Annotated in this window: 90 protein-coding genes and 1 other RNA gene (2 of these 91 cut by a window edge); 58 read left to right on the forward strand and 33 right to left on the reverse strand. The window is 45.5% G+C overall.

Annotation, left to right across the window (positions count from 1 at the left end; all coding sequences use genetic code 11):
- The 5 genes from rnc to acpS form a co-directional block, all read left to right on the forward strand.
- Positions 1-252: the final stretch of a ribonuclease III gene (gene rnc / locus AB4405_RS00305; RefSeq protein WP_102468268.1), read on the forward strand. It extends 426 nt beyond the left edge of the window; the window shows 252 of its 678 coding nt (coding positions 427-678); its start codon lies beyond the left edge, outside the window; its stop codon occupies positions 250-252.
- Entirely contained in the window at positions 245-1,219 is a 975-nt protein-coding gene (gene era / locus AB4405_RS00310; protein ID WP_102468269.1) for a GTPase Era, read from the forward strand. The genes rnc and era overlap by 8 nt, the downstream gene beginning before the upstream one ends.
- 38 nt (positions 1,220-1,257) lie before the next feature.
- Positions 1,258-1,962 carry a DNA repair protein RecO gene (gene recO / locus AB4405_RS00315; protein ID WP_372059173.1) on the forward strand — a complete coding sequence of 235 codons (705 nt, stop codon included), beginning with the start codon at positions 1,258-1,260 and terminating at the stop codon, positions 1,960-1,962.
- 17 nt (positions 1,963-1,979) lie between these two features.
- Entirely contained in the window at positions 1,980-2,714 is a 735-nt protein-coding gene (pdxJ, locus tag AB4405_RS00320; RefSeq protein WP_102468271.1) for a pyridoxine 5'-phosphate synthase, read from the forward strand.
- Positions 2,715-2,915: 201 nt separating this feature from the next.
- On the forward strand, positions 2,916-3,296 hold the full coding sequence (gene acpS / locus AB4405_RS00325) for a holo-ACP synthase (RefSeq protein ID WP_102468272.1): 381 nt from the start codon (positions 2,916-2,918) through the stop codon (positions 3,294-3,296).
- Positions 3,297-3,496: 200 nt separating this feature from the next.
- On the opposite strand, the gene barA is transcribed toward acpS, so the two are convergent.
- The gene (barA, locus tag AB4405_RS00330) at positions 3,497-6,313 is read right to left on the reverse strand and encodes a two-component sensor histidine kinase BarA (RefSeq protein WP_372059174.1); all 2,817 of its coding nucleotides are present in this window, start codon (positions 6,311-6,313) and stop codon (positions 3,497-3,499) included.
- A 203-nt stretch (positions 6,314-6,516) separates the two neighbouring features.
- On the opposite strand from barA, the gene rlmD reads away from it, so the two are divergent.
- The 6 genes from rlmD to AB4405_RS00360 all read left to right on the forward strand — a co-directional run bounded on the left by rlmD (position 6,517) and on the right by AB4405_RS00360 (position 15,656).
- Entirely contained in the window at positions 6,517-7,842 is a 1,326-nt protein-coding gene (gene rlmD, locus AB4405_RS00335; protein WP_372059175.1) for a 23S rRNA (uracil(1939)-C(5))-methyltransferase RlmD, read from the forward strand.
- A 74-nt stretch (positions 7,843-7,916) separates the two neighbouring features.
- Positions 7,917-10,139 carry a GTP diphosphokinase gene (relA, locus tag AB4405_RS00340; protein WP_372059176.1) on the forward strand — a complete coding sequence of 741 codons (2,223 nt, stop codon included), beginning with the start codon at positions 7,917-7,919 and terminating at the stop codon, positions 10,137-10,139.
- A gap of 147 nt (positions 10,140-10,286) precedes the next feature.
- On the forward strand, positions 10,287-11,093 hold the full coding sequence (gene mazG / locus AB4405_RS00345; RefSeq protein WP_372059177.1) for a nucleoside triphosphate pyrophosphohydrolase: 807 nt from the start codon (positions 10,287-10,289) through the stop codon (positions 11,091-11,093).
- A gap of 161 nt (positions 11,094-11,254) precedes the next feature.
- Positions 11,255-12,895: a CTP synthase gene (locus AB4405_RS00350; RefSeq protein ID WP_102468277.1), complete on the forward strand. Its 1,641-nt coding sequence runs from the start codon at positions 11,255-11,257 to the stop codon at positions 12,893-12,895.
- Positions 12,896-12,978: 83 nt separating this feature from the next.
- A complete protein-coding gene (eno, locus tag AB4405_RS00355; protein ID WP_102468278.1) occupies positions 12,979-14,280 on the forward strand; it encodes a phosphopyruvate hydratase in 1,302 nt (433 codons plus the stop codon).
- A gap of 200 nt (positions 14,281-14,480) precedes the next feature.
- The gene (locus AB4405_RS00360) at positions 14,481-15,656 is read left to right on the forward strand and encodes an Ldh family oxidoreductase (RefSeq protein WP_372059178.1); all 1,176 of its coding nucleotides are present in this window, start codon (positions 14,481-14,483) and stop codon (positions 15,654-15,656) included.
- Positions 15,657-15,829: 173 nt separating this feature from the next.
- Here the strand turns inward: AB4405_RS00360 and AB4405_RS00365 are convergent, their stop codons facing one another.
- On the reverse strand, positions 15,830-16,858 hold the full coding sequence (locus tag AB4405_RS00365) for an AraC family transcriptional regulator (protein ID WP_102468280.1): 1,029 nt from the start codon (positions 16,856-16,858) through the stop codon (positions 15,830-15,832).
- A gap of 127 nt (positions 16,859-16,985) precedes the next feature.
- On the opposite strand from AB4405_RS00365, the gene AB4405_RS00370 reads away from it, so the two are divergent.
- Complete coding sequence (locus AB4405_RS00370) at positions 16,986-18,125, forward strand: arginase family protein (RefSeq protein ID WP_372059179.1); 1,140 nt, start codon at positions 16,986-16,988, stop codon at positions 18,123-18,125.
- 496 nt (positions 18,126-18,621) lie between these two features.
- Here the strand turns inward: AB4405_RS00370 and AB4405_RS00375 are convergent, their stop codons facing one another.
- The 3 genes from AB4405_RS00375 to AB4405_RS00385 form a co-directional block, all read right to left on the reverse strand.
- Positions 18,622-19,305: a GntR family transcriptional regulator gene (locus tag AB4405_RS00375; RefSeq protein ID WP_372059181.1), complete on the reverse strand. Its 684-nt coding sequence runs from the start codon at positions 19,303-19,305 to the stop codon at positions 18,622-18,624.
- Positions 19,306-19,460: 155 nt separating this feature from the next.
- On the reverse strand, positions 19,461-20,873 hold the full coding sequence (gene pykF / locus AB4405_RS00380) for a pyruvate kinase PykF (RefSeq protein WP_102468283.1): 1,413 nt from the start codon (positions 20,871-20,873) through the stop codon (positions 19,461-19,463).
- A gap of 465 nt (positions 20,874-21,338) precedes the next feature.
- Positions 21,339-22,115, reverse strand: coding sequence for a metalloregulator ArsR/SmtB family transcription factor (locus AB4405_RS00385; protein ID WP_372059183.1), 777 nt, complete (start codon positions 22,113-22,115; stop codon positions 21,339-21,341).
- Positions 22,116-22,273: 158 nt separating this feature from the next.
- Here AB4405_RS00385 and AB4405_RS00390 point away from each other — a divergent pair, with 158 nt between their 5' ends.
- Genes AB4405_RS00390 through arsJ form a run of 4 tightly spaced genes read left to right on the forward strand, consistent with a single transcriptional unit; the run spans position 22,274 to position 25,413 of the window.
- The gene (locus AB4405_RS00390) at positions 22,274-22,621 is read left to right on the forward strand and encodes a metalloregulator ArsR/SmtB family transcription factor (RefSeq protein ID WP_372059184.1); all 348 of its coding nucleotides are present in this window, start codon (positions 22,274-22,276) and stop codon (positions 22,619-22,621) included.
- An 11-nt stretch (positions 22,622-22,632) separates the two neighbouring features.
- A complete protein-coding gene (locus tag AB4405_RS00395) occupies positions 22,633-23,637 on the forward strand; it encodes an ArsJ-associated glyceraldehyde-3-phosphate dehydrogenase (RefSeq protein ID WP_102468286.1) in 1,005 nt (334 codons plus the stop codon).
- Positions 23,637-24,134 (forward strand): phosphatase, encoded by a 498-nt coding sequence (locus AB4405_RS00400; RefSeq protein WP_372059185.1) that lies wholly within the window; start codon positions 23,637-23,639, stop codon positions 24,132-24,134. Before AB4405_RS00395 ends, AB4405_RS00400 begins: the two co-directional genes overlap by 1 nt.
- A 52-nt stretch (positions 24,135-24,186) precedes the next feature.
- Positions 24,187-25,413, forward strand: a complete 1,227-nt coding sequence (gene arsJ / locus AB4405_RS00405) for an organoarsenical effux MFS transporter ArsJ (RefSeq protein WP_372059186.1) — start codon at positions 24,187-24,189, stop codon at positions 25,411-25,413.
- Positions 25,414-25,507: 94 nt separating this feature from the next.
- Here the strand turns inward: arsJ and AB4405_RS00410 are convergent, their stop codons facing one another.
- The 3 genes from AB4405_RS00410 to AB4405_RS00420 all read right to left on the reverse strand — a co-directional run bounded on the left by AB4405_RS00410 (position 25,508) and on the right by AB4405_RS00420 (position 30,742).
- Entirely contained in the window at positions 25,508-26,353 is an 846-nt protein-coding gene (locus AB4405_RS00410) for a GGDEF domain-containing protein (RefSeq protein WP_372059187.1), read from the reverse strand.
- A gap of 255 nt (positions 26,354-26,608) precedes the next feature.
- Complete coding sequence (locus AB4405_RS00415; protein ID WP_372059188.1) at positions 26,609-28,381, reverse strand: lysophospholipid acyltransferase family protein; 1,773 nt, start codon at positions 28,379-28,381, stop codon at positions 26,609-26,611.
- A gap of 231 nt (positions 28,382-28,612) precedes the next feature.
- Positions 28,613-30,742 (reverse strand): TonB-dependent siderophore receptor, encoded by a 2,130-nt coding sequence (locus AB4405_RS00420; RefSeq protein WP_372059189.1) that lies wholly within the window; start codon positions 30,740-30,742, stop codon positions 28,613-28,615.
- A 229-nt stretch (positions 30,743-30,971) separates the two neighbouring features.
- Here AB4405_RS00420 and AB4405_RS00425 point away from each other — a divergent pair, with 229 nt between their 5' ends.
- From AB4405_RS00425 to rpoS, 9 genes are all read left to right on the forward strand, one after another.
- Positions 30,972-31,622 carry a PilZ domain-containing protein gene (locus tag AB4405_RS00425; protein ID WP_372059190.1) on the forward strand — a complete coding sequence of 217 codons (651 nt, stop codon included), beginning with the start codon at positions 30,972-30,974 and terminating at the stop codon, positions 31,620-31,622.
- Positions 31,623-31,740: 118 nt separating this feature from the next.
- Positions 31,741-32,022 carry a cell division protein FtsB gene (ftsB, locus tag AB4405_RS00430; protein WP_102468292.1) on the forward strand — a complete coding sequence of 94 codons (282 nt, stop codon included), beginning with the start codon at positions 31,741-31,743 and terminating at the stop codon, positions 32,020-32,022.
- The gene (gene ispD / locus AB4405_RS00435) at positions 32,019-32,729 is read left to right on the forward strand and encodes a 2-C-methyl-D-erythritol 4-phosphate cytidylyltransferase (protein WP_372059191.1); all 711 of its coding nucleotides are present in this window, start codon (positions 32,019-32,021) and stop codon (positions 32,727-32,729) included. Before ftsB ends, ispD begins: the two co-directional genes overlap by 4 nt.
- Positions 32,726-33,205 carry a 2-C-methyl-D-erythritol 2,4-cyclodiphosphate synthase gene (gene ispF / locus AB4405_RS00440; RefSeq protein ID WP_372059192.1) on the forward strand — a complete coding sequence of 160 codons (480 nt, stop codon included), beginning with the start codon at positions 32,726-32,728 and terminating at the stop codon, positions 33,203-33,205. The genes ispD and ispF overlap by 4 nt, the downstream gene beginning before the upstream one ends.
- A gap of 12 nt (positions 33,206-33,217) precedes the next feature.
- A complete protein-coding gene (gene truD / locus AB4405_RS00445) occupies positions 33,218-34,249 on the forward strand; it encodes a tRNA pseudouridine(13) synthase TruD (RefSeq protein ID WP_372059193.1) in 1,032 nt (343 codons plus the stop codon).
- A 5-nt stretch (positions 34,250-34,254) separates the two neighbouring features.
- Positions 34,255-35,025 carry a 5'/3'-nucleotidase SurE gene (gene surE, locus AB4405_RS00450; protein WP_372059194.1) on the forward strand — a complete coding sequence of 257 codons (771 nt, stop codon included), beginning with the start codon at positions 34,255-34,257 and terminating at the stop codon, positions 35,023-35,025.
- Positions 35,026-35,028: 3 nt separating this feature from the next.
- A complete protein-coding gene (locus tag AB4405_RS00455) occupies positions 35,029-35,652 on the forward strand; it encodes a protein-L-isoaspartate(D-aspartate) O-methyltransferase (RefSeq protein ID WP_102468297.1) in 624 nt (207 codons plus the stop codon).
- Entirely contained in the window at positions 35,653-36,591 is a 939-nt protein-coding gene (locus tag AB4405_RS00460) for a peptidoglycan DD-metalloendopeptidase family protein (RefSeq protein WP_372059195.1), read from the forward strand.
- A 177-nt stretch (positions 36,592-36,768) separates the two neighbouring features.
- Positions 36,769-37,746, forward strand: coding sequence for an RNA polymerase sigma factor RpoS (gene rpoS, locus AB4405_RS00465; protein ID WP_102468299.1), 978 nt, complete (start codon positions 36,769-36,771; stop codon positions 37,744-37,746).
- 82 nt (positions 37,747-37,828) lie between these two features.
- On the opposite strand, the gene AB4405_RS00470 is transcribed toward rpoS, so the two are convergent.
- The 3 genes from AB4405_RS00470 to AB4405_RS00480 all read right to left on the reverse strand — a co-directional run bounded on the left by AB4405_RS00470 (position 37,829) and on the right by AB4405_RS00480 (position 40,722).
- A complete protein-coding gene (locus tag AB4405_RS00470; protein WP_102468300.1) occupies positions 37,829-38,440 on the reverse strand; it encodes a TIGR04211 family SH3 domain-containing protein in 612 nt (203 codons plus the stop codon).
- Between the two features lie 219 nt (positions 38,441-38,659).
- Positions 38,660-39,922, reverse strand: coding sequence for an inorganic phosphate transporter (locus AB4405_RS00475; RefSeq protein ID WP_102468301.1), 1,263 nt, complete (start codon positions 39,920-39,922; stop codon positions 38,660-38,662).
- A 119-nt stretch (positions 39,923-40,041) separates the two neighbouring features.
- Entirely contained in the window at positions 40,042-40,722 is a 681-nt protein-coding gene (locus AB4405_RS00480; RefSeq protein WP_102468302.1) for a TIGR00153 family protein, read from the reverse strand.
- 205 nt (positions 40,723-40,927) lie between these two features.
- Between AB4405_RS00480 and AB4405_RS00485 the strand changes: the two genes are divergently transcribed.
- Positions 40,928-42,445 carry a CYTH domain-containing protein gene (locus AB4405_RS00485; protein WP_372059196.1) on the forward strand — a complete coding sequence of 506 codons (1,518 nt, stop codon included), beginning with the start codon at positions 40,928-40,930 and terminating at the stop codon, positions 42,443-42,445.
- 31 nt (positions 42,446-42,476) lie between these two features.
- On the opposite strand, the gene AB4405_RS00490 is transcribed toward AB4405_RS00485, so the two are convergent.
- Complete coding sequence (locus AB4405_RS00490; RefSeq protein WP_372059197.1) at positions 42,477-43,238, reverse strand: potassium channel family protein; 762 nt, start codon at positions 43,236-43,238, stop codon at positions 42,477-42,479.
- Between the two features lie 133 nt (positions 43,239-43,371).
- Here AB4405_RS00490 and AB4405_RS00495 point away from each other — a divergent pair, with 133 nt between their 5' ends.
- A complete protein-coding gene (locus tag AB4405_RS00495; protein WP_372059198.1) occupies positions 43,372-44,628 on the forward strand; it encodes a methyl-accepting chemotaxis protein in 1,257 nt (418 codons plus the stop codon).
- Positions 44,629-44,739: 111 nt separating this feature from the next.
- On the opposite strand, the gene panC is transcribed toward AB4405_RS00495, so the two are convergent.
- From panC to sfsA, 7 genes are all read right to left on the reverse strand, one after another.
- Positions 44,740-45,627 (reverse strand): pantoate--beta-alanine ligase, encoded by an 888-nt coding sequence (panC, locus tag AB4405_RS00500; RefSeq protein WP_372059199.1) that lies wholly within the window; start codon positions 45,625-45,627, stop codon positions 44,740-44,742.
- Positions 45,628-45,635: 8 nt separating this feature from the next.
- On the reverse strand, positions 45,636-46,430 hold the full coding sequence (gene panB / locus AB4405_RS00505) for a 3-methyl-2-oxobutanoate hydroxymethyltransferase (protein ID WP_372059200.1): 795 nt from the start codon (positions 46,428-46,430) through the stop codon (positions 45,636-45,638).
- A 24-nt stretch (positions 46,431-46,454) separates the two neighbouring features.
- On the reverse strand, positions 46,455-46,940 hold the full coding sequence (folK, locus tag AB4405_RS00510) for a 2-amino-4-hydroxy-6-hydroxymethyldihydropteridine diphosphokinase (RefSeq protein WP_372059201.1): 486 nt from the start codon (positions 46,938-46,940) through the stop codon (positions 46,455-46,457).
- The gene (gene pcnB / locus AB4405_RS00515; protein WP_102468309.1) at positions 46,937-48,295 is read right to left on the reverse strand and encodes a polynucleotide adenylyltransferase PcnB; all 1,359 of its coding nucleotides are present in this window, start codon (positions 48,293-48,295) and stop codon (positions 46,937-46,939) included. The genes folK and pcnB overlap by 4 nt, the downstream gene beginning before the upstream one ends.
- Before the next feature lie 87 nt (positions 48,296-48,382).
- Positions 48,383-49,270 carry a tRNA glutamyl-Q(34) synthetase GluQRS gene (gene gluQRS, locus AB4405_RS00520; RefSeq protein WP_372059202.1) on the reverse strand — a complete coding sequence of 296 codons (888 nt, stop codon included), beginning with the start codon at positions 49,268-49,270 and terminating at the stop codon, positions 48,383-48,385.
- Between the two features lie 188 nt (positions 49,271-49,458).
- Complete coding sequence (gene dksA, locus AB4405_RS00525) at positions 49,459-49,905, reverse strand: RNA polymerase-binding protein DksA (RefSeq protein ID WP_102468311.1); 447 nt, start codon at positions 49,903-49,905, stop codon at positions 49,459-49,461.
- A 132-nt stretch (positions 49,906-50,037) separates the two neighbouring features.
- Positions 50,038-50,748: a DNA/RNA nuclease SfsA gene (gene sfsA / locus AB4405_RS00530; RefSeq protein ID WP_372059204.1), complete on the reverse strand. Its 711-nt coding sequence runs from the start codon at positions 50,746-50,748 to the stop codon at positions 50,038-50,040.
- A gap of 56 nt (positions 50,749-50,804) precedes the next feature.
- Here sfsA and hrpB point away from each other — a divergent pair, with 56 nt between their 5' ends.
- From hrpB to acnB, 4 genes are all read left to right on the forward strand, one after another.
- A complete protein-coding gene (hrpB, locus tag AB4405_RS00535; RefSeq protein ID WP_372059205.1) occupies positions 50,805-53,270 on the forward strand; it encodes an ATP-dependent helicase HrpB in 2,466 nt (821 codons plus the stop codon).
- On the forward strand, positions 53,267-55,654 hold the full coding sequence (gene mrcB / locus AB4405_RS00540) for a penicillin-binding protein 1B (RefSeq protein ID WP_372059206.1): 2,388 nt from the start codon (positions 53,267-53,269) through the stop codon (positions 55,652-55,654). The genes hrpB and mrcB overlap by 4 nt, the downstream gene beginning before the upstream one ends.
- A 171-nt stretch (positions 55,655-55,825) precedes the next feature.
- Positions 55,826-58,222, forward strand: a complete 2,397-nt coding sequence (locus AB4405_RS00545; protein ID WP_372059207.1) for a patatin-like phospholipase family protein — start codon at positions 55,826-55,828, stop codon at positions 58,220-58,222.
- A 304-nt stretch (positions 58,223-58,526) separates the two neighbouring features.
- On the forward strand, positions 58,527-61,124 hold the full coding sequence (gene acnB / locus AB4405_RS00550) for a bifunctional aconitate hydratase 2/2-methylisocitrate dehydratase (RefSeq protein ID WP_372059208.1): 2,598 nt from the start codon (positions 58,527-58,529) through the stop codon (positions 61,122-61,124).
- Positions 61,125-61,379: 255 nt separating this feature from the next.
- Here acnB and AB4405_RS00555 read toward each other — a convergent pair whose 3' ends face one another.
- The 4 genes from AB4405_RS00555 to hemL form a co-directional block, all read right to left on the reverse strand.
- Positions 61,380-64,766 carry a response regulator gene (locus AB4405_RS00555; protein ID WP_372059209.1) on the reverse strand — a complete coding sequence of 1,129 codons (3,387 nt, stop codon included), beginning with the start codon at positions 64,764-64,766 and terminating at the stop codon, positions 61,380-61,382.
- Positions 64,767-65,075: 309 nt separating this feature from the next.
- Positions 65,076-66,098 carry a 16S rRNA (guanine(1207)-N(2))-methyltransferase RsmC gene (rsmC, locus tag AB4405_RS00560; RefSeq protein ID WP_372059210.1) on the reverse strand — a complete coding sequence of 341 codons (1,023 nt, stop codon included), beginning with the start codon at positions 66,096-66,098 and terminating at the stop codon, positions 65,076-65,078.
- A 70-nt stretch (positions 66,099-66,168) separates the two neighbouring features.
- The gene (locus AB4405_RS00565) at positions 66,169-67,242 is read right to left on the reverse strand and encodes an AI-2E family transporter (protein WP_372059348.1); all 1,074 of its coding nucleotides are present in this window, start codon (positions 67,240-67,242) and stop codon (positions 66,169-66,171) included.
- A 429-nt stretch (positions 67,243-67,671) separates the two neighbouring features.
- A complete protein-coding gene (gene hemL, locus AB4405_RS00570) occupies positions 67,672-68,964 on the reverse strand; it encodes a glutamate-1-semialdehyde 2,1-aminomutase (protein WP_372059211.1) in 1,293 nt (430 codons plus the stop codon).
- A 298-nt stretch (positions 68,965-69,262) separates the two neighbouring features.
- On the opposite strand from hemL, the gene erpA reads away from it, so the two are divergent.
- The 5 genes from erpA to ilvN all read left to right on the forward strand — a co-directional run bounded on the left by erpA (position 69,263) and on the right by ilvN (position 76,818).
- Positions 69,263-69,604 (forward strand): iron-sulfur cluster insertion protein ErpA, encoded by a 342-nt coding sequence (gene erpA, locus AB4405_RS00575; protein ID WP_102468319.1) that lies wholly within the window; start codon positions 69,263-69,265, stop codon positions 69,602-69,604.
- Positions 69,605-69,851: 247 nt separating this feature from the next.
- Complete coding sequence (locus AB4405_RS00580; protein WP_372059212.1) at positions 69,852-70,964, forward strand: efflux RND transporter periplasmic adaptor subunit; 1,113 nt, start codon at positions 69,852-69,854, stop codon at positions 70,962-70,964.
- An 11-nt stretch (positions 70,965-70,975) separates the two neighbouring features.
- Positions 70,976-74,158 (forward strand): efflux RND transporter permease subunit, encoded by a 3,183-nt coding sequence (locus tag AB4405_RS00585; RefSeq protein ID WP_372059213.1) that lies wholly within the window; start codon positions 70,976-70,978, stop codon positions 74,156-74,158.
- Positions 74,159-74,585: 427 nt separating this feature from the next.
- Complete coding sequence (locus AB4405_RS00590; RefSeq protein WP_102468322.1) at positions 74,586-76,322, forward strand: acetolactate synthase 3 large subunit; 1,737 nt, start codon at positions 74,586-74,588, stop codon at positions 76,320-76,322.
- Position 76,323: 1 nt separating this feature from the next.
- A complete protein-coding gene (gene ilvN, locus AB4405_RS00595) occupies positions 76,324-76,818 on the forward strand; it encodes an acetolactate synthase small subunit (RefSeq protein WP_102468323.1) in 495 nt (164 codons plus the stop codon).
- A gap of 152 nt (positions 76,819-76,970) precedes the next feature.
- Here ilvN and AB4405_RS00600 read toward each other — a convergent pair whose 3' ends face one another.
- Genes AB4405_RS00600 through AB4405_RS00615 form a run of 4 tightly spaced genes read right to left on the reverse strand, consistent with a single transcriptional unit; the run spans position 76,971 to position 80,538 of the window.
- Positions 76,971-77,675 carry a BON domain-containing protein gene (locus AB4405_RS00600; RefSeq protein WP_372059214.1) on the reverse strand — a complete coding sequence of 235 codons (705 nt, stop codon included), beginning with the start codon at positions 77,673-77,675 and terminating at the stop codon, positions 76,971-76,973.
- Positions 77,665-78,255 carry a phosphoheptose isomerase gene (locus tag AB4405_RS00605; protein ID WP_102468326.1) on the reverse strand — a complete coding sequence of 197 codons (591 nt, stop codon included), beginning with the start codon at positions 78,253-78,255 and terminating at the stop codon, positions 77,665-77,667. Before AB4405_RS00605 ends, AB4405_RS00600 begins: the two co-directional genes overlap by 11 nt.
- Before the next feature lie 2 nt (positions 78,256-78,257).
- A complete protein-coding gene (locus tag AB4405_RS00610) occupies positions 78,258-78,668 on the reverse strand; it encodes a YraN family protein (RefSeq protein ID WP_372059215.1) in 411 nt (136 codons plus the stop codon).
- Positions 78,634-80,538 (reverse strand): penicillin-binding protein activator, encoded by a 1,905-nt coding sequence (locus tag AB4405_RS00615; RefSeq protein ID WP_372059217.1) that lies wholly within the window; start codon positions 80,536-80,538, stop codon positions 78,634-78,636. The genes AB4405_RS00610 and AB4405_RS00615 overlap by 35 nt, the downstream gene beginning before the upstream one ends.
- A gap of 62 nt (positions 80,539-80,600) precedes the next feature.
- On the opposite strand from AB4405_RS00615, the gene rsmI reads away from it, so the two are divergent.
- The 22 genes from rsmI to AB4405_RS00725 all read left to right on the forward strand — a co-directional run bounded on the left by rsmI (position 80,601) and on the right by AB4405_RS00725 (position 109,511).
- Positions 80,601-81,464, forward strand: a complete 864-nt coding sequence (gene rsmI / locus AB4405_RS00620; protein WP_102468328.1) for a 16S rRNA (cytidine(1402)-2'-O)-methyltransferase — start codon at positions 80,601-80,603, stop codon at positions 81,462-81,464.
- A 30-nt stretch (positions 81,465-81,494) separates the two neighbouring features.
- Positions 81,495-81,901, forward strand: an RNA gene (gene rnpB / locus AB4405_RS00625) — RNase P RNA component class A.
- 152 nt (positions 81,902-82,053) lie between these two features.
- Complete coding sequence (gene rsmH / locus AB4405_RS00630) at positions 82,054-83,004, forward strand: 16S rRNA (cytosine(1402)-N(4))-methyltransferase RsmH (RefSeq protein WP_102468329.1); 951 nt, start codon at positions 82,054-82,056, stop codon at positions 83,002-83,004.
- Between the two features lie 12 nt (positions 83,005-83,016).
- Positions 83,017-83,337, forward strand: a complete 321-nt coding sequence (ftsL, locus tag AB4405_RS00635) for a cell division protein FtsL (RefSeq protein WP_102468330.1) — start codon at positions 83,017-83,019, stop codon at positions 83,335-83,337.
- Positions 83,334-85,067 (forward strand): penicillin-binding transpeptidase domain-containing protein, encoded by a 1,734-nt coding sequence (locus AB4405_RS00640; RefSeq protein WP_372059218.1) that lies wholly within the window; start codon positions 83,334-83,336, stop codon positions 85,065-85,067. Before ftsL ends, AB4405_RS00640 begins: the two co-directional genes overlap by 4 nt.
- 13 nt (positions 85,068-85,080) lie before the next feature.
- The gene (gene murE, locus AB4405_RS00645) at positions 85,081-86,580 is read left to right on the forward strand and encodes a UDP-N-acetylmuramoyl-L-alanyl-D-glutamate--2,6-diaminopimelate ligase (RefSeq protein ID WP_372059219.1); all 1,500 of its coding nucleotides are present in this window, start codon (positions 85,081-85,083) and stop codon (positions 86,578-86,580) included.
- 12 nt (positions 86,581-86,592) lie between these two features.
- Positions 86,593-88,002: a UDP-N-acetylmuramoyl-tripeptide--D-alanyl-D-alanine ligase gene (gene murF, locus AB4405_RS00650; RefSeq protein WP_372059220.1), complete on the forward strand. Its 1,410-nt coding sequence runs from the start codon at positions 86,593-86,595 to the stop codon at positions 88,000-88,002.
- Complete coding sequence (gene mraY, locus AB4405_RS00655; RefSeq protein WP_102468334.1) at positions 87,999-89,081, forward strand: phospho-N-acetylmuramoyl-pentapeptide-transferase; 1,083 nt, start codon at positions 87,999-88,001, stop codon at positions 89,079-89,081. Before murF ends, mraY begins: the two co-directional genes overlap by 4 nt.
- Positions 89,082-89,102: 21 nt before the next feature.
- Positions 89,103-90,437 carry a UDP-N-acetylmuramoyl-L-alanine--D-glutamate ligase gene (gene murD / locus AB4405_RS00660; protein WP_372059221.1) on the forward strand — a complete coding sequence of 445 codons (1,335 nt, stop codon included), beginning with the start codon at positions 89,103-89,105 and terminating at the stop codon, positions 90,435-90,437.
- Between the two features lie 15 nt (positions 90,438-90,452).
- A complete protein-coding gene (gene ftsW, locus AB4405_RS00665) occupies positions 90,453-91,673 on the forward strand; it encodes a cell division protein FtsW (RefSeq protein ID WP_102468336.1) in 1,221 nt (406 codons plus the stop codon).
- The gene (gene murG, locus AB4405_RS00670) at positions 91,660-92,727 is read left to right on the forward strand and encodes an undecaprenyldiphospho-muramoylpentapeptide beta-N-acetylglucosaminyltransferase (RefSeq protein ID WP_372059222.1); all 1,068 of its coding nucleotides are present in this window, start codon (positions 91,660-91,662) and stop codon (positions 92,725-92,727) included. The genes ftsW and murG overlap by 14 nt, the downstream gene beginning before the upstream one ends.
- 13 nt (positions 92,728-92,740) lie before the next feature.
- Positions 92,741-94,207 (forward strand): UDP-N-acetylmuramate--L-alanine ligase, encoded by a 1,467-nt coding sequence (gene murC / locus AB4405_RS00675; protein ID WP_372059223.1) that lies wholly within the window; start codon positions 92,741-92,743, stop codon positions 94,205-94,207.
- A gap of 228 nt (positions 94,208-94,435) precedes the next feature.
- A complete protein-coding gene (locus AB4405_RS00680; RefSeq protein WP_372059224.1) occupies positions 94,436-95,239 on the forward strand; it encodes a cell division protein FtsQ/DivIB in 804 nt (267 codons plus the stop codon).
- Positions 95,240-95,375: 136 nt separating this feature from the next.
- Positions 95,376-96,638 (forward strand): cell division protein FtsA, encoded by a 1,263-nt coding sequence (ftsA, locus tag AB4405_RS00685; protein ID WP_372059225.1) that lies wholly within the window; start codon positions 95,376-95,378, stop codon positions 96,636-96,638.
- Between the two features lie 29 nt (positions 96,639-96,667).
- A complete protein-coding gene (gene ftsZ / locus AB4405_RS00690; protein ID WP_372059226.1) occupies positions 96,668-97,894 on the forward strand; it encodes a cell division protein FtsZ in 1,227 nt (408 codons plus the stop codon).
- Between the two features lie 99 nt (positions 97,895-97,993).
- Positions 97,994-98,911 (forward strand): UDP-3-O-acyl-N-acetylglucosamine deacetylase, encoded by a 918-nt coding sequence (gene lpxC / locus AB4405_RS00695; RefSeq protein ID WP_102468341.1) that lies wholly within the window; start codon positions 97,994-97,996, stop codon positions 98,909-98,911.
- A gap of 551 nt (positions 98,912-99,462) precedes the next feature.
- A complete protein-coding gene (secA, locus tag AB4405_RS00700; protein ID WP_372059227.1) occupies positions 99,463-102,195 on the forward strand; it encodes a preprotein translocase subunit SecA in 2,733 nt (910 codons plus the stop codon).
- A 55-nt stretch (positions 102,196-102,250) separates the two neighbouring features.
- Positions 102,251-102,649 (forward strand): 8-oxo-dGTP diphosphatase MutT, encoded by a 399-nt coding sequence (gene mutT, locus AB4405_RS00705; protein WP_102468343.1) that lies wholly within the window; start codon positions 102,251-102,253, stop codon positions 102,647-102,649.
- 73 nt (positions 102,650-102,722) lie between these two features.
- Entirely contained in the window at positions 102,723-103,532 is an 810-nt protein-coding gene (gene dapB / locus AB4405_RS00710) for a 4-hydroxy-tetrahydrodipicolinate reductase (RefSeq protein ID WP_372059228.1), read from the forward strand.
- A 546-nt stretch (positions 103,533-104,078) separates the two neighbouring features.
- On the forward strand, positions 104,079-105,218 hold the full coding sequence (gene carA, locus AB4405_RS00715; protein ID WP_372059229.1) for a glutamine-hydrolyzing carbamoyl-phosphate synthase small subunit: 1,140 nt from the start codon (positions 104,079-104,081) through the stop codon (positions 105,216-105,218).
- 16 nt (positions 105,219-105,234) lie between these two features.
- On the forward strand, positions 105,235-108,465 hold the full coding sequence (gene carB / locus AB4405_RS00720; protein ID WP_102468346.1) for a carbamoyl-phosphate synthase large subunit: 3,231 nt from the start codon (positions 105,235-105,237) through the stop codon (positions 108,463-108,465).
- 266 nt (positions 108,466-108,731) lie between these two features.
- Complete coding sequence (locus AB4405_RS00725) at positions 108,732-109,511, forward strand: TSUP family transporter (RefSeq protein WP_102468347.1); 780 nt, start codon at positions 108,732-108,734, stop codon at positions 109,509-109,511.
- Here the strand turns inward: AB4405_RS00725 and AB4405_RS00730 are convergent.
- From AB4405_RS00730 to mtnN, 6 genes are all read right to left on the reverse strand, one after another.
- On the reverse strand, positions 109,441-110,307 hold the full coding sequence (locus tag AB4405_RS00730) for a LysR family transcriptional regulator (RefSeq protein ID WP_372059230.1): 867 nt from the start codon (positions 110,305-110,307) through the stop codon (positions 109,441-109,443). The two genes, AB4405_RS00725 and AB4405_RS00730, sit on opposite strands and share 71 nt — an antisense overlap.
- 221 nt (positions 110,308-110,528) lie before the next feature.
- Positions 110,529-111,998 (reverse strand): ATP-binding cassette domain-containing protein, encoded by a 1,470-nt coding sequence (locus AB4405_RS00735; RefSeq protein ID WP_372059231.1) that lies wholly within the window; start codon positions 111,996-111,998, stop codon positions 110,529-110,531.
- Between the two features lie 145 nt (positions 111,999-112,143).
- Positions 112,144-112,761 carry a TRIC cation channel family protein gene (locus tag AB4405_RS00740; protein ID WP_102468350.1) on the reverse strand — a complete coding sequence of 206 codons (618 nt, stop codon included), beginning with the start codon at positions 112,759-112,761 and terminating at the stop codon, positions 112,144-112,146.
- Between the two features lie 145 nt (positions 112,762-112,906).
- The gene (btuF, locus tag AB4405_RS00745; RefSeq protein ID WP_372059232.1) at positions 112,907-113,731 is read right to left on the reverse strand and encodes a vitamin B12 ABC transporter substrate-binding protein BtuF; all 825 of its coding nucleotides are present in this window, start codon (positions 113,729-113,731) and stop codon (positions 112,907-112,909) included.
- Positions 113,732-113,734: 3 nt separating this feature from the next.
- Positions 113,735-114,688, reverse strand: a complete 954-nt coding sequence (locus tag AB4405_RS00750; protein WP_372059233.1) for a cobalamin biosynthesis family protein — start codon at positions 114,686-114,688, stop codon at positions 113,735-113,737.
- A gap of 164 nt (positions 114,689-114,852) precedes the next feature.
- A protein-coding gene (mtnN, locus tag AB4405_RS00755) for a 5'-methylthioadenosine/S-adenosylhomocysteine nucleosidase (protein ID WP_372059234.1) crosses the window boundary here: on the reverse strand, positions 114,853-115,343 show its 3' portion. Its footprint extends 205 nt past the window's final position; 491 of the gene's 696 nt are visible here — the last part of the coding sequence; the start codon falls outside the window, past its right edge — the gene reads right to left on this strand; it ends in the stop codon at positions 114,853-114,855.

The following is a 115,343-nucleotide window of genomic DNA, read 5'->3' on the forward strand; positions in this document are numbered from 1 at the left end:
CTTGATGCTATCGAGCCCGGTATTTCTCAGAAAGACCCAAAAACGCGTCTACAAGAGTTTTTGCAAGGGCGCAGAAAACCTCTGCCCGTCTATACTGTGACTAATATTAAAGGTGAAGCCCATAACCAAGAGTTTACGGTTTCATGTGAAGTGATGGGCTTGGATAAGCCTGTTGTTGGTCTGGGCACTAGCCGCCGCAAGGCAGAACAAGCGGCTGCCGAGATGGCATTAGAGAAAGTGACCAATGTCTGATAAAGAATTTGATATCGATGCGTACTTCTCCTCTCCAGCAGAAGAAGCGACGACACCCGAGAACCAACATTGTGGATTTATTGCCATTGTTGGCCGACCAAACGTAGGTAAATCAACATTACTGAACCATATTCTGGGTCAGAAAATTTCGATTACCTCTCGTAAGCCTCAGACCACTCGTCACCGCATTATGGGTGTAGAGACGGAAGGGGATTACCAAGCTATCTACGTTGATACTCCAGGGCTTCATATTGAAGAGAAGCGTGCAATTAACCGCTTGATGAACCGCGCGGCGAACAGTTCTCTGAGTGATGTGAACCTAGTTTTGTTCTTGGTTGACGGTACGCAGTGGACTGCTGACGATGAAATGGTACTGAATAAGCTGAAGAAGTCAGACTTCCCAGTTGTGCTATGCATCAATAAGGTCGACAACGTTAAAGATCGCAATGATGTGATGATGCACATGCAAGCCCTGTCTGAAAAGATGGAGTTTGTTGATGTAGTGCCTATTTCGGCCAAGCAAGGTAAGAACACCGATGTGATTCGTAAACACGTTCGCGCTTACCTACCTAAAGCGGTGCACCACTTCCCTGAAGAGTATGTAACCGATCGCTCTCAGCGCTTTATGGCGTCTGAAATCGTACGTGAAAAGTTAATGCGTTTCACTGGTGAAGAGCTTCCATACTCTGTGACCGTTGAAGTAGAACGATTTGACTACAACCCAGAAACGGATGGTTTCCATATCAATGCTTTGATTCTTGTTGAGCGTACTGGTCAGAAGAAAATGGTGATTGGTAAGGGTGGCGATAAGATCAAAACGATCGGTCGTGAAGCTCGCCTTGATATGGAAGAGTTGTTTGGCCGTAAAGTGTACTTAGAAACTTGGGTCAAAGTGAAGTCCGGTTGGGCTGATGATGAGCGTGCATTGCGTTCACTCGGTTACATCGACGATTTAGAAAATAAATAAACGCGCCACTTTCGGCCGCTTTGACAAGATGTGATGGTATGGAAGGGTTACAACGCTGTTTCGTTTTACATCGCAGACCATACAGTGAATCAAGTCTGATTCTTGATGTCTTCAGTGAAGAATATGGTCGCGTGTCATTGCTGTCGAAAGGTGCTCGTAGCAAGCGCTCCAATCTCAAAGGAGCGCTTCAGCCATTTACCCCACTACTGCTTAAATGGTCTGGCTCAGGATCACTTAAAACCCTACGACAAGCTGAACCAATCAGCTTAGGCCTGCCGCTGACGGGAATTAGCCTCTACTCTGCGATGTACGTTAACGAGTTAATTGCTCGAGTGCTGGCCAATGAAATCCCTATTCCTGCTTTATTTCATGATTATCTTCAAGCTTTAACAGAGCTGGCTCAATATGAAAACCCAGAGCCTGCATTGCGACGTTTTGAGCTCGCATTGTTATCAGCAATGGGCTACGGTGTTGATTTTTTACACTGCGCAGGAACCGGCGAAGCTATTGATCCAACAATGACTTACCGTTACCGAGAGCAAAAAGGATTCATCGCAAGTGTCCGCAGAGATAATCTAACATTTATGGGCGAAGAGTTGATTGCGATAAGCGAACGACGTTTTGGGAATAAATCCCAATTACAAGCGGCAAAACGCTTTACACGTATAGCACTAAAGCCGTATCTTGGCTCAAAACCATTAAAAAGCAGAGAGTTGTTTCGTATTAAGGTGAAACACTCCTGAGCATGGAGTATTAACACATGAGTTCTATCCTTCTAGGCATCAACATCGATCACATCGCGACCCTTCGCAATGCCCGTGGCACCAAATATCCAGACCCAGTACACGCCGCTGAAATTGCCGAACGTGCCGGCGCCGATGGTATTACTGTTCATTTGCGAGAAGACCGTCGTCACATACTTGACCGTGATGTCCGTATTCTTAGTGAGACCTTGCAAACACGCATGAATCTTGAAATGGCCGTCACCGATGAAATGGTAGATATTGCCCTAAAAACCAAACCTGAGTTTGTTTGTCTTGTCCCTGAAAAGCGTGAAGAGCTAACAACAGAAGGCGGCTTGGATGTAAAAGGTCAGTTGGATAAAATTAAAGCAGCAACGGAAAAACTCACCGCAGCTGGCATTAAAGTCTCGCTGTTCATTGATGCCGATCGTGAACAAATTGATGCTTCAAAAGCCGCTGGTGCGCCGTTTATTGAACTTCATACCGGTCATTATGCCGATGCAGAAACCGAAGAAGATCAATTAGATGAGTTAAAGAAAATAGCGGCGGGTGCGAGTTATGCGGCTGACTTAGGTATTACCGTCAACGCTGGACATGGCTTGACGTACCACAATGTCGCCCCTATTGCGGCCCTGCCTGAGATCTACGAGCTGAACATTGGACACTCAATCATTGGTCGTGCTGTTTTTGACGGTCTTCATAAAGCGGTCGCTGATATGAAAGCCATCATGGAAGCGGCTCGCCGCGGATAAGCGTCACTATGAATAAGGCCGTGTCGCTAACGGTATGTCAGTGTCATGGCCGTTTAGTATTTAGCTGTATAGTGTCTACAGCCGTATAGTGTCTACATCTGTATAGTATCTACATCTGTATAGTATCTAGCGGTTTAGTATGACTGCGGTTAGCGGATACAACCGTGACTGGGAATAGCACGAAAAGGGTCGAGATTAATCATGGCAATTTTGGGTCTTGGGACAGATATCGCAGAGATTGAACGAATAGAAAAAGCGCTCAATCGCTCAGGTGATGCCTTTGCAAAACGCATTCTGACGACAAGTGAATGGGAGACTTTTCATTCGCTTAAACAGAAGGGACGCTTTCTTGCCAAACGTTTTGCGGCCAAAGAAGCCGCATCAAAAGCACTTGGAACTGGTATTGCCCATGGCGTCAGCTTTCAAGATTTTACGATCGCCAATGATGAACACGGTAAACCGACGCTGACCTTGACAAAAAAGGCGGCAGAGATTGCGGCATCGTTAGGGGCCACTTCGGTTCACCTTACTATTTCAGATGAACGGCACTATGCCGTAGCCACTGTGATTATTGAGCGCTAACCCTTTAGGTTGTTATGAAGCTTTATCGACTGTAGTGGACCTTGCAATATTGCTTATAGAATGACAAAACGATAGCGAGCAAGGCACAACGATATCGCGAGAACAAGACCGAGGTGTATTGAATATACACCTCGGTCTTTTTTATTTTTGCCTTCTTCAACAAGAAAGGCAGCGATCACCTTTGTTCAGCAACATTGCGATTAAGTGCGATTAAGATACAACTCAGAGGCCTTAATGACTTTTTCCGTCTCATCTTGTAATTCAAACAGCTCAGGCTCAACCGACGCTAAGCTCTCGCCAGACCGCAACGCTTTTTCAATTGTCGCACAGATAGATTTCAGTCTAGGGACACCGCTATAAGAACAACTGCCATGCAGTTTATGGATTAAATGAATGGTTTCTTCTCTGTCTGAGAATCCTTCATCAAGAATGTTTTCAGCGAGGACTTGGACTTCAGGGATGAAATCAATCAACATCTGAAGCATATCAACGGCTAAGTCTTCTTTGTTAGCGGCTTGCTTTAGCGCCTCTGGCCAATCGATAACCGCTTTGGAGGATAAGGCTGCTTGCATTGAAGGCGAGCGTTTTGCGGAGAGATCAGCCAAAGAATTATCGGTTGGTTCTGGGCTGACAAAGTCGAGAGTGGCGTCATGCTCTATCGTATGGGGAGGAATCCATTTATTGAGTATTTGCTGTAGCGCCATCTCGTCTATCGGTTTAGTGAGATAATCATCCATACCTTCAGATATGAGCCTATCTCGTTCTCCTGACATGGCATGAGCAGTGACAGCAACGACCGGAGTGCCACTGTTTAGACTGGTCTCTTTTATCAGCTTACACGCTGTTACCCCATCCATATGAGGCATTTGTATATCCATTAAGACGATATCAAAGTGTTGAGATTGAGCTTTCTCTACCGATAGCTGACCGTTAGAACAGGCGACGACGGTCTCTACGCGCTCAGACAATAAGGCGGTGATCAGCTTTAAGTTGGCAGGGTTGTCATCGACAGCCATGACATTAAGTGCCCGTTTTTCTGTTGATTCGTAAGGGGCCATTAATACCTGATTGGCGGGTTGCTTATCGACGAGCGCTTGCATCAGACGTTTACGGGCAAGTGGCTTAGTTAAACATTGAACCTCATGGGTTTGCATCAGATAGTCAGAGAGCGCAAGCTGCGTGCTCGCAGTACCGATGATGATGTTAGATGTCGAGGTTTGACAATGTGAAATCCAGCTTTCAATCGTCGTCAGCGGGATCTCTTCATTGGTCGGTAAACATAAAATAATGTAGTCAAAGGCTTCCAAACGCTCAGGTAATGTAGAGCGGTAGGTGACCATCACGCCATGGTTAGTTAAGGTTTGTTGCAATACTGACGCGGCTTGCATATTGGGTTCCACCAACAACAGTTGTTTATTGTGGAGGACCATTGGATCGACCGGGTCGAGCATTGGTATTTCAGTGGAATGCAATCGGATCGTAAACCAGAACGTTGAACCTTGATGGAGGCGGCTGGTAAGGCTGATCTCGCCCCCCATTTGACCCACAAGCTTCTGGGTAATGACGAGCCCTAATCCCGTACCGCCATAGCGTCTAGAGATGCTCGCATCTGCCTGACTAAAGGCTTGGAACAATTGGGCTTGTTGTCTTTCTGAGATGCCGATACCGGTATCCCTAACCATGAATTGCAATTCAACACGGTCTTCTTTTTGAGATTTTAGCTCGACGCTGATGTCGATATTTCCGCGCTCCGTGAACTTAATTGAGTTACCAACTAAGTTCGTGAGGATTTGCTGGATGCGCATCGGGTCACCCACGAGGCCATTGGGCACTTTAGCATCGACTTTAAGCGTCAGCTCTAAGCCTTTCTCGTGTGCGCTGGTGGCTTGGAGTGCGACGACTTCTTCTAAGCTATCTTGGAATTCAAACGGAATGTTTTCTAGGGCTAACTTACCCGCTTCAAGTTTAGAGAAATCCAGTATGTCGTTAATGATGTTTAATAGGTTATTAGCCGATTTCTCAATGGTTTGTAGGTAATCCGTCTGGCTGTTTGATAATTGAGTTTTGAGCATTTGCCTAGTGAAACCGATGACGCCATTGAGTGGAGTTCTTAACTCATGGGACATATTGGCTAGGAACTCAGACTTCACTCGTGCCGCTTCTTGGGCGCGTTTTTTCGCGATGTCGAGTTCAACGTTTTGAATTTCCAATTGCTCTAACGTTTCACGTAAATCAGAGGTGGCTTGGTCAATGCTGTGTTGCATTTCTACATGGTATTCCGATAACGAAACCGCCATCGCATTGATACCATTTTTTAGTGAGTCGAGTTCGCCATGCATCTTGCCTTCAATCCGGACATCGAGGTGTCCACGGCGAATACGGTCGACCATGTTCTTCATGTGTGAGATGGGTCGAGTGACGTCGTGCATCAATCGATAAGCAAAAATCCCCGATAATACGAGCCCAAGCAGCAAGACTAAGATGGCAGAAAATACCTCTTGATATTGCTGCAGTCGTAGCGAAGACAGATCGAGTTCTATGGCGATATAACCCAAGGTCTGACTGGTTGATGTCAGTTCTCTAGAATCTGAGAGTAACTGGCTTTCCGAGAGAATCGGCGCGCGTAAAATGAGTGTATTCTCATGAAATTCAGAGGAGCTTAAATAGGGGATTGGCTTGTCTTTGGGGAACATCAATGAATTAAAATTAGGGTGAAAGTTGGATGTCACAAACAGTTCGTGCTTCGCATCAAAGACGGCAATACTGCGCACAAATTTAGAGTTTTTCCTATGGGCATAACTGATGAGTCGACGAACAGACTCTCGGTTTTGCCCGATAACACCCTGTTCACTGGCAATGGCTAAAGGCTCAATAATACTCGCCCCAGCATTGAGTACTTGAGACTCAAGATCGTGGTAGCGGTTATATGAGAAAAAAGCACTCAAAAGCAGCCCAATAATGAGCGTTGGTGCTAGGGTTAGCGTAATAACGCGAGCGCGAAGGCCGTATCTTGTCATTTTAATTCGAAGTCATAATTTGCCGGGAGTGATTACATCTACTGAGTGGATATGGGACAATAGCCAGTAATGCATCCCTTAGGATGTCGTAAGCTTAATCAAAGCGGCGCTGTTCGACAATCATTCAACCTAAGAATAGTGAAACTCTAACAATTTTTTGTAGTGCAGGGCATTTCTGCACGGGTAAACACTGGAAAATAGCCATGGCACGTATTTTTAAACCGACAAAGCAAACCTCCTTCTCGAAAAAGCACCAAGAAATGGTGGTTGCACGTTTAGATCATCATGGCGCAGGTATCGCTTACCAAAATAAGAAACCTGTATTTATCGATGGGGCGCTTCCTGATGAAACGGTTTTGGTTCAATTGACTGAAACCAAAAGTAAGTTCTCGAAAGCAAAGCTGATTAAAGTTATCACGCCAAGTGAGAAGCGTATTGAGCCATTGTGTCGCCACTATCATGATTGTGGTGGGTGCTCTCAGCAGCACCTTGAGCTGGCTGAACAGCGCCATCACAAAGAGCAAGCGCTGTCGCAACTGATGTCTAAATTGGCAGGCCAACAAGTATCATTGTCCGATTCGCTTGTTGGTGCGGGGGTGGATTATCGTCGACGAGCACGCTTAAGCCTTTATGTCGATAAGGCAACGCGCAAACTGCAAATGGGTTTTCGTCGTAAACAAAGTAAGTTGCTGGTGGATATTGAAAACTGCCCCGTGCTGGACGATAAGCTCAATGCACTGCTTCCTGAATTTAGACAGCTGTTAACAACATTTCAGCACCCACATACACTTGGCCATCTCGAGTTAGTGAAGGCAGATAACACGGCGGTTGTAGTCTTACGACACATGAAACCGTTAGCTGAGCAAGACCAAAGTCGCTTGGTCACGTTAGCGCAAGAACATGCGTTAACCTTGTATCTGATGCCAGAAAGTGGGGTGTTGCAGCATATTTGTGGCGATGTGGCTCAGTATTGTGAAACAGGGGTAACCTTGCCGTTTTTGCCGGTGCACTTTATTCAAGTGAACCAAGAAGTGAATGCCAAAATGGTGCATCAAGCTTTGGACTGGTTAGCGCCTAGCGCACACGAGCGTGTGTTGGACTTATTTTGTGGTCTTGGCAACTTTACACTGCCATTGGCCCAAAAAGCGAAGCATGTGGTTGGGGTCGAAGGTATCCAAGATATGGTGGATTGGGCAACCAATAACGCGCAATTAAATGCCTTAAATAACGTCGATTTTTATCAAGCGAATCTAGAAGAAAGTCTTTCTGGCACAGAATGGGCGGCTCAAAAATTCGACGCGATTTTATTAGACCCAGCACGAGCTGGGGCGGCTGGCGTGATAGATCAAGTTTCTGAACTTGGAGCGACGCGAGTTCTTTATGTTTCTTGCAATCCTGCTACCCTTGCCAGAGATAGTCAGAGCCTTATTGCACAAGGTTATACGCTGACCAAGCTTGGTATGATGGACATGTTTCCACAAACCAGCCATTTAGAGTCAATGGCGTTGTTTGAGAAAGAACAAAGATAGAATGCTCTCTTAACAGAGATCATGGGCTAACCGGGATAGGTTAGTGGATTAATAATACTAGGAAGAACAAAGTAATGGTTGCGGTAAGAAGCGCGCATTTGAACCCTGATGAACAGTTTACGTTAGACAGTTGGATTGCTTCATTGAAGCAAGACAAGCGTGTCTCCACGCGACTGAAAGAGGTTTATACCCAGTGCGAAACACTCGTAGAGGGCAATGAACAAGGGTCCTTGTTGTTGTGGCGTGGTAGAGAGATGATTGAAATTCTCATTACTCTCTCTATGGATAAAGCCACACTCGTTACAGCTTTGCTGTACCCAATAGTCTCCAATAACCTATTTGATCGAGAGCTGCTAGAAGAAACCTACGGTAAAGAAATCATTAAAATGATTGATGGCGTAGAGGAAATGGCGGCGATTGGTCAATTAAATGTCACGTTGGAAGGATCTGAGGCATCCGGGCAGGTAGATAACGTCCGGCGAATGCTGTTAGCGATGGTCGATGATTTTCGATGTGTTGTGATCAAGCTCGCTGAGCGGATCTGTAACCTGCGTGAAGTTAAAGATGAGTCTGATGAGATCAGGATCGCTGCCGCAAAAGAGTGTGCCAATATATACGCGCCCTTGGCTAACCGACTCGGTATCGGTCAGCTTAAATGGGAGATCGAAGATTATGCGTTTCGATATCAGCACTCCGTTACTTATAAAAAAATTGCCAAACAACTCGCAGAACGTCGCATTGTTCGTGAGCAATACATCAAAGACTTTGTCGATGACTTAACCGATGAGATGCAGCGTTCTCAGATACGTGCAGAGGTGAGTGGTCGACCGAAGCACATCTACAGCATTTGGCGGAAAATGCAAAAGAAGAGCTTGGACTTTGATGAGCTTTTTGATGTACGGGCCGTTCGAATTATCGCAGAACGTCTGCAAGATTGTTATGCGGCACTTGGTGTGGTTCACACCAAGTACAAGCACCTTCCTAGTGAGTTTGATGACTACGTTGCCAATCCTAAGCCTAACGGTTACCAGTCCATCCATACCGTTGTACTTGGGCCCGAAGGCAAAACCATTGAGATTCAGATTCGAACCAAGGAGATGCACGAGGATTCCGAGCTAGGCGTTGCGGCACACTGGAAATACAAAGAAGGCAGCACAACGGCTCGAAGTGGGTACGATGAAAAAATCACCTGGCTGCGTAAGCTTCTTGACTGGCAGGAAGAGATGTCAGATTCAGGGGAAATGCTTGACGAGGTTCGAAGCCAAGTCTTTGATGATCGTGTTTATGCGTTTACCCCACGTGGTGATGTGGTTGATTTACCAATGGGCGCGACACCACTTGATTTTGCTTATCATATTCACTCGATGGTTGGGCATAGGTGTATCGGCGCGAAAGTCGCAGGCAGAATCGTGCCGTTTACCCATAAGTTGTCAATGGGTGATCAGGTTGAAATCATTACACAGAAAGAACCGAATCCGTCACGAGATTGGCTCAATCCATCACTCGGTTTTGTGCACTCAGGTCGCGCGCGCGCCAAGATTAATGCTTGGTTCCGCAAAGAGAGTCGCGAGAAAAACCTAGAGGCGGGTCGCGATATCTTAGAAGTCGAACTGGCGAAAGTGGGGGCAACATTAAAAGACGCAGAACAGTACGCATTGCGACGTTTTAATGTCAACACGCCTGATGAGCTTTATGCGGGCGTAGGCAGTGGTGATTTGCGGATTAATCAGGTGATTAATCATATTAATGCCCAGGTTAATAAGCCCACCGCTGAAGAAGAAGACCAGAAAGCGCTCGCCAAGCTGAAAGAATCAGAGAACAAAGCCAACCAGCAGAGTCGTCCTCATAAGGATGCAGTGGTGGTGGAGGGGGTTGATAACCTTATGACGCATTTGGCTCGATGCTGCCAACCTATACCGGGTGACATCATCAAAGGCTATATTACGCAAGGCCGAGGCATCTCAGTACATCGAGGCGATTGTGAACAACTCGGAGAACTGCGTCATCACGCACCGGAACGTATTATTGATACCGTTTGGGGCAGTGGATTCGTAGGGTCATACATTGTGACGATCCGTGTTGAAGCACTAGAGCGCAGTGGGTTACTAAAAGATGTGTCGACACTGCTAACCAATGAGAAAGTAAAAGTGATCAGTATGAAAAGTCGTAATGATTACAAGCTTCAACTGAGTATCATGGATTTTGACCTTGAGCTGAACAATATTGAAATACTCTCTCGTGTCACCATGCGAATTGAACAAATCAAAGACGTCATGAAAGTGAAGCGCTTAGGGTAGTGTGGATAAAAGCCAACAAGCTCAATACCATACTGCTGGCCTTGCTACGATAATTTCTGAAGGGTTGGGGTTCCAACCCTTTTTTTTAAGCTTAACATTGAGTAAGCATTGAACGATTTACACCACGCACTGTTTAGGAGTCGAAAAGTGACACAACCAATTGATCAACTACTGGCTATCATGGCTTTGCTTCGTGACGATGAAAAAGGTTGTCCGTGGGATAAAAAACAGACGTTTGAAACTATCGTACCCCATACGATCGAAGAAACCTTTGAGGTTGTCGATGCGATTCACAATCAAGATTGGTCGAATCTTAAAGAAGAATTGGGTGATTTACTTTTTCAGGTAATCTTTTACAGCCAGATGGCGAAAGAGCAAAATTTGTTCGATTTCAATGAGGTGGTTGAGGGATTGAATGAGAAGCTGACTCGTCGCCACCCACACGTATTTAGTGACGTCGAATTTGCTGATGAAGCGGCTATTAATGCCAATTGGGACGCGGAAAAACAGAAGGAAAAAGCAGAAGTAGGCAAAATTGAGCAAAGTATTCTAGACTCAATACCACAGTCACTTCCTGCCCTATCTAAAGCGAATAAAATACAGAAAAAAGTGGCGAAATACGGCTTTGATTGGGGAGCGCTTGCGCCAGTCGTTGATAAGGTGCAAGAAGAAATTGAAGAAGTGGTTCATGAGGCTATCCAACTTGAGGTAGACAAAGACAAGCTTGAGGAAGAAGTCGGTGATTTATTGTTTTCGGTCGTCAATCTTTCTCGACATCTCAAGTCAGACCCCGAGGTGGCACTAAGAAAAGCGAATAATAAATTTACAAGACGTTTTAAAGGGGTTGAAAGCCGGGTTTCTGAGCATGGTAAATTGCTTACAGACTATACGCTGCAAGAGCTTGATAACTTTTGGAATGATGTAAAAAAACAAGAAAAAAACGCCGAACTGTGAAGGCTTTCTCATTCGAGTAAGTTTCTACAATTGATTTGAAGCAAAAAATAAAAATTTTGAATGTGATAAGTTTCACGTTGTGGCGATAAAGGGCTTCTGGTATATTTTCATCCCGTCCAGAAGTAATCCATTTCCCTCATTCAACCAATTTCAGGTTAAACATGACGACAAATTACATTTTTGTTACTGGCGGGGTTGTATCCTCTCTCGGTAAAGGTATTGCAGCAGCATCTCTTGCGGCTATTTTAGAAGCTCGTGGTCTTAAAGTGACCATGATGAAGCTTGACCCTTACATCAATGTTGATCCAGGGACAATGAGCCCTACTCAGCATGGCGAAGTGTTTGTCACGGAAGATGGCGCTGAAACAGACCTTGACCTTGGTCACTATGAGCGTTTTATTCGCACCAAAATGACCAAGCGTAACAACTTTACAGCAGGTCGTGTTTACTCTGATGTTCTTGCTAAAGAGCGTCGTGGTGATTACCTTGGAGCAACGATTCAGGTTATTCCGCATATCACTAACGCGATCAAAGACCGTGTAATTGCTGGTTCTGAAGGCCATGAAATAGCCTTGGTTGAAGTAGGCGGCACCGTTGGTGATATCGAATCTTTGCCATTTATGGAAGCGATTCGTCAGTTAGCGGCAGAAGTTGGTCGTGAGCGTGCGATGTTCATGCACCTGACCTTGGTACCGTACCTTGCCGCAGCCGGTGAAGTTAAGACTAAGCCAACTCAACACTCGGTGAAAGAGCTGCTGTCTATCGGTATTCAACCTGATATCCTTGTTTGTCGTAGCGATCGTATGATCCCTGCAAACGAGCGTAAAAAGATTGCTCTATTCTGTAACGTGCCAGAAAAGGCCGTTATCTCAATGAAAGATGTGGATTCGATTTACAAGATTCCACAGCTCATCAAGGCTCAGGGCCTAGATGATTTAGTTTGTGCTCGTTTTGGTATTGAAGCACCAGAAGCGAACCTGACTGAATGGGAACAGGTTATCTACGAAGAAGCTAACCCAACGGCAGAAGTCGTGATTGGTATGGTTGGTAAGTACATTGAATTACCAGACGCTTATAAATCAGTGAACGAGGCATTAAAACATGCCGGCCTGAAAAATCGTCTGAGCGTTAAAATTAAGTACGTTGATTCTCAAGATGTCGAGTCAAAAGGCGAAGAAGTCTTGGCTGGCCTTGATGCCATTCTCGTACCTGGTGGCTTCGGCGATCGTGGTGTGGAAGGCAAGATTCGTGCAGCACAATTTGCACGTGAGAACAAAGTACCATACTTGGGTATCTGTTTGGGTATGCAAGTCGCACTGATTGAATACGCGCGTAATGTCGCGGGTATGGAAGGTGCACATTCAACAGAATTTAACAAAGATACACAGTATCCTGTGGTAGGTTTAATCACGGAATGGGTCGATGGCGAAGGTAAAGTTGAAGAACGTACTGAAACCTCTGACCTAGGCGGCACGATGCGTCTTGGTTCTCAGCTTTGTCACCTTGCTAAAGGAACGAAAGCGTATGAACTGTATGGTAATGAGAAAATCCATGAGCGTCATCGTCACCGTTATGAAGTGAACAACACACTTCGTCCACAGATTGAAAAAGCGGGACTTAAAGTCTCTGGTCTGTCAGCAGACAAGAAACTGGTTGAAGTGATTGAGAACCCAGCTCACCCATGGTTTGTAGCTGCGCAGTTCCACCCAGAATTCACATCAACACCACGCGATGGTCATCCACTGTTTAGCGGCTTTGTAAAAGCTGCAGGTGAGTACCAACGCGGAACGGAAGACAAATAGTAAAAGGATACGGGCGGCTGCGAAGGTTATGCGGCTGCCTTTAATTTGATAGTAAAATTTTTATTTATTGAGAGGAAACATCAATGTCTAAGATCGTTAAAGTTCTAGCTCGTGAAATCATCGACTCACGTGGTAACCCAACTGTAGAAGCTGAAGTTCACCTAGAAGGCGGTTTCGTTGGTATGGCAGCAGCTCCGTCTGGTGCTTCTACTGGTTCTCGCGAAGCTCTTGAGCTACGTGACGGTGACAAATCACGTTTCCTAGGTAAAGGTGTTCTTAAAGCAATTGCAGCTGTTAACGGCCCAATCGCTGAAGCACTAGTTGGCCAAGATGCAAAAGCACAAGCTGACGTTGACCAAGTAATGATCGACCTAGATGGTACTGAAAACAAATCTAAGTTCGGTGCTAACGCTATCCTTGCAGTATCTCTAGCAAACGCTAAAGCTGCAGCAGCTGCTAAAGGCATGCCTTTGTTCGAGCACATCGCTGAGCTAAACGGTACTGCTGGTCAGTTCTCTATGCCTCTACCAATGATGAACATCATCAACGGTGGCGAGCACGCTGATAACAACGTTGATATCCAAGAGTTCATGATCCAACCTGTTGGCGCAAAAACTCTTAAAGAAGCACTACGTATCGGTGCTGAAGTATTCCACAACCTAGCTAAAGTACTTAAAGCTAAAGGCCTAAGCACTGCAGTTGGTGATGAAGGTGGTTTCGCTCCTAACCTTGAGTCTAACGCTGCTGCTCTAGCTGCTATCCAAGAAGCTGTTGAAGCTGCTGGTTACGTACTAGGTAAAGACGTTACTCTTGCTATGGACTGTGCGGCTTCTGAGTTCTTCGACAAAGAAACTGGCAAGTACAACATGAAAGGCGAAGGCAAAATCTTCACTTCTGAAGAGTTTAACTTCTACCTACAAGACCTTGCTAACCAATACCCAATCGTATCTATCGAAGACGGTCTTGACGAATCAGATTGGGCTGGTTTCAAGCACCAAACTGAACTTCTAGGTGACAAGCTTCAACTAGTTGGTGACGATCTATTCGTTACAAACACTAAGATTCTAGCTCGTGGTATCGAAGAAGGCATCACTAACTCTATCCTAATCAAGTTCAACCAAATCGGTTCACTTACAGAGACTCTAGCTGCAATCAAGATGGCTAAAGACGCTGGCTTCACAGCAGTTATCTCTCACCGTTCTGGCGAAACTGAAGATGCAACTATCGCTGATCTAGCGGTAGGTACAGCTGCAGGTCAAATCAAAACTGGTTCTATGAGCCGTTCTGACCGTGTTGCTAAGTACAACCAACTTCTTCGCATCGAAGAAGCTCTAGGTGAGCGTGCACCTTTCAACGGTCTAAAAGAAGTTAAAGGTCAAGCTTAATTGTTTGATTGCTAACAAGCTTTAATAGAGCCGCTCCTTTAGGGAGCGGCTTTTTTTTGTCTATAATTTATCTATAAGGTGATTTAAACGGGTAACAATACGAGTAACAGCATCCAGTATGTTACTTCTTAGGGACGAAAAATCCGCTAAAGTAGCGGCAGTCTTAATAGAACATATCCCTACTGATAGAGGACTTTACCATGGCTAATGTACCAAGCCCGACTACCACTTTTGACAACGAGTACTTCTCGTTCATCGTTTCTGAATCATGGAAACATATTGGTTCAACTCAGGAGCACGCTGATATTCTGGCGCACAACCTGCTTGTTGGTGGCCTACAAGGTAAGCTGCACCAAGGTCTCGGTGTTATTGAAGCGGTAACCATTCCATATGAAGCGGGTATTTTAGATCCGTCAACAACGCCAGTTATCGAGTCTGAAGGCGATACGTGGGCGGTTTATGATGGTAAGAAGTCCTCTGGTCACTATGCGTGTACACTAATGGCACAAACCGCTATTGAGAAAGCACGTAAGCACGGTATCTCTATTGTATTTGGTTACGACCACTGTGACGGCGGCAACTTCTCAAACTACACACAGATGGCAATGAAAGAAGGCATGTTCGCTATGTCTTCAAACAACTCTGTTCCTCTAAACGCGCCGTTTGGTGGTATGGATCCAACCATGTCTTGCCCTCCGTTCGATGCGGCTTGTGTCGGTGGTGATGAGCTGCCTCTAGTGACGTCTATCATGATCGGTGAAGGTTACGACTCTCACATCTGTGATGCTATCGTCAACGACCGTGACCTGCACGTTGCAGCGCTTGTTGACCAAGATACAGGTGAACTGACTGCTGATGCTCGTAAATGGGGCTCTCTAATTGAAGGTTACGGCCGTGTTGCTGACTGTAAAGCACCTTGGACGTTCCTAACGCCTCGTCTTTACTCTATCAATATCTGGAACGAAGTCATGACCGCGATCATCAACCCGAAAGGCACGATCGCACCTGAGCTTCCTGCAATCCCAAGTGATTTCTTCACAATGGAAAATGCACCGTGTCCAGTAGGCGGTTCTTACATCCTAGTGATTGACCCAAGCCACTTTGGTCCTATCGAAGAAGTGAAGCGTAAGAGTGATGCGTTTGTGAAAGCACAAAAAGCAAACCGCCCACGTAAAGGCTTCAACGAAGTTTACATCCCAGATGAGTGGGGTCTAAAAGCAATGGCTGAGTCTACTGATACTCACCAAGTTATGGATTCACACTGGGTTGGTTTTAAGTCATTCCTAGAGCGTTCAGGTACAGATATTGCGACATTGAACGCGAAATGGGCAGAAAAAGTTGGCGCTGAACGCGCGGCTGAAACTATCCGTAATTAATTGTATTTGGTTCGCTACTGTCACTAATTGAAAATCATACGCACGTGATTTTAACCCAGTCCTCGGACTGGGTTTTTTTATGCCTGCTCCAATTAAATACTACTTAACGTAAAGCTAATACTATTTAACCCAAAGCTGATACTTATCTCCTAACACTAAACTTAAACCGTACGCTAGCGAGGCGACTCAATACGGTATTGATGCGGACTTACACCGTAATAACGTTGAAATGCTCTAAAGAAGGGGGGGGCAGAATGATAGCTGAGGAGGTCGGCAATCTCAGTGGTATTCAAACGAGTATTGAGCAGATAGTCTCTTGCAACCTGCATTCGAGTGTCGAGAACGAGGTGCTTATAAGTCGTGCCTTCTTCTAGAAGTTTGCGTCTGAGCGTTCGGCTGGTGGTGTTCATTTCGCTCGCCATGGATTCCATCGTAGGTAAGCCATACTTCAACTGAGTCAGTAACTTAACCCTAATCTGGTAGCTAATAGGGTGTACAGTTGAGTCATCAATGAGGGTTTGGCTTTGTAGCGTTGCGACGTGTGCAATTAACGCCGGATTCATCGAAATGGCCGAGCTTATCCACTCGACGGGAAAACGAAGCTGGTTTTTTGGTGCATTAAAATTCAGATTGTCAGTGAAAATGTTGCGGTATAACGATGCGTAATGAGGGGCGGGGTAGGCAAAATCAACCTGGATGTGTTTACGATTAAAGTCTTGTTCTAAAAAACGCTCGATGCCGAGGTAGTAATGGCAGATCGCGTCTTCAATCGTGTAATGCTGAGTGGATTTTCCATAAGAGCGGTCCTCAGCCGTTATGTAGGCGTACTCGCTGTCATAGCCAATATGTATGTCGACATAGTCTTTTGTAATATAAGAGAATTGTAAACCTGTATCGAGTAGCTGCTTCAGGTTTTGACAGCTGACCATCGCATAGCCCCATGCCCCCATATCTTGCAGTTTCAAACGCTTTGCAATACGCAACCCCAAGCCATCAATGTGCAGCTGGTCTACCGTGAGTGCCATTAGCGTATGAATCTGGGTAGCCTGTATGGTTTGATATTGTCCTTGTGTAATGCGAATAATCCCCGCCTTACGTAAAAAACCAGCAAGGTCAACCGGCGCTGCCGATTCCTGACGGACAATGCTCTCCCAGTAACCCAAGATCGCGTTAAAGAAATGCTGTTGATTTAATGAGGTCATGCGACTTGTCCGAAAATGTAAGCTTCATGTCCTGAAGTGTAATAAGCATTTATGAGAGTAGCAATTATAATTTTCGCATAGCTTGAGGTGAGGTTATTCACCTAATTAATCAATAGAGGGCTCGTCCATGTTTAAGCCGAAACGTGTAGAAATTTCTCAAGAAAACCTAGACCTTTACAAAGATATCTATTGGAATAAATCTGACGCTGATTTTTACATCAACGATGATATTGCTCCTATGCAGCAGCGCATGGCCGCGCAGGGTGTTGAGGCGTTCAGCTTGCTCGGTAAAGAGCACGTCGGTGCGTTTGGTGCTCCGTATGTGAACAACTTCGAAAATGCAGACATAGTGATGTACGGCTTAACAATGGATAAGTGCTCACCGAATGCTGGTGGTCATAAATTTGGTCCAGGTGCGATTCGTGATGCGTCTAAAACGGGCATGGGTCTTATCCACCAAGATGGCACAATGCCGTTTGAACTGTGTAATATCATCGATCACGGTAACTGGGATGGCTTAGGTCATTTTAATCTTGATGAAGAGATGCGTAGTGCGCAAAAAGTGGTTGATGACATGGTGATTAACCATGGCTGTACGCCATTTTTCTTCGGTGGTGATCATACGGTTGCTTACCCTGGTCCTGCCGCACTAGCAAAAGTTCATGGTCCAATCTCGCTTCTTCATATCGATGGTCACTTTGACCTGTTGACTCGTGCGGATTTTGATTATGAATCGTATTCAGGCAACTGGTATTGCCGTTTAGCGTCTGAAGGTGCTATTGATCCACAAACAAGCGTCAGCATGGGAATGCGTGGCCGCTGGTGTGCTTCCCAACAAGGTAAAGCAAAAGCGATCGGTGGTAACTTCTTCTTAGCGGATGAGATTTATGACCTAGGCATTGATTATATTGTTGAGCAAATCTTAGAAAAACAAGGTGATGGTCGTCCAGTCTACCTAACGTTCGATTTAGATGGTCTTGATCTTCTTGATCACAGTGCAAACTCAAGCCCTGATCCATTTGGTGTGTCAGCGCGCATGTACTACGATATCTTCCGTAAGTTACGAGCTACAAAGCGTATTAACCTTGTCGGTGCTGATATCGCTGAATTTGCGCCCCAGAAAAACAGTGATGAAAAAGATGCATTGTTGACGGCTGCATTTGGTTGGGAAATGTTAGTTTGGCTTGCCGAATGTCGTTATATTCGTGAAGGTAAGAAAAATCCAACAGAGTGGCCGATGAACTTTGGCCGTAATATCGAGTTTTAATCACGGCGCTATATGGGCGAGCCCCTATTAAAATGTGTCAGTGATGAATAGGTAAGCCAGTTGCATTTGCGACTGGCTTTCTTGTATCTGAGAATCAGTAAACAAACGAGAACTATAAACGACACCATTTATTTTAATGGTGGAAAATTCGTGCTACTGCATTAGACTTTAGTCTAATGCAGGTTAAAACTTGACCTGTAACAGAATGTAAGTAAACTATCGTTTCTTTGAGATTTGTCACACTTTAAAATTTGTAGTTGCCCGCTGATATTGATAGGAAGTTAATCGTTTCACAAGGATTTTTTTAGATTAATCATATGTTTGGGCTCGGAGATAGAATATGAGTACCCACTTTCTTGTTAGGTTAACGATAGGCACGCTGGTGATCCTAGGAATTCAACTCAGCGCATTATACTTTTTGCCTATGGTTTTACTGCTAAATACGCACCATAAAGAATTCTTTGGGTGGTAAAAAATCGGGGCGAGCCCCGATTTTTTATGCCATCTCTATGGCATCAACTTGAGGCTCTATCTCTTTAATCATCGCGGTGATGAAGTCGGATAATTGAAGCTTTGCGGCGTCTAGGTCTTTGTCGAGTGTCAGCTTCATTATTTTTTCATGCTCATCCAATCGAAAAGTTTCATCAAACCCTCTCGGTGAATAGTTTAAGGATATTTGACGATATCGTTTTATCTGACGAATTATATCGTGTAAAAATTCCTGCATATTTTTTGAAAAACAACCACTAAACAGTGCAAGATAAAAGGCTTCTTGGCGTGCCTCCCATTCTTGCCAATCAAAGCTTTCTGCTTGAAATTTAAAGCGAGACAGCTTGTGAAACTCGGTGAGAATACTGAGTTCCCAATTCTCACTCCCTTCCTTAATCGACTTTTCCAGTAACACTGAGGCGACAACATTTAGGCTTTCGTGTAGGTCATAAAGTTCAGCCTTGGAGATAGGGGCAACCCAACAGCCTTTTTGAGGTTCTAACTTAACGTATTTAATCCACGAAAGTTGTATTAATGCTTCTCTGATAGGAGACGCACCGACGTTATATTTTTGTTTGAGTTCTGATACCACCAACTTTTGGTTTGGCTTCAATTCTCCCGAGAGAATATCCTGACAAATGTCTTTTGCGACTTTGTCCGTCAACGTTGGGCTCGACACAACACACCTCATTACCTAGTGAATGACTCGTTTAAAACAATAGGCGGTATGCCATATTGTAAATTGGCATGGATAGTACAGTGAGTTGAAATGTTGGGCAAGAAAAATTATAAAAAAAAGAGGGCCTAGGCCCTCTTTTTATAGATGTTGCTTATGTAACGTCGTAATTATAGTACGTGTACAGAAGCTGTGTTAGTCGTGCCTGAAGCAACAAGTGCACCAGAAACCATAACAACGATGTCGCCTTTCTTACCAAAACCAGAGTTTAGAGCGTACTCTTTACCGTTTTTGTAGAATGCGTCAGTGCTATCAATTGAATCAACAAGAACAGGACGAACGCCTTTTGTTAATACAAGTTGAGCCGCTGTTTTTGGATTAGTAGTAAGTGCTACGATGCTTGCTGTAGGAAAATACTTACGTACAGAACGTGCAGATTTACCGCCGTCTGTTGCAACGATGATCAGTGGAGCAGCCAGTTTCTCAGCTGTGTCTACTGCACCTTTACATACTGCTTCAGTGATACGTAGGCGTGGGCTATCTAGACGAGAACCTAGTTCTGCTTTCAGTGCACCGTCAGTACGGTTAGCGATTTGAGCCATGATAGTCACAGCTTCAACTGGGTATTTACCCTTCGCAGTTTCACCAGAAAGCATAACTGCATCTGTACCATCCATGATTGCATTCGCAACGTCACCCGCTTCTGCGCGAGTTGGACGTGGGTTTTGAATCATAGAATCAAGCATTTGAGTTGCAGTGATAACAACTTTACGTGCACGGTTACATTTCTCGATCATCATTTTCTGAGCGAAGATTACTTCTTCAGCTGGGATTTCAACACCTAGATCGCCACGAGCAACCATGATGCCGTCAGAAGCTTCAAGAATTGCATCGAAGTTATCAACACCTTCTTGGTTCTCAATTTTTGAGATGATGTGGATGTTTTCGCCGCCGTTTGCGTTTAGCAATTCACGGATTTCTTTTACGTCTTCTTCTTTACGGATGAAAGAAGCAGCAACGAAATCAACGCCTTGCTCACAACCAAATTTAAGGTCAGCTTTGTCTTTTTCAGACAGTGCAGGTAGCTTCACAGAAACGCCAGGAAGGTTAACACCTTTGTTTTCGCCTAGTGCGCCGTTGTTTAGTACTTTACATTTTACTTCAGTCTCAGAAGTAGAAATAACTTCCATTTCGATAAGACCGTCATCAACTAGGATAGTGTTACCTGCAGTTAGGTCTTTAGCAAAACCAAGGTAAGTCACTGCAACGATGTCTTTATTACCAACAACTGCAGCATCAGTAGTGAAAGTGAATTCTTGACCAGCGACTAGATCAACGTCATTGCCGCCTTCTAGTTTGATAGTACGGATTTCAGGACCCTTAGTATCAAGCAAGATAGCAAGTTGCTTGCCTACGTTCGCCATCACTTCACGGAAGTTAACGATACGCGCTGAGTGCTCTTCAAAGTTACCGTGAGAGAAGTTTAAACGCATTACGTTCATACCAGCGTTCACTAGTTCAGTCAGTTTCTCTACAGACTCAGTTTTAGGGCCAATCGTACATACGATTTTGGTCTTTTTCATGGAAGATACTCTCCGGTAAGTAATATTTACAATTTCAAAGTTAGTGTAGTCCATCAAGAAGGCTAGCGATGCCCACAATAATTCACGTGAGCTATCAAATATTTATCCAGCTTTTCGTCTTCTTGATGTGAAAGCCTTTCAATACATTTAGTCATTTTATGACCAGTTGAGGCGCTTTCTAGCCTGGAATTCTGTGATGCAAACCACTATATCATGGTGATATTGCACAAAAATAAACAATTATTTCGTAATTTATTTTCTTTTCGGGGCGGATTCTACCACCTAATTGATCAAAATTCACGATACATAACTTGTTTTAGAGCAAGGTTTCGACGCTTAATATTTAATTTTTAGATCAAAATAAATAAATTGGATGAATCTTCAATATCTTGTAACTTTTTTTCAGAATTAATTGTTGGGTTACAACATTCTTCTTTTGGCTAGTGGAAACGAAATGGCTAAAATTTAACCGTTTGTCACTCTAGGTTTTGTGTGTTCATGGCGATGCGGTCTAGTTGTGACTCGGTTCAGTAACTGATTGGCTGCGATCAATTGAGGCGCCATGCTGGAGACTGAGGCGTTAAAAATCGCGATAGCCCAATCTGGAAGTGAGGGTGAAATGGAATAGAACGCCCATTGACCTTTACGTCTGTCAACGACAAGGCCACATTGCCTAAGAACGGCGAGAGCCCTGGATATTTTTGGTTGCGATTCTTGCAATGCTTCACATATCTCACCCACGCTCAACTCTACTTCCGTAAATATCATTAATGCAATCATGAGTCGTGTTTGATCGGATAAACACTTATGCAATACGAGCGGATTAAAGTCGTGACCCATTGTCTCGCGATGAACCAAGACAAACCATTCAATCCTTTGTTGCAGGTCTACTAAAGATGCCCCAAACAATGGCTCTTGGTATGAAGTTGGCGTTGGTAAGTCCCAAAAAATGCTTTCATTGGTATTTGGAAAAATGCCGCACTCGGCGTGAGCGGAAGAACAGAGTGTAATGACGTAATCAAAGCGTTGGCCGTTGAATTCGGTCATTGACTTTGAATGCAGCGTCCCTGTTTGATAACCAGCTTTCTCGAGTGTTTCAAGTGTTCGGTTGTCCACTGCGTTTGGGTGACTGCCCGCGCTGAACGCTTGATAGTACTCGGAATAGCTTTGATTAACGATAGCTTCTGCTAACTGTGACCGTGCTGAATTTCCACGGCAAACAAATAGGATGGTTTTCTTCATATTATCCTCAGCGTAAGAGGCTAGAGTCGGTAAGACAGTCGGTGATTGGCATAACAATGCGGGCATATTATGAAAGTTTTATTAATGGATGAAAAGATCCTTGACTATTTTAATATGAAAATTAATATATACGCATATCCATATATAAGTGATTAGGTATGCTTCCACATGAATTCTTTAAGTTAATGTCTGATGAAACTCGGATCCGCACCTTGTTATGGATCTCTGCCAAAGGTGAGGTGTGCGTCAATGACTTAGTGGAGGTTTTACAAGAGAGCCAACCGAAGGTGTCGAGACACTTGGCCATGCTGCGGCAGGTCGGTGTTGTGACGGACTGCCGTGTCGGGCAGCGCGTTTTCTACCGATTGTCGAGCGGGCTTCCTAGTTGGTTATACAAAACAATTCAAGGGCTGGAGCAGTCAAACTGTCTGCAAAGTGCTTATCAACTAAACTTTAATGAAGTGGTGTTATCTTCGGGTAACGAGTCAAACTTCACATTGAAATAAGAGAACACTCTATGGCTATCAAAGTAGGTATTAATGGTTTTGGTCGAATTGGTCGCTTAGCACTGCGTGCGGCGTTTGATTGGCAAGAACTTGAGTTTGTAAAAATTAATGACGTGGCAGGCGATGCGAAAACACTCGGTCACCTTTTAGAGTTTGATTCTATTCAAGGGCGCTGGCACCACGAAGTTAACGTCGAAGGCTCGACGCTTATTATTGATGGACAGCACGTTGCGACAACACAAGAGCGTGACATTAATGCGGTAGATTGGTCTGACTGTGATGTTGTCATTGAAGCGACGGGCGTGCATCGTAAAACCTCGTTCTTGAATCAATACCTAGAGCAAGGCGTTAAGCGAGTGGTGGTTTCGGCACCAGTCAAAGAAGATGGTGTGGCAAATATCGTGGTTGGTGTTAATGATCATATTTTTGATCCTGCATTACACCGTATTGTGACGGCAGCATCGTGCACCACAAACTGCATTGCGCCCGTCGTTAAAGTTATTCACGAGAAGTTAGGTATCGAACAATCGGCCTTTACTACCATTCATGACCTGACTAATACCCAAACCATTTTGGATGCGCCACACAAAGACCTTCGTCGAGCGCGAGCATGTGGTATGAGTTTGATTCCAACGACGACAGGCAGTGCCACTGCTATTGTTGAAATTTTCCCTGAGCTAAAAGATAAGATTAATGGACATGCCGTTCGAGTGCCATTGGCTAACGCCTCACTGACGGACATTATCTTTGATGTGAAACGAGATACAACCGCTGAAGAAGTCAACGCTTTGCTTAAAGAAGCATCGGAAGGTGAATTGAAAGGTATTCTTGGCTTTGAAGAGCGTCCTCTTGTGTCAATTGACTACAAGGGTGATCAACGTTCAACCATCGTTGATGCACTGTCAACGATGGTTGTAGGCACTCGTATGGTTAAGATTTACGCATGGTATGACAATGAAATGGGCTATGCCACGCGCACGGCTGAATTGGCACGTACAGTTGGTCTAGCGGGGTAATGATAATGCATCCAACATGGGAACTTAACGTAGATAACGCGGCATTGGTATTGATGCCGTGTCCTGGCACAAAAGAAGCCTCGTTAGAAGAGTCGTTAGCACAACTAAAAGAGCAAGGCGTTACTATCATTGTAACGGCTTTAGATAATGAAGAAATGGCGGAGAAAGGTGTATCGGAGCTTGGCAAACAAGCACGTGCGCTTGGTATGAAGTGGTTTCAAACGCCGATTGAAGATGACCGAGCACCTGGCATTGAGTTTACGGCTCAGTGGAATGCTATTTTGCCTGAGCTTCGTCAAGCAATAGAAGCGGGAGAGAACATTGCGATGCATTGCATGGGCGGATCGGGTCGTACCGGTCTTCTTGCTGCAAATTTATTGCTCGATCTTGATTGGGATTTAGAAACCATTCGTCGTGAAGTACAAGCATTGCGACCGGGGGCATTTACTAAGCCTATCCAAATTGAATACGTCGAGCAGCTCGCTGCGAAGTTCTAGTAGATAAAGAGGCACTCATCGAGTGCCTCAACTTTTTGAGTGAACAGAAAATATGCTGTCTAACCTAAGTAAAAGTGTACGCCAATACATGCTGGTGACGTTCAATTATTGGAACTTTACTATTACAGATGGTGCACTTCGCATGCTGGTTGTGTTGTATTTCCACGATTTGGGTTACAGCGCGCTTGCCATCGCATCATTGTTTCTTTTTTATGAGTTCTTCGGTGTGGTGACGAATCTTGTTGGTGGCTGGCTCGGGGCGAGGCTCGGGCTTAACCGAACCATGAACATTGGCTTAGGGATGCAGATTGTTGCTTTGGTTATGCTCGCCGTGCCAAGTGCGTGGCTGACGATACCATGGGTGATGGCCGCCCAAGCCATGTCTGGTATCGCGAAGGATCTCAATAAAATGAGTGCCAAAAGCGCGATTAAAACCTTAGTGCCAGATGAGCAACAAGGGGCATTGTATAAATGGGTAGCGATATTAACCGGATCTAAAAATGCGCTAAAAGGAGCAGGATTTTTTATTGGTGGTGTTCTGCTTTCATTATTGGGCTTCCAGTACGCGGTGTTGGCGATGGCAGCGGTGCTGACGCTGGTATTTATTGGCAGTGTCCTGAGTCTAGAAGGCGATATGGGGAAAGCGAAATCGAAGCCTAAGTTCAAGCAGATGTTTTCTAAATCCGAAAGTATTAATATTCTTTCTGCCGCTCGAATGTTCTTGTTTGGTGCGCGCGATGTTTGGTTTGTTGTTGCCTTACCTATCTATCTAGGGTCTGTATTTGGTTGGAACCATAGTTGGGTGGGGGGCTTTCTTGCGCTTTGGGTCATTGCTTACGGCTTTGTACAAGGCATCGCACCTAAAATTACTGGTAAGGCTCAAGGTGAAGTACCGGACGGAGCGGCGGCGTTTTGGTGGGCGATGGTATTAGCTGGGGTTACTGGCGTCGTGGCTTTAGGCGTGCAGATGGCATGGCATCCACAGCTTGTCATTGTTGTAGGATTATTGATTTTTGGTGCGGTGTTTGCTGTTAATTCATCCTTACACAGTTATTTGATTGTTAGCTATGCCAAGGGAGACGGTGTCTCTATGGACGTAGGCTTCTACTACATGGCCAATGCCATGGGCAGATTGATTGGCACGATTCTGTCGGGGTGGATTTATCAAGTGGCTGGCTTAGCCGCGTGTTTGTGGGTCTCGTTTGCTTTTTTAGTCATCACGACCGTTATCTCGATTCGGTTACCTAGCGTTAAAAAACCGGTGCAGAGCGAATACTAATCCACCGATTCATTAGGCACTTTTTTACTCGATGCGTATCAGTCGGTGGAAGGTGCTTGCCTGTTCTCTTGTCATATGTCGTCAAACTCAACAATCACAATGCTAGGTTTCGTTTTGCTTTGCGTTTGCGTTTGTTCTGATACATGTTCCTATCAGCCTGTTTGAGTGTTGTGCGTAGGTTTTGGTGATAAGCTGAAATTCCCACACTATAGGACAGGGTCTTGTATTGGCTAAATCGCTGGCTAAACAACAACTCAAGTTTGGACAGCGAACACTGTAATTGTGCAGTGTCAGTTGAGCTTGTGAGGATAATAAATTCGTCCCCGCCATAACGTACAATCGTGTCGGATTTATCAAAGACCCGGCGTAAGCTGCGGGCAAATTTTGAGAGAACTCGGTCGCCTTCACTGTGTCCCATTTCATCATTTACTTGCTTGAAATTATCTAGGTCAACGGCAATGCACAAGCCTTCTTGCCATTGAATTGAGCTTAAATAAGCAAGGTTATGCAGCCTAGTCAATGGATCAGTGTAGGCTTGTTTTTCGAAAAATTTAGCCTCTTGATGCAATTCGGTCACATCAAAACTCGTGGTGTAAATATACAGCTCTTGATCAATGATGATTTTGAATTTGAGTACGTTGTAATAGAACGTACAGCTTGGCGTTTGGAATTGAATGATTTTGGCGGTACATTCGCCATGCTCAAGAAATGCTAAGCTGGCATCGTGACATTGCTGAAGCATTTGTGCGACATTCTCAGGGACCTGCAGTGACAATTCATAAGCATCCATCCCTAATGGGTTAATCGCCGAATATTGGCTTAGCCAGTCGGTAAATGTGTCGTTGAGATAAATATATTTATGGTCAGCGTCGCGTATAGAAAGAAAGCCTGGGAAGTGTTGGAACAGCCCGTAAGCTTGATGGTACGTTAATTCTGTCACAGCAAATATCCCACTCAGATAAACCGAATTTTCTTATTATTGAAAAACGGGTTGGTATTGTTATCGTTTTGTAGGCGTTTCTAACATGACGGATTGATAAGAACTGTGATGCCTATCGTTTAAACTTGTACGACTTGATGAGAATACACGTAATCTCACCTTTGAGACATGCTATACACTAAATGTAAGTATGGTTTTGAATAGTGTATAGCATTGTTTTTAAAGAAATCTTGTTTTTGTTGTTACTGGCGAGGCCTAGCGAGCTTTGTTAGTGACGGCATGCATGGTTAGGTAGTGTTGTGCTTTATCTTTACCCATATAGCGAGCGAGAGATTTATCTGGCACAGCTCTTAGGTCAACCACGATGAGTCCATCCAACGCATTATTGAAATCAGGGTCGATATTAAAGCTCACCAGTTTTCCATTGAGGGCTAAGTACTGCTTGAGTAGAACCGGCACCCCTTTCCCGTTATCGAGTTTTGATATGACTCGTGATAATAGCTGCACGTCAGCTAACGCGCTGAGGAGTTGGGTGTTCCAATGAGAGTGACTCGTGTGCGTAGGTGGGTTGGAGGCCGTCACAAAACTTGCCCCAATTTCATCATAGTGGTGCATCGTCATGGTCTCAGCCAACAGCTGGCGAGCGCTATCGCTGTAGTCGTTGCTAATACTCACTGGGCCAAATAGGTGTGTGTAACTTGGATTACGATAGACGAATTCTGAAATGCCCTTCCACAGTAGCAACAATGCACTCATGCTTTTTTGATACTCTTGTGAGATAACCGAACGTCCCATTTCAATCGCATTTCCCATTGTTGCTAAAAACGGTTTGTCGTATTGAAATAGTGTTCGAGAATATAGGCTTGAAATATCTGACTGAGCAAGGAGTTGATCGACCATTCCTAAACGGTAAGCTCCCACTAGCTTCTTGCTCTCACGATCCCAAACAAAAAGGTGGTGATAACTCTTGTCAAAATGGTCAATGTCGAGTGACATGCCGGTGCCTTCCCCTACTTGTCTAAAGTTTATCTCCCTGACTCGACCTATCTCGTGTAGAAGGGAGGGGATATGCTCAGCGGTAGTGCAGAATACGTCAAATTCACCACTTGATAGTAGGTGATGTTCTGCGGGAAGTTGCTCGATGTCGCTCAGTAAATCCTTAAGATCCAATGCGGGCGCTATCGGTACCTCAATGCTTGGGTTCAGTGCGGTCGGTGGCTTATTGACATGTTCACGGCCAAGTAAGTAGGTATTGAGGCGCAGGTAATTGACCAGCTGACGGCTCTTGAGGTTTTTTACTTCTTTGTATTTAATGGTGTCGCCAATCGCAATGTTAATGGGTTTGTTTTTTTTATTAAGCAGTTCTCGACCAAGCATCACCGTGCGTAACATGGGGTGCACTTTGCCCGCAAAGTAAAAGTGTTTGGAATTGAGTCCACCAATATGGATAGGGACGGCTGTGGCTTTGTTCTTTTTTATTAAAGTGCTGACGGAGCGGCTCCACTCTTTGTCTTCAAGGCGCAGGTTTTTTCTATCAACAAGCTGGGATACTTCGCCAGCAGGGAAGACCAACAAGATGCCGCATTGCTCCAAATGTTGGCTAGCTTGCCTTAAGGCTCGGGTGTTGGATTGATGAGCGCTGTCGCCGTCAAAGACATCGACGCCAATAAACAATGACGCTAATTCGGGCACCAGTTTTAAAAATTCATTGGCGAGGATTTTAACGTCTTTACGGACGCTTAATAATAACTCCGCCAAAATTACGCCCTCTACACAGCCAAGAGGATGGTTTGCGACGATCACGGTTGCTCCAGTTTTCGGAATCATAGCGCTATGCCCAGTGACAATGTTGTACTCAATCCCGAGTGTTTCCAAAGCGTAACGTAAAAAACATTCGGTACTGCAATTTACAGGTCGTTGTGCATAAAGCTGATCCAAGACTGAAAGTCCAGTTGCCCATTCAGCAACATTTTCTGCAATTCCGAACGGTGTTTTTCGCGGCAGGCGAAAAGGGCTGGTGGTGTTCATAGCAACCTCTGAGTCAATTCCATTTAGATGTCTTTGAAAGGTTATGATGCTGATGTGTCAAACTGGCGTAGGAACGATGGAGGATGGGTGACGTATTGATGTCAGAAGAGTGACAGTGGAGATGGATGGGTACACATTTGCTTGGAATGAAGGTTGTCAGCGTGCGTTATTTTGGAATGAAAAAAATAAGAAAGAGTGCAGATGCACTCTTTCTTTAACTAGGGTGTAGAATTAAAACGTTGCGTTTACTGATAGTTTAAAGCGACGTTCATCACCGTAATGGACATCGTTAATTACGCCAGTTGAAGAGTACTCACCACCGCCGCCAGTGCCGGCAATGTATTCTTTGTCGAATAGATTCTCAATGTTAAATCGGAAGTCCCATACCACGTAATCACTCTTAATCTTGTGGGATGCACCGGCATCGAAACGTGCATAACCGTCTAGTTTTAACGTATTCGCATTATCAGCCCAGCGCTCTCCTTGGTAGAACAAGCCAAGGTTTAATGCTGTTGCCTCTGTCATCGCGTAGCGAGTCCATGCGGAACCACTCCATTCAGGTACGTTTGCAGGACGCTTATCTTGATACTGGTCGTGCTTATCAAAATTCGCGTCTAAATACATACCGGATGCCATGACGAACCATTTATCTGAGATTTGACCTTGCGCGCCCGCTTCAGCACCTTGGTGATGTTGAATACCGTTTTGTGTCGTGATGCCATTCTCTGTGATACTGATGTTTTTTTTCTCAATATCAAAAACAGCACCCGTTAGCAGTAAGCGATTATCCATCAACTCCCATTTAGTCCCTAGTTCATATTGACGACTGTTTTCAGGTGTTCGTTCGGTAATTGAGTTATCGTCATTGACGACATTTGAGACGGGATTAAAGCTCTCAGAATAGTTAGCATAGATACTACCATTGTAGCTAGGGTGGAAGATTAGCCCAGCTTTTGGTGAAAATGACTGGCTATCATTTGCCCCGCTCACTGTTGCGCCCGATGGGTTTTGACCATCCGCATAATACCAGTCATATCGACCACCGATGAGTGCTTGCCATTGGTCGTTAAGCGTAATTAAATCTTGGGCATAAATACCGTAGAAATTATTTTTGCTCTCATACGTTGAGGTGGCATTATTGTAATCTAGCCCAGGGTTGTCCGGATTTTCTCCTGGCTGAACGATAATACTACTGCCTCTTACGCGTTGCTGTGAATAATCGTAGAACTGACCGTTAGTGCCGAGTAAGAGCTTGTGATCGACGCTCAGAGCGGTAAAGTTACCATGTAAATCAGCGTGGAATGCTTGGGTCTTCCAGTTATCGTAGCGATCAAATGGGCTCATGGTATAGCTTCCATCTGACAGGGTGTCGTCACTCGGGTTGGGTATTGAATCGTAGCGGTGACGTTTCATATCTTGAGCGTTGTAGCTTAGTTTGGCTTCCCACTGACTACTTAAATAAAGCGTTAGGTCTACACCATAGTTTTCAACATCATTATTGATGAATGACCAGTGCGCGTCACGAATCGTGTCTTTATCACCAATCCTGTTGCCGTTAAGATCAAGCCAAGAGCCTGAATCGATAGGTGCGTTATCCTGAGTCTTCTCGTAATTTAATGACAATAAGCCCCAGTCGGACAAATCAGCCTCTATAATGCCGTAACCAAGAAAGCGATCACGTTCACGGTTGTCACCGGTGGCATATTTTCTACTTTCCACACTATCTTGCTTTACTAGAACCGTACGGCCACGCAGTGTGCCGGACTCATTGAGCTTGCCAGATGCGTCGATATGGTAGCGAGTACTACCTAGGTCATCGAAATCAGCGCCAACATTCACTCGTGGCGTGGCGGTTGGCTTTTTGGACACCATATTAACCATGCCACCTGGCGCTGAGTTTCCGTACAAAAGACTGGATGGCCCTTTGATTATTTCGATGCGGTCAAGCGTTTCAATGGGGAGCATATAATGGGTAAATAAAGAATGACCGTTTCTCATATAGCCGTTCGTGGATGACAGCTCAAACCCCCTTATTGAAAAGGTTTCTCTATTCCATTTTTTTGATCCAGCCGTCACACTTGCGTCGTTTTGAAGCGCTTCACCTAAGGTGGTTGCAAGTTGTTCGTCTAGGACAATTTCAGGGATGACACTGACCGATTGAGGAGTCTCTAACATCGTGGTATCTGTTCGCATCGCGCCTGTCGAACTGTCTACCTTATAGTCATCAAAACTCTGAGCATGGACGACCATAGTTTCATCTGTATTTGACTCTGATGATGGTAATTCTTCTGATGCATAAAGAGGGGAGGTGCTGAGTGCGAGTACCACTGCACTACAAAGCGTAGTTGGAGCAAATTTCATTTTAGGCTTTCCTTGCTTACTATAAGCTAAAGCAAATTTTTATTGTTAGTTATGGATGGTGATATGCCATTTATTTAACTGGCGGGATGAATACTAATGATATTTATTATCATTTTCAATCATTAATTTTTACATTCCTTTATATTTGTTGCTTGTGAGCTAAGTGATTGCAAATACTAACTAACTACGATGTAATTCCCCGATTGCTTTTGTCAATGGAGGACAGTCAATGGGGCAGGTTATAACGACATCTCAAGATTACTACCGATACCTGAAGACAGGGATGAAACTGAGCTTGTCCATTGATGGTTGTAGCGAGGTTAAAGGATTATCCGTCGCCTTGATCGGATACAAAATCGACCAGTTTTTAGTCGTTGATATGTTAGGTGTTGACGACGAGCTAATTGAAAGCCTACATGGACAAGCACTTGTGGTAAGAGGGTTAACCGACAGTAGCTATGGTCATGTTATTGCTTTTAAATGCAAGTGGTTGGCGCTATCGGAGGTGCTTTGTAAGCAGTTGTACCTATCGATACCAGATAAAATCATTGCCAAGCCAATTAGAGAGCACTCTCGTTACAAGTTAGAACTTGTATGCAATGTCTCCTTTGGCAAATCGAGTATTGATGGAGCGATCGTTGACTTTTCTGTTTCGGGGTGCGGTGTGTATACCGAACAACCCCATGATTACTGTAAGGGCTTAAAGGTGAAAATTGAGTCCGAGCTAAATCGCTTTTTACCCAGCACAATTATGTTTGAAGTCGTGAGCGTAAAGAAACACGCGCGGGGTTCGTTGATTGGTATTCAGTTTGATCAACAGGTATTGATGTCGAATGCGCTGAAGAATGCGCTGGCTGAAATGTCACTACAAGCGACCTAGTTGTGTCAGTATTTGCTCTTTTTAGCCGTGAGGTGAACACAAGCTTCGTCTTCGCTTATTTCAAAGTGTAAACTGTGGTATATAAAGGGTTAATTTTTTCGGTGGAATGTTCCAGTTTATGCGTATCTTTACTCTCGTATTACTCGTAGCTTTTTCATGGCTGCAATTTACATTGTGGTTTGGAAAAAATGGGGTTGTTGATTTCAACCAAGTTGAGAGTGATATAAAGGTTCAGCAACAAGTGAACAGTAATTTGCAAGTTCGCAATGATGAGATGTTTGCTGAAATAGACGATCTTCGTCAGGGACTTGATGCTATCGAAGAGCGAGCAAGACATGAACTGGGATTGATTCAAGATGGTGAAACCTTCTATCGAATCATAGGTGAGGAAAACCAGTGAGCGAAACGTATCCCCCAATCGTCGCTATTGTCCCTGCTGCCGGTGTCGGTAGTCGGATGTTAGCGGACAAGCCCAAGCAATACCTGCCAATATTTGGAAAAACAATTTTAGAACACACCATTACTAAACTATTGGCGCACCCTAGCATTAATAAGGTGGTTGTCGCGCTTGGTGAACATGACCCGTATTACCCTGAGCTTGAGATAGCGAGTCACCCTTTAGTTATCCGTGTTTCGGGTGGCAAAGAAAGAGCTGACTCAGTACTGTCTGCGGTGAATTACACAAGAAAACAAACGCCGAATGCTTGGTGCTTAGTCCATGATGCCGCCAGACCTTGCGTCTCCTTAGATGATATTACTAAACTTATCGAACAGGTGATGCCAGACACCGTCGGCGGCATTCTAGCATCACCGGTTAAAGATACGATGAAAAGAGCCAGTAACAATAACTGCATCGACCACACCGTCGATCGCTCTGGATTATGGCATGCACTCACTCCTCAGCTGTTTGAGGTGAATCGCCTACATGCCGCGCTGACCGATGGTCTAGTAAGTGGTGCGACGCTAACCGACGAGGCGTCGGCTATTGAACGCCTAGGACAATCACCAGTACTGGTAGAAGGGCGCGGTGATAACATCAAGGTAACGCACCCGGAAGACTTGGCGCTGGCAGAGTTTTACTTATTGAAAGAGGAACAACACAAATGAGAATTGGTCACGGCTTTGACGTACATAAATTTGGTGGTGATGGACCGATTATCATTGGTGGTGTTTCTGTCCCTTATGAGCAAGGATTGCTGGCGCATTCTGATGGTGACGTTGCCCTGCATGCGCTTTGCGATGCATTATTAGGAGCTATTGCTGCCGGTGATATCGGCCGTCACTTTCCTGACACGGATGATGAGTGGAAAGGGGCAGATAGTCGTGCATTGTTGCGCGATGTGTACGCAAAAGTTCGTGCAAAGGGCTATGAATTGGTCAACGCAGACGTAACCATTATGGCCCAAGCACCCAAAATGGCACCGCACATCGAACAGATGTGTCAAGTGATTGCAGAAGACCTTGATACCGATATTGAGAACGTAAACGTCAAAGCAACCACCACGGAACGACTAGGCTTTACAGGACGTAAAGAAGGCATTGCCACAGAAGCTGTGGTTCTAATCACTAAAACCTTGTCCTAATAGGCACCAGTAATGACAATAAATATAGACGGTTTGGCGTTTCAACACGGTAAACCAACCAGCGATGCGAAATTCAAAGCTTGCAACGAAGATTTTGTAGTGAAAGAAGTGCTGGGCTACGCGCTTGCCGGAGAAGGCGAGCACTTAATGCTACGTATTCGAAAAAATGGTGAAAATACCAGTTTTGTTGCCAACGAGCTGGCTCGGGTGTGTGGCGTTAAATCGAAGGATATCGGTTGGGCGGGCCTTAAGGATCGCCACGCAGTGACGGAGCAATGGCTGAGCATTCACCTGCCGAAGAAAAACGTGCCGGACTTTACTGAGTTTCTGTCTACTTATCCAAGTATTGAAATTGTCGATACAACTTGGCATAACAAAAAACTGCGCCCTGGCGATCTTGCAGGCAATGACTTTGAAATTAGATTGACCGATGTTTCTGATATAGAAGCCGCGCAAGCCAGAGTTGCGGCGATTATTAATAATGGTGTGCCTAACTATTTTGGCCCGCAGCGCTTTGGACATGAGGGTAATAATGTGGCGGAAGCTCGACGCTGGGGTCGAGAAAACGTACGTACCCGCAACCAAAGCAAACGAAGCATGTATTTGTCTGCTGCTCGCTCTTGGATTTTTAACCATATCGTGTCTGACCGCATTGAACAGCAGTGCTATGATCAAGTGTTGGTTGGCGATGTCGTGAGGGTTGATGGACAACCCCTGTTGGTGACTGAAGTTAACCACGATGATGCCATTGTGATGCGCTCAGCTATTACGGCGGCATTGGCAGGTGATAATGCTCTTCCTACGCAAGGTGATGCGTTGGCATTAGAGCAGCATCATCTCGATAATGAAGCCGATTTGATGTTGCTCATTCGTGGCAATAGGATGCGACATGACCGCCGTAACATCACCTTGATGCCTGAACATTTAAAAATGGACGTAGAAGAAAACGCACTGCGACTGAGTTTCTTCTTAGATTCGGGCAGTTTTGCGACCTCAATCTTACGAGAAATTGCAGTACTAGAAGAAGTAGAAAGACAATTCTAATTAATATGACGAAGACAATAGTAACCAAACCCAAAATACTGATAAGCAATGATGATGGTGTCCATGCTGAAGGCATTCGCACGCTCGCCCGCGTCTTGCAAGACATGGCTGATATTGTCATTGTTGCGCCAGACCGAAATCGCTCTGGTGCATCGAATTCGTTGACCTTGGAGCAACCGTTGCGGGTGAACGAGATAGAGCCTAATGTTTTTTCGGTACAAGGGACACCTACCGATTGTGTTCACTTTGCGCTTAATGAGCTAATGCGTGATGAGATGCCGGATCTTGTACTATCAGGGATCAATCATGGTGCCAACCTTGGTGATGATGTGCTGTATTCGGGTACAGTTGCAGCCGCGATGGAAGGGCACTTTCTTGGTGTTCAGGCGATAGCTTTCAGCTTGGTTGGGCGTAATAACTTTGAGGCTGCCGCTTTAATCGCTAAGCAGTTTGTAGAGCGTCATTTCAACCAGGCCGTTCCGACCAATCGATTATTGAACATTAACATCCCAGATCGCGAGTTGGCTGAACTTGTCGATATCCGAGTGACTCGCCTTGGGGCTCGGCATCATGCTGAAAACATGATTAAGCAAAAGGATCCAAGAGGGCATGATATATATTGGCTTGGACCTCCGGGTAAAGAGCAAGATGCCGGCGATGGCACAGACTTTCATGCTGTAGAACATGGCGCGATATCCGTGACGCCTTTACAGGTTGATCTGACTGCCCACGAAGCCTTGGGTGCAATGAAAAAGTGGATAGTAGGGAGACATTAATCAATGAATCCGCAAGCAGCGAGATTAGTTGAATTCTTAAAGGGACATGGTATTTGTGACGAGAACGTGCTGCTGGCTATTCTTCAGATACCAAGAGAGCAATTTGTTTCCCAAGCAATGATTCATCAAGCGTACGACAATAATGCACTGCCCATTGGTAGCGGACAAACCATTTCTCAGCCTTATATTGTGGCTAAGATGACCGAATTACTGAACCTAACACGAGCAACAAAAGTGCTAGAGATTGGTACGGGCTCGGGCTATCAAACGGCGGTCTTAGCGCAGCTGGTGGAGCACGTGTGTTCGGTTGAGAGAATTAAAGCGTTGCAATGGGAAGCCAAGAGACGACTCAAGCGACTCGATATTTATAACGTATCAACTAAACATGGTGATGGATGGCAAGGGTGGCAAGCCAAGGGCCCGTTTGACGCCATTATTGTGACTGCAGCGGCGGCGTCAGTCCCAGATGCACTCCTTTTACAGCTTACCGAAGGGGGACGACTCGTGATCCCAGTCGGAGAGAATGAACAACAGTTATTAAAAATTACCCGTAAAGGTGATAGTTTTATAACAGAAGTAGTTGAATTAGTAAGGTTTGTTCCTTTGATTGCAGGTGAACTCGCGTAAATGCAAAGTGTTTTGAGACGAGGTATTTGGATTTTATCCTTATCTGGTGTGCTAATTGGGTGCACCGGACACTCGCGTGCACCTGTCTCAGATCTGGGAGGAAAGTACGAAAGTGTCTCTAGAGGGAGTTATAGAGGCAGTTTTTACGAGGTGCAAAAAGGCGACACGCTATATTTCATTTCTTACGTCACCAACAAGGATGTTAAGGAATTGATTCGATTAAATAACTTAAAATCTCCCTATACGATTCACCCTGGTGACCGCCTCAATTTATGGCGCAGTGTATACGCACCACCGTCTTACGCCGGTTCAGGTTCTGGCGAGGCCGCTGCTGCAACAACAGTAGCGGCAGCGTCTGCATCCCCTAAGCCTGAGCCTGCGAAAGCAACAACGAAAAAGCCTGCGAGTTCAACGAATAACAGCGCGCAAAAAACCACCAACAAGAAGGTTGAACAATCTAAGCCAAAAGAGTATGGTGAATCTAAAGGTAAACAAAATGTTAATAACACAAAACCCAATACGGCAAAACAAACCACGGTAGCGAGTAAACCTAAAAAACCGCCAGCGGCTAAAGTATCAAGCTGGGTTTGGCCAACCAAGGGTCGAGTGATAAAGAACTTCTCTGTAGGGGACCAAGGAAATAAAGGTATCGACATTGCGGGTCAAAGAGGACAAGCAATTGTTGCCACTGCAGGAGGAACCGTCGTGTATTCGGGCAACGCACTTAGAGGATACGGTAATCTTGTTATCGTCAAACATAATGACAGTTACCTCAGTGCTTATGCTCATAACGATCGGTTATTGGTATCGGAAGGACAAAGTGTTAAGTCTGGGCAAAAGATCGCTACCATGGGTAGCTCAGGTTCTAACAGTGTAAGGCTGCATTTTGAAATTCGTTATCAAGGTAAATCCGTGAATCCAAAGCGCTATTTACCTTAGCGGTAGAGTAATGGTTTTGGGAGCATGGCTTTTGAAGTCAAAGTTTTTAGGAAAAAGTGTTTTCGTACAACGTTATTCTCGTACAAAAAGCTATTTGCACATTAATTGATTTGATCAGGATAGGTTAGCGACATAGTTGAGTAGTCATGTTTTGCTAGCTCGCCAGGGGGAGGCACTATGGGAATCAGCAATGCAGTAACTAAAAATGAAAAATTCAACACTGAGAATGAAATGGCAGTGGTTGGAAATACACGGACTAAAAAAACGAAAGTTGAAAAGGAAGATAAAGAACAATTTGACGCCTCTTCCAAAAGTCTCGATGCAACACAGTTGTATTTAGGCGAGATTGGCTTCTCTCCACTCCTAACCGCAGAAGAAGAAGTGCTCTACGCACGACGCGCACTCAAAGGTGACGAGGCAGCACGTAAACGTATGATTGAGAGTAACCTTCGATTGGTGGTTAAAATTTCTCGTCGTTACAGTAATCGTGGCTTGGCACTACTTGACCTTATTGAAGAAGGTAACCTTGGCTTAATTCGAGCGGTTGAAAAGTTTGATCCTGAGCGCGGATTTAGATTCTCAACCTATGCCACATGGTGGATTCGTCAAACGATTGAACGTGCCTTGATGAATCAAACTCGCACCATTCGTTTACCTATCCATGTCGTCAAAGAACTGAACATTTACTTGCGTACTGCTCGAGAGTTGTCTCAAAAGCTCGATCATGAGCCTACCGCTGAAGAGATCGCTCATCAGTTAGATAAGCCCGTCAGTGACGTATCCAAGATGCTGCGCCTTAATGAACGCATTAGTTCCGTTGATACACCAATTGGTGGCGATGGTGAAAAAGCGTTACTGGATATTATCCCTGACTCAATGCACTCTGATCCTGAGTTTTCGACTCAAGACGACGATATAAAAGCGTCTTTGATTCACTGGCTTGATGAACTAAACCCTAAACAAAAAGAAGTACTGGCAAGACGTTTTGGGCTGCTTGGCTATGAGCCATCGACCTTAGAAGAAGTGGGAAGAGAGATCAGTCTTACTCGAGAACGTGTTCGTCAAATTCAGGTAGAAGGGCTACGTCGATTGAGAGACATCTTAATCAAGCAAGGTCTTAACATGGAATCATTGTTTAATTTTAACGATGACTAGTCCTTTGACTAGAGAAAATTAGGTCAGCTCATTGAGCTGAAATAAAAAAACCGCCGTAAGGCGGTTTTTTTAATTGAAGAGGTTACTTCCAGCCATTAGGGCTTTTACGACGACGTGGCATAATATGTGGAAGGATTAAGCCTAGTAGCAGACCAATACCTGCAACGCCACCACCATACATAAAGTATTTAAGCAGCAGGTCTTCTTTTTGTGTGTCTAGCTTTGCTCTCAATTCACGAATCTCAGTTTGAGAAACATTCAGCTGATTACTGATATCTGAGTGGTTTTGCTCAAGCTCGGCAATTTGTGTGTTTCTAGCAGCAAGTGAGCTTGCTAGCCCTTCTTGCTCGCTATCGGCTGTTTCACGAGCACTGGCGAGTTGGCTTTTAACCTGAGCGAGCTCTTTCTCAAGACGCGGTAGGCGTACCGCCATGCTTTCTTGATTGGTGACAAACTTCGTTTCTACCCAGCCTTTGCGGCCACGTGCATCTAGGACTTGAGAAAAGCCGGAAGCACGGTTGGTCGACAACAGTTGAACCTTGTCACCTGCGTTGATACTGCCCACGATACGATATTCATTACTCGGTCCTGAGTGAATATAAGTAAATAATTTGTCGGCAATATAACGTTCTTGAGCCAAAGCGGCTGGTACTACAAACATTGATACTAAGATCATGCAGATCAGTTTTTTCACGATAAGTCCCTTAAGTCTTTCAATGGGGATTAATGATAGTGTGCGACGACTATAGTCTTACGCTGACACACTCAAATTGTAAACTTTTAAGAATGGGCAAATAGTATGAATTTTCTGTACATGGTGCAACTAAGAAGGGAGGCTAAGCCTCCCTTTATTTGCATTTGAGTCAATTATGACGTGAGGTTCACATCTCCCTGACTTAATGATTTACAAGGCTTAGCCTGCAAATGACGCTTGGATACCGTAGAAGAATACAACAGCTAGTAATGCACCCGCTGGAAGTGTCACAATCCACGATGCCACGATGTTACGGACAACACCAAGGTTAAGTGCGCCGATACCACGTGCGAAACCTACCCCTAATACCGCACCAACAAGCGTTTGCGTGGTTGAGATAGGTAGACCTGTACCAGAAGCTAATACAACAGTACATGCCGTTGCAAGCTGTGCTGCGAAGCCTCGGCTTGGTGTCAGCTCGGTAATACCGGTACCAACGGTAGCCATAACCTTGTGACCCATCGTCGCAAGACCAACAACAATACCGAACCCGCCTAGAGGAAGAATCCACCATGCGATAGTGCTTTTCGTTGTGATTTCACCCATGTGCTCAACAGTGGAAACGACCGCTGAAAGAGGACCAATAGCGTTAGCAACATCATTAGAGCCGTGAGCAAATGCCATCGCACATGCTGTGATTACCATTAACACACTGAAGATGCCTTCAACACCACTGAAACCGTGGTCTTCTTCGCGCCCAGCGAATTTACGTTGAATGTAAAGATAACCAGAGACCATGACTAATGCTGAGACGGCTGCCGCCCAAAACCATGCTTCACCATTTGAAAGGTGCAAGCCAACGTGCTTAAGACCCTTCTTAATCGTAACGAGCGCGATAACCATCGTCGTAATGAACATGTACACAGGAACAAAACGTTTGGCATTGAATAATGGCTTTTCAGTATCGAATATCAGTCGCTGTGCACTGACGAAGATGACATAGGCAAAGAAACCCGAGATGACGGGGGTCACCACCCAGCTGCCTACAATACCTTTTACTGATGCCCAATCTACGGCTTCTGTTCCTACAGAGACACAAGCAAAACCAATGATGGCACCAATAATGGAGTGCGTAGTGGATACCGGCCAACCCATGTATGACGCTAGCAATAGCCACGTACCAGCAGCAAGAAGTGCTGACATCATACCGTAAACCAGAACATCAGGTTGGTGGGCAAAAAGTGATGTGTCGATAACCCCTTTACGGATCGTATCGGTTACTTCACCGCCAGCGAGATACGCACCGGCAAATTCGAAGATCATCGCAATGATGATAGCTTGCTTAACTGTTAAAGCTTTAGAGCCAACAGAAGTACCCATTGCATTGGCAACATCATTTGCACCAATACCGATAGCCATTAGGAAACCGAATAATGCCGCAACAATAATTAGGATAGTGCCGTGGTTCGCAAGAATATCCATTGTAATACCTAGTTTTGTTTCATAACAAGCGGAGCAGTTTTAAGGCACGCGCAATACTTAAGCATTGCATTTAGCGCCTAATATCAATTTAGCTCTTTGTTACTTAGTTAACGTATGATTTAAGATCGAGAAAGCATAAGTTCAAGACGAGCACCTACGCGCTGAGCTTGATCTGCAATGCCACCGATCCATTCAAGAATCTTATAAAGGAACATGATATCAATTGGGTTGTTCTCATGTTCAATCGCCATCAGTTGCTGACGAAGCTGAATCTGCATCGCATCAGTATCATCTTCAATGATATCGAGTTGATGAATCATTTCGGCTACAAGCGTCACTTCACGGCCTTTAAAGCCTGTTTCAAGCAGTTCGTCGAGCTCAGTAATTACTTTTTGAGCTTGATTGGCGGCATCGAGACAGCGTTTTACATAAGCAATAAAGTTGTCTTGCATTGGTGTTGGGATGACAAGTTGTCGACCGTAAACACGACCTGCAATGTCTTTAGAAAGGTTCGCGAGTTTGTCTTGCTGTGTAAGCAGTTCTAGCATATCGCTACGATCTACTGGCAAAAACAATCCGCGAGGAAGCTTTAAGCGAATCTCACGCTTCAATACGTCCGCTTCCTTCTCTAGATGAGAAATCTGCGCACGGATCTCGGCTGCTTTCTCCCAATCGCCTTGAAAACTAGTCTCAAAGAAATTGACAAGATGTGAGCAACACTCTGTTACGCACACAACGTGGCGCTGCAAAGGTTTAATAGGGGACTTTGCAAATAACCCCATAATTGTATTCACTGGCATGGTTGTTTAACCTAAAAAATATAACCTGAAATAAACATACACCATATCATGGTGAAATGTTGAGCGATGGCTATAAAGGCGCGCATGGTAACCCATTAAAACTCTGATTTAAACTGTTTTAGATCATGATTTCGGTGATATTTGTCACTTGCCGATTTTGGGAATTGACCATATCCTGTTGAGAGTGTCCTCTAAAGGTATAACTATGGAAACCGAGATAGAACTGAAGTTTTTTGTTTCTCCTGATTTTTCAGAAACTTTGCGAAATAAAATCTCAGAAACAAAAGTACTTCAGCACAGTTGTCGCGAGTTAGGAAACATTTACTTCGACACGCCTGATAACTGGTTGCGCCAACATGATATCGGCTTACGAATTCGCCGTTTTGATGATGTCTTTGTACAGACTGTGAAAACGGCAGGTCGAGTGGTCGCGGGGCTGCATCAACGTCCAGAATTTAATGCGGAGCACACCTCAAACCAACCAGAACTCACATTGCACCCTCTTGATATCTACCCGCAAGGTAAGAGTGTCGATATGCTGCAATCTGAGCTCACTGCCATTTTCTCTACGGACTTTACTCGTGAGCAATGGCTTATTGGTATGCCAGATGGCAGTCAGGTTGAGGTGGCGTTTGATCAAGGCTCGGTGTCTTCTGGCGAACATAGTTATCCTATTTGCGAGGTTGAGCTAGAGTTGAAATCGGGTCAAACCGATGCATTGTTCACGTTAGCGCGCGAATTTTGCAAGTCGGGTGGCATTCGACTTGGAAACCTAAGTAAAGCCGCGCGTGGTTACCGCTTAGCGCAAGGCTATGAGGGCGATGCCGTTAAGCCATTGGCCCTTGTGGATACCGTAGAGTCTGATAGCGTTGAAAGTTGCTTTATTAACTCATTAGAGCACGCTCTAGAGCATTGGCATTATCACGAGCAAATCTATACCGAGCAGGAGTCGATAGAGGCCCTGCATGAAATCAGCCACTCGATTAGTTTTATTCGCCAGATTCTAACGGTTTATGGCGGTATCGTTCCGCGTCGAGCAAGTGCTATTGTCCGTCAAGAGCTGAAATGGCTTGAAGAAGAACTGACATGGTTAAAACATCATGAACATCTAGAAGATTTGCTTGACGATAAAGGTCATGTGCTTAGAAAGCTCGATGCACGTAAGTTCTTGGTCTCTGAGCTGAAAGCACAGCAGCAAGAACTACCTGACAGAGAAGAAATCTTAACACTCATCCACTCTGCTCGTTATGCTGGACTCTTGCTTGATTTAAGCCGCTGGATTCTGTCGCGTGGTTGGCAGCCATTTTTGGATGACAAAGCACGAAATAAAATGCAACAACCGATTAAGGAATTTGCCACTAATCAGCTGTCACGAACTTGGGCTGAGCTAATAGAGGCATTCCCTGTTGAAAAAGTGCTGACGCGTCAAGATTACCTTGAACAACAATATCGCTTAATGAGAAATCTGTATTCAGGTCTTGGGTTTGCCATTTTGTTTGATGTAGAAGAGCGAAATAGCTTCAGGCTACCTTGGGCTGATTTGCTGCAAGGGATAGATGATTTGCTGATGCTCGAGTTGCTAGAGAGTCAAATAGAAAGACTCGAAGGTGACGAGAAAGAACAGCTTAAACGCTGGCTTAGGCGTCAAGAAAGTTCAATCTTGCATGCCATGGAGCAAACAAGGCAAATTAGTATGGAAGTAGAACCGTACTGGCAGTCATAATGATTTGAAAAGAGAGGCTTAAGCCTCTCTTTTACTTTGAATGCTTATCTAAATCTTCTTCAATTTTTGCAATTCGATGTAGTATTAACTCTTGCTGGTTCAATAGTTTTTGCAGCTGTATTTCGGCATGTTTAGAGCGACGTTCGTCTAAGGAGCTTGGAGACGATAGCAAAGACGTGATGAGACCGGAAGTCATACCAAACAACCCCACGCCACAAATAATAATGCCCGCAGCGAGAACCTTGCCTAATGCAGTCACAGGATAGTGATCACCATACCCCACAGTTGATACCGTTACGAACGCCCACCAAACAGCATCGCCGATATGATTAATGTTGGCGTGTGGATCAGAGCTTTCGGCCCAGAGCATCAGTGTCGCCCCTGCGCTGATGAGGAGTGTCAGGATTAATAAAATGGAGACTAAAGTCGTTTCATGTCGGTTGCGCGCTAATTGCTTAAGTATCGTCTCACCTGAACGAATCACCAAGATCACTCTAAATATATGAAATACCCGCGCAAACCGAAGTGGTTCAATCAGTGGAATACTGGCAATAAAGTCGATCCAATGCGTTTTCATAAACTGCACTCGATCTGTGGAGCGGATCAGATCTACGCTAAGTTGCAGCATAAACAAACTACAGATTATAAAGTCTAGGCCGATAAGGATAGAGCGAGTAGCTGAGCTGATGGGGGCAAAAAGCAAGAGTGATATCACAATTAACGCCATGAATGATAAAAAAAGTGATAATAGACTCAATGGCTTAGTTTCAGTTTTGTTATCATTTGCTTTCATACGAGGCTCGAATTAAATAGTCTTATCTCTTGTGCTTCGTTCCAGATGAAAGCAAAACATAAGATTAAGTTAAGTTGGCGGTAATGCTTAGAGGTAACCCTCTAACTATATAATAAATAATGGAGAACGGATAATGACAACACTGGCATTTAAGCCTTGGGAACGACTCATCACCGATGTTCGACTTGTTCCGAAGATGTTGATGTTAATGATCTTTAGCACAATACTTTTGGTCGGAAAACAGCTTTGGGATGCGAGTACTTTTTATGACTCTCTTCTTGCCGCAACCCAAAATGCCAACGTTGCTCAGCAGCATTACGAAGCTTATCTCGTTCAAGTGGTATGGCAAACCGCTATTATGATTGTTTTGTTTGTCGCGATTCTTCTGTTTGCTGCGAAAACGATGCTGAAACAAACGAGTTATCTTAATCAAGCTATCAAGTGTATGGCGGATAAAGATCTTACCGTTCCTATCGTGATGGATTGTAAGGATGAATACGGTGATGTTGCTCGTGAACTGGAACGCACTCGCGTCCAGCTTCAAGATGTCATCAAAACGCAAGTAACGACCTCTCAGGAGCTGTCATCACTAACGGAAGTCATGACGTTGAGCATGTCGGAAACAAAAGAGTCATCACAAGAAGAGTTTCAAGAAATTGATCAGCTTGCGACGGCGATGAGTGAGATGACTTCAACCGTGCAGACGGTTGCGGATCATGCGCAAAATGCCTCTCAGTTAACCGAGCAAGCATCGGGTCAAGCGGAAACCGGTCAGCGATTTGTGCAAGGCACCGTGACAAAGATGAGTGAGCTGTCACAGGATATCTCAGCGTCTGCCGCTGCTGTGAATCAAGTAGAAGAGCGTGTCGAGTCCATAGGCAGTGTGGTTGGTACTATCCAAGGCATTTCAGAGCAAACTAACCTTCTTGCGCTTAACGCAGCTATAGAGGCTGCACGAGCAGGTGAGGCAGGGCGAGGGTTTGCTGTGGTTGCTGATGAAGTCCGTAACCTTGCACAACGTACTCAACAAGCAACCGTTGAGATACAAGAGATGATTTCTCACCTCCAATCGAGCGCAAACTCAGCGGTTGAATTGATGGAAAAAAGTGTTGTAGAGGCCGCCGATGGCGTTGAGCTTGTGACCAATGCGGGCAGCGAGTTGGATGGTATTGTCAGCCAAGTGAATCAAATTAACGACATGAACTTTCAAATTGCAACGGCTGCAGGACAACAAAGCAGCGTAGCCGAAGAGATGAACCAGAATCTAACCAATGTCAGAGAGTTGGTTGAAGCCTCTGTCGTGGTGGTTACTGAGCTCTTAGAAACGTCAGAAATGATGGAAAGTAATGCATCAGAACTGGATTCGAAAATTAGATTGTTCAAGGTATAAACGTTGCACCATTGCTAAAAAGTAAGTACTTAGCTTTTACTTTGTCTGGTGCTTATAAACTAAAAAAACGCTCACAGTGGTGAGCGTTTTTTTATAGGCATGAGCGACAACTTAAGACGCGGGTTGTGTTTCAGCTTCTTGAGATGGCAATGCGAGGTCTAGAACGTGATTATCAATCAAGCGTGCTTGACCTAGGTAAGCTGACATCAAAATGACCGCTTGAGTTGATTCTTCATTAATGGCCTGTAAGGTCACTGCGTCGCGAATAAACAATTCATCAGGTTGAAGATCGGCGGCACGCAATTGGTCGTTAGCATCCTCAATGATAGAGGCGTAATCATGCCTTCCACCACGTATAACACTGCTTATCCAGCGCATCGTCTTCGCTAACACAGGGGCGCGCTGACGTTCATCCATCGTCAAATAGCCGTTACGAGAACTCATGGCTAATCCATCCAGTTCACGAACCGTTGGGACGCCAATAATCTCGATGTCCATCGCTAGATCGCTCACCATCTGACGAATCAGAGCCAATTGCTGATAATCTTTTTCACCGAAGCATGCAACGTTGGGCTGAACGATGTTAAACAACTTAGCGACGATCGTTGATACACCGCGGAAGTGACCCGGACGAGATGCGCCTTCCAACATGCTTGAAATACCCGGTACATCCACGAAGGTTTGCTTATCTAAACCTTGTGGGTACATGATTTCTGGTGTTGGCGTAAAGACTAAATCAACCCCTTCAGCGGTCAATTTACTCAAATCATCCTCAAGGGTTCGAGGATAATTATTGAGATCATCGGCACGCTCAAACTGCATAGGATTAACGAAAATACTGGCTACCACGATATCGGCGTGTTCACGAGCCTTACGGACGAGAGTCAGATGACCTTCATGAAGGTTCCCCATCGTTGGAACAAACGCAATACGGCGCTGTTCACGTTTAAATAGATGGATTTGTTCTCTTAACTCTGCGATATCAGCAAAAGTCTGCATGATTCCCCCTAGGCAATCGTATGAGCTTCATCAGGGAAAGCGCCGCTTTCCACATCAGCAATGTACTTAGCAACAGCTTGGCGAATATCACCGGTTTCCGCTAAGAAGTCTTTAGAGAACTTAGGCATATAATTCGCGGAAATACCGAACATATCGTGCATCACTAGAATTTGACCATCGGTACTATTACCTGCACCGATACCTATAACTGGCACTTCTAAGGCTTCAGTAATGCGTGCCGCAAGAGCCTTGGGGACACATTCCAATAAAACAATTTGTGCGCCGGCGTCTTGGAGTGCTATTGCGTCGCGCACCATTTGGTCCGCTTTTTGAGTGTCACGGCCCTGGACTTTATAACCACCAAAGATATTCACACTCTGAGGTGTCAGGCCTAGATGCGCACAAACCGGAACGGCACGCTCGGTGAGGGTGCGGACGGTGTCAACTAACCAATCGCCCCCTTCAAGCTTAACCATGTTAGCGCCAGCGCGCATAAGGTGGGCTGCATTTTCACACGCCTGTTCTGGTGTGGCATAACTCATGAAAGGCATATCAGCCATCAATAGACTGTTTGGGCTGCCAGCACGAACACTGCGAGTGTGGTAAGCGATGTCTTCAACGGTGACTGGTAATGTGTCGGTTTGGCCTTGAAGCACCATTCCTAAAGAGTCGCCAACCAATAAGACCGGCATATTTTGGCTTTCTAATAATCCAGAAAAACTGGCATCGTACGCTGTCGATGAAGCAAATTTACGACCTTCTTGTTTCCACTTAATCAGGTCATTAATGGTGATTTTTTTCATTTTTTATCCTTATTTGGGCGTTGACTATTGTTGCCAAACGCTCAGCCCATTACGGTCTACTATGGTGAGTAACCTTGCGAGCTCAGTCCCATCAGGGAGTTGTAAATTAGGTTCGATTTCTGCGAGCGGATAGAGAACAAATTCTCTTTCTTTCATTCCGTAATGCGGGACGATTAAACGCTCGGAATCAATAACCTCATTGCCATAAAGAAGCAGATCAAGGTCAAGCGTTCTTGGCCCCCATCGTTCATCTTTACGGACACGCCCTTGCTCTAACTCTATGCGTTGGGTGCAATCAAGTAGTTCAAGAGGCGTTAATTGGGTGTGTATTTTTGCCACCGCATTAATGTAATCCGGTTGATTGGCAGGCCCCATAGGGGTGCTACTATAAAGTGACGAGCAGCTGATCAATTGACTGTTAGGAAGCGCTTTAAGCGCTTCGATAGCATCATTGGCTTGCGTGACCGGATCGGACAGGTTACTGCCGATCGCAATATAACAAGTGATCATTGACTGCTCGAGCTCTTTTTATTTTTTGGTGTACGGCGACGGCGGTTGCCAGACTTCGCTGACGAGCCACCAAGATCATTCACCATGGCTTGACGCATGTTGCGTCCAGCTGATTGGAAAGTCTGCCACCATTTGGCTAACTCGGCGACTTCACCGCCCTCGATTTCGCCACGCATTTCTAAAAAGTCATAACCGGCACGGAACTTATTAAGCTCAGTTAAACGGTAAGCCCGCTTGCCAGTGCGACGAGGTAGACGAAGCTGCAGTTGCCATATCTCTCGGACCGTAGCGGTATGACGCCTTGGAATGGCGGTGGCTTTTACTTGTTCGTCGAGGATGATGTTGCTGGCTTCCATGACGGCATCATAATCGGAAAGATTTTGATTCGCCATAAGCTGAACAGCGTGCTCCATCATTGGGTACCAAAGCATGGCGGCAAACATGAAGGCTGGGTTTACTCGTTTACCTTCTTCGATGCGTTGATCGGTTGCATCTAATACTAGGTCGAGCATCTGTTCAGTTTTTGAGCCGTAGTCTTCAGTTAAATGTGGTGCAATGATCGGAAACAGTTGTTGGAATAGATTGTATTCTCGCATCAAGTGATACGTTTCCAGTCCGCAACCGGCTTGCAGCAGTTTGAGTGATTCTTCATACAATCTGGCTGAAGGAATATCTCTTAGCAGCGGGGCAAGATCTTCGATTGGCGCAGCGGTGTCTTCTTCAATGTCAAAGTCGAGTTTAGCGGCAAAGCGTGCAGCGCGTAACATGCGAACGGGATCTTCACGGTAGCGGACTTCTGGCTCACCAATAAGACGAATGAGTCGGTCTTCTAGGTCTTCTATGCCACCAGCGTAATCGTGAATTGAGTAATCGCCGATGTTGTAATACATCGCATTGATAGAAAAGTCGCGACGCTCTGCATCTTCATCAACGCTACCATAGACGTTGTCGCGAAGTAGCATGCCGTCTTTACTTTGTTGAGAAACGTTTTTCTCTTCTTCTTGGTGGTGACCACGGAATGTTGCAACTTCGATGATATCTCTGCCAAACATAATGTGGGCGAGTCTGAAGCGACGGCCGATTAAACGGCAGTTCCTAAATAAGGTTTTGATTTGTTCTGGCGTCGCATTAGTGGCGATATCAAAGTCTTTTGGTTGTTCGCCTAACAAGATATCACGTACACCACCCCCCACAAGGTAGGCTTCATAGCCAGCGTTGTGCAGTCGATAAAGAACTTTCAGTGCATTGTCACTGATTTTTTTACGCGAGATACTGTGTTCTTCGCGAGAATAGACATGCAGTGCAATGTCACCGTAAACCTCGTGAACATTTTTGGAATTTTCTGTTTTATTCATAATCTTAACGCAGTTTAGGTGAGAGAAAATGACGGTAAATTCGTCACGTTTCGGTCTTGTCTCTTGAATTTTGCCGCTTATGATAGCCTAGAGTGCATCATTTGAGAATGGCGGTTTGATCTTGAGCGCGTCGGGCAGCTGTCCAAGGTGCCAATTTTTGACCCCCCAATTTAGGAGTTCTTGTGGCGTAGCGCTTGTCATATGGTCATCGAGGACAAAACCCAGAAACCGCATGGCCTGGATTAATGTCGGGGTTGGATTGGCCAAATTTATGCCCGCAGCATGGTTTTGTTTGGATAGTTTATTGCCGCTCTCATCAATAGCAAGGGGTAAGTGTAGATAGTCGATGCTGCTTGCCCCTAGTGTTTTATACAAGCTAATCTGTCGGCCGGTCGGCTCAATCAAGTCTGCGCCTCTGACCACCTCAGTGACACCTTGGTAGATATCATCCAAGACGACGGCCAAATTATAAGCAAACAGTCCATCACGACGTTTAATGATAAAATCTTCATGTATCAAGCCTGTCGGAATTGTGAGCGCACCATAACGTTGGTCGTCAAATGATGCCACAGGGTGTTGAAGCGTAAGTCTTACAGCTTGGTTTTCTGAAGGTAACAGGTTTTTGTGACGACACGTGCCTTGGTAAAAACCACCGCTGTCTTTTATTTGTCTTCGAGTACACTCGCAAAGGTAGGCGTCACCGGACGACAACCAATCGTTGATTTGTTGTTGGTAAGCCTCAAGTCGCGAGCTTTGGTATAGCACATCGTCATCCCAGTGCAGATGGTAAGCATCGAGTGTTTTTAGGATAAGCGCTGCTGCACCGTCCACTTCACGTGGAGGATCAATATCTTCAATTCGAACGAGCCATTTTCCAGATTTAGCTTTTGCTTGAAAATAACTACCAAGAGCGGCTACAAGAGAACCAAAGTGCAGGGGCCCCGATGGAGAGGGAGCAAATCGACCTATATACATAGCGTTGACTCATTTCGTGTTGGCTAATAGTGGGGATGATAAAGCTATTGGCTCTCGACAAAAAGAGAGTGTATTGGAAGCAAAGAGTTTGCTTAATAGCAATAAAGAGCGAGTGATATGAGCACCGACTGAATAGTGGGGTGTGAGCGATCAAAAAAGGGAGCGACTGCTCCCCTTTTATCGCTATGTTAGCCTTGCATTTGTCGTTCTTTGATCTCAGCAAGTGTCTTACAGTCGATACATAAATCGGCAGTAGGACGGGCTTCTAAGCGACGAATACCGATTTCAACACCACAGGATTCACAGAAGCCAAAGTCATCTTCTTCAATCTTGTTCAGTGTTTTTTCGATCTTCTTGATCAAGCGGCGTTCACGGTCGCGGTTACGCAACTCTAAACTGAACTCTTCCTCTTGAGAGGCACGGTCAACCGGATCAGGGAAATTGGCTGCTTCGTCTTGCATATGGTGCACAGTACGATCAACTTCTTCCCTAAGTTGGTTGCGCCAAGCGCCTAATATTTTACTAAAATGATCCATTTGAGCGGGTGACATGTACTCTTCACCGGCTTTTTCCTGATAAGGATCAACCCCTGCAATGGCTAGGATGCCTAGCGCTTTTTTCTTTGATTCTGGCATACAGCATCTCCTACTTAAACCTAGTCAACTGAGTAAACAGCTAATTTTAAGGCGGGTATCTATAGCAAAAAGAAATGCCTGTGGCAAACGATGTTTGTTAAAGTTCTTATCATTGTGAACGTGTCATCACTTTTAAACGTAATTGACTCGCGATAAGAGCGTGATTTCATTGTTTGAAAATGACGCCTTATAACAAAGTACTTCAACCCCAGCTTTCCTTGCTTGCTTAAGTAATTGTGAATATTTCGCATCTATATGGAGTGCGGCAGAGACTTTTTCAATACCTGAATGCAAAATAGCGAATAATAATACGGCTCTGCTTCCAGATTGTACCATTTCGGTCAATTCTCTTAGGTGCTTTTGACCCCTAGTGGTTTGGGCATCAGGAAAGAACCCTTGCCCAGAGCTTTGCTCGTCAAGCAGTGTGACACTCTTTACTTCAATGTAGCAATCGACTTGCTCACTGTCTTGCAACAAAATGTCGATTCTGCTGTTTTCTTGCCCATATTTCACTTCGGTTCGCAATGTTTCGTAACCTTTTAACTCTTCAATGACATTATTTTTGATGGCCTCGACCGCCAAGGTGTTCGCTCTTGCCGTATTTACGCAGATCATATGGCCCATGCTAGTTTGTGTCAGCTCCCAGCTATTTGGGTATTTTCTCTTGAGGTTATCTGACGTCGAGTACCACACCTTAGAACCGGGAACTGCACAGCCAGTCATTGCGCCTGTATTCGCACAATGGATAGTGATCTCATTGCCTTCTGAATTAACGATATCGGCTAGGAAGCGTTTATAGCGTTTTATGAGCTTTCCCGACTCTAATGGAGGATCAAAGTGCATTTCGTGGCCATTTTTTATTAGAATGAGGCCTCATATTACAGCACAAGGCTTTTCCGTTGTCACAGCTACCGATTGAAGATGTGTTACCCGAACTATTTGAAGCGATTCAATGCTCGAATCAAGTGATTTTGAAGGCTGCAACAGGTGCCGGTAAGTCGACGCACTTTCCGTTGCAGTTGTTAAAGCAGCAATCTATCACTGGTAAAGTGATTATGTTGGAACCACGACGCATCGCGGCGAGAAATATAGCCATGTACTTGGCTCAACAAATGGGGGAGGCTGTCGGAGAGTCGGTGGGGTATCGAGTGAGAGGGGAAAGCAAGGTGAGCCCTCACACTCGGTTAGAAATTGTCACGGAAGGCGTGCTCACTCGGATGTTACAAGATGACCCTGAGCTCAGTGGTATTGGTGCCATTATTTTTGATGAATTTCATGAAAGAAACCTGCATGCCGATACCGCCCTCGCGTTTACTTTAGACGTTCAAGAGGCGTTACGTGACGACCTAACATTGATTGTGATGTCGGCGACATTAGATGCTAATGACTTGCAGCGTGTTTTACCACATGCCCGATATATAGAGTCCCAGGGGCGCTCTTATCCAGTTGACGTCACCTATCATCAACTTGGAGCGAACGATAATTTACCGCAAGTTATGAGCAGGATAATACTGTCTGCGATGTCACAGCATAGTGGCTCGCTGTTGGCATTCCTTCCAGGCGTGGGGGCGATCAAACGCACCGAAGAACTTTTGACACAATCGCGAAACGGCTATGACATTTGTCCACTTTATGGTCAGTTAGACTTTAAGGCGCAGCAGCATGCGATTCAACCTGCGACGAATGGCAATAGAAAAGTCGTATTGGCCACTAATATCGCGGAAACCTCATTGACGATCGAAGGCATCCGAATCGTGGTTGATTCCGGTTTGGAGAATCAGGCCTCTTTTGACCTTAAAACTGGCGTGTCGAAATTGGAGCAGGGTCGTATCGCACAATCTTCGGCCATTCAAAGAACTGGGCGTGCAGGACGAATTGAACCCGGTGTCTGTATTCGGATCTACAGCGAAAGCCAGTTCAATCAGCAACCAGCGCAGAGTGTGCCTGAAATATTGCGGAGCGATTTGAGTCAGCTGATGCTGGAACTCCTTAAATGGGGATGCCATGACGCCGATGCGTTGCACTGGCTTGATTCGCCGAAACCCGCGCATATTGAACAAGCCAAAATGCTGTTGAAAAACCTACGGCTAGTTGATGAACAGTCGCAACTGACACCATTAGGGCAACAGGCTTATCTGTTGGGAGTAGAGCCTCGCCTTGCGAGTATGTTGTTGCAAGCCCAGCAGTTGGGGCGCGAAGCACTGACAACAGCCATTGCGTTGTGCTGCTTATTTGAAGAACCTGAGCGAGGGCATATCGACCTTCGTTATGCATTACACCGTTGGCAAACAGGAAAGCACTCTCGGGCTTCTGCTTTAACCCTGAGAGCTAAGTCGATAGCTCAGCGCCTAAAGTATCGATTTACCTTGAATGAGAGCAATGAATCACTATTTGGGGTGATTGCAGCGCTTGGCTATCCCGATAGAGTTGCCGTGAAGCGAGCGGACAATGCTGGGCAGTTTTTATTAGCGAACGGCCACGGTGCGCAGATTGATGATAGCGATAAGTTGGCTGCAGAGGATTACCTCGTGGTATTGGATGTCTTGAATACTGGCCGGGGAAGCAGTCAGATCTTTAAAGCGGTGAGTGTCGATAAGCCGATTATTGAACGTTTTGCGCCACAGTTGATTGAAGAAAAACATGTGGTTGAATGGGATGATAAGCGAGGGCGGTTAGTGGCCAGTGAGGTTCAACGAATTGGTGCGATAGTGTTGACACAAAAATCTGTGCCTATCCCCAGTGACGCTGATATCAGTGGTGCGTTGTTGCATCATGTTCGCCGCAAAGGTTTATCCGTGTTGAACTGGAATAAGCAGGTGACGGAATATGTGACTCGCGTAGAATGCGCTCGTGACTGGCTTGATGTACCAACATGGCCTGCAATGTCACAAGAGATATTATTGCAGAACCTTGAAGCATGGTTGTTACCGTTTATGCCTGGCATCACAACGATGAAAGGACTCAAAGCGCTTAACTTACTGCCGGTGTTGGAGACCTATCTCGGTTGGAATGCGCTTCAAGTCTTAAATCATGAGTTGCCCACTCACCTGACGGTTCCGAGCGGTGCTCAGAAAAAAATACGTTATCAAGTTGGTCAGGCTCCTATGTTGTCGGTCAAGCTTCAAGAAATGTTTGGTGAAAGTACTTCACCAATGATCGCAAATGGTCGCCAAGCAATCGTACTTGAGCTGCTTTCGCCTGCACAGCGGCCATTGCAGATCACTCAAGACCTTGCCGCCTTTTGGCAAGGCTCATACAAAGATGTCCAAAAAGAAATGAAAGGACGTTATCCCAAACACCCATGGCCTGATGACCCAATTAATCATCAAGCTACGCACAAAACTAAAAGACAGTTGAATTCATGATGGAAGTTAAAAAGTTGGCGGCGACAGGAAAGAAACCGACAACAAGAAAAACCACTAAACCGGCCGCCAAACCAAAGGCGAAGACTGCCCCGAAGAAGCGTCGACCGACGAAAAAGAAAGGCGGTGCGTCACTAGGAAAACGCTTGTTTTCTATTGGCTGGAAACTGGCGCTAGTTGGCAGTGTCGCGGTTGCTGCGGTAGGGTTTTATCTCGATCAAGTCGTGAAAGAGCGTTTTGAAGGGCAGCTATTTGATTTGCCTACCGTGGTTTATGCTCGAGTTCTCAATTTATCCTCAGGCGACACCATCACGATTCAGCAGTTGCGTAATGAACTGGATGTGCTGGGGTATCGGAAGGTTAATCAGCCGCGCCATCCCGGAGAGTATTCGTCATCTTCAACAAAACTGGAGCTAATTCGACGTCCGTTTGAGTTTGCTGATGGACCCGAGCCTGATCGCCATGTGATGCTGTATTTTGAGGGTAATCAACTGGTTCGGATTCAATCTCTAGAGAAGAAAGGCAATCTAGGCTTTTTGCGGATAGAACCGAAAATGCTGGGTATGCTTGAAAAAAATGCCGATGAGCAGCGACTTTTTCTACGACGCGATCAGTTTCCTGAAATTATGATCGATGCCTTGTTGGCGACAGAAGACCGCGATTTTTATCAACATGATGGTATCTCTCCAACAGCCATTGCCCGTGCCTTTTTCGCCAATATTCGTGCAGGACGCACCGTTCAGGGCGGGAGTACACTCACGCAGCAATTGGCTAAAAATTTATTTTTGACCAGTGAGCGAACCTTGTGGCGGAAACTCAGAGAAGTCTACATTGCACTGATCTTAGATTATCGATACAGCAAGGATCAGATCTTAGAGGCCTATCTCAATGAGGTCTATCTAGGGCAGAGCCGAGGGGAAGCGATACATGGTTTCGGTCTAGCCGCTCGATTGTATTTTGGTCAACCATTACAAGAGCTACGTATCGATCAATTAGCGTTGCTGGTGGGCATGGTCAAAGGCCCTTCTTATTACAACCCTATTCGTCACCCTGAGCGTGCCAAGCAACGACGTGATCTTGTATTGAGGTTGATGATGGATCAAAATCTGCTGACAGGGCGGGAATTTGAAATGGCCGCAAATCGCGAGCTGGATTTGCAAAAAAATCCACAGATTGCCAGCCGTCAGCCGGCCTACTTTCAGCAGCTCAAGCGTGAAATGAGCCAGAAACTGGGCAGTGGAATTAAAGGGGATGCAGGGGTTCGTATATACACCTCTCTTGATCCGGTATCGCAAGATAAGCTTGAAAAAGCCATTGCCACACGGTTACCTCAACTCGAGAAAACATCAGGCAAGGGTTTAGAGGCCGCAGCGATTGCTGTGGATCGAAATACGGGTGAAATACGCGCTATGGTGGGAGGCAAGCGAACAGGGTATAGCGGATTTAACCGCGCCTTAAATGCCAGTCGCCCTATCGGTTCTCTGGTTAAGCCTGCTGTCTATTTAACGGCGCTAGAACGTCCAGAAACCTTTGACCTAGCGACCACATTGGACGATGCTCCGCTCACCTTAAAAGGCAGTAAAGGCAACCTTTGGCAACCAAGAAACTACGACAGAAAGTTCCGTGGTGATGTGCCTTTGTACGAAGCATTAGCGAAGTCATTGAACGTTCCTACCGTTCGTTTAGGTATGTCATTGGGCATCAAAAATGTTTCCGATACCTTGGTTCGTTTGGGGGTAGACGCGAGTGAGATTAGGCCCGTGCCTTCTATGTTTCTTGGGGCTCTATCTCTAACACCTTATCAGGTCGCACAGATGTACCAAACGCTGTCAAACTCAGGTCGTCAGGCGAACTTATCCGCTTTACGCTCAGTGGTCACTGTTGATGGTGAGGTGTTGTATCGCTCACTGCCGAAAGCGACACAAAAAGTGCCTCAACAAGCTGCTTGGTTGACGACGTATGCGATGAAAAAAGGGGTAGAAGAAGGCACTGGACGATACCTAAATAGCAAGTTTGCATCGTCAGCATTAGCGGGCAAAACAGGGACCAGTAACGATACTCGTGATAGCTGGTTTGTGGGAGTAGATGGGCGAGAAGTGACAACAATTTGGGTTGGGCGAGATGACAATAAATCGACCAAATTAACCGGTTCAAGTGGTGCACTTCGTGTCTATTCAGACTACTTATCAGCCCGAGTGCCTGAAAAATTGATTCTGCCGTGGCCCAAAAATATCAGTATGATTGGTTTCAATAAGACGACAGGTGGCGCTCTGCAGCTAGATTGTGGTAGTGATTTCCAGCTACCAATGTGGGATGAGTCAGGAAAACTCAAGGCATCATGTGACAATCAACCCAAACAGTGGATAAAGAACCTTTTTGATTGGTAATGTTGACTAGGTTTAATTAACAACAAGGTAGAGATCAAGTTGCTTTTGGAGTGGCAAGTCATCATTCGATTAGCAGCTTGGCTATAGCTATGATGTAAAATGCTGATATATTAGAGTAATCAAAATAAGAGCGCTTTAAGGATGAATGTGAAACGCCTAACGAGATGGTTAATGGCAGCGGTTATAGCGTCGAGCAGTAGCGCGTTGTACGCACAAAATAACGATGCCCAAGCGAATACAAAATCGCAAGATACAGCAAAAAAAGCAGCGTTGAGTCATCGCTCAATCGATATCAATTCTACCCATAACAATGCAGCGAAAAATGACGTAGTAAAGAGTACCCAAGCCCAACGAACGCGACCTAAAATTGGTCTTGTACTTGCAGGTGGCGGCGCGAAAGGTGCGGCACATATTGGTGTGTTGAAAGCACTCGAAGAAATGAATATCCCCGTTGATATTGTGACTGGGACGAGCATGGGGGCTTACGTTGGTGGGTTATATGCCACAGGCATGAGCGCTGACGAAATCGAAAGCTTTATCCATACTGTTGATTGGTACAATGGTTACGTTGATCGAGTCAACCGTAGTCAGCGTCGAATTCGGGATAAGGAAGCGGAGGATCGTTACCAAATTCGTACTGATATCGGACTGCACTTTGGGTCTATAGAAGCGCCTAAAGGGGTCGTTCAAGGTCAGAATATGTTGCGTATTTTACGTAAAACATCGGGCAACCTGCCTGAGTTTGACTCTTTTGATGAATTGGCTATTCCCTATCGCTCAGTTGCCACTGATATCCTTAAACTAGAACCCGTTGTTATTGATAAAGGGTATTTGGTTGACGCCATGATGGCAAGCATGTCAGTACCCGGTGCACTGCCTCCGTATGAGCTTGGTGATTATTTGCTGGTGGATGGTGGCGTGACGAATAATATGCCCGTTGACCTTGCAAAAGAGATGGGGGCGGACATTATTATTGCGGTGGATATCAGCAGTGATTACAAAACCCGCGAGGATTTCAGTAGTTTCTTCAGTGTCGGTGAACAGCTTTCAAACTATTTGGTTCGCCGTAGTACAGAAGAACAGATGCAGTCGCTGCAAGAAGGCGATGTTTACATGCATCCTGATGTTGGGCAAATCGGCACCACGGATTTTTCGAGTATGCCGCAGGCGTATCAAGCGGGTTATGATGCCGCTTATCAGGCTGTTGAGCAGCTCAAGCCTTTATCGGTGACTTCCGCACAGTTCCAAACCTATATAGACGAGAAACAAGATGTTCGTCGTGAACTTCGCTATGGTGATGAAACGATCGTAGACAAGGTTGTTATCAATAACAACACGCATTACAGCGATAAATTATTAAAGAACAACCTTGACCTAAAATCGGGAGAAATGCTGCAAACGGATGATATTGAGCAAAAAATTGAGAATCTTTATGCACTAGACCGCTTTGAGCTTATTACCTACGAATATCAAGATACTGATGAAGAAACCGATCTTGTTGTGGATGTTAAAGAAAAATCATGGGGTCCAAACTATATGGATTTCCGTTTTTATCTTGAAGAAGACTTCAGTGCCAACAGCTTTTATTCCATTGGGGTGACCACTAACTTTACCGACTTGAATGATCGAGGGGCTGAGCTGCGCGTCAATGCTGACTTTGGTACCGATAAGCGTGTGGAGGCGGAGTTATATTCTCCGTTTATTACCAATCAAGACTTTTTCTTATTGGCGGGTATCTACTACGCCAATGAAAAGCGTAATGTCCTTTGTACCCCTAACAGCACGGGAACGGGCTGTGTTGACCCTGCTTTAGAGGGAGGGGCCGACTACGTGCCAGTGACCTATCAAGAATGGGAAGGTGAATTAGCGATAGGGTATGCCCCGACGTTGTGGCAAGAGTTTAGAATTGGCGGGCGATTTACGACTGGCGAATCTTATGTGTCACCAGCACCTTCTGCGGGGAGATTTGATTTCGATCGTAAAGGCATGTTTGTCAGCTATAAGCTAGACAGTTTAGATGACTATAGTCTGCCGACCAAAGGGTGGTACATCAATCTAGAGTACCTATTGTCTCATGATAATGGTAATCAAAATATCAATGAAGCTCCGCTTGATTTCTCAGATACCTCGTATGAAATTAACGCTGAAACGAAATATGCCCATACATTTGGCCGCAATACTTTTGTTGGGTCATTAGATTATGCGGTGATAGAAACTGAAAACGCCACTTTGCCTGTGAACCCCAGAGAGTTAGGTGGTTTCTTAAATTTCTCTGGTATTCCGCGAAACAGTTTAATTGGAGATAATAAGATATACGGCAGTATGGTATATCGCTATCGATGGTTCGATAATGACTTTGGTATGTTTAAATCCCCAGTCTACCTAGGAGCATCTGCCGAATATGGTGGTGTTTGGAACGGGGATATCAATGTTTCGGATGCGCCGTTGTTCATGGCGGGCTCAATTTTTGCGGGTATAGATTCTCCACTAGGGCCGATCATGCTCTCGTATGGACGAGTTGAAACGGGGTTGAGTTCGTTTTATTTAATCATCGGTGCTGCATATTAATGCAATGTATTTATTCATAAGTTAATTGACTGATGAATATGATTGGTGAATGAAATAGACAGATTTTTCGACCTAACTTCGAGTGAAAAACATCGATTTTCGCTCGAAGTTGCTATGTTGGTCAAAATGATAAGATTTTAATTTATCGTTGAATTTGCTATTCTTCGCCCCACAGTTTGGCCTCTCTAATGCTGATCATTAAAGGAATTGATGACGAAAAATGGCGAGGGAGAGTCAAGTTTCCAAGGATGTCCACTCCTAATTCTAATTATTAAGGAGGGACCGCAATGAGAGGAAAAAAGTCGTGCTTGAAGCCTACCGTAAACACGTCGCAGAGCGTGCTGCCGAAGGAGTTGTTCCTAGACCCCTAAACGCTGAACAAGTTGCTGGACTTGTTGAGTTATTAAAGAATCCCCCTCAAGGTGAAGAAGCTACCATCCTTGACCTTCTTGAGAATCGAATTCCACCTGGCGTTGATGAAGCGGCTTACGTCAAAGCTGGTTTCTTAACGGCCATCACGAAAGGTGACGTCGAATCACCACTTGTTAGTCCAGAAAAAGCAGCGCAGCTGCTGGGTACGATGCAAGGTGGTTACAACATCGAATCACTAGTATCGCTACTCGATGACGAGGCGTTAGCGCCTATCGCTGTCAAGGCACTTTCCCATACATTACTCATGTTTGATGCATTTTACGATGTAGAAGAAAAAGCAAAAGCGGGCAACGCGTATGCCAAACAAGTCATGACGTCTTGGGCTGAAGCTGAATGGTTTGTATCTAAACCTAAACTGCAAGAAAAGATCACACTAACGGTCTTTAAAGTGACTGGTGAAACCAATACCGATGACTTGTCACCTGCGCCTGACGCATGGTCTCGTCCGGACATTCCTGTTCACGCACTAGCGATGCTAAAAAATACTCGTGAAGGCATTGAACCGGATCAACAAGGCTCTATTGGTCCAATTAAACAAATTGAAGCGCTACAGCAAAAAGGCCATCAATTGGTTTACGTTGGCGACGTTGTCGGCACCGGTTCTTCACGTAAATCAGCAACAAACTCAGTACTTTGGTTCATGGGTGATGATATCCCTAATGTTCCGAATAAACGTGCTGGTGGTTACGTTCTCGGCGGTAAAATAGCGCCAATCTTCTTCAATACTATGGAAGATGCAGGTGCGCTACCGATTGAAGTGGACGTGACTAAACTGAACATGGGTGATGTGATCGATATTTACCCATTTGAAGGCAAGGTTTGTGACCACGAAAGCGGTGAAACGCTAGCGGAATTCTCGTTGAAGACCGATGTACTGATTGATGAAGTACAAGCGGGTGGCCGAATTCCTCTAATCATTGGTCGTGGCTTAACGGACCGTGCTCGTGAAGCTCTAGGTCTGGCGCCTTCTGAAGTCTTCCGTCGCCCTGTTGAAGTTGCAGATACCGGTACTGGATTTACACTCGCGCAAAAAATGGTGGGTAAAGCCTGTGGCGTAGAAGGTATTCGTCCAGGCACTTACTGTGAGCCTAAGATGACAACGGTTGGGTCACAAGATACCACGGGACCAATGACGCGTGATGAGCTAAAAGATCTCGCTTGTCTTGGTTTTTCGGCTGACTTAGTGATGCAGTCTTTCTGTCACACTTCGGCTTACCCGAAACCGGTTGATGTGAATACACACCATACTTTGCCTGATTTCATTATGAATCGCGCAGGCGTGTCATTGCGTCCAGGTGATGGTGTTATTCACTCTTGGTTAAACCGTATGCTACTGCCTGATACTGTGGGTACTGGTGGTGATTCCCATACGCGTTTCCCTCTTGGTATTTCTTTCCCTGCGGGTTCTGGCCTTGTGGCGTTTGCTGCAGCAACGGGCGTGATGCCGCTGGATATGCCAGAGTCTATCTTGGTTCGCTTTAAAGGCGATATGCAGCCAGGTATCACACTGCGTGATCTTGTCCATGCTATTCCTTACTACGGCATTCAACAGGGTCTGTTGACCGTAGAGAAAGCCGGTAAGATCAATGAATTCTCAGGTCGAATTCTAGAAATCGAAGGTGTTGAACATCTATCGGTTGAGCAGGCGTTTGAGCTATCTGATGCCTCAGCAGAGCGAAGCGCTGCGGGTTGTACTGTGAAACTTTCTCAAGAGTCGATCGAGGAATACCTAAGCTCAAACATCACCATGTTGAAGTGGATGATCTCTGAAGGGTATGGCGATCGCCGGACTATCGAGCGTCGTATTGTTGCGATGGAAGAGTGGCTAGCGAAGCCTGACCTGATGCAAGCTGATAGCGATGCGGAATATGCTTATGTTATCGAGATTGATCTAGCGGATATCCATCAACCAATTCTATGTGCACCGAATGACCCAGATGATGCTCGTCTGCTTTCTGAGGTAAACGGGACTAAGATTGATGAAGTGTTTATTGGTTCATGTATGACGAACATTGGTCATTTCCGTGCCGCTGGTAAGCTTCTAGATAAGTACAATGGTCAATTGGATACTCGTTTGTGGGTCGCACCGCCAACGAAGATGGACAAAGATCAACTTACTGAAGAAGGTTACTACGGTATCTTTGGTCGTGCCGGTGTTCGTATCGAAACACCGGGTTGTTCATTGTGTATGGGTAACCAAGCACGAGTGGCTGATGAGTCGACGGTGATGTCAACATCCACGCGAAACTTCCCGAACCGTTTAGGAACAGGTGCAAATGTATATCTCGCGTCTGCTGAACTGTCTGCAGTTGGGGCTATTCTAGGTCGTATTCCGACCAAAGAAGAGTACCTAGAGTACATGAAGCAAATTGATGCGACGGCAGCGGATACTTATCGTTACCTGAACTTCCATCTTATGGGTCAATATACCGAGAAAGCCGACACGGTTATCTTCCAAGAGCCTGCATAAGGCCATTATAGTTGGGGGACGACGTTCTCCCAATTATGGATTGGGTAGCTTGGAGGGTGATTGTCTTTCCGAGCAAATACTAGAGCAAAAAGCCAGTCAGAGATGACTGGCTTTTTTACATTCTAGCGCTGGAGTATCAAGAACGGTTTCGTGCCCAAGCTTAGATAAAAAAGCCGCCTAATTTTTACTTATTGGCCTGAAAGAAGGCATGATTGACGGTACGCTTAATGATGGCGTAAGACATCAATCAACGAGCTAGCTTGTGAGCAGCTTTTGCAGTCGATCTCTACACGCAATGATGTGGTCACGCTCCAAGCCCTGTTTGTGACAATGCTCTAAGATGTATTCGATGGAGCTCAGTACCGTGCGCCAACGTGGCGTCTTAGGCAGTGTCTCAACGCGTAAGTATTTATCTAATGTGCGGGTTTGAAGGGTGCTTCTATCAAGGTATACGCGCCATAACCCACTTTGTTCAGCAAAGACAAACTTAGATTGGCCTGTGACGTCCTCCCAATAAATTAACGAGTGCGTCATGGCATCAACGAGGACCTCTCGCATCAACTCTGGTCGGGATTGTTGTTCGTCACTGGCTTTATCAGCGAGGCGAGTAAACTCACCTCCGAGCTCTTTCAGCTCCTGCAGTTTGGCCTTGTCGCCTTCAATGGCATAACTGGAAAGGGCATCAATGGCCGTTTCTAGGTTTTTGACCCGTGATACGTTCATATTCTTCCCTTGCTCAAAAATATAGATACTTCTTAAGCCAGTGCCTTCTGGCAGGGTCAGAATATCAGCGTTAATGTGTTGCCTCACATCCTCGACAAAGATATCAATATCACCGCAATAATGTTCTTGAGTGAGCTGGATAAACTTAGGAGCAATGAGGTCATCTAAGCTGGAGCGTTTAAGTTGCTCGACACTTCGTTTAAATAACAAAGCAGCACTTTGGTTAGCAAATTGAACCTTGCGGCTGTCATTAACACATAAAATGGCTTCTGGTGCGGTATCGAGTTGTTCAATCAAGCGCCCTTGTGTCTCAAGTAAGCTTGCCTCTACGAGTGCTCGTTGCTTGAGTTCATATTTGAGACTTTGGTTTTCTGCACGTCGCAATTCGGCTTTGCTGGCTTGTAAGTGCGCCGCGATACGGGCGGCAAGCTCTTGCTTACTGAAGGGTTTCGATAGGTAGTCATTTGCGCCGACCTCAAAGCCTCTCACTCTGTCTTCTGGTTGGTTTAGAGCCGTCAACATAATAATTGGCAGGGCGGCATGATCAAAGTCTTCTCGAATGGTTTCGCACACCTCAAAGCCACTCATACCCGGCATCATAATATCGAGAAGAAGTAAGTCTGGTTTGTCTCGCTCTACCTGGGTAATCGCCTCAAGACCATCCTTGGCGAGCGCAACTTGGTAGCCCTCTAAACGCAAGAAGCTTTCTAATATGCGAAGGTTGACGGGTTCATCGTCAGCAATGAGGACTCTTGGACCATTTGGGTTATCCGGGAGGGTCTCCTCCTCGTCCAGTGCCAGTTCACTTTGCTCTGCGACTTGAAAGTGGTTCGCTTGAGGCTCATGAGTCAGCGCCTCAATCTCATCTTGGGTAGCAAGAGGAAGTGTAAAGCTAAACGTTGTCCCTACGTGTGGTTGGCTACTGACGTAGAGCGAACCACCCATGAGTTCGATTAACTGTCGGCTGATCGACAATCCTAGCCCAGCCCCTTGGCGGTAGTGACCCGAATCGTGACCTGCTTGAACTAACGGCTCAAATATATGTTCAAGTTGTTGAGCCGGAATGCCGTGACCCGTATCGACGACCTGCACACGAATATGGTCATCCATTGCAGTGGCAGAGAGAACAATCTTCCCTTCATTGGTGTATTTGATGGCATTACCGACCAAATTATAAAGGACTTGCTCTAAACGTTGTGGATCGGCAGAGACATAAGGGATCGGCTCCAATACCTGGTTGATGATGCGAATTTTTTTATCGCCCAGCAGGTGCTGTGACAAATTAAGAACCAATTGCGTTGCGCCAGTTAGGCTCACCGCCGAGCGTTCAATCGCGAGGCTGCCATAACGCATTTTGTGATAGTCGAGTAAGTCATCGACTAGGCTGGCCAAGCGTTGCCCGCTATTGACGATGATATTGAGCTGGTATCGATGATTGGCACCAATGGGGCCATTAGCACCGGATATCATTGCCTCGGCAATGCCAATCATACCGTGTAGTGGCGTTCTTAATTCATGTGATGTAGTAGCAAGAAACTCATCTTTTAGCTTGTTAGCCAGTTGCAGTTCTTCGTTTTGTTTTTTGATGACAATGAGATGTTGCTCGAGTTCTTGGTTCTGACTTTTTATGAGCTCAATTTTATCTTTTATTGAGCGTCGCATACGCTCAAAACTTAACGCCAGTCGACCTATTTCATCTTTTCGGTCTGCGCTGATGATCGATGGCTCAAGGTCACCACCTGACGCGCGCTCTGCAGCCCAAGTGAGCTTAAGAAGCGGAGAGGTAATAAAGTTAGATAAGTAGTGAGAGGCCACCACAACAAGAATTATTGCGCTCAGCATGGCGATAACAAACAGTTTTTCAAGCTGACGTATACTGGAAAAGGCAACTGATTCTGGCGTTTCGGCCACCAAGGCCCACGTTGTATCGGCAAACTGGACTGGCGCAAACGCGGCGAGGTATTGCTCTTCTATGCTATTGCTGTAGCTGAGAACTTGTGTTGCGCCAGAGAGTGCTTTTTGGATGACCTGTGCGCTTTGTTCTATATTATTTTCTGGCAATCCCATCATTTTGGCTTTGCCATCGTTACCCACCAACATTAAGCGAATATCAGGAGTGCTGCCGCTATTAATGAGTTTGGTGATGCCTTTAATCGGCAGTCGAAAGAGTGCGTAGCTGTGTAAGTACCCCTGCTGAACAATGGGGGCACCAAGCCAAGCAAATTGCTGATCACCCTCAGCGGCAAAGTCAGAGATAATAACGGGTGTGTACGCTTCGTTATCTTTGCGTCTCTTGGTGACTTCTTGGTCCAAATGAGTAAACGTCGACCCTAATATTGAAGTGGAAAAACGGCCAGTATTGAGATTGGTGCCATAATAACCATGCTTGTAAACCGAGTAGGTAACATTGCCGTTGAGGTCCACTAAGACAATGTCATCAAAGTCAGAGCGTTTCAGGTGTTCGACAAACGCGCGGTGATAACGTTTATGCAATAGTCGGTAACGTTCACTGCCAATATAGCTGCTGGAGTTCGGCATGATTGCCGTTTTTACTTGGTCACCAGAGCCCAGAATATAGCGCTCTTGCGCATGCTGCTGGGCTTGTTCAATGTCATCGCCTAAGCGTTGGAACGCATTCACAATACCGTAGAATCGACCGCCACTGGCATAGGCAAGCTCAGAACGAACAAACCCCATGACTTCTGACTTTTGCGCGTCAAAGTAATCCAATACCTGTTGTTTTTTTGTGTCGCGCACGGAAACAAGGTGCGTGGTGCTTTGATCGCGAAGATCTTGGCTGTGCGCATTGAGAAAAAACAGGGCAATGATGGTCAATGGGATGAGGCTGAGCACCAAAAAGGCCATCATCAATGTACTTTGTAGTCGTTTGAATTTTTGTTTTCTATGCAGCTTGAACATAAGCGATTCTTAGGTTTTAAGAGAGTGTTAGATGAGATACCAGTGTGTATCTCATTTTAAGGTTGTCTTAACCTAACCAATCTAAATACTTTTTTTACTTTGGCAAGTAAGTTCAAACTAAAGCGTGTTGGGTCGCTCAAAATTTTATGAGAAGAGATGTGAGGATATTGAATATCAATACGAAAAAATTAAAAGTCTTAAATAAACAGAGCGTTATGATTGGTCATGTGATTTTCAGTATTGAGAAGCGTGTTAGGCAATAAACGCAATATGACGTGTATTGCCTAATGTTTCAGCTATTGTGATTACTTATTTTGTTGCGTGGTATATCGTGAACTGACGATTTTTTTCTAGTGTTTCACAGTGGCCAAATTGGCGTTCAATAATGGGTGGATACTTTAAGAAGCTGTTCGCTACAATGACCATCTGCCCAGCACGCTGTAAATGCTTAGGTGCATCTGATAGCAACTGCTCGGTCGCCGAGTAGCTGGTGTCTAAGCCTGCATGGAACGGAGGATTACTGATAATAAACTGAAAATCTTGTGGAAGATCTGAATAAACATCAGAGGCTAACACGTTCCCTTCGAGGCCGTTTGCTAATAATGTTTGCTTGCTTGATTCAATCGCAAAGGCATTAATGTCACACATATGTAGCGTGATTGACGGGTAACGCAATGCCATAAACGCACCTAATACTCCTGCGCCACAACCGAAGTCGAGTACCTTGCCATGCAATGAAGGCAGGTTTTTAAGAAGTAGTTGGCTGCCAATATCAAACTCACCATGACTAAAGACGCCGGGTAGGCTCTTTACGACTAAGCGCTGCCCATCGAGTTCCACAGGGTAAGACTTGAACCACGATTGAAGATCAAATGAAGTGGGTGCCGAATGGCACTGCCCCCAATAGAAAGAGCAGCGGCGTGCTGAGTCATATTTTTTTATGACGCCATAATCAGCAAACAGTTTTTCAACACTCTTTACTCCAGAGCGATTCTCACCAACCACCACGATCTCAGTGTTTTCTCCCAATGCAGCCAGCGACATTTCAAGCAGCATTTGAGCCTCAGCTTTGGCTTTTGGCCAGTACATTAGGATCATATCGGCGTCGATTGTCTTTGGTAATTCAGCGCCAAAGTGACACGTCAGATTCGGCGATGGATTAAGTTGGCGATAGGTGCAGTAGTTGCTAGTGAAAACAGTGACCTTGTCGCAATGCTGACGTAAATCAATAGGGAATTGATCTTCAATTTCACCAATGACCAGAACACGCTTTCCAGCGAAGTATTCAAGCTGTCTTTCTGCAATCTGGCTGGGAGCGATATAATGCGACATGTTTGGCGTCTCTTAGGAGCATAAAAAAGGACGGGGATTCTCTCATAAACCCCATCCGTAAAAAAGCATTCTAACTGTTATCTTGGCTATCTAAGAAGTCTTTAAACTCTTCTTCATACATATTGAAAAGTACGATGGTGATAGCAAAAATGATGGGGCCGTAAATCAGACCAATCAATCCAAAAAGATGAATACCGCCTAATAGGGAGAAAAATATCATTAGCGTATTCATGCCTGCACTACCTTGCATCAGTAATGGCCTAAGGATGTTATCAATAGATCCGACAACGGCAATGCTCCAAATTGCTAGGAATAGCCCCCATTGGGTCTCACCGGTAAGCAGCAAGTATGCGGTTGCTGGAATCCAAATTAGTGCGGTTCCGACAACAGGGATAAAGGAAGCAAACCCCATCATGGTACCCCAGAATAAACCAGGGAAACCCGCCAGCCACATGCCAAACCCGCCGGCAAAACCTTGGGCAATAGCCGTCAAAAACGAACCCATTACCGCCGATTTTGAGACCTGTTCAATCTCACTGAGTAACCGATCTTCTTGGGTGCGAGAAAACGGTAGGATATGACGAATGGCGGCAATGATTTTGTCGTTGTCACGAAGCAAAAAGAACAAGACAAATAGCATTAAAAAGAAATTCATCAAAAAGCTCGTCGCGTCACCCAGTATTTTGGCACTGATGGCAACAAGATTAGAGCCGAGTGAGGTGGCAAACTCAGCCGCTTTCTTGGCGATGTCTTGTGGGTCGATCTTATCAAACGGTAGGTAGTCATTGATCAAGGCAAGCCCTTTAACGACCCAAGGATGACTAAATACCTCTTGAATGCCACCACCCGTTACCCATTGGTACAGGTTTTGTGAGAAAACCGACCCTTGTTGCACGATGGCGCTAAATACCAACATTAATGGAATGACAATAATAAAAGTCAGGATGGTACAAGACAGCAGGGCGACAATGTTACTGTGATTGGGTAGTTTACGATCTAACCAGTCGTGGATTGGGAACATCAGTAACGATAAAATAAACGCCATTACGATTGAATTGATATAGGGTTCAACAAGCAAATAACAGGCAAAACCCGTAAAAAGCAATGCAATAACTAGGACCCAGTGGCTTGCAGTAACATTCATTTTCGTTTTCACGATCGATCCTTTTCGAGTGAATCTGCACTAAGACCACGTACGCTTCTAGCGAGAGGCACGATGGAATAGAGTAGGGTGTTGAGTTAGGTTGAGCGTAACATCTTATTTTGAGCGTAGTATCTAGTTTATAGTCGGTTGGTAAAGTTTGCTATTAGAGATGTAGCAACCGATTGAATCTTATAATGGACGTAATATATTGAGTGATCAATTTTAATTGCTATTCATGGTTTTGATGACAGGAGAGGGTATGGGGTGTTGCAATAACAAAGGTGATTGTCAATCTACGGTCAAAGCGAGGCGATCAATCCCTTGGTTTTCGCTAATGATTGCAGCGATTATCGTACTGGTTGCTTTTTACTGGCAGGCATAAAAAAGGGCTGAAAGTCAGCCCTTTTGGAATACTTAGTGTTAGAGGATTTATGCTTCGTTAGCTAACATCGCAAAACAGCGATCAGCGGCTTCAAGCGTTGCCTCAATTTCTTTAGATCCATGAGCGAGTGACAGGAAGCTCGCTTCGAATGCTGACGGTGCTAGGTACACACCATGATCGAGCATCATGTGGAAAAAACGCTTAAAGCGTTCGACATCACACTTGGTGACGTCTTCGTAACACGTTACGCTTTCTTGATCGGTAAAGAAAAAGCCAAACATGCCACCCACTTGATTGACCACCAGTGGAATACCACGCTCGTCGGCCAATGCTTTAAACCCATCAGCAAGTTGTTTGGTTTTATTGGCTAGGCGTTGTTCGTTACCCTCTTCAGAAAGTACGGTTAGGCAAGCGTAGCCTGCTGCCATCGCAATAGGGTTACCTGAGAGTGTGCCTGCTTGATAAACAGGGCCAGTCGGCGCAACGTATTGCATTACTTCTTTGCGACCGCCAAATGCGCCAACAGGCATACCACCACCGATAACTTTACCCAATGTTGTTAGGTCCGGTTTGATGTTGTAATACGCTTGAGCGCCACCTTGAGCAACACGGAATCCCGTCATGACTTCATCAAAGATAAGCAGGGCGCCTTCTTCGTCACAAATCTGACGAAGGCCTTCATGAAACCCTTCGACTGGAGGGATACAGTTCATGTTGCCAGCGACAGGCTCAACAATGATACAGGCAATCTCACCTTTGTTTGCAGCAAACAAAGCTTTAACCGACTCAAGGTCATTAAACGTAGCGGTAAGCGTATACTTAGCAAAATCAGCAGGCACGCCTGGAGAACTAGGTTGACCAAGAGTTAATGCACCTGAGCCTGCTTTTACCAGAAGACTATCGGCGTGGCCATGATAACAGCCTTCAAATTTCATGATTTTGTCGCGACCAGTGTAGCCTCGAGCTAGGCGAATCGCGCTCATTGTTGCTTCAGTACCTGAGCTCACCATGCGAAGTTGTTCCATGGATGGAACGAGCTTTCGTACCAACTCCGCCATGTTGATTTCCATCTCAGTCGGAGCACCAAAGCTTAGGCCTCGCTGCGCGGCGTCGATGACTGCCTTACGAATGACTGCATGGTTGTGGCCAAGGATCATTGGTCCCCATGAGCCGACGTAGTCGATGTATGCTCTACCATCAGCATCAAAAATCAAAGGACCATCGGCACGTTCCACAAATATTGGTGAACCACCAACACCGTTGAAGGCACGAACGGGCGAGTTAACGCCTCCAGGGATAGTCTCTTGCGCTTTTTGATACAGCTCTGCTGATTTGGTCATGGAGAATTCCTCTTTGCTTATTCGGACCAAGTGAGCAGCATTGTACATACCCACACAGAATCTAGTAGTGTTTTGAGCACATTTTCGTAAATTGCATCGAGTAATCTAAGTAATATGAATTTGGATCTGTCTAATACTTGAACGAAGCACTCAGGTATTAGATAATCCCTCCAATACAATTAATATTATTTGTTTACTCATCATTCTGGTGAGTCGTTTTTTATCTTCGTAGGGGATGCGAGACCACTGAGTATCGGTGGTGCGCTTGAATTGCGAATGAGTAGCAAGAGAGGTTCCTATGAGTGATGCAGCTATTCCTTTAAATTTTTCTGATGCCGCGGCAACGCGAGTCAACACACTGATTTCAGAAGAAGAAAACCCAGAACTGAAACTACGTGTCTACATTACGGGTGGTGGCTGTAGTGGTTTTCAGTATGGCTTTACCTTTGATGAAAGTGTTAATGATGGCGATACGACGATTGAAAAGTGTGGTGTGACATTGGTGGTTGACCCGATGAGCCTACAATATCTTATCGGTGGCACCGTCGATTACACGGAAGGACTAGAAGGGGCTCGGTTCTTTATCGACAACCCGAATGCGACCACGACATGTGGTTGTGGCGCTTCTTTCAGCGTGTAAATAAAATAAAAAAGAGGCGAATGAGAAGTTCGCCTCTTTTTTTTGTCACGAATTCGCAACAAAATAAGACAAAACAAGGTAGTGTTAACGCTCTACTTCTTGTCTCGATGAGCGCATCGCGTGCATCGGCACATTGAGCTGTAGGATATTGCTCAATGTTGAATACTCTTTTGGAGTGTTTACCGCTTAGTTGACTGAAGGCATAAAAACCCAGTTGGCAGAGGCGCACTATTATAAGGATATATCTATGCCATCGACTCAATCTGGCAACTACTTTTCAAGACGTCCTTGGCTCATCTCTATATTGCTTGTTTTAATCCTTTCCGTTTGGTTGGGTCTTGGCGCAATAAAGGCAGAAGAGGGACCATCCACGCCTGCTCCCGAAGCAGCACCACTTGCTCGTGTGGTTTTCCAATCCTTTGTCGCTGAGAATATTGAAAAGAAGATTGATTTATATGGCCGAACCGCCGCGGATCGAACGGCTAATCTTGGCGCTGAAATTGCCGGTAAGATTATTGGTCTAAGTGTTAAGAAAGGCGATAGCGTTAAGGTTGGCCAACCCATAGCCCAAATTGACAAAGGTGACCTCCCGATTCAGCTTGAACGCGCTCAAGCCATGCTTAATGTTCGACAGCAAGAATTTAATGCTTCTAAGTCTTTGAAGAGCCGAGGCTTACAAGGTGAGGTCGCGTATTCAACCGCAGCGGCTAACCTGACTGAAGCAAAGGCAATGGTGGGGGCCGCAAAGCTGGCCTTAAGGAACACGCTGGTTAAGGCGCCGTTTACCGGTATTGTTGACAGCATTGATATCGAACTCGGCGATTTTGTCTCAGTCGGCGATCCTGTCGCGATGATGATTGATTTAAGTGTGCTCGTGATTGAGGCTGATGTGAGCGAGCGTCATATTCAAAGCTTGTCTGTTGATCAAACCTCGACCATTCGTTTTATCGATGGGCAAAAAGTAACGGGTACGCTGCGCTATATCTCAAGGGTCTCCTCACTTTCTACTAATACCTTTCCTATCGAGATAGAGGTCCCTAACCCTAATCAACGTATTCCTGCCGGTGTGAGTGCAGAAGTTGAACTGGCGCTAGAAGATAATCTGGCGATAAAAATTACTCCAGCTATGTTGGCGTTAGACGAGAGCGGCAATCTTGGTGTTAAGACTCTCCAGCAAGAGAAAGTCGTTTTTGTGCCTATACAGCTGGTCAAGGCTGAGCAGGATGGGGTCTGGTTAACAGGGTTAGGTGAAAGCGTCGATATTATCGTGCTAGGACAAGGCTTTGTTCGTGACGGAGACTTTGTTGAGGCGATCAGCGTTGACCAAGCAAATAGAATTGCTCAACAAGCTGATAATTAGGGGGAAGACGCATGAATGCTTTGATTGATGCGGCACTGTCCCGTTCTCGAACGATGATCAGTTTGCTTGTTCTGATCCTAATTGCGGGCGTAGTGACATACAATACGATTCCCAAGGAATCGAGCCCTGATATTACTATCCCTATCATTTATGTCTCTGTTGGGCATCAGGGTATCTCCCCAGATGACAGTGAGCGCCTATTGGTTCGTCCGCTAGAAAAAGAGCTGCGCTCCATTGAGGGTGTGAAGGAAATGACGGCAACGGCCTCTGAGGGACATGCCTCCGTTACGCTTGAATTTAATGTGGGTGTCGACCTTACTCAGGCGATGGCCGACGTTCGTGATGCGGTAGACTTAGCTAAACCGAAGCTGCCTGATGACAGTGACGAGCCAACGGTCAATGAAGTGACGTTTGCCTCTCAGCAACCCGTATTATCTGTCGTGCTCTATGGATCGGTACCTGAGCGCACTATTGTGCAAATCGCCCGCCAGCTGCGTGATAAGCTTGAAAGTTACCGACAGGTATTAGAGGTGGACATCGCAGGTGATCGTGATGATATCGTTGAGATTGTCGTCGACCCACTATTGATGGAAAGCTATGGGTTGGATCAAGGTGATATCTATAACCTGATTGCGTTGAATAACCGCGTAGTCGCGGCCGGATTCGTTGATACTGGCTATGGTCGATTCTCGGTTAAAGTTCCGTCCGTGTTCGAAACGCTCAAAGATGTTCTCGAGCTGCCTGTAAAAGTTGATGGCAAGCAGGTGATTACTTTTGGTGACGTCGCAACGGTGCGTCGAGCATTTAGAGATCCAGATAGCTTTGCGCGACTCGATGGGGAATCGGCCGTTGTTTTGGATATCAAAAAGCGCGCGGGTGAGAATATCATTGAGACGGTCGCCTTGGTCAAAGAAGTGATGCATCAGGCATCTCTGTTACCCGAGTGGCCAAATAATCTTCAGGTTAGATACACCAAAGATGAATCAAAAGATGTGAAGATCATGCTTAATGATCTGCAAAACAATGTGCTGTCAGCGATTATTTTAGTCGTCATTGTTATCATCGCGATCCTTGGTATGCGTACCGCGATGTTAGTGGGCGTATCCATTCCTGGCTCATTTCTTACCGGTTTACTTGTGTTGTCTGTCTTCGGTTTGACGGTCAACATTATTGTCTTATTTTCACTGATTATGGCTGTTGGAATGCTGGTGGATGGCGCTATTGTTGTGACGGAATTCGCCGACCGACGAATGCAAGAAGGCACGCCAAGAAAAGAAGCCTATGCGGATGCAGCCAAGCGCATGGCTTGGCCTATTACCGCTTCCACGGCGACAACGTTGGCAGCATTTGCACCTTTATTATTCTGGCCGGATACCACGGGCGAGTTTATGAAATTCCTCCCGTTAACCTTGATCGCGACCTTGACCGCATCATTAGTAATGGCGTTGTTATTTGTTCCTGTTCTTGGAGGCCTGTTTGGTAAGCCTCAATATGTTTCCAGCGCGCAGCAAGCCAAGATGGTGGCGTTACATGACGGAGAGTTTGATAAAGCAACCGGCATTACCAAGCTCTATTATCAGACCCTTGCGGTGGCTATTGAGCATCCACTTAAAATATTGATGTTGGCGATTTTTATCGCGATAGGGGTTGGCGTCACGTACAACAAAGCGGGCTTAGGGGCTGAGTTTTTCCCTGAGGTTGACCCCCCTTATTTTAATGTCAAGGTGCGCTCTCACGGTGACTTGTCGATCAATGAAAAAGATCAAGTCATGAGTGTGGTGGAAAAAGTCATGCTCAATCATGATGAGTTTGAGAGTGTTTACACAAAAACGGGTGGTGAGAGCGAGATTGGCAACATACAGATCACCCCTGTTGATTGGCAAGACAGGCGTCGTGTTAACGTTATTATTGAAGAGCTCAAGCAAACAACCGACCAATTTGCTGGCGTGGAAATTGAGTATAAATTTCCAGACGCAGGGCCGCCTGTCGAGCATGATTTAGTGGTTGAGCTTTCGGCGCGTTTCCCTGAGCGATTGGATGAAGCCGCGAAAATAGTTAGGCGCTGGGCAGACAGTAGCCATAAGTTAACCAACATCAGCGACTCGTCTAGCAAACCAGGCATCGATTGGCAGATTGATATCCGTCGAGACGATGCTGCTCGATTTGGTGCCGATGCGAGTCTTGTTGGAAACACCGTACAATTTGTTACCAACGGCCTGAAAATTGGCGATTACTTACCGGATGATTCGACGGAAGAAGTGGACATTTTGGTGCGTTTTCCTAATGACAAACGGGACATTGGTCGTTTTGATGAACTACGTGTCAAAACCCCTGTCGGTTTAGTGCCTATTACTAACTTTGCCGAGATTACACCACAACCTAAACAAGATACGATCGAGCGGCTTGATGGTATTCGAATCATTAATGTTAAAGCAGATATGGCTGAGGGCTTTAACCTGGCGATTGAGCTACTGGCATTTCAGCAATCACTTGATGCGCTTGAGCTTCCTGCGGGCATTGACGTTAGGATTCGTGGCCAAAATGAAGAGCAGAAGAACTCGTCTGAATTTCTGCAAAGTGCCTTCTTGGTCGCATTGGCGGTCATGGCGCTTATCTTGATCACGCAATTTAACAGTTTCTACCAGGCGTTGCTGATTTTGAGTGCGGTGATTTTTTCTACGGTTGGTGTTTTCGCTGGCTTGCTGATTTTCCAACGCCCGTTCGGGATCATCATGTCAGGTATCGGTGTGATCGCGTTAGCAGGGATCGTGGTTAACAACAATATCGTACTTATCGACACTTACAATCAATTGCTCAAGCGAGGCTTGGATAAACGAGAAGCAATTTTGAGAACAGGGGTACAACGTTTAAGGCCGGTATTATTAACCACAGTGACAACGATCTTGGGGTTAATGCCAATGGTGCTAGAAATGAACATTGATCTCATTAACCAAAAGATAGAGTTTGGGGCTCCAAGCACACAATGGTGGTCTCAACTTGCAACGGCGATTGCTGGAGGCTTGGCGTTTGCGACGGTGTTAACCTTGGTGCTTACGCCTTGTTTATTAATGCTTGGCAAAAATGTACACAGTACAACCACCTCAGAGCCCAAGCGCTGGAAGTTTTGGCGTAAGAAGCCCCAAAATACGCCAACAGCCGTGACTCCACCAACAATAGCTCCAAGCTCTGAGTAAGCGGCGTTAAATGATGATGTCATAAACTAGGCCCCGTAAGGGGTCTTTTTTATACTATTGATGATGAATGTTGCTGATTACAGATGTTATAACAATGGTTTTGTCTGCTAATTCGCTCTAGGCGATAGTATTTTATACTTAATTTTGCGGGTGTTTGAGATTATATGTTGGATTTAATCTCATCGTAGTGACAAATTATTGCATTTGCGAGGGAATGAAGAATAGTGTTTTTTTTGAGACCTAAACATTGTTAGACCTTGTGATAAGAAAGCGTTACAGTTGTTGCGTAAACGGTGTGCTTGTTATGACTGGCACAACGACATAGCCGAAAAATGAGTGATTTCGATTAGGCTACGAATAAGCCCTAACTATGTAAAACCAGCTCTTCAAGCCATCTGTTTGTCGAGATAACTGGTAAGGAGCAAATATGGAAAACCCTACCCCAGACATGTTATCTGGCGCTGAGATGATCGTTCAATCTTTGATTGATGAAGGCGTACAGCAAATCTTTGGCTACCCTGGTGGCTCAGTCCTCGATATTTATGATGCACTCCATCAAAAACAAGAAGATATCCAACACGTTTTAGTTCGACACGAGCAAGCAGCCACTCACATGGCGGATGGATATGCTCGTGCGACAGGTAAACCTGGTGTGGTACTTGTTTGTTCAGGTCCTGGCGCTACCAACACGATTACCGGTATTGCAACGGCGTACATGGACTCCATTCCAATGATCGTGTTGTCCGGTAACGTTCCGAATAACCTGATTGGTAACGATGCATTCCAAGAATGTGACATGGTCGGCGTATCTCGCCCGGTAGTGAAACATAGTTTCCTATTAAAACGCGCGGAAGATATTGCGGATACCATTAAAAAAGCCTTCTACATTGCCTCGACTGGACGCCCTGGTCCGGTTGTTGTTGATATCCCAAAAGATGTCATGAACCCGCAAATAAAATTTCCTTACGAGTATCCTGAGTCGGTCGCATTACGTTCATACAACCCAACGACATCAGGACACAAAGGACAGATTAAAAAAGCACTGAAAACCATTCTAGAAGCGAAGAAACCGGTACTGTATATCGGTGGTGGCGCTGTGATGGCGGAAGCAGATCAGCAGATAGCTAAGCTCTCTGAGACATTAAATCTCCCAGTCGTTAGTACCTTGATGGGGTTAGGCGCATTCCCAGGCACTCATAAGAATGCCTTAGGTATGCTGGGTATGCACGGTACGTACGAAGCCAATATGGCGATGCATGAAGCGGATTTGATTTTTGGCGTTGGGGTTCGCTTTGATGACAGAACCACAAATAATCTCGACAAATACTGCCCAAATGCAAAAGTTGTGCACATTGATATTGATCCATCGTCGATCTCAAAAAATGTGCGAGCGGATGTGCCGATTGTCGGCTCTGCTGATGTGATTTTAGATGCCATGCTGAAACTTCTCGTTGAGCAGGGTGGCAGCAATGATGAACAAGCGCTTGATGCATGGTGGACTGAGATTGAAAGCTGGCGTGAACGTCAGTGCCTAAGCTATGAAAAGTCCGCGGACCGTATCAAGCCGCAACAAGCCATTGAGGTACTTCATAAACTGACAGAAGGGAACGCATACGTCGCGTCCGATGTCGGTCAGCATCAAATGTTTGCTGCATTGTATTACCCATTTAATAAGCCACGTCGTTGGATCAACTCTGGTGGTCTTGGAACCATGGGCTTTGGTTTCCCTGCAGCGATGGGGGTAAAGTTTGCGTATCCGGATGAAGAAGTGGTTTGCGTAACCGGTGATGGTAGTATCCAGATGAATATTCAGGAACTGTCCACGGCAATGCAATATGGCATTCCAGTAAAAATCATCAATCTAAACAACCGATTCTTAGGTATGGTTAAGCAATGGCAAGATATCATTTATCAAGGCCGTCACTCTAATTCTTACATGAGTTCAGTTCCTGACTTTGCCGCTATCGCAGAGGCGTACGGTCACGTTGGCATTCGTATTTCTCATCCTGATGAGCTAGAAGAAGGGCTAAAGAAAGCCTTATCAATGAAAGACCGTTTGGTTTTTGTTGATATCAATGTTGATGAAACTGAGCATGTTTACCCGATGCAAATCAAAGGGGAAGGCATGGACAAGATGTGGTTGAGCAAGACGGAGAGAACATAATATGAAGCACATTATTTCACTACTTATGGAAAACCAACCTGGGTCGTTATCACGTGTGGTTGGCTTATTTTCTCAACGTGGCTATAACATTGAATCATTGAACGTGTCACCCACTGACGATGAAACGTTATCTCGTTTGAACATCACAACCGCTTCTAGTGAAATGCAGTTGGAGCAGATTCAAAAACAACTGCATAAACTCATCGATGTCTTAAAGGTGCAAGAGGTTACGGCGGTTGAGCACATTGAACGTGAATTGATGATGGTGAAAGTAAAGGCAAGTGGTTTTGCTCGAGCAGAAGTCAAACGCACGGCGGATATCTTTCGAGGTCAGATTGTCGACGTCACCGCATCCCAATACACCGTTCAACTGGCTGGTACCAGCGAAAAGCTCGATGCATTTATTACGGCATTGTCTGAAGTGACAGAGGTTGTTGAAGTCGCTCGTAGTGGTATTGTCGGTATTGCTCGTGGTGAGCGTGCACTTAAAGCGTAAGAGTAGAATTAGGAGACGGCAGTCTTAACTTTACTCATATAAGCGAATAAAGCGACGGATAAGTTATAAAAAAGCGAACCATTATGATGGTTCGCTTTTTGCTATTTGGCGTTAGTAACTCAATAGCGTGTTACTAACGTTGAAGCGAGGCACTACCCTTCAATTTCAACAAACGGTGCTGGTTCTTCAATGATTGGTCTCATTGGTTCTTCCTCTGGTACTTGAGGTGCAGGTGCCGCTTCAGGTTTGACTTCTGTATTGAGTTTTTCTTCGGTCTCGGCAAACTGGAATGCGCGGATAACTTGTTTTACTCCGGAGACATTTCGCGCGATGTCGGTTGCTACATCGGCGTGTTCCTTAGAGACATAGCCCAGTAAGAAGACTTCTTTGTTTTCAGTGATAACTTTAATTTTTACACCGTTAAGACGCTCATCAGTGAGGAGTGCTGATTTAACCTTAGTCGTCAGCCAGCTATCATTACTCATCTCAGTAAATCCGAGTGGCGAATTGATGCGTATTTGGTTGTACACGCGTTTTACGCCATCCAGTGCTGACACTCGAGCGTCGAGTTGGTTTTTTAGCTCTTCGGTTTTGGCTTGCCCCATTAAGACAACAGTACCTCGTTGAGAGCTTGCAACGACTCTAACTTGACCGACGAATGGTGCTTTGTTGGTCATGCCGGCGACCTCAGATTCAAGGGCGCTGTCGTTCCATATTTCTTTGGTTGAGCGAGTGTCGGTAACCAGGTTAACGGTGGTTGCGGCACCAGCCACAAACAATCCCGCACAACCAGACAAAAAGACGCTCATTACTAGTAAGGTGATGGTTTTATACATTTTCATTGCGTTACTCTTCATGCGCAGGGAAAAGGACCTGATCGATGAGATCACATAAGCAGTGTAATGTCACCATATGGACCTCATGGATTCGAGATGTGCGGTGAGACGGGATACGAATCTCCACATCATTTTCGCCCAGTAAACCGGCCATTTCACCACCGTCTTTACCGGTGAAAGCGATGATGGTCATATCTCGAGTCACTGCGGCTTCCATCGCTTTAAGAACATTTTTACTGTTACCGCTAGTCGAAATCGCTAATAAGATATCGTCAGTCTGGCCAAAGGCTCGAACTTGTTTCGCGTAAATGTCTTCAAAGTTATAGTCGTTTGCAACGGCTGTCATTGTTGTGCTGTCTGTTGTCAGCGCCATTGCTGGCAGGCTTGGTCGCTCAGTTTCAAAGCGATTGAGTAAACTGGAAACAAACTGTTGAGCATTAGCAGCTGAGCCGCCATTTCCGCAACAAAGAATTTTATGACCGTTGAGAAGTGTTGCCACCATAGCTTGAGCTGCATGGGTAATGGCGTCTGGCAGCGCTTCAGCTGCTGCAATTTGAATCTGAATGCTCTCAGTAAAGCTTTCTTTAATGCTATCGCGCATGGTTATCCTTGAGTAATCGCGTTTTTTATCCATTCGATATCATCGCCATTATTATGAATAGCGACGACATCAAACCGAAATTCAGTATCGTAAGGAGATAAGCCGTTGCTCATAAGCCAAACCATCGCTGCTTTTTGCAGCTTTTTGGCTTTAGATGGGGTCACCATCTCTTGAGCACTGCCATATTGACGACTTTGACGATATTTTACCTCAACAAAGACAAGGCATGTAGCGTCTTTCATGATGAGATCGAGTTCACCGCATTTTACGGTGTAGTTTTTCGTTAACGTATTTAGGCCTTGCTGGCCTAAATACGTTTGCGCTAGGTCTTCGTAGTGCTGACCAATTTTACGTTTGTCCACGGGGGTTGCAGGTGGTTTATTCGCTGGCGCTTTCTGCCACGGTAGTCGCATTAGGCGATTCCAATTCGTTGCTTTCTTCCGTTTTGTCATCAGCGCTAGTCGTCTGTGATTTTGCTTGACCGTGCACTCCCCATGCAATCTGTCGTTGTACTACACAGTTTGAATCAATCGTGAGTGTCCCAGTTTGCCCATCAACAGAGTAACCTTCCACGGCCTTGAGTTGAGGAAGCTCTTTAGTGAGAGCGTAGGCATCCATACCAAGGGCTTGCAAACGTTTCTCAGCGTTTGAGCTCTTAGGCCAAAACTTGCTGATCTGCGCCTCTAGCTGTTCATCCTCTTCGATTAGCATTGGAATATCACTGTAAACCACACCAGTAAGGTCTTCATATTGACGCTTGCTAGAGTTACTGTGCGAGTCAGCAAACAACTTAGGTTGGCTGGCATCAGGGTTGATGGCAACCTCAATGAACGGCTTAATCAGTGTTAAGTCAGCCCCGTTAGCGACAATGTACACGGAATCAATATCTCGACGGCTTCTCGGCTGATTTTCTAGCTTCATGCCTGTGAGGGCTTCCATCTGAGCGATGCGTTGCTGGCTTTCTTGTAACCCAAACACATTGTTGATGGTCTTTTGCAGTTGTGCGCGGCTACTGTACTGAGCCACAGCAATGTTGTTCGGGCTTAGTTTTGCCCACTCTTCTTCAAAGGCCTTGACGACACGATTACCTAATGAGCTTTTCGGTGCAAGAATTAATGGGTAAGCATAATTTTCTTGTGATAAGTGCTTGGCAGCCTGTGTGACTTCTTGTTCAGGCGAAAGCGTTAGGTAGCACATGGCTTGCGTTGGCTCGATAGTGGTTGGAATGTTCAACGCTAGAGCTGGTATCGGCTTTTCTGCGGAAAGCTGCGCCTGTTGTAGCTTTTCAACATTTTCCTTGATCAATGGACCCACAATAAAGTCGACATTGTTGGCGATAAGTCGCGCTTTAATGTCGCTGGCTGAGGTTTCATGGGTATCGATCACGGTAAACGTGGCATCAGGATCGCGCTGCGTGTCATCCATTGTCGCCATCATGAAGCCATCACGGACCAATTGAGCTTGTTTAGCGTACTTCCCCGTTAATGGAAGGAGTAACGCTGTGCTGTGCGGCGTGGATATCTCAAGGTTAAGTATATCGTAGATGCTCTGTGGGGTATAAACCGCAGCTGGGTGATTATTATTTTCTGCTAACCAGTTTTTTAAGGTGTTTTGCAATTGAGGCAGGCTAGTGCTGAGTGCTTTCATGTAGCTTGCAAGCTGAACCCATCCATCAAGGATCTCTTCTTCTGGCTTAATCTCTAACTGCGAGAGTTGCTCCCCTGAGTATTGGTTGAGGTTATGCCAAATTTTTGCATTGATTGCTTCTTGCTGCTCGCGTGGCGCAAAGCTGGCCATCGCCACATACTCGCGGCTGGATTCAAAATAGTTACCCATCTGCTCTAAGCTTTGGCCTCGTAGCTGATGATAGTGCATCCATTGTTGCTGCAGTAGTGGCCACTCAGCAGGCAGATTGAGCTGCAAATAAGCATCTTGTGCGTTGCCTTGTGCGAGGTTTAACTCAGCACGAGCTAACTGCCACTCAGCTTGTTGAATCGTCGTTAGGTTTTGCTTGGCTAAGCGATTAGAAAGGCGCTGCGCTTGATCGTAGTTACCTTCTTGAATAGAGGCTTTGAAGGCAAGAATGAGCCATTCATTAGCAAACCCACCCTGATCGCTGTCGGCACGCATCAAATACACTTCAGAAGATGAGGTGGGTGCCATCGTAATATCAACGCTGCTTGGCGCGCTTGGTTGAGTTGAACAAGCGGCAATGGACAGGGCCAATGCAATGGGCGTTAGCAGACGCGTTACACTATTTCTTTTACGGTTCATCATTGCCATGAGCTCTTTAATCACTATTCGTGTAAAATCATTATATTAATCGTTGAAGTGATGGTAAACAAATGACAAGCAACAAAACCATTCATATTGAGCAACCAACGCTCTTTATTGTGCCAACTCCCATTGGGAACCTTGGTGATATCACGCATAGGGCACTAGAGGTGTTGCATAGTGTGGATATTATTGCCGCTGAAGATACCAGACATACTGGCAAACTTCTTTCTCACTTCAATATACAAACTAGAACATTTGCGCTTCATGATCACAATGAGCAACAAAAAGCACAAGTTTTAGTTGAAAAATTGTTATCTGGCGAGTCCATTGCCTTGGTATCAGATGCTGGGACTCCACTCATTAGCGATCCAGGGTATCATCTTGTATCACAATGTCGTCAAGCTGGCGTTAATGTTGTGCCATTACCTGGTGCATGTGCGGTGATCACGGCGTTAAGCGCCTCAGGCCTTCCTTCTGACCGATTCAGCTTCGAAGGCTTTTTACCTGCCAAGAGCAAAGGACGCAAAGATAAATTTCTAGAGATTGCTAAAGCTGAGCGTACCTGTATTTTCTATGAATCACCACACCGTATTACGGAATCTATGGCTGATATGTTGGAAGTGTTAGGCCCAGACCGTGAAGTTGTGTTGGCACGAGAGTTAACCAAAACGTTTGAAACAATCCAAGGCTTACCTTTGGGAGAGCTCATTGAATGGATAGCAGAAGACGCTAACCGTAAGCGCGGCGAGATGGTGTTGTTAATTCACGGGCACCGCGAGGCGGCGATCGAAGGTTTACCGGATGAAGCCACGAGAACACTCGGTATTTTAGTTAAAGAGCTGCCATTAAAGAAAGCGGCAGGCATGACGGCTGAAATTTATAACCTTAAAAAGAACGCTCTTTACAAATGGGGGCTAGAAAACCTTGAGTAATTGCGCGCGCTCCTATACAATCCGCGGCCTGAAGTTGACCAGATAGTCGCTGCTTCATTGACGTCCCCTTGAGCTTGTCTTGGGGGAGACTGATGGAGGGGAGGAAAGTCCGGGCTCCACAGAGCAGGGTGCCAGGTAACGCCTGGGGGGCGTGAGCCCACGACAAGTGCAGCAGAGAGAAGACCGCCGATGGCTCTATTTCTTCGGAAAGAGCACAGGTAAGGCTGAAAGGGTGCGGTAAGAGCGCACCGGACGACTGGTAACAGTTCGTTGCAAGGTAAACTCCACCCGGAGCAAGACCAAATAGGCTTTCACATTGCGCGGCTCGCGTAAGGGAGCGGGTAGGTTGCTTGAGCCAGTGAGCGATTGCTGGCCTAGACGAATGGCTATCACCGCTTAGGCGGATACAAAACCCGGCTTATAGGTCAACTTCACCTTTTAAGAAAAACCCATTACAAATTGATTTTGTGATGGGTTTTTTGCTTTTTTATCACCTATCTTTACGTTAGGCTGAACTTAACCAGATGACGTTACTTCGTGAAATCAGTACACTTGTCATCTTTGACCTACGCAACTCTTGAGATCACCAATGAGCGAATCTTTTCAACACGTTTCAGTTTTACTGCATGAATCCATCGATGGCTTAGCGATTAAGCCCGACGGTATCTATATTGATGGCACATTTGGTCGTGGTGGTCACAGTCGTCAAATTCTTTCTCAATTGGGTGAAAACGGTCGCCTGTATAGCATAGACCGTGATCCTCAAGCCATTGAAGAAGCAAAGAAAATTCAAGACCCTAACTTTACTATTATCCATGGCCCATTTTCAGGTATCGCGGAATACGCGCAGCGTTATGATCTCGTCGGCAAGGTCGATGGGGTGTTACTTGATCTTGGCGTATCGTCACCGCAGCTTGATGACGCGGAGCGTGGCTTTAGTTTTATGAACGATGGCCCGTTAGACATGCGTATGGATCCAACATCTGGAATGCCAGTGTCGCAATGGCTAGCGCACGCAGATTTGGACGATATCACTTGGGTGATCCGTGAATTTGGTGAAGATAAACACGCGCGCCGTATTGCTAAAGCCATTGTTGCGCACCGTGAAGATGAAGAAAAAGAGCCGTTAACACGTACTGGTCAACTTGCAAAATTGATCTCAGATGCGGCTCCAAAAAGCTTTAAAGAAAAGAAACACCCTGCGACGCGTAGCTTTCAAGCCTTCCGTATCTATATCAACAGTGAGCTTGATGAGATTGAAACGGCATTGAAGGGCGCGGCCAGTATTCTTGCTCCTGAAGGGCGCTTATCCGTGATTAGTTTTCACTCGCTCGAAGACCGTATGGTGAAGCACTTTATTCGTAAGGAAAGCCGTGGACCTCAGGTTCCACATGGTATCCCTATGACGGAGGCGCAAATTAAAGCCTTAGGTAGCCCGAATCTTAAAGCGGTTGGAAAAGCGAGAAAGCCAACCGAGCAAGAAGTGGAAGTGAATACACGCTCAAGAAGTTCAGTACTTCGTATCGCAGAAAAACTATAGCGGACGAGCCGGATGTCTAACGAAACTAAGCATAATCTCGCCAAAGTGATACTGTTTGACCTCTTAACCGTCGGTCGAGTGCCACTTATTATTCTTATGCTTATTTTTGCCACGGCAATGGGGGTGGTATTCGCCACCCACCATACTCGACAAGCGGTGAATGAAAAAGACATGGCATTGCAAGAGCGTGATCGACTTGATAACGAATGGCGAAATTTGTTGTTGGAAGAGAATGCGCTCTCAGAACATAGTCGTGTTCAGGCTATGGCGAAGCAAGAGCTTGATATGCATCGTCCTGATGCGAGCAAGGAAGTAGTGGTTTCTCTCAAATGACAAGCAAAAAAGCGACGAACCCTCCCAAGAAAAAAACACCACCGCAATCTCCACCACCAACGATCATTCCTTGGCGCTTTCGCACGGTACTAGGAGCTATCATTGTCATTTTCTTTGCGCTGCTTGCTCGTATTGGTTATATCCAGGTGATTGAGCCAGATAACCTGATCAAACAAGGGGACTTGCGTACGGTTCGAGTGAAGGCGTTGCCATCGGCTCGCGGAATTATTTCCGACCGAAATGGTGAACCATTAGCGGTCAGTGTCCCAGTACAAGCTGTCTGGGCCGATCCCGCTACGATATTTAAGAATGGCGGCTTTGACGAAATTGATCGTTGGCATGCCCTTGCCGATGTTCTTGGCCTTGACCGCAAAGGCTTAATCACCAAGATTAACAAGAATAAATCGCGCCGCTTTATATACCTGCAGCGCCAAGTAAGCCCGGCGATGGCTAAATACATTAAGGAGCTCAAGCTATCCGGAATCGGGTTAAAGGCGGAATCTCGTCGTTATTATCCCGCCGGAGAAGTGAGCTCTCATCTTGTTGGTGTCACGGGTATCGATGGTCACGGCTTAGAAGGGGTTGAGCGTAGCTATGATAAATGGCTCACTGGCGAAGCCGGTAAGCGAATTATTCGCAAAGATCGCTATGGTCGTGTTGTCGAAAATATTTCTCTTGAAGAACGAGAAGAAGGCAAGCCACTTGAATTAACTATTGATCAGCGTTTACAAGCCATTGCCTATCGGGCGGTTAAACAGGCTGTTGCAGATTATCGCGCCACCTCTGGTAGTGCGGTGATGATTGATGTAGAGAGTGGCGCGGTATTGGCAATGGTCAACGCGCCGTCATACAACCCCAATAATCGAAGCTCTCGCCAATCATTTACGATGCGAAATCGAGTGATCACCGATTCACTGGAACCAGGTTCAACCGTGAAACCGTTTGTGGTGCTTGCGGCATTAGAGGCGGGTACTGCCAATGATAAAACCGTGATCGATACGGGTAATGGCATCATGCAAATTGGAGGTAGCCGGGTACGTGACACCTCCAAGGTTGGCAAGGCTGATCTGGCAAAAATCTTACAAAAATCGAGTAATATCGGTGTTGCTAAGTTGGCACTTGATATGCCACTGGAAGCCTTATTAGGCATGTACAGCTCTATCGGGTTTGGGCAGGTATCTGGCCTTAACCTTGTAGGAGAAGCGTCGGGTATTTTCCCTAACCGTCGTCGCTGGTCAAAGTTTGAAATTGCGACACTCGCGTTTGGCTATGGTATCTCCATTACGCCGTTACAGTTGGCGCACGCTTATGCCACGTTAGGCAATGCGGGTCTGTATCAACCAGTACACATCATAGAAAATAATCAGCAAGACCTCTCGAAACAAGTCATGGACCATGACAATGCCCAGCAAGTCCTACATTACCTTGAGGGGGTGACTCAACCCGGTGGTACGGCGACACGAGCGGCGGTACCGGGTTATCGAGTCGCGGCTAAAACGGGTACCTCGCGTAAAGCCAGTGCCGGAGGCTACAGCGATGAGTATGTGGCATTAACGGCCGGTATTGCACCCGTGAGTCACCCTAAGGTTGCTTTGGTTGTGGTGATTAATGAACCGCAAGGTGATCAATATTATGGCGGTTCGGTGGCAGGACCTGTGTTCTCAGAAATTATGAAAGGGGCGTTACAGATTCTTAATGTGGCGCCTGACGAAAATCAGTTTCAAAAATAAGTGAGTGATTCTTATGTTGACGCCTTTGACATTAACCGCGTTACTTGAGCCTTGGCTTAATGTCGATAACGACGTAGTTCCCAATGATGCACTCAAAAACATCATGGTCTCAAACCTTGAGCTGGATAGTCGAGCGATAGAAGCGGGGGACACGTTTGTCGCCATTATTGGTCATGAGGTCGATGGTCGTCGATTTATTGACAATGCGCTGGCCGCTGGTGCGACGAGTGTGATTGCTCAAACCACCGATGAAAGCCAGCATGGTCAAGTAGATACGTCGGGGGCTTCTCCCGTTATCTATCTCTACGATCTTGGTCGCTTTCTTTCGGAGCTTGCTGCGCGTTTATACCGTTACCAACAATCGGTGATAGGTATTACTGGCACGAATGGAAAAACCACAATCGCGCAATTAATCGCGCAATGGTTTGAATTACTTGGTCACCCCGCTGCCGTCATGGGCACGACAGGTAATGGTTTTTTGCAGCAGCTAGAAGTGGCAAAAAATACCACGGGTAACGCCATTGAAGTCCAGAAAACATTATCAAAACTTGATGCTCAAGGGGCGGCCTACACGGCAATGGAGGTATCTTCTCATGGCTTGGTTCAAGGGCGCATTGCTGCTGTTCCCTTTACGCTAGGTATCTTTACCAACCTAAGTCGTGACCACTTGGATTACCATGGCACGATGGGCGAGTACGAAACCGCGAAGAAATTGTTATTTACCGCTCATCAATGCAAACATGCGGTGTTTAATATCGATGACGATGTCGGCATGCGTTGGCTAGAAGCGCGTCCAGATGCGATAGCGGTGTCGGTTAATGGCCTTCAAAAAGGCGAGCAATCACTGTGGGCGAGTAATGTTCAGTACAGTGAAAGTGGCATTACCGTGCGTTTTGAGGGCTGTTTTGGTTCCGGCGAGCTTCAAGCGCCGCTCATTGGTCAGTTTAATGCCTGCAATGTGATGTTGGCGTTTGCCGCTTTATTACGCCTGGGCTTTGATAAAATGCAGCTGATTGAATGTGCTAAAAATCTTCAGCCTGTGTTAGGACGCATGGAGCTATTCCAAGTCGCTAACAAGCCTAAAATAGTTGTCGATTACGCCCATACACCTGATGCTTTGGAAAAAGCATTGCAAGCGTTGCGCGTTCATTGCGAGGGTAAGCTTTGGGTCATTGTTGGTTGTGGTGGCGATCGCGACAAAGGCAAGCGTCCAATGATGGCATCGATAGCTGAGCAGTTGGCTGATTATGTCGTTCTCAGTGATGATAACCCACGTGGCGAAATGCCATCGGCGATCGTGGATGACATGTTAGCAGGGATGAAAAAACCGGCAGCGGCTATGATTGAGCACAGTCGTTTTGAGGCAGCTAAAATAGCCTTAGCCCAAGCGGGTACGTCGGATATCATTTTACTCGCCGGCAAGGGCCATGAAGACTATCAAATCATCGGTCAAAAATCGGTCCATTATTCCGATCGTGAGTCGGCTGCTACCCTACTAGAAATCGAATTGTGATAGGAGTCGAATATGATTACGCTGACGTTATCTGACATTACCCGTGCGGTAGGTGGCACCTTGATGGTCGGTGAGCATACCAAGTGTGCAGGCCCTGAAATGTTGATCGAGGCCGTGACAACCGATACCCGAGCGATTGAGCAAGGTGCATTATTTATCGCCTTGGTCGGTGAGCGATTCGATGCACATGATTTTGTCGTTCACGCTAAGGATAGCGGCGCTGTCGCCGTTATTGTCGAGAGAAAACTTGATGTTGATGTGACACAAATTGTGGTTGACGACTCATTAAAGGCGCTCGGTCACCTTGGTGAATACGTTCATCAGCAAGCGAAATCTAAAAATAGACAGTCTAAAACCGCTAAAACGATTGGCATTACAGGCAGCTGCGGGAAGACAACGGTTAAAGAAATGGTGGCAAGTATCCTTAACCAACAAGGGCAAGTTCTCTATACGGCTGGGAACTTTAATAATGATATTGGTGTTCCGCTGACGTTATTAAGAAGCACGGAAAATGATGACTTCTCTGTCATTGAGATGGGCGCAAATCATGTGGGTGAAATTGCCTACACGACACAGTTGACTCATCCTGATATTGCCATTGTAAATAATGTGGCTGAGGCCCATCTAGAAGGGTTTGGTTCTCTACAAGGCGTAAAGCAAGCTAAGGGTGAGATATACCAAGGCTTAGAGCCATCTGGAACCGCCTTGGTGAATCTCGACAGCCAGGGTGGCGAGTTATGGAATGATGTCTTAAGCGATAAAAAAGTGGTGACTTTTGCCCAGCAAAACCCTGACGCAGACTACTTCGCTTCTGACATAGTAATGTCATCGCAAGGGAGTTCGTCCTTTACACTGCACACGCCTATTGGGCAAGTTGCGATAGAGCTTGGTTTGATCGGTCTTCATAATGTCAGTAACGCCATTGCCTCTGCAGCGTTAGCGGTGCAATGCGATAGCTCGTTATTACAGATTCAGCTAGGGTTGAAAACCTTGAATAAGGTCAAAGGACGTGTCGAGGTAGAAAAACTCACCGAGACCATTACCTTGATTGATGACAGTTACAATGCCAGCGTACCGGCCATGAAAGCCGCGGTAGACCTACTCTCGCAGTTCAATGGAGAGCGCTGGTTGATTTTGGGCAACATGGCAGAATTGGGGCATGAAAGCCTTGCACTTCACAAAGAAGTCGGACAACATGCTGCACCTTTCGCATTCGACCATGTTTTAACCTATGGTGAAGATGCGAAAGTCATCAGTGACCTTTGCAGTGGTATGCATTTCCAAAGTCACGACGTTATGCTCGATTACATTGAGCAACATCTACTATTATTAAATCAGACCTCTCACACCTTGTTGGTGAAAGGGGCGAACAGTGCTGGTATGTTCAAGATCGCGACGGCACTGAAGGAGAATTTTTCATGATCATTTGGCTTGCTGAGCTACTCCAGCCATACTTTTCTTTCTTTCGTCTTTTCGAATACCTGTCATTTAGAGCGATTGTCAGTGTGTTAACCGCGCTTGGGCTGTCTTTATGGATGGGGCCTAAAATGATTGCCAAATTGCAAATGCTGCAAATTGGCCAAGTGGTGCGAAACGAAGGTCCAGAATCTCACTTTAGTAAGCGTGGCACACCAACAATGGGTGGTGTGATGATCTTATTTACGATTACGTTTACGGTCTTGCTTTGGTCAGATTTGACCAATCCTTACGTATGGGCTGTCTTGGTGGTATTGCTGGGTTTTGGCGCCGTTGGTTTTGTCGATGATTATCGTAAAGTCGTACGTAAGAACACGGACGGCTTGATAGCTCGTTGGAAGTATTTTTGGCAGTCTGTGATTGCGTTGGTGGTTGCATTTGCACTGTACGCACATGGCCAAGATACGGCGGCTACGCAGCTTGTTGTACCATTTTTCAAAGATATTATGCCTCAAATGGGGCTGTTCTATATCGTCTTTACTTATTTCGTTATTGTTGGAACCAGTAATGCCGTCAACCTGACCGATGGTCTTGATGGCTTAGCTATTATGCCAACGGTATTGGTGGCAGCAGGTTTTGCTGTGATTGCCTGGGCAACGGGTAACGTGAATTTTGCCAATTACCTGCATATCCCCCATATCCCATATACGTCTGAGCTAGTGGTGGTTTGTACTGCCATCGTTGGGGCTGGCCTTGGTTTCCTTTGGTTTAATACTTACCCTGCCCAAGTGTTCATGGGCGATGTGGGTTCGCTGGCCTTGGGTGGTGCACTCGGCGTTATTGCGGTATTGGTCCGTCAAGAGTTTGTGTTAGTGATCATGGGAGGGGTATTTGTTATGGAGACCCTGTCGGTGATATTGCAGGTAGGTTCATACAAATTGCGTGGTCAACGTATCTTCCGCATGGCACCAATACACCATCACTATGAATTGAAAGGCTGGCCAGAGCCTCGCGTTATCGTGCGATTTTGGATCATCTCGATTGTTTTGGTGCTCATTGGCTTGGCGACACTGAAAGTACGTTAATTCGTGGTAGGAACAGTAAGCATGGAACGTTGGCAAGACATTCGTAACGTGGTGGTCGTTGGGCTCGGTATTACCGGGCTCTCTGTCGTTAATCACTTACAACAAATCCCGCACTCACTTCGAATACGTGTTATGGATTCTCGGGCGCAGCCACCAGGCGCCGACACACTGCCTCAAGGCATTGACTTGCATTGTGGCAGCTTTGAGCAGCAATGGCTCAATGAAGCAGATTTGATTGTGTGTAATCCTGGTATTGCGCTGGCAACCCCTGAGATAGCGACAGCCATGGCGCTGGATATCCCCGTTGTTGGTGATATTGAACTATTTGCTTGGGCGAACACTAAGCCAGTCATCGCGATTACTGGATCTAACGGTAAAAGCACCGTCACAGATCTGACTGGTGAGCTAGCAAAGGCCGCAGGCTTGAAGGTTGGTGTCGGGGGCAATATTGGTGTCCCAGCTTTAGATTTATTGCAACTGGATGCGGATCTTTATGTCCTTGAACTTTCGAGCTTCCAGCTAGAAACAACCTCGAGTCTAAAAACGATAGCATCAGCCTTCTTGAATCTTTCTGAAGACCACATGGATCGCTATCAAGGGATGGATGATTATGCGCTCGCCAAACAGCGTATATTCTTGCATTCTGATAATGCGTTAGTGAATAGGTTAGAACCTGAAACCTACCCTGATCCTGAACGTTATACTGGGCACCTACACACCTTTGGTTTTGATAACCAAGCGTTTGGTATGCAGCAGCAAAATGGTACGACTTGGTTAATGGACAACGGTGAGCCGATTGTTGACGCCAGTATGTTGAACATTGTTGGAAAACACAATTGGTCTAATGCCTTAGTCGCATGTGCTTTGTTAAAACTCGCTGGGGTGGATTATCGTCGCTCAAGTGAGGCGCTGATCCAATATTCAGGACTTAGCCATCGTTGTCAGGTTGTCGCCAAAGAAAATGGTGTGACATGGGTGAATGACTCTAAGGCGACGAATGTGGCGAGCACATTGGCGGCATTATCTGGCTTAGTCTTAGAAGGGCACCTTTACTTGTTGCTTGGTGGTGAAGGGAAAGGCGCAGACTTTAGCGCACTTTCTGATCCCCTTTCACAACTCAATGTATCGCTTTGTTGCTTTGGGCGTGACGGTGAATTGTTTACGTCGTTACATTCGAGTGCTCAGCGATTCGATACATTGGACGAGGTTTTGGCCCATATTACACCCACGCTCAAGCAGGGCGATATGGTGATGCTTTCGCCGGCTTGCGCGAGCTTCGATCAGTTTGCAAATTTCATGGCTCGTGGTGACCATTTTTCAGCATTGGCTAAACAATATTCGCGACAAGTGAGTTAACACGGACGTGCCGATATGTTTCATCAAGTAAAACAACGTACATCAGATTGGCTTGGTACAGCAGCGCCGAAGACGCTCTACGACAGACAGCTTGTCTGGTTAGCGTTAGGCTTGATGATGACTGGCCTAGTCATGGTGACGTCTGCCTCTTTCCCAATTAGCTCTCGCCTTACCGATCAACCGTTTCACTTTATGTTCAGGCATGCCATTTTTTTATGTTTGGCGATTGCGGTTTCATCGGTCGTATTACAAGTACCGGTAAAGAAATGGTTCCAATATAGCTCTTACCTTCTCGCTATCTCTATCGTGCTACTGGTGGTTGTATTGGTGGTGGGTAAGTCAGTGAATGGCGCTTCCCGTTGGATCCCATTAGGGCTATTTAACCTTCAGCCGGCTGAGGTCGCCAAGCTCGCTCTGTTTATATTCATGTCCGGCTACTTAGTTAGAAAACAAGATGAAGTTAGGCGGTCTTTTTTTGGTGGGTTTATCAAACCTATCATGGTATTTACCACACTTGCGGTATTGCTACTTGGCCAACCGGACTTAGGCTCAGTGGTCGTAATGCTCGTGACGTTGTTTGGCATGTTGTTCATTGCTGGTGCAAAGCTATCTCAATTTATTGCGCTATTTGTCGCAGGTGTGAGTGCTGTTATCGGACTGATTTTGGTTGAGCCATACCGAGTTCGACGAGTGACCTCATTCTTAGACCCTTGGGAAGATCCGTTTGGAAGCGGTTATCAGCTGACTCAGTCATTAATGGCGTTCGGACGCGGTAACTGGATGGGGCAAGGACTGGGTAACTCTATTCAAAAGTTGGAATATTTACCGGAAGCACATACCGATTTTGTGTTTGCTGTTTTAGCAGAAGAGCTGGGCTACATAGGTGTGGTCCTAGTGTTAATGTTGGTGTTTGGCTTAGTGATTAAAGCGCTCTTTATTGGTAAAAGAGCATTTGAAAAACAACAACTCTTTGGTGGTTACCTTTCTTTTGCTATCGGTATATGGTTTGCTTTTCAAACGCTGGTTAATGTAGGCGCAGCGGCGGGCATGGTGCCGACTAAAGGACTGACATTGCCCCTAATCAGTTACGGCGGGTCAAGTCTTATTATTATGTCAGTTGCGGTCTCGATTTTGCTAAGGGTTGACTATGAGTGTCGCTTGTTACCTGAGACCTCAACTCCAGAAAAACCTGAATTAAAGCCACAAGAAAAAGACGTTAAAAATGAAGAAAAATAAACGATTGATGGTGATGGCTGGTGGTACCGGTGGTCATGTATTTCCTGGTCTTGCTGTGGCAAAAAGGCTACAAGAACAAGGTTGGGATATTCGCTGGTTGGGTACTGCAGACCGAATGGAAGCTGATCTGGTTCCAAAGCATGGTATCGAGATCGACTTTATCAAGGTGAAAGGTTTGCGTGGGCAAGGACTGGTCAAGTTGCTGAAAGCGCCGTTCCAGATTTGTAGTGCGATCTTGCAAGCAAGATCGCATCTCAAGCATTGGCAACCTGATGCCGTGCTTGGTATGGGAGGGTATGTCAGTGGTCCAGGCGGTATTGCGGCTTGGAGTTTGGGCATCCCTGTCGTGCTGCATGAGCAAAATGGTGTGGCGGGCTTAACGAATAATTGGTTATCTAAGATTGCCCAAAAAGTGTTCCAGGCGTTTCCTGGTGCGTTTCCAAATGCGGAAGTTGTCGGCAACCCAGTTCGTCAAGACTTGCTTAATATCGAGCGACCAGAATCTCGCCTGAGAAATCGTGAAGGAGACATCCGCATTCTCGTGATGGGTGGCAGTCAAGGTGCTCAGATCCTCAATAAAACGCTACCGCCGGTGCTTAAAAAACTGGGAGCAGGCTATGAGGTTCGTCACCAAGCAGGTAAAGGCAACCAGGCATTAGTTAGCCAGGACTACCAAGCGTGCGGTGTAGCAAAGGCCAGTGTCAGTGATTTTATTGATGATGTGTCGGCGGCGTACCAGTGGGCAGATTTAGTTGTTTGCCGCTCTGGTGCCTTGACGGTATCGGAACTGGCGGCAGTAGGCGTTGGGGCCATTTTTGTTCCTTTCATGCATAAAGACCGACAACAAGCACTAAATGGCGATCACTTAGTCCATAGCGGTGCCGCATATATGATTGAGCAGCCGGATTTAACCGTGGACGCTCTAGCATCGCAAATCTCAAATTTAGACCGAGCGCAACTCGTCACTTTAGCGATTAATGCTCGAAAAGCCGCTAAACTTGATGCAGATACACGCGTTGCCAACGAAATTATTGAATTAACAAAATTAGATTAATGAGACGTTTTTAATGACACAGCAGCACAAACAAGATTTAGCACAGATTCGCGCTTTAGTACCGGAGATGAGACGCGTGAAGACGATTCATTTCGTGGGTATTGGCGGTGCCGGTATGAGCGGTATTGCCGAGGTTTTACTCAACGAAGGGTATCAGATCACAGGCTCAGACCTAGGCAGTAATGCGGTGACGGAACGTCTGCAAGATAAAGGGGCGACGATTTATCGTGGTCACCAAGCCAGCAATATTGATCAAGCCAGTGTCGTGGTGGTCTCTACGGCGATTAGCGCTGAAAACCCTGAGCTATTGGCAGCGAAAGAGCTGCGTATTCCTGTGGTACAACGTGCAGAAATGTTAGCGGAGCTAATGCGATTTCGTCATGGGATTGCGGTTGCTGGGACACATGGTAAAACGACCACCACAGCGTTAGTGACTCAGATTTATTCAGAAGCGGGTATGGATCCAACGTTTGTGAATGGTGGGTTAGTGAAGAGTGCGGGTACGAATGCGCGTCTGGGATCAAGTCGTATCTTGATTGCAGAGGCGGATGAAAGCGATGCATCGTTCCTGCATCTTCAGCCAATGGTTAGTATTGTTACCAATATTGAAGCCGACCACATGGATACCTATGGTGGTGACTTTGATACGCTGAAACAAACGTTTATTGATTTCCTACACAACTTACCTTTTTACGGTCAAGCCGTCGTATGTGTCGATGATCCTGTCGTTCGAGAACTCATTCCACGAATCAGCCGTCAGGTTATTACGTATGGATTTTCCGAAGATGCAGATGTTCGTATTGAGAATTATCGACAGCAAGGTCAACAGGGCAAATTTACGGTTGTCAGAAAAGACCGAGAAAACCTTGATATTACATTAAATATTCCGGGTGAACATAATGCGCTCAATGCGTCAGCGGCTATTGCTGTTGCCACTGAAGATAACATTTCAGATGAAGCCATTGTGAAAGCAATGTTAGGGACGGAAGGGACTGGACGCAGGTTTGAACACCTTGGTGAATTTGATACCGGTAATGGTGACGTCATGCTGGTGGACGATTATGGTCATCATCCTACGGAAGTCGATGTCACTATCAAAGCGGCGCGTAATGGGTGGAGTGATAAACGACTGGTCATGATATTCCAACCGCATCGCTATAGCCGAACCCGCGACTTGTATGAAGATTTTGCGAATGTGCTAGAGCAGGTGGATGTTTTAGTCATGCTTGATGTCTATTCAGCGGGTGAGACACCTATTGTTGGTGCTGACGGGCGAGCGTTATGCCGAACAATACGAACTCGCGGCAAGTTAGATCCTGTTTTTGTGCCAGAAATGAACAACTTACCATCAGTTTTATCCAATCTTTTGCAAGACGGAGACTTAGTCCTGACGCAAGGCGCTGGTGACATAGGTAAAGTAGCCAAGCAATTACAAACGATGGAATTGAATATTAAAACGATGCAAAACAATGCTCGTTAGTTATTGTGTATTTTATTAAATAAAAGTACGCTGTACGGCTTGGTTTTAACTTATTGAGTTACCCAAGCCTATTTTTTAGCGAATTTCATACTCAAATCTTCAGTTTTATGCTCTTGAGTATTTGATAGTTTTATATTCGTTAGTATAATCCTAAGGTTATAGACAGTAGGTTAGACTCTGACTCCACAATGTTAGAAAGCGAAGAGCAGTAAATTGGGGACTGATGAGTTGACAAGAACTTCGGCAAGCAGCGCTATAAACGATAAATCGTCCACCCTGTTGAATCAACATGGATTAGGATTGGTGTTTTTATTTATCGTGCTCACTGCTATTGGTTCTGGACTTTATGCCACAATTAGCTGGATGTGGGATGATCAGCGCCTACCTTTGTCTAAGATTGTATTGCAGGGAGACCTGACGCACGTGTCGGCGAAAGATGTGCAAGATGCATTTGCCCACCTTGATCATATCGGTACATTTATGTCGCAAGATATCAATGTATTACAATCGAGTGTGGAGAATATTGAATGGGTATCTCAAGCGTCGGTAAGAAAGCAATGGCCTGATACGGTAAAAGTCTTCTTAACGGAATATCAAGCCAGTGCTATTTGGAATGGTATCGAGATGTTGGACGCGTCGGGGGTTGTTTTCAATGGCGACGTCTCTCGTATAGAAGAAGAAAAAGTGAAGCTCTATGGACCGACAGGGACAGAATTAAAAGTCCTTAACGCCTACAGAGAAAGTAATAAAAAACTGGCGACATTAGGCCTGACTATTTCATCTTTGGTATTAAATGAGCGCCGTGCTTGGCAGGTCATTTTAAGCAATGGTATTAGGGTTGAGTTAGGTAAAGATGCGCTAAACGATCGTCTGCAGCGTTTTATTTTTCTTTATCAACGTCTGGGCGACAAGGTATCTGAGGTCAGCTATATTGATTTACGATACGATACTGGTGCCGCTGTTGGTTGGTTTCCCGTCGATGAATCAACAGAAAATGGCGGTAAAGAAGCAAAACAGAATGTCGCAAGTTAGCGACTGGCGTTATGTATCAGCAATTCAGAGTGCTGATACATAAATTCAGTCTTGCAATTAAGCCGCTATTACCTTTAATTATAATTAAAGCGAGTGGTTTAAATGGTAAATGAAACTTTAGAATAAGAGAGTACAGATGACTAAGACCATGGATGACAATTTGATTGTCGGTCTTGATATAGGCACTGCTACCGTGTCGGCTTTGGTGGGAGAAATTCTACCAGATGGTCAGGTTAACATTATTGGTGCCGGCTCCAGCCCATCTCGTGGGATGGACAAAGGCGGTGTTAATGATCTTGAGTCTGTCGTTAAGTCAGTACAACGTGCCATAGATCAAGCTGAGCTTATGGCTGAATGTAAGATCACAAACGTCTTTATCTCTTTATCTGGTCGTCATATTGCTAGCCGTATCGAAAAAGGTATGGGAACCATTTCTGAAGAAGAAGTGTCACAAGATGATATGGATCGGGCGATACATACCGCTAAATCTATAAAAATTGGTGATGAACAACGTATTCTGCATGTAATTCCGCAAGAATTTACCATAGACTATCAAGAAGGGATAAAAAACCCTCTTGGTTTATCTGGTGTTCGTATGGAAGTCAGCGTTCATTTGATTTCTTGCCATAACGATATGGCTAGAAATATCATCAAAGCGGTAGAGCGTTGTGGGTTAAAAGTCGAACAGCTCGTATTCTCAGGTCTAGCATCAAGTAATGCTGTGATTACGGAAGACGAACGAGAGTTAGGCGTTTGTGTCGTGGATATTGGTGCTGGAACAATGGATGTTTCCATTTGGACTGGTGGTGCTCTACGACATACCGAGGTTTTTTCATATGCTGGAAATGCAGTGACCAGTGATATTGCATTTGCGTTTGGAACACCGTTGAGTGATGCTGAAGAAATCAAGGTAAAACACGGTTGTGCATTGAGTGAATTGGTCAGTAAAGACGATACAGTGAATGTGCCTAGTGTTGGAGGCCGACCTTCTCGCAGTTTGCAGCGTCAAACGCTGGCAGAAGTGATTGAACCACGCTATACAGAGTTAATGGGGCTAGTCAATCAAACCATTGATAATGTACAAATTAAATTGAGGGAGAGTGGTGTTAAACATCACCTCGCTGCAGGTGTTGTCTTAACAGGCGGTGCCGCGCAAATTGAAGGGGTTGTTGAATGCGCCGAGCGCGTTTTTCGCAACCAAGTTCGTGTTGGCAAACCTCTCGAGGTTAGTGGTCTCACGGACTATGTTAAGGAGCCGTATCATTCGACGGCCGTAGGATTACTTCATTACGCAAGAGATAGTCAGATTAATGACGACAATGATTATAACGAACCAAAACGTCAATCGGTGTCGACACTATTCGGTAAATTGCGGAATTGGATACAAAAAGAGTTTTAACCTGAGTTGCAGGGAAACGGAGATAACAAATGTTTGAACCGATGATGGAAATGTCTGACGAAGCGGTAATCAAGGTAGTTGGAGTTGGCGGTGGCGGTGGTAACGCTGTTGAACACATGGTGCGCGAATCGATCGAAGGGGTCGATTTCATCAGTGTAAATACAGATGCACAAGCACTCCGCAAAACGAGTATTAACCACGTCATTCAAATTGGTGGTGATATCACAAAAGGCTTGGGAGCAGGTGCAAACCCTCAAGTTGGACGTGATGCAGCTCTAGAAGACAAAGAAAGAATTAAAGAAAGCATTACAGGCGCCGATATGGTGTTTATTGCAGCAGGAATGGGTGGTGGTACCGGTACAGGTGCTGCTCCAGTGATTGCAGAAGTGGCGAAAGAGCTTGGTATCCTAACGGTTGCCGTTGTGACTAAGCCATTTAGCTTTGAAGGTAAAAAACGTTTAGCATTCGCAGAACAAGGCATTGAAGAGCTTTCTAAGCACGTCGATTCTTTGATTACGATTCCAAACGAAAAACTTCTTAAAGTATTGGGTCGCGGTGTCACGCTACTCGAAGCATTCGCTAGTGCGAATGACGTCCTTAAGAATGCGGTTCAAGGTATTGCAGAACTGATTACTCGCCCAGGTATGATCAACGTCGATTTCGCCGATGTTCGTACTGTGATGTCCGAAATGGGACATGCAATGATGGGTAGTGGTGTAGCGAAAGGTGAAGACCGAGCTGAAGAAGCGGCAGAGATGGCAATCTCTAGCCCACTTCTAGAAGACATCGATCTTGCTGGTGCTCGTGGTGTTCTTGTGAATATCACTGCTGGTCTAGATATGCGCCTAGATGAGTTTGAAACGGTTGGTAATACGGTTAAAGCGTTTGCTTCTGATAACGCAACGGTTGTTATTGGTACCTCTCTTGACCCAGATATGAGTGATGAGATCCGAGTGACGGTTGTTGCTACTGGTATCGGCAATGAGCGTAAACCAGATATCACTTTGGTTGCCGGTGGTAAAGCGCCAGTAACTACAGCTCAACCACAAGCTGCGGTTCAAGCTCAAGCGGCAAAAGTGGAAGAGAAAGTGGCACCAAATGTGCATGTTAATGCTCATGAGAAGCCAGAGGTTAAACCGCAGACAACACCAACGGTGAACACGTCTACGGGATCAGCAAATAATGCTGTACCTAAGCCTGAGAAAGAAAATGGCTACTTAGATATCCCAGCATTTTTACGTCGTCAAGCGGACTAGCTAATCCGCTCGAATTTGACATAGCTCAAAATTCTGGTAGGATTCGCGGTTGCTTACATAATCAACTGTGATATGTAACGTAGATAAAGAGGTTTGCAGATGATCAAACAACGTACGCTGAAAGAAATAGTGACTACAGTGGGGGTGGGACTCCACTCTGGCCGTAAAGTAACACTAACTCTACGTCCAGCTGCGGCTAACACTGGCATAATTTATCGTCGTACAGACATAAATCCGCCGGTCGATTTCCCTGCAGACCCATTATCAGTGCGTGATACAGTGCTATGTACCGCTCTGGTTAACGATGAAGGTATTCGTATCTCTACCGTGGAGCACCTCAGTGCTGCTCTAGCGGGTATGGGTGTTGATAATATCATCGTAGAAGTTGACGCACCTGAAATCCCAATTATGGATGGCAGTGCGAGTCCGTTTGTTTACCTACTTCAGCAAGCTGGTATTGAAGTGCAAAATGCTCCGAAGCGTTTTATACGTATCAAGAAACCTGTGCGCTTTGAAGATGACGACAAATGGGCAGAGCTTCGTCCTTATAACGGTTTCCGTATGGACTTTGAGATCGAGTTTAACCACCCGGCAATAGACTCTGATGAGCAACGCCTGAAGTTCGATTTTTCTTCTCAAGGCTTTGTGAAAGAAATCTCGCGAGCTCGTACTTTTGGTTTTATGCGCGATATTGAGTATCTTCAATCTCAGAACCTATGTTTAGGTGGAAGCTTTAATTGTGCGATCGTTCTTGATGAATACCGAATTCTTAATGAAGAAGGTCTTCGTTTTGAAAACGAATTTGTGACACATAAAGTTCTAGACGCCATCGGTGATTTGTATATGGCAGGACATGCTATTGTTGGTGAGTTCTCAGCATACAAATCAGGCCACGGTCTCAATAACCAACTTCTGAGAGCAGTTTTAGCCGACCAGGAAGCGTGGGAATGGGCGACGTTTGAAGAAGAAGCTGGCTCTCCAGTTGCTTTTGCTGACCCAGCGATGGTTCTTGCGTAGAACCAATAGAGAATTAAATAAAAAGTCAGGCTTATGCCTGACTTTTTTGCGTTTGGGTCCATGAGAAGTGTCCGACAGCAATGACCTTAAGCCTTATTGTTTTCGCAAATATTGACACTGAGGCGGCGGCATATTGCCAGGTCCATGTGATCCCTTTGCCGTGCCGCGCGATAAGATATTCAAACAGTATGGTGATCAGTGACTCATGCATTAAGACTCATGGTGCATGATAAGATTGCGTTTTTAACAACATTTCATCTATATCGTCTTGGCCTTATTTCAGCGACAATTTACTTTTTTAAACACGTTATATGCAAAAACTTCCAAATACATCAAAAAAATGGGTTAAGTTTGCCTAGTTACTTGGTTGTTAGGTCAAAAATTCCTTACACTATGTCCATTAATTGGTAAGTCTGCCTTGAAATTTAGAAGTTTGAACGCAATATCAGCTTATATAGATTTTATCTCTCTTGGGTCAATAGACCTCAGTCGAGACGGAAGGCAATTTTAATAGGTCGGAATGATCTAATAGTAGAGAGAAAAAATACACAATGATTACTAAGCTACTGACTAAGGTCATTGGTAGTCGCAACGACAGAACTTTGCGTCGACTAAGAAAAATTGTTAAAGAAATTAATAGCTACGAGCCTCAATTTGAGTCACTCAATGATGATGACCTAAAAGCTAAGACTATTGAGTTTCGTGAGAGACTGGATAAAGGCGAATCTCTCGATAACATTTTGCCAGAAGCTTTTGCGACCGTTCGTGAGGCATCTAAACGCGTATTCGGTATGCGCCACTTTGACGTTCAATTGATCGGTGGCATGGTGTTGAATTCAGGCCAGATCGCAGAAATGCGAACGGGTGAAGGTAAAACACTGACGGCAACACTTCCTGCTTATCTCAATGCCTTGCCTGGTAAAGGCGTACACATCGTTACGGTCAACGATTATCTTGCGAAACGTGATGCCGAAACAAACCGAGCTTTGTTTGAATTTTTGGGTATGACCGTTGGTGTTAACGTCCCAAACATGCACCCGCAAGAGAAAAAAGAAGCATATCAAGCTGATATCCTTTACGGGACCAATAATGAATTTGGTTTCGATTATTTACGTGACAACATGGCTTTCCGCGTTGAAGACCGTGTACAGCGCGCTCGATTTTTTGCTGTTGTCGATGAAGTGGATTCCATCCTTATCGATGAGGCTCGTACACCACTGATTATCTCTGGCCCTGCTGAAGATAGCTCAGAGCTTTACACCAAAATTAATACGCTAATCCCACACCTTCAAGTTCAAGACCAAGAAGACTCTGAAGAGTATCGTGGTGACGGGCACTATACGGTCGATGAAAAATCGAAACAGGTACACCTGACCGAAACTGGCCAGGAGTTCGTTGAAGAACTACTGATCAAAAATGAAATGATGGTAGAAGGCGATACGTTGTATTCTCCAACTAACATCAGTTTGCTTCACCATGTGAACGCGGCTTTACGCGCACATGTGTTGTTTGAAGTGAACGTAGACTACATTGTGACGGAAGAAGGTGAGGTCGTTATTGTCGACGAGCACACTGGACGTACAATGCCTGGCCGTCGCTGGTCAGAAGGTCTTCATCAAGCTGTAGAGGCAAAAGAAGGCGTTAAAATTCAAAATGAAAACCAAACGCTAGCCTCGATCACGTTCCAGAACTTTTTCCGTTTGTATGAAAAATTGTCTGGTATGACAGGTACGGCCGATACTGAAGCATTTGAGTTTCAATCTATCTACGGCTTAGAAACCGTTGTTATTCCAACCAATAAGCCAATGGTTCGTAATGACATGCCAGATGTCGTCTATCGTACAGAAACTGAAAAGTTCAATGCGATCATTGAGGATATAAAAGAGCGTGCGGCCAATGGCCAGCCTATTCTTGTTGGTACAGTTTCGATTGAGAAATCCGAGTTATTATCTAACGCATTGAAAGAGGCGAAAGTAAAACACAACGTCCTTAATGCTAAGTTCCATGAAAGAGAAGCTGAAATTGTCGCTGAAGCGGGTACGCCTGGTGCGGTTACGATTGCAACAAACATGGCAGGCCGTGGTACGGATATCGTGCTTGGTGGTAGCTGGCAGGCACAGGCAGAAGCGTTAGGTAATCCAACGCAAGAGCAAATTGATGCAATAAAAGCCGAGTGGCGAGTGGTGCACGATAAAGTTCTCGAGTCAGGTGGTCTGCATATCATCGGTACTGAGCGTCACGAATCTCGCCGTATCGATAACCAGCTGCGTGGTCGTTCGGGTCGTCAAGGGGATGCGGGTTCTTCGCGTTTTTATCTTTCTATGGAAGATCAGTTACTCCGTATCTTTACGTCAGACCGTATGGCTGGTTTGATTCAAAGTGGCATGGACGAAGGTGAAGCGATTGAGAGTAAAATGTTGTCTCGCTCAATTGAAAAAGCCCAGCGTAAAGTAGAAGGCCGTAACTTCGATATTCGTAAGCAGCTACTTGAATTTGATGACGTTGCGAATGACCAACGTAAAGTGGTTTACGAACTTCGTGATGAGTTGATGACAGCTGAAGACATTCGCGAAATGCTTGAGCATAATCGCCAAGATGTCTTTACCGCGGTTATCGATGAATATATTGCACCACAGTCTTTAGAAGATATGTGGGATGTTGAAGGTCTTCAAGAGCGCCTGAAAAATGACTTTGATTTAGATCTACCAATTAAAACCTGGTTAGAAGAAGACGATAAGCTTTACGAAGAAGCACTTCGAGAGAAGATTCTGGAGACAGCGGTCTCGGTTTACAACCAGAAAGAAGAAACGGTTGGTGCTTCAGTACTGCGTAACTTCGAAAAATCTGTCATGTTGCAAACGCTTGATACGCTTTGGAAAGAGCATTTGGCTGCAATGGATCACCTACGTCAAGGTATCCATTTACGTGGTTATGCTCAGAAAAACCCGAAACAAGAGTATAAGCGCGAGTCATTTGAGTTGTTCGAAGAGCTGCTTGAATCTCTAAAACTCGATGTCGTGACTATCTTGTCTAAAGTACGAGTTCAGCAGCAAGAAGAAGTTGAGCAAATGGAAGCGCAGCGTCAAGCTCAGGCGGAAGAGGTCGCTCGTCGTGCTCAACCGCAACATGCGACGGCTGAAAACCAACTCGCTGATCCTAATGAAGAGAGCAGTGATGATGGTCAGCAACCTGTTGTTCGTGATGAGCGAAAGGTAGGCCGCAACGAGCCTTGTCCTTGTGGCTCTGGCAAGAAATATAAACAATGCCATGGTCAGATTAACTAAATCATGATGTATTAAAAAGAGCCGCTTTAGCGGCTCTTTTTGCAAAGGAAGCTTAATGAAACGAGTACACATTGTTGCGGGTATTATTTTTAATACTGATAAATCTGAGGTCTATATTACTAAACGGCCAGATAAAGCTCATCAGGGTGGGTTTTGGGAATTTCCGGGTGGTAAAGTTGAATCGAGTGAAAGTGCAGAAGCCGCAATAAAGCGTGAATTGTTCGAAGAGATTGATATCCAAGTTACCGAGATTGCGCTGTTTGAACACTTGTTGCATGACTATGCTGACAAGTCACTTGCGTTTGATTTCTTTGAGATCAACGCTTTTAATCGTGAGCCATTTGGGAAGGAAGGGCAGCAGGGGCGATGGGTTGAGATAGCAACACTTAACGATTACGCTTTTCCCGACGCGAATATCCCGATACTCAATAAAGTGATCGAAAAATACTCGTAACGAACTCAAGCCCCTAGCGAGCGGAAATGCTTTACGTTACATTGGTAGAAAATAATCAACGGAGAATAACGCAATGGTAAGAATTGCGATTGCAGGAGCAGCGGGCCGAATGGGCCGTAACTTAGTAAAAGCAACGTTTCATAATGAATATGCCACAGTCGGTGCTGGCTCAGAAAGGCCTGAGTCGTCCCTTGTGGGTGTTGATGTTGGTGAATTATGTGGTGAAGGGCGATTTAACGTCGCCTTGGTTGATGATTTAGCAAAGTCGATCGATAGCTTTGATGTCATTATCGATTTTACTGCACCAAAAAGTACCCTTGCAAACCTCGCACTATGCCAACAGCATGGTAAGAAGATGATTATCGGTACGACAGGCTTTTCTGAAGAAGAGAAAGCCCAGATCGATGAAGCTTCAAAATTGGTTCCTTTAGTGATGGCCCCTAACTACAGTGTGGGTGTGAACCTTGTCTTTAAGTTGCTTGAGAAAGCGGCGAAGGTGATGGGAGACTATTGTGATGTTGAAATTGTTGAGGCACATCACCGTCATAAAGTCGATGCACCATCAGGCACTGCGATAGGTATGGGTGAAGCGATTGCTGGCGCTATGGGGAGCGAGTTAAACGATGTAGCCGTCTATGCCCGCGAAGGTATTACTGGTGAGCGTACCCGTGACGAGATTGGCTTTGCCACCATTCGAGCAGGCGATATTATCGGTGAACATACCGCTATGTTTGCTGATATTGGTGAGCGTGTTGAGATTACACACAAGGCCACGGATCGAATGACGTTTGCAAATGGGGCTGTGAAGGCGGCCGTTTGGCTTGGTGACAAACCTGCCGGTTTCTATACCATGACGGAAGTTCTCGGTTTAGACCAAATTTAACGAGAAAGCACTCATTGTGAGTGCTTTTTTTTTGTTTTTATTTTGATTACCGTCTAAGAGTGAAACTACATAGTTATGCTTCTTTCGTTCGACGGTGTTATTGAAAACTATAATTATCACAATGTGATGAGAATGAGCAATAAATCAACACTTCTGCAGTTTTAGGTAGTTATAATGGAGTCTTGGGTTAAGTAATTGGCATTAACGCTCGTTTTTATACGTTTACTGTGCATGCTTAACGTTTGCGTTTCAATATGTGAAATATTGATATCTTTCCTGTGTGAATGTGAGACCCGAAATAATTGATTCTGGATAACTGGTTGAATTTCGTTCTTAAAATGTGTTTTTTTGAGGGTTTAAGGCGTAAACGAGTTCAGATGCAATAAAACTTAGTTTTATTTTTATCTTATTGTTGACACTCATCACAGTGATAATTAGAATACCGCCAATTTGTCTGTACACCCTAATGGTCCTTTTAGCCATTAAAGAGGGAGTCAGCATTGAAATTTAATTTATAATTTTTGCATCTTTATTCTGGAGGTTATCTTGAGTAAACCAGCACTGTTAGTCCTAGAAGATGGGACGATGTTCCACGGTACGTCCATTGGAGCAGACGGGTTATCCGTCGGTGAAGTTGTTTTTAATACCTCGATGACGGGGTACCAAGAAATCCTCACTGATCCATCCTATTCTCAACAGATCGTTACTCTTACCTATCCTCACATTGGCAACACTGGAACTAACTCAGAAGATGAAGAATCTTCAGCTATCCACGCACAAGGCCTTGTGATTCGCGACCTCCCTCTCGTTGCTTCTAACTTCCGTAATGAACAGTCTCTTTCTGATTATCTTAAGTCGCAAAATATCGTTGGTATTGCGGACATTGATACTCGTAAGTTGACGCGCATTCTACGTGAAAAAGGTGCTCAGAATGGCTGTGTTGTTGCAGGTAACAACATCGACGAGGCTCTAGCGCTTGCTAAAGCAAAAGAATTCCCTGGCCTTAAAGGTATGGATCTTGCGAAGGAAGTGACAACGAAAGAAGCGTATCAATGGAAACAAGGTTCGTGGACGCTTACAGGTGGACTTCCTGAGGCGAAAGCAGACAGTGAATTGCCATTCCACGTTGTTGCTTATGACTTCGGTGCAAAACGAAACATCTTACGAATGCTTGTTGACCGCGGCTGCCGCCTAACGGTTGTTCCTGCTGAAACTTCTGCTGAAGAAGTACTCGCTCTGAACCCAGACGGTGTTTTCCTTTCCAATGGCCCTGGTGATCCAGAACCATGTACTTACGCAATTGAAGCGACAAAAGTGTTCCTAGAAAAAGGCTTACCAATCTTCGGTATCTGTCTAGGTCACCAGATTCTTGCTCTTGCGTCAGGCGCTAAGACAGTGAAGATGAAGTTTGGTCACCACGGTGCAAACCACCCGGTTAAAGATTTAGATCGTGATGTTGTGATGATTACTTCGCAAAACCACGGCTTTGCTGCTGACGAAGAAACCCTTCCAGAGACACTACGTGCAACGCACAAATCACTATTTGATGGTTCTCTACAAGGTATTCACCGTACAGACAAACCAGCATTCAGCTTCCAAGGTCACCCTGAAGCAAGCCCAGGTCCAGAAGATGCGGCACCGCTATTCGACCACTTCATTGAATTAATTAAACAGCACACAGCGTAATCCGGAGTAGTAGATAATGCCAAAACGTACTGACATTAAAAGTGTTCTAATTCTAGGTGCTGGTCCGATCGTTATCGGCCAAGCATGTGAGTTTGATTACTCTGGTGCTCAAGCTTGTAAAGCACTTCGCGAAGAAGGTTACCGAGTTATTCTTGTAAACTCGAACCCAGCGACAATCATGACTGACCCTGACATGGCCGATGCGACTTACATCGAGCCTATCCAATGGGAAGTGGTTCGTAACATCATCGCTAAAGAGAAGCCAGATGCAGTTCTACCGACAATGGGCGGCCAAACTGCATTGAACTGTGCGTTAGATTTAGAAAAATACGGCGTACTTGAAGAGTTCGGCGTAGAGATGATTGGTGCAACGGCTGACGCTATCGATAAAGCAGAAGACCGTTCACGCTTTGATAAAGCAATGAAAGCGATTGGTCTTGAATGTCCAACGGCTGATACTGCAAAAACCATGGAAGAAGCTTATAAAGTTCAAGAATTGGTTGGTTTCCCTTGTATCATTCGTCCATCGTTTACGATGGGTGGTACAGGCGGCGGTATCGCTTACAACAAAGAAGAATTTGAAGAAATCTGTCGTCGTGGTTTGGACTTATCTCCAACTAACGAGCTTCTAATCGATGAATCACTTATCGGTTGGAAAGAATACGAGATGGAAGTGGTTCGTGATAAAAACGACAACTGCATCATCGTATGTGCGATTGAAAACTTCGACCCAATGGGTATTCACACGGGTGACTCAATCACCGTGGCTCCAGCTCAAACGCTGACAGACAAAGAATACCAATTGATGCGTAATGCTTCTTTAGCAGTACTGCGTGAGATTGGCGTTGAAACAGGTGGTTCAAACGTACAGTTTGGTATCAACCCTGTTGATGGTCGTATGGTTATCATCGAGATGAACCCACGTGTATCTCGCTCTTCAGCCCTCGCGTCTAAAGCAACAGGTTTCCCAATCGCTAAGATTGCAGCGAAACTGGCGGTTGGCTTCACGCTAGACGAGCTAATGAATGATATCACTGGTGGCGCAACGCCAGCATCATTCGAACCAACCATCGACTACGTAGTCACTAAGATTCCTCGTTTTAACTTCGAGAAGTTTGCAGGTGCTAACGACCGTCTAACGACGCAAATGAAGTCGGTTGGTGAAGTGATGGCTATCGGCCGTAACCAACAAGAATCTCTACAAAAAGCACTTCGCGGTCTAGAAGTTGGCGCAACTGGTTTTGACGAAATGGTTGACCTAGACGCACCAGATGCTCTAACAACGATTCGCCATGAGCTTAAAGAAGCCGGTTCTGACCGTATCTGGTACATCGCTGATGCATTCCGTGCTGGTATGTCAGTCGATGGTGTATTCAACCTAACGCAAATCGACCGTTGGTTCCTCGTTCAAATCGAAGACATCGTTAAGCTAGAGCAAGAACTTAAAGCGAAAGGCTTTGCTGGTCTAAATAAAGACGAGCTAAACAAGCTTAAGCGTAAAGGTTTTGCAGATGCGCGCCTATCTAAGATTCTAGGTGTAGCGGAGAGTGAAATTCGTCGTCTACGTGACCAATACGATATTCACCCGGTATACAAGCGTGTAGATACGTGTGCGGCTGAGTTCTCTTCAGATACGGCTTACATGTACTCATCTTACGATGACGAGTGTGAAGCAAACCCAACAGACAAAGACAAGATCATGATTCTAGGCGGCGGTCCAAACCGTATCGGCCAAGGTATTGAATTTGACTACTGTTGTGTACACGCATCACTAGCACTACGTGAAGATGGCTACGAAACTATCATGGTTAACTGTAACCCTGAGACTGTTTCGACAGATTACGATACGTCTGACCGTCTGTACTTCGAACCAGTAACTCTGGAAGATGTACTCGCCATTGTTCGTGTTGAGAAGCCAAAAGGCGTTATCGTTCAGTACGGTGGTCAAACACCACTGAAACTGGCTCGTGAGCTTGAAGCAGCTGGCGTACCAATCATTGGTACTAGCCCAGACGCCATCGACCGTGCAGAAGATCGTGAGCGTTTCCAAGTTGCTGTAGACCGTCTAGGCCTACTTCAGCCAGAAAACGCGACAGTAACCACCATGGAGCAAGCGGTAGAGAAATCTCGTGAAATCGGCTTCCCATTGGTTGTACGTCCTTCTTACGTTCTTGGTGGTCGTGCGATGGAAATCGTCTACGATGAGCAAGACCTACGTCGCTACTTCAACGAAGCAGTCAGCGTATCAAACGAATCTCCAGTATTACTTGATAGCTTCCTAGATGATGCAATTGAAGTAGACGTTGATGCGATTTGTGACGGTGAGCGCGTTGTTATTGCGGGTATCATGGAGCATATCGAGCAAGCGGGTGTTCACTCAGGTGACTCAGCATGTTCTCTTCCTGCTTACACGCTAAGCCAAGAAATCCAAGACGTTATGCGTGAGCAAGTTGAAAAGCTAGCGTTCGAGTTGGGTGTTCGTGGTCTAATGAATACGCAGTTTGCTGTTAAGAACAACGAAGTGTACCTCATCGAGGTTAACCCTCGTGCAGCGCGTACCGTACCGTTCGTATCGAAAGCAACAGGCGCAGCAGTCGCTAAGATTGCCGCTCGTGTTATGGCGGGTCAATCGTTAGAGTCTCAAGGCTTTACGAAAGAAATCATCCCACCATACTACTCAGTGAAAGAAGTGGTGCTTCCGTTCAACAAATTCCCTGGTGTTGACCCACTACTAGGCCCAGAAATGCGCTCTACTGGTGAAGTGATGGGTGTGGGTGCAACGTTTGCTGAAGCTTACTCGAAAGCCGAGCTAGGCTGTGGTCACGTTTACCCTGAAGGTGGTCGTGCACTGCTTTCTGTTCGTGAAGGCGATAAAGAACGCGTGGTTGACCTTGCTTCTAAGCTAACGAAACTAGGTTACCAGTTGGATGCCACTCACGGTACGGCAGTGATTTTAGGCGAAGCGGGCATCAACCCACGTCTAGTAAACAAAGTACACGAAGGTCGTCCTCACATTCTTGACCGTATCAAGAATAATGAGTACACCTACATTGTGAACACGGCGGCTGGTCGTCAAGCTATTGAAGATTCTAAAGTTCTTCGTCGCGGCGCTTTGGCAGAGAAAGTGAACTACACCACAACGCTAAATGCAGCGTTTGCAACGTGTATGGCTCACACGGCTGATGCGAAAACATCAGTGACCTCAGTTCAAGAGCTGCATGCTCAAGTGAACGCAGCGAAAGCATAAGGTCATGAAGCACCAGCTACTAGCTAAGTTCTAATGGATAACTAGGTTCTAACGAATAGCCAAGCTTTAGTTATCGCTGAACTCTAGTTTAAAAAATCCCGCTCTCGAGCGGGATTTTTTTGTTTGTTAAATCAGTAAGAGACAACACAGGTAAGGTGATCGCTAACTGTTTCCTATGTGGAATAGGTTGTCATCCATCGTTTCGCTTTTATTCGTGGTTTGATGACGTACAATTTTGTTCAATTTAATGCTAATGAGTGGAGTTCATGGACGTTACTTTCGACATATTGATGATGTTGTTCTTTGTTGCCGGCCTAGCTGGTTTTATTGACGCAATGGCCGGAGGCGGTGGGTTATTGACTGTTCCTGCACTTTTATCTGTGGGTGTTCCGCCGACACAAGCACTGGCCACTAACAAACTCCAAAGCTCTTTTGGCAGCTTTTCTGCGACGTGGTATTTTGTCCGCAATGGTATTGTTGATATCAAAGACATGCGTTTAGCGATCGCTTGTACTTTTATAGGTTCAGCGCTTGGTGCTGAGCTGGTTCAACATATTGATGCAGGCTTATTGACCAGCCTGATTCCTTTGTTGTTACTTGGTATATCGCTGTATTTTCTATTCGCTCCACAAGCCGGTGAGGGGGGAGGAAAACCTAAGCTGTCGGAGACTATGTTTGCTTTTTCTGTAGGAACTGGCGTTGGCTTTTATGATGGTTTTTTTGGACCAGGTACTGGGTCTATTTTTACTATTTGTTTTGTTGCGATCGCACAACTCTCCATCGTTCATGCTACAGCAAGAACGAAGGTGCTCAACTTCACCTCTAATATCGCCGCATTGATATTCTTTATTTTGGCTGGGCTTCCCATTTGGGAGATTGGTCTAGTGATGGCCGTGGGAGGTTTCATCGGCGCTCGAATGGGCGCGAAAATGGTGGTCACGAAGGGCAAGAAGTTTATTCGCCCGTTGGTGGTTATCATGTCAATGGTGATGGCGATAAAGCTACTCTTGGAACAGCATCCTCAATGGTTTCAATCACTGTTTTAGCGCGATGAATTTTTAGTGTCGACGAACGGTAGATGACGTGAATCGGGCGAGTTAATGCGGATAAAAAATCAAAGTCAAAACACAGCGCTTCATCAATATGAAGTGTTTTTATTATCGACATAGGCACCAGCGCCGCCCCCGCCCCTTTGATGGCCAGTTGTGCGGCAGCGGTGTACGAGTCCATCTGCATGGCGGGCTCAATCTTTGATTGCTGAAGCAACGCTGCTTGATAAGTGTTGGCAGGGTTGTTGAGATCATTGGTGATCAAGGTGCGTGGTGCATGGATGAGTGGAGTTTGACTGACAATTTTGAACGGCTCATCGAAGAGGTGTGTGGCTTGTAAGCCGAGCTTTGCACTTAGGTGGCCTGCGCAAAGTCCAATCATCGCGTCACCTGAGCTAACGTGTTCTATGATTCGAGGCGTATGATTGGTCGTGATCGTGAGATAAGGATCTTGGTTTAATAGCGGCACAACAAACTCACTGAGGTAACCAGCCACTAGTGTCTCAGAGCAATCGAGACGAATTAAGGTCTGGTCACTGAGTGTTTGTTCTTCTGATATCAGGCCCTTTAATTCATTCACGCTTGATCCTATGCGCTCAATTAACGCGAGTGCATCAGGTGTGAGCTTTATCTGCCTGCCGTCGGGCTCAATTAACTTTTTTCCCAGCCGCTTCTCAAGATTCGCAATCCGTTTGCTTACCGCTGACTGCCCAATATACAGGCGACTACCCGTTCGGCTCATGGTCTTTTCTTGTGATAAAACGAGTAGTGTATCAATGCCTTCAAGCAACATAATAATCGATGAAAAGTAGGAATAGAGACAACTATGCTAGCATGAATTTGTGGCCTTAGAACCAAAAGATAGCCTGCAAATTACCGACCAAAGCCATACATCGTTGGTCGGTCACTCTTATTGACGGTATTTGAACCCAATAACGTCTTTGGTCATATTATTGTCTATTTTTCCCGCTAGCTTCTGGCAAAAAATTTTGAGAAAAATAGACAATGACAATATTAGCCTTTATTTAGTTTTCTCGGCTGAGTGATTTTTATCTGATATCCATCGTCATCAGCATTTGGAACAAAATCAACAAAGTGTTGAATGCTATCGAGTTCATCTTCTACATAATGTGAGACATACAAGAGTTGGCTCAGGTTTTCTTTAGCGATCATATTGAGCGCATTCATGACTAACTTTCGCCCCAGATAATCAAGTCCTTGGTAGGGTTCATCAAGAATCAGAATGGTGGGTTGTTTTATGATCGCCCTAGCGATCAATAACAGGCGTTGTTGACTGTATTCAAGCGACTTAAATGAGCAACGAGCCAGTTCATTCATGTGCAGCAGCGTTAGCCATTCTTTGGCTGTATCAATCTGTTTTTTGGTGGGTTTGTCGTACAACCCAATTGAGTCAAAAAAGCCAGAAAGAAGGACGTCAAGTGCGTTGCAACTGACACGGTATTGAAGGTGTAGAGCAGATGAGACCATTCCCGTGTGTTGCTTGATGTCCCAGACGGTTTCTCCGCTGCCTCGTTTCATATCATAAATATGAATATCGTTGCTATAGCATTGCGGATGATCCCCAAATATCAGCCCGAGTAAGGTGCTTTTTCCACAACCGTTTGGGCCGCGAACCTGCCAATGTTCGCCATGGCATATTTGCCAGTTCACATCGGAAAATATTTTTTGATCGACATACTCCACGCAGCCATCGGTAATACGAACGAGTGGGTCACTAAATTTAGGGGCGTGTTGATGCTTACGTATTAAGGTCAGCCATTGCTCGCTTTGTTGTGCCGACTGTGACAATAACTGCGCGATAATTGGATGGCTAATCCATTGCTGATAGGTGAGCTGTTCTTTTAAGGTGCCTTTTTCAAATAATGCAACATGATTGACCCAAGCTGGGATCTCGTCCTCTCGAGAAGTCACGATGATGAGCTGTATATAAGTAGCAAGATCGTGAAGGTACCCAGTGAGCATTTTACGATGCAATTGGTCGAGACCAACAAAGGGTTCATCGAGAATCAATACTTGGGGGGAGGTGGATAGGGCTCGAGCCAGCATGACGCGGCGAGTTTCGCCCGTCGACAGCTGTTTGAATCCTCGCTCTTTTAGGTGGAGTAAGTCTAACTCTTGCATCAACTGCTGAACAATCACTGGGTTATCACATTGCTCCGAAACCAATTGCTCGACGGTGCGACCGTAATCGATTCGATCCATAAAGTCGGTATCATCATTCGCATGCTCAAGCTCAAGTAAGCGCTGTTGTTCGGTCAGGGAGACTTGTGCAATTTTATCGGTATAGGTATCGAGACAACCTGAGTCCAACTGAATTTCATTGCACAATAGATCGCCAATCAAGGAGCCGACGTTACCTTCGGTCTCAAAAACGCCCCAATGCTGGCCTTCTAAAAGCTGCCAAGATGGGATATTCAGTGTTTGTGTATGATGAAAATGGACCTGATCGAATGTGATAGCCATGAGACCTCCTTACCTCGAATGAATCTACCTGACCGTAATGACATAATCACAATACGGTGAGTATTCAACATACTAAAGCTGCAGGAGAATTTGAAGTGGGAATGTCAGAGAATCGATATCTCTGACATCCTGAGGAGCCGGAGGGTTATTTGTCCAGTGCGAACGTGGGCAGTGAAAGCTGCCAGCGAATCGCGCCTAGTCGAATGATAAGTGTCGTGATGACGCAACTTAAAAAGGCACTTTCTGGCGTCGCACCTAACATCAATGTTGTGGTGTAAAATACGCCACCAATAATACAGGCTGTCGCATAGACTTCTCTACGCAGCACCATTGGGATCTCTCGGGCCAGTACATCACGGATGATACCGCCGCCGCAGCCAGTAATGACACCCATTATAATCGCAACAAGCGCCGAATCTTGATAGCTTAATGCTTTTTCGACACCAATACCGACAAAAACAGCCAATCCAATGGCATCAGAAACGGGCAATACCCACCATGGCAAGCGACGTGGATGTCTGACAAGCATCATCGTCAATAAACAGGTGATAATAATCACCCATAAGTAGGTCGTATCTGTGATCCAAAATACAGGGGTTGCGCCTAATGCCATATCACGAATAGTACCGCCACCAATCGCGGTCACACTGCCTAATACCATTACGCCAAAAGGATCCATCCTTAGCCTTCCTGCGAGGATCACTCCGGATATCGCAAATACCATTGTGCCGAATAAATCGACGAAATAGAGCATGGAGTCCACGGTTATATACCCATTGAAGAATTGAACGGAAAAAGTGCGGCAATTTTACGGCAATTATTACCAATTCGCACCTTATCTTCTTTAAAACCTCTATAAATTCGCGCTATATCTTTTGTTAAGGTATTTATCGGCAGATACTCGTCATTTATCCGCGATTTTTTCGAATGGTATCGAAATGATGGCAGACCTGCTCAATCGCGAGCAATGTGCGTGGTGTAGGGCGGTTGAGCCAATCAGAGGTTAGCGTCCACATGTGTTGTTGCTTTACTGCGGGTAACTCAGATGACCATTGCTGCCACATTCCGCCATCTTTTATGGCATGCTCTGAGCTAAAAATAGCGTCGGGCTGTCTTACAATAACTTGTTCTGGACTGACTTGAGGATAAGGGGCTTTGCTGTGAGAAAAAATATTCTCTCCACCACAAAAACTGAAAACCTCACTGGGCCAACTGCCTTGCGCTAGGGTAATGATTGGCTTTTCACTTAGTTGATAGAAGTAGCTGACAGGCTCATTGGTGTTGCTGTTGGACTTTAGCTGCTTCAATTTTTTGCGAAAGTCATCAGCGGCTTGCTGGCCAATGCTTGGGTCACGAGCATAGACACTAAGCGCTTCAATATTATCAGCGATATTTTCTAGTGTCTTTGTCTTTGAGTACACGAGGTTAAAACCAAGCTGTTTGAGTTTATCAAGTTCACGCGCTGGGTTACCGGCAGGCCATGCGAGAATGAGGTCCGGTTCTAGGGCGACAATGCGCTCCAATTTTATGCCTTGGTAATTGGCAACACGTTCTAGATCTTTCGCTTCTTCGGGGTAATCACTGTACTCGCTAACCGCAATGAGTTGGTCACCTAATCCTGCCGCGTAAGCCAGTTCAGTGGCGTGGGGAGCAAGACTAATGACTCGCTGGGCGACAGCCCAGGCTGGTGATGTGATGCTGAAAATGACCAATGACAACAACAGTCGTTTCATTAACTAAAATCCTTGATAAATGATGAACATGATACTGCTTTGAATCATTATCCAAGCGCAGATACGCCAAGCGATATCTTTTTGTAGTTGGGCTAGGTGATAAGCAGCAGGGGCGACTTTGCCACCAATACGGGCGCGTTGATACTTTGTTGTACCGTACATAGCAGGCCCTCCTAGTGCTAAGCCAAACTTATTCGCATACCCACAGAGTAACCAGTTGGTTACGGTGTTGTGCCAGGTTCTACTTTGTTCGATAGTCGCCGCAATCAGTTGTCTTGAGGTGCCGACCATAATTAAAAGAGAAAATAATTTTTGCGGCAATATATCGAGCACCAAAAATACCGTAACCGCGGGTTTTCCGAATACTTGGTAATGGGGTTTACTTGGACTCCAGGTGCGCGCCAATTCCATCATTAAGCGGTAAAGCAGTGCGCCAACGCCTCCTAGTATTCCGTACCAAAAAAGAACCCCGATAACACGTCTTGAATACCCTAAAATCAGGGTTTCTGCTGATGCCTTCCCTAAACCGAGTAAGGACAACGATGAGGTATCTCTGTTGACGTTGTCTTGTAATATGAGACGCGCACGGACTTTATCTTCGTGTGACAAGGTTTGGATAAGTTGCTGTGCCAAGGTCTCATTGGTTCGCCAGTCGAGTGCGAGTAATAGCAGCGCTAGTTGATAAAACTGGGCCTGCCACGCCAGTGACTGCATGGCGATTAATACCGCAATTGCGGGAACAATAAACAATGTCAGAGCGAGTACGCCGGACAACATTTGTTGAGATGGGGTGGCGTTGGGAGGGTTCACTTTGTTGGCTATCAGGTGCGCTAGGCGTTGCCAATAATAAACGGGATGTGCACTTTTAGGTATGGGTAACAACAGATGAAAACCAAGCGCGCCCCACATGACGAGGAGCGCCCCATTGGCATAGAAACTCTCAAAAAAAGAGCTCATGAACAAATCCTTGTTAAAGACTATCCTAACGTCGTTTTGGGGCCATGTTATGGCTTTCCAAAACGATGTTTATTTAAGTGATGGTCTACCTAGGCAATGCTTTACTCAAGTGACGATTTACTTAAGTGGTTGTTACCTAGGTTAGCGCTTAATTGAGTTATCGCTTATTTAAGCAGACTCACCATGTTGATGACCATTTCAGAGGAGCTTTTTGCTGCGAGTGGCAGGAACTCTTCAAAACTCATTGGTGATTCTTTGTCTGCGATATCTGAGATGGCACGAACCACGACAAATGGGGTATCAAACTGGTGGCAAGTCTGTGCGATAGCCGATGCTTCCATCTCAACGGCGATAACACCAGGGAAGTTATTGCGAATCACGGCTTGACGCTCTGGGCGACAAACAAATTCATCACCCGTGCAGATGAGACCACGTACGGCGTGTTGTCCTTCCATTTGCTTTAGCGCTTGTTCAGCGACGTTCATGAGCTTCTCATCAGCGGTGAATGCCGCTGGTTGACCTGCCATTTGACCAATCTCATAGCCGAATGCAGTCACGTCAGCATCATGGTGACGAACTTCTGTTGAGATAACGACGTCACCATGGTTAAGAGAGGACTCAAAGCCACCGGCTGAACCGGTATTAATCACAACAT

This window comes from Vibrio sp. 10N.261.51.F12, from assembly GCF_041471725.1.
Lineage (GTDB): Bacteria > Pseudomonadota > Gammaproteobacteria > Enterobacterales > Vibrionaceae > Vibrio.

What these genes read in the sequence shown, in the direction of transcription:
- era (WP_102468269.1), top strand. Translation starts at nt 245, where the DNA reads ATGTCTGATAAAGAATTTGATATCGATGCGTACTTCTCCTCTCCAGCA.
- recO (WP_372059173.1), top strand. Translation starts at nt 1,258, where the DNA reads ATGGAAGGGTTACAACGCTGTTTCGTTTTACATCGCAGACCATACAGT.
- pdxJ (WP_102468271.1), top strand. Translation starts at nt 1,980, where the DNA reads ATGAGTTCTATCCTTCTAGGCATCAACATCGATCACATCGCGACCCTT.
- acpS (WP_102468272.1), top strand. Translation starts at nt 2,916, where the DNA reads ATGGCAATTTTGGGTCTTGGGACAGATATCGCAGAGATTGAACGAATA.
- barA (WP_372059174.1), bottom strand. Translation starts at nt 6,313, where the DNA reads ATGACAAGATACGGCCTTCGCGCTCGCGTTATTACGCTAACCCTAGCA.
- rlmD (WP_372059175.1), top strand. Translation starts at nt 6,517, where the DNA reads ATGGCACGTATTTTTAAACCGACAAAGCAAACCTCCTTCTCGAAAAAG.
- relA (WP_372059176.1), top strand. Translation starts at nt 7,917, where the DNA reads ATGGTTGCGGTAAGAAGCGCGCATTTGAACCCTGATGAACAGTTTACG.
- AB4405_RS00350 (WP_102468277.1), top strand. Translation starts at nt 11,255, where the DNA reads ATGACGACAAATTACATTTTTGTTACTGGCGGGGTTGTATCCTCTCTC.
- eno (WP_102468278.1), top strand. Translation starts at nt 12,979, where the DNA reads ATGTCTAAGATCGTTAAAGTTCTAGCTCGTGAAATCATCGACTCACGT.
- AB4405_RS00360 (WP_372059178.1), top strand. Translation starts at nt 14,481, where the DNA reads ATGGCTAATGTACCAAGCCCGACTACCACTTTTGACAACGAGTACTTC.
- AB4405_RS00365 (WP_102468280.1), bottom strand. Translation starts at nt 16,858, where the DNA reads ATGACCTCATTAAATCAACAGCATTTCTTTAACGCGATCTTGGGTTAC.
- AB4405_RS00370 (WP_372059179.1), top strand. Translation starts at nt 16,986, where the DNA reads ATGTTTAAGCCGAAACGTGTAGAAATTTCTCAAGAAAACCTAGACCTT.
- AB4405_RS00375 (WP_372059181.1), bottom strand. Translation starts at nt 19,305, where the DNA reads ATGAGGTGTGTTGTGTCGAGCCCAACGTTGACGGACAAAGTCGCAAAA.
- pykF (WP_102468283.1), bottom strand. Translation starts at nt 20,873, where the DNA reads ATGAAAAAGACCAAAATCGTATGTACGATTGGCCCTAAAACTGAGTCT.
- AB4405_RS00385 (WP_372059183.1), bottom strand. Translation starts at nt 22,115, where the DNA reads ATGAAGAAAACCATCCTATTTGTTTGCCGTGGAAATTCAGCACGGTCA.
- AB4405_RS00390 (WP_372059184.1), top strand. Translation starts at nt 22,274, where the DNA reads ATGCTTCCACATGAATTCTTTAAGTTAATGTCTGATGAAACTCGGATC.
- AB4405_RS00395 (WP_102468286.1), top strand. Translation starts at nt 22,633, where the DNA reads ATGGCTATCAAAGTAGGTATTAATGGTTTTGGTCGAATTGGTCGCTTA.
- AB4405_RS00400 (WP_372059185.1), top strand. Translation starts at nt 23,637, where the DNA reads ATGATAATGCATCCAACATGGGAACTTAACGTAGATAACGCGGCATTG.
- arsJ (WP_372059186.1), top strand. Translation starts at nt 24,187, where the DNA reads ATGCTGTCTAACCTAAGTAAAAGTGTACGCCAATACATGCTGGTGACG.
- AB4405_RS00415 (WP_372059188.1), bottom strand. Translation starts at nt 28,381, where the DNA reads ATGAACACCACCAGCCCTTTTCGCCTGCCGCGAAAAACACCGTTCGGA.
- AB4405_RS00420 (WP_372059189.1), bottom strand. Translation starts at nt 30,742, where the DNA reads ATGAAATTTGCTCCAACTACGCTTTGTAGTGCAGTGGTACTCGCACTC.
- AB4405_RS00425 (WP_372059190.1), top strand. Translation starts at nt 30,972, where the DNA reads ATGGGGCAGGTTATAACGACATCTCAAGATTACTACCGATACCTGAAG.
- ftsB (WP_102468292.1), top strand. Translation starts at nt 31,741, where the DNA reads ATGCGTATCTTTACTCTCGTATTACTCGTAGCTTTTTCATGGCTGCAA.
- ispF (WP_372059192.1), top strand. Translation starts at nt 32,726, where the DNA reads ATGAGAATTGGTCACGGCTTTGACGTACATAAATTTGGTGGTGATGGA.
- truD (WP_372059193.1), top strand. Translation starts at nt 33,218, where the DNA reads ATGACAATAAATATAGACGGTTTGGCGTTTCAACACGGTAAACCAACC.
- surE (WP_372059194.1), top strand. Translation starts at nt 34,255, where the DNA reads ATGACGAAGACAATAGTAACCAAACCCAAAATACTGATAAGCAATGAT.
- AB4405_RS00455 (WP_102468297.1), top strand. Translation starts at nt 35,029, where the DNA reads ATGAATCCGCAAGCAGCGAGATTAGTTGAATTCTTAAAGGGACATGGT.
- AB4405_RS00460 (WP_372059195.1), top strand. Translation starts at nt 35,653, where the DNA reads ATGCAAAGTGTTTTGAGACGAGGTATTTGGATTTTATCCTTATCTGGT.
- rpoS (WP_102468299.1), top strand. Translation starts at nt 36,769, where the DNA reads ATGGGAATCAGCAATGCAGTAACTAAAAATGAAAAATTCAACACTGAG.
- AB4405_RS00475 (WP_102468301.1), bottom strand. Translation starts at nt 39,922, where the DNA reads ATGGATATTCTTGCGAACCACGGCACTATCCTAATTATTGTTGCGGCA.
- AB4405_RS00480 (WP_102468302.1), bottom strand. Translation starts at nt 40,722, where the DNA reads ATGCCAGTGAATACAATTATGGGGTTATTTGCAAAGTCCCCTATTAAA.
- AB4405_RS00485 (WP_372059196.1), top strand. Translation starts at nt 40,928, where the DNA reads ATGGAAACCGAGATAGAACTGAAGTTTTTTGTTTCTCCTGATTTTTCA.
- AB4405_RS00490 (WP_372059197.1), bottom strand. Translation starts at nt 43,238, where the DNA reads ATGAAAGCAAATGATAACAAAACTGAAACTAAGCCATTGAGTCTATTA.
- AB4405_RS00495 (WP_372059198.1), top strand. Translation starts at nt 43,372, where the DNA reads ATGACAACACTGGCATTTAAGCCTTGGGAACGACTCATCACCGATGTT.
- panC (WP_372059199.1), bottom strand. Translation starts at nt 45,627, where the DNA reads ATGCAGACTTTTGCTGATATCGCAGAGTTAAGAGAACAAATCCATCTA.
- panB (WP_372059200.1), bottom strand. Translation starts at nt 46,430, where the DNA reads ATGAAAAAAATCACCATTAATGACCTGATTAAGTGGAAACAAGAAGGT.
- folK (WP_372059201.1), bottom strand. Translation starts at nt 46,940, where the DNA reads ATGATCACTTGTTATATTGCGATCGGCAGTAACCTGTCCGATCCGGTC.
- pcnB (WP_102468309.1), bottom strand. Translation starts at nt 48,295, where the DNA reads ATGAATAAAACAGAAAATTCCAAAAATGTTCACGAGGTTTACGGTGAC.
- gluQRS (WP_372059202.1), bottom strand. Translation starts at nt 49,270, where the DNA reads ATGTATATAGGTCGATTTGCTCCCTCTCCATCGGGGCCCCTGCACTTT.
- dksA (WP_102468311.1), bottom strand. Translation starts at nt 49,905, where the DNA reads ATGCCAGAATCAAAGAAAAAAGCGCTAGGCATCCTAGCCATTGCAGGG.
- sfsA (WP_372059204.1), bottom strand. Translation starts at nt 50,748, where the DNA reads ATGCACTTTGATCCTCCATTAGAGTCGGGAAAGCTCATAAAACGCTAT.
- mrcB (WP_372059206.1), top strand. Translation starts at nt 53,267, where the DNA reads ATGATGGAAGTTAAAAAGTTGGCGGCGACAGGAAAGAAACCGACAACA.
- AB4405_RS00545 (WP_372059207.1), top strand. Translation starts at nt 55,826, where the DNA reads ATGGCAGCGGTTATAGCGTCGAGCAGTAGCGCGTTGTACGCACAAAAT.
- AB4405_RS00555 (WP_372059209.1), bottom strand. Translation starts at nt 64,766, where the DNA reads ATGTTCAAGCTGCATAGAAAACAAAAATTCAAACGACTACAAAGTACA.
- rsmC (WP_372059210.1), bottom strand. Translation starts at nt 66,098, where the DNA reads ATGTCGCATTATATCGCTCCCAGCCAGATTGCAGAAAGACAGCTTGAA.
- AB4405_RS00565 (WP_372059348.1), bottom strand. Translation starts at nt 67,242, where the DNA reads ATGAATGTTACTGCAAGCCACTGGGTCCTAGTTATTGCATTGCTTTTT.
- hemL (WP_372059211.1), bottom strand. Translation starts at nt 68,964, where the DNA reads ATGACCAAATCAGCAGAGCTGTATCAAAAAGCGCAAGAGACTATCCCT.
- erpA (WP_102468319.1), top strand. Translation starts at nt 69,263, where the DNA reads ATGAGTGATGCAGCTATTCCTTTAAATTTTTCTGATGCCGCGGCAACG.
- AB4405_RS00580 (WP_372059212.1), top strand. Translation starts at nt 69,852, where the DNA reads ATGCCATCGACTCAATCTGGCAACTACTTTTCAAGACGTCCTTGGCTC.
- AB4405_RS00585 (WP_372059213.1), top strand. Translation starts at nt 70,976, where the DNA reads ATGAATGCTTTGATTGATGCGGCACTGTCCCGTTCTCGAACGATGATC.
- AB4405_RS00590 (WP_102468322.1), top strand. Translation starts at nt 74,586, where the DNA reads ATGGAAAACCCTACCCCAGACATGTTATCTGGCGCTGAGATGATCGTT.
- ilvN (WP_102468323.1), top strand. Translation starts at nt 76,324, where the DNA reads ATGAAGCACATTATTTCACTACTTATGGAAAACCAACCTGGGTCGTTA.
- AB4405_RS00600 (WP_372059214.1), bottom strand. Translation starts at nt 77,675, where the DNA reads ATGAAGAGTAACGCAATGAAAATGTATAAAACCATCACCTTACTAGTA.
- AB4405_RS00605 (WP_102468326.1), bottom strand. Translation starts at nt 78,255, where the DNA reads ATGCGCGATAGCATTAAAGAAAGCTTTACTGAGAGCATTCAGATTCAA.
- AB4405_RS00610 (WP_372059215.1), bottom strand. Translation starts at nt 78,668, where the DNA reads ATGCGACTACCGTGGCAGAAAGCGCCAGCGAATAAACCACCTGCAACC.
- AB4405_RS00615 (WP_372059217.1), bottom strand. Translation starts at nt 80,538, where the DNA reads ATGGCAATGATGAACCGTAAAAGAAATAGTGTAACGCGTCTGCTAACG.
- rsmI (WP_102468328.1), top strand. Translation starts at nt 80,601, where the DNA reads ATGACAAGCAACAAAACCATTCATATTGAGCAACCAACGCTCTTTATT.
- rsmH (WP_102468329.1), top strand. Translation starts at nt 82,054, where the DNA reads ATGAGCGAATCTTTTCAACACGTTTCAGTTTTACTGCATGAATCCATC.
- ftsL (WP_102468330.1), top strand. Translation starts at nt 83,017, where the DNA reads ATGTCTAACGAAACTAAGCATAATCTCGCCAAAGTGATACTGTTTGAC.
- AB4405_RS00640 (WP_372059218.1), top strand. Translation starts at nt 83,334, where the DNA reads ATGACAAGCAAAAAAGCGACGAACCCTCCCAAGAAAAAAACACCACCG.
- murE (WP_372059219.1), top strand. Translation starts at nt 85,081, where the DNA reads ATGTTGACGCCTTTGACATTAACCGCGTTACTTGAGCCTTGGCTTAAT.
- murF (WP_372059220.1), top strand. Translation starts at nt 86,593, where the DNA reads ATGATTACGCTGACGTTATCTGACATTACCCGTGCGGTAGGTGGCACC.
- mraY (WP_102468334.1), top strand. Translation starts at nt 87,999, where the DNA reads ATGATCATTTGGCTTGCTGAGCTACTCCAGCCATACTTTTCTTTCTTT.
- murD (WP_372059221.1), top strand. Translation starts at nt 89,103, where the DNA reads ATGGAACGTTGGCAAGACATTCGTAACGTGGTGGTCGTTGGGCTCGGT.
- ftsW (WP_102468336.1), top strand. Translation starts at nt 90,453, where the DNA reads ATGTTTCATCAAGTAAAACAACGTACATCAGATTGGCTTGGTACAGCA.
- murG (WP_372059222.1), top strand. Translation starts at nt 91,660, where the DNA reads ATGAAGAAAAATAAACGATTGATGGTGATGGCTGGTGGTACCGGTGGT.
- murC (WP_372059223.1), top strand. Translation starts at nt 92,741, where the DNA reads ATGACACAGCAGCACAAACAAGATTTAGCACAGATTCGCGCTTTAGTA.
- ftsA (WP_372059225.1), top strand. Translation starts at nt 95,376, where the DNA reads ATGACTAAGACCATGGATGACAATTTGATTGTCGGTCTTGATATAGGC.
- ftsZ (WP_372059226.1), top strand. Translation starts at nt 96,668, where the DNA reads ATGTTTGAACCGATGATGGAAATGTCTGACGAAGCGGTAATCAAGGTA.
- lpxC (WP_102468341.1), top strand. Translation starts at nt 97,994, where the DNA reads ATGATCAAACAACGTACGCTGAAAGAAATAGTGACTACAGTGGGGGTG.
- secA (WP_372059227.1), top strand. Translation starts at nt 99,463, where the DNA reads ATGATTACTAAGCTACTGACTAAGGTCATTGGTAGTCGCAACGACAGA.
- mutT (WP_102468343.1), top strand. Translation starts at nt 102,251, where the DNA reads ATGAAACGAGTACACATTGTTGCGGGTATTATTTTTAATACTGATAAA.
- dapB (WP_372059228.1), top strand. Translation starts at nt 102,723, where the DNA reads ATGGTAAGAATTGCGATTGCAGGAGCAGCGGGCCGAATGGGCCGTAAC.
- carB (WP_102468346.1), top strand. Translation starts at nt 105,235, where the DNA reads ATGCCAAAACGTACTGACATTAAAAGTGTTCTAATTCTAGGTGCTGGT.
- AB4405_RS00725 (WP_102468347.1), top strand. Translation starts at nt 108,732, where the DNA reads ATGGACGTTACTTTCGACATATTGATGATGTTGTTCTTTGTTGCCGGC.
- AB4405_RS00730 (WP_372059230.1), bottom strand. Translation starts at nt 110,307, where the DNA reads ATGTTGCTTGAAGGCATTGATACACTACTCGTTTTATCACAAGAAAAG.
- AB4405_RS00735 (WP_372059231.1), bottom strand. Translation starts at nt 111,998, where the DNA reads ATGGCTATCACATTCGATCAGGTCCATTTTCATCATACACAAACACTG.
- btuF (WP_372059232.1), bottom strand. Translation starts at nt 113,731, where the DNA reads ATGAAACGACTGTTGTTGTCATTGGTCATTTTCAGCATCACATCACCA.
- AB4405_RS00750 (WP_372059233.1), bottom strand. Translation starts at nt 114,688, where the DNA reads ATGAGCTCTTTTTTTGAGAGTTTCTATGCCAATGGGGCGCTCCTCGTC.